At 50.9% G+C, this 115,343-nt stretch carries 107 protein-coding genes, 2 pseudogenes and 1 riboswitch; of the genes and pseudogenes, 52 read left to right on the top strand and 57 right to left on the bottom strand.

The features are described 5' to 3' along the window. Positions 1 to 101 precede the first annotated feature (101 nt). Positions 102 to 1,760 carry a methyl-accepting chemotaxis protein gene (locus tag DFO57_RS15125; RefSeq protein ID WP_014333091.1) on the bottom strand — a complete coding sequence of 553 codons (1,659 nt, stop codon included), beginning with the start codon at positions 1,758 to 1,760 and terminating at the stop codon, positions 102 to 104. A 332-nt stretch (positions 1,761 to 2,092) separates the two neighbouring features. Between DFO57_RS15125 and DFO57_RS15120 the strand changes: the two genes are divergently transcribed. Next, complete coding sequence (locus tag DFO57_RS15120) at positions 2,093 to 2,440, top strand: gamma-glutamylcyclotransferase family protein (RefSeq protein ID WP_014333089.1); 348 nt, start codon at positions 2,093 to 2,095, stop codon at positions 2,438 to 2,440. A gap of 20 nt (positions 2,441 to 2,460) precedes the next feature. Here DFO57_RS15120 and DFO57_RS15115 read toward each other — a convergent pair whose 3' ends face one another. Then, complete coding sequence (locus tag DFO57_RS15115) at positions 2,461 to 3,366, bottom strand: DMT family transporter (RefSeq protein ID WP_013027824.1); 906 nt, start codon at positions 3,364 to 3,366, stop codon at positions 2,461 to 2,463. Positions 3,367 to 3,535: 169 nt separating this feature from the next. On the opposite strand from DFO57_RS15115, the gene DFO57_RS15110 reads away from it, so the two are divergent. The 4 genes from DFO57_RS15110 to DFO57_RS15100 all read left to right on the top strand — a co-directional run bounded on the left by DFO57_RS15110 (position 3,536) and on the right by DFO57_RS15100 (position 6,539). Further along, positions 3,536 to 4,420, top strand: a complete 885-nt coding sequence (locus DFO57_RS15110) for a helix-turn-helix domain-containing protein (RefSeq protein ID WP_014604607.1) — start codon at positions 3,536 to 3,538, stop codon at positions 4,418 to 4,420. A gap of 166 nt (positions 4,421 to 4,586) precedes the next feature. Next, positions 4,587 to 4,886 (top strand): hypothetical protein, encoded by a 300-nt coding sequence (locus tag DFO57_RS15105; RefSeq protein WP_110015486.1) that lies wholly within the window; start codon positions 4,587 to 4,589, stop codon positions 4,884 to 4,886. 332 nt (positions 4,887 to 5,218) lie between these two features. After that, the gene (gene mgtU / locus DFO57_RS23090) at positions 5,219 to 5,305 is read left to right on the top strand and encodes a magnesium transporter protection protein MgtU (RefSeq protein WP_353938854.1); all 87 of its coding nucleotides are present in this window, start codon (positions 5,219 to 5,221) and stop codon (positions 5,303 to 5,305) included. A gap of 199 nt (positions 5,306 to 5,504) precedes the next feature. Further along, a complete protein-coding gene (locus tag DFO57_RS15100) occupies positions 5,505 to 6,539 on the top strand; it encodes an alpha/beta hydrolase (protein ID WP_014604605.1) in 1,035 nt (344 codons plus the stop codon). 41 nt (positions 6,540 to 6,580) lie between these two features. Here the strand turns inward: DFO57_RS15100 and DFO57_RS15095 are convergent, their stop codons facing one another. Further along, positions 6,581 to 8,041 (bottom strand): mannitol dehydrogenase family protein, encoded by a 1,461-nt coding sequence (locus DFO57_RS15095; RefSeq protein WP_110015485.1) that lies wholly within the window; start codon positions 8,039 to 8,041, stop codon positions 6,581 to 6,583. Between the two features lie 741 nt (positions 8,042 to 8,782). Between DFO57_RS15095 and DFO57_RS15090 the strand changes: the two genes are divergently transcribed. Then, complete coding sequence (locus DFO57_RS15090) at positions 8,783 to 8,977, top strand: hypothetical protein (protein WP_013027819.1); 195 nt, start codon at positions 8,783 to 8,785, stop codon at positions 8,975 to 8,977. 418 nt (positions 8,978 to 9,395) lie between these two features. On the opposite strand, the gene DFO57_RS15085 is transcribed toward DFO57_RS15090, so the two are convergent. The 3 genes from DFO57_RS15085 to DFO57_RS15075 form a co-directional block, all read right to left on the bottom strand. Next, the gene (locus DFO57_RS15085) at positions 9,396 to 10,646 is read right to left on the bottom strand and encodes an aromatic amino acid transporter (RefSeq protein ID WP_014598168.1); all 1,251 of its coding nucleotides are present in this window, start codon (positions 10,644 to 10,646) and stop codon (positions 9,396 to 9,398) included. 155 nt (positions 10,647 to 10,801) lie between these two features. Then, positions 10,802 to 12,172, bottom strand: a complete 1,371-nt coding sequence (locus DFO57_RS15080; RefSeq protein WP_022622990.1) for a tyrosine phenol-lyase — start codon at positions 12,170 to 12,172, stop codon at positions 10,802 to 10,804. Between the two features lie 743 nt (positions 12,173 to 12,915). Next, positions 12,916 to 13,902, bottom strand: coding sequence for a D-threonate 4-phosphate dehydrogenase (locus tag DFO57_RS15075; protein WP_110015484.1), 987 nt, complete (start codon positions 13,900 to 13,902; stop codon positions 12,916 to 12,918). Positions 13,903 to 14,367: 465 nt separating this feature from the next. Between DFO57_RS15075 and DFO57_RS15070 the strand changes: the two genes are divergently transcribed. The 6 genes from DFO57_RS15070 to DFO57_RS15045 all read left to right on the top strand — a co-directional run bounded on the left by DFO57_RS15070 (position 14,368) and on the right by DFO57_RS15045 (position 20,231). Next, positions 14,368 to 15,513, top strand: a complete 1,146-nt coding sequence (locus DFO57_RS15070; protein ID WP_013027815.1) for an iron-containing alcohol dehydrogenase — start codon at positions 14,368 to 14,370, stop codon at positions 15,511 to 15,513. Between the two features lie 19 nt (positions 15,514 to 15,532). Continuing rightward, positions 15,533 to 16,417 (top strand): dihydrodipicolinate synthase family protein, encoded by an 885-nt coding sequence (locus DFO57_RS15065; protein WP_072138393.1) that lies wholly within the window; start codon positions 15,533 to 15,535, stop codon positions 16,415 to 16,417. Between the two features lie 76 nt (positions 16,418 to 16,493). Then, complete coding sequence (locus tag DFO57_RS15060) at positions 16,494 to 17,915, top strand: sodium:solute symporter family protein (RefSeq protein WP_110015483.1); 1,422 nt, start codon at positions 16,494 to 16,496, stop codon at positions 17,913 to 17,915. Between the two features lies 1 nt (position 17,916). Then, positions 17,917 to 19,074: an exo-alpha-sialidase gene (locus DFO57_RS15055; protein ID WP_014598171.1), complete on the top strand. Its 1,158-nt coding sequence runs from the start codon at positions 17,917 to 17,919 to the stop codon at positions 19,072 to 19,074. 4 nt (positions 19,075 to 19,078) lie between these two features. Further along, entirely contained in the window at positions 19,079 to 19,549 is a 471-nt protein-coding gene (locus DFO57_RS15050) for a YhcH/YjgK/YiaL family protein (protein ID WP_013027811.1), read from the top strand. A 1-nt stretch (position 19,550) separates the two neighbouring features. Beyond that, positions 19,551 to 20,231, top strand: coding sequence for an SDR family NAD(P)-dependent oxidoreductase (locus DFO57_RS15045; RefSeq protein ID WP_072139138.1), 681 nt, complete (start codon positions 19,551 to 19,553; stop codon positions 20,229 to 20,231). A 185-nt stretch (positions 20,232 to 20,416) separates the two neighbouring features. Here DFO57_RS15045 and DFO57_RS15040 read toward each other — a convergent pair whose 3' ends face one another. Beyond that, positions 20,417 to 20,818 (bottom strand): cupin domain-containing protein, encoded by a 402-nt coding sequence (locus DFO57_RS15040; RefSeq protein ID WP_078829094.1) that lies wholly within the window; start codon positions 20,816 to 20,818, stop codon positions 20,417 to 20,419. A 248-nt stretch (positions 20,819 to 21,066) separates the two neighbouring features. Between DFO57_RS15040 and DFO57_RS15035 the strand changes: the two genes are divergently transcribed. Continuing rightward, positions 21,067 to 21,864, top strand: a complete 798-nt coding sequence (locus DFO57_RS15035) for a MetQ/NlpA family ABC transporter substrate-binding protein (protein WP_013027808.1) — start codon at positions 21,067 to 21,069, stop codon at positions 21,862 to 21,864. Positions 21,865 to 21,920: 56 nt separating this feature from the next. On the opposite strand, the gene DFO57_RS15030 is transcribed toward DFO57_RS15035, so the two are convergent. Continuing rightward, positions 21,921 to 22,628 carry a phage antirepressor KilAC domain-containing protein gene (locus tag DFO57_RS15030; protein WP_014333068.1) on the bottom strand — a complete coding sequence of 236 codons (708 nt, stop codon included), beginning with the start codon at positions 22,626 to 22,628 and terminating at the stop codon, positions 21,921 to 21,923. A 435-nt stretch (positions 22,629 to 23,063) separates the two neighbouring features. Between DFO57_RS15030 and DFO57_RS15025 the strand changes: the two genes are divergently transcribed. Both DFO57_RS15025 and DFO57_RS15020 read left to right on the top strand, forming a co-directional pair. Continuing rightward, positions 23,064 to 23,498 (top strand): 6,7-dimethyl-8-ribityllumazine synthase, encoded by a 435-nt coding sequence (locus DFO57_RS15025; protein WP_014604597.1) that lies wholly within the window; start codon positions 23,064 to 23,066, stop codon positions 23,496 to 23,498. Between the two features lie 81 nt (positions 23,499 to 23,579). Beyond that, positions 23,580 to 24,053 (top strand): nuclear transport factor 2 family protein, encoded by a 474-nt coding sequence (locus tag DFO57_RS15020; protein WP_014333065.1) that lies wholly within the window; start codon positions 23,580 to 23,582, stop codon positions 24,051 to 24,053. 225 nt (positions 24,054 to 24,278) lie between these two features. Here the strand turns inward: DFO57_RS15020 and DFO57_RS15015 are convergent, their stop codons facing one another. The 4 genes from DFO57_RS15015 to budA form a co-directional block, all read right to left on the bottom strand. Then, positions 24,279 to 24,716, bottom strand: a complete 438-nt coding sequence (locus DFO57_RS15015) for a hypothetical protein (RefSeq protein WP_110015482.1) — start codon at positions 24,714 to 24,716, stop codon at positions 24,279 to 24,281. Positions 24,717 to 24,939: 223 nt separating this feature from the next. Next, complete coding sequence (locus DFO57_RS15010; RefSeq protein WP_028716045.1) at positions 24,940 to 25,713, bottom strand: (S)-acetoin forming diacetyl reductase; 774 nt, start codon at positions 25,711 to 25,713, stop codon at positions 24,940 to 24,942. A 24-nt stretch (positions 25,714 to 25,737) separates the two neighbouring features. Next, positions 25,738 to 27,417, bottom strand: a complete 1,680-nt coding sequence (alsS, locus tag DFO57_RS15005) for an acetolactate synthase AlsS (RefSeq protein WP_014604595.1) — start codon at positions 27,415 to 27,417, stop codon at positions 25,738 to 25,740. 16 nt (positions 27,418 to 27,433) lie between these two features. Further along, positions 27,434 to 28,216: an acetolactate decarboxylase gene (gene budA / locus DFO57_RS15000; protein WP_064374360.1), complete on the bottom strand. Its 783-nt coding sequence runs from the start codon at positions 28,214 to 28,216 to the stop codon at positions 27,434 to 27,436. A gap of 104 nt (positions 28,217 to 28,320) precedes the next feature. Between budA and DFO57_RS14995 the strand changes: the two genes are divergently transcribed. Both DFO57_RS14995 and DFO57_RS14990 read left to right on the top strand, forming a co-directional pair. Continuing rightward, on the top strand, positions 28,321 to 29,214 hold the full coding sequence (locus tag DFO57_RS14995) for a LysR family transcriptional regulator (RefSeq protein WP_014333059.1): 894 nt from the start codon (positions 28,321 to 28,323) through the stop codon (positions 29,212 to 29,214). 530 nt (positions 29,215 to 29,744) lie between these two features. Further along, the gene (locus DFO57_RS14990; protein WP_013027799.1) at positions 29,745 to 31,019 is read left to right on the top strand and encodes a Glu/Leu/Phe/Val dehydrogenase; all 1,275 of its coding nucleotides are present in this window, start codon (positions 29,745 to 29,747) and stop codon (positions 31,017 to 31,019) included. Positions 31,020 to 31,074: 55 nt separating this feature from the next. Here the strand turns inward: DFO57_RS14990 and DFO57_RS14985 are convergent, their stop codons facing one another. Further along, positions 31,075 to 33,006, bottom strand: a complete 1,932-nt coding sequence (locus DFO57_RS14985) for a methyl-accepting chemotaxis protein (protein WP_110015481.1) — start codon at positions 33,004 to 33,006, stop codon at positions 31,075 to 31,077. Between the two features lie 159 nt (positions 33,007 to 33,165). On the opposite strand from DFO57_RS14985, the gene DFO57_RS14980 reads away from it, so the two are divergent. Beyond that, positions 33,166 to 33,504 carry a cupin domain-containing protein gene (locus DFO57_RS14980; protein WP_019105854.1) on the top strand — a complete coding sequence of 113 codons (339 nt, stop codon included), beginning with the start codon at positions 33,166 to 33,168 and terminating at the stop codon, positions 33,502 to 33,504. Between the two features lie 334 nt (positions 33,505 to 33,838). On the opposite strand, the gene DFO57_RS14975 is transcribed toward DFO57_RS14980, so the two are convergent. The 4 genes from DFO57_RS14975 to fhuE form a co-directional block, all read right to left on the bottom strand. Beyond that, positions 33,839 to 34,165 (bottom strand): YebG family protein, encoded by a 327-nt coding sequence (locus DFO57_RS14975; protein ID WP_014333057.1) that lies wholly within the window; start codon positions 34,163 to 34,165, stop codon positions 33,839 to 33,841. A 136-nt stretch (positions 34,166 to 34,301) separates the two neighbouring features. After that, entirely contained in the window at positions 34,302 to 35,096 is a 795-nt protein-coding gene (locus tag DFO57_RS14970; protein WP_013027795.1) for an SIR2 family protein, read from the bottom strand. Next, positions 35,093 to 35,653, bottom strand: coding sequence for a non-canonical purine NTP pyrophosphatase (locus DFO57_RS14965; RefSeq protein ID WP_013027794.1), 561 nt, complete (start codon positions 35,651 to 35,653; stop codon positions 35,093 to 35,095). Before DFO57_RS14965 ends, DFO57_RS14970 begins: the two co-directional genes overlap by 4 nt. Before the next feature lie 213 nt (positions 35,654 to 35,866). Continuing rightward, positions 35,867 to 38,080 carry a ferric-rhodotorulic acid/ferric-coprogen receptor FhuE gene (fhuE, locus tag DFO57_RS14960; RefSeq protein ID WP_110015480.1) on the bottom strand — a complete coding sequence of 738 codons (2,214 nt, stop codon included), beginning with the start codon at positions 38,078 to 38,080 and terminating at the stop codon, positions 35,867 to 35,869. Between the two features lie 1,177 nt (positions 38,081 to 39,257). Here fhuE and DFO57_RS14955 point away from each other — a divergent pair. Continuing rightward, positions 39,258 to 39,653, top strand: coding sequence for an H-NS family nucleoid-associated regulatory protein (locus DFO57_RS14955; protein ID WP_022623038.1), 396 nt, complete (start codon positions 39,258 to 39,260; stop codon positions 39,651 to 39,653). Between the two features lie 61 nt (positions 39,654 to 39,714). Here the strand turns inward: DFO57_RS14955 and DFO57_RS14950 are convergent, their stop codons facing one another. The 3 genes and pseudogenes from DFO57_RS14950 to DFO57_RS14940 all read right to left on the bottom strand — a co-directional run bounded on the left by DFO57_RS14950 (position 39,715) and on the right by DFO57_RS14940 (position 41,881). After that, on the bottom strand, positions 39,715 to 40,815 hold the full coding sequence (locus DFO57_RS14950; protein ID WP_014604590.1) for a site-specific integrase: 1,101 nt from the start codon (positions 40,813 to 40,815) through the stop codon (positions 39,715 to 39,717). A gap of 440 nt (positions 40,816 to 41,255) precedes the next feature. Next, positions 41,256 to 41,457, bottom strand: a pseudogene (locus DFO57_RS14945) (chemotaxis protein); the annotation flags it as partial. Between the two features lie 130 nt (positions 41,458 to 41,587). After that, positions 41,588 to 41,881, bottom strand: coding sequence for a hypothetical protein (locus DFO57_RS14940; protein ID WP_033766331.1), 294 nt, complete (start codon positions 41,879 to 41,881; stop codon positions 41,588 to 41,590). 636 nt (positions 41,882 to 42,517) lie between these two features. On the opposite strand from DFO57_RS14940, the gene DFO57_RS14935 reads away from it, so the two are divergent. After that, the gene (locus DFO57_RS14935) at positions 42,518 to 42,760 is read left to right on the top strand and encodes a ParD-like family protein (RefSeq protein ID WP_013028065.1); all 243 of its coding nucleotides are present in this window, start codon (positions 42,518 to 42,520) and stop codon (positions 42,758 to 42,760) included. Further along, complete coding sequence (map, locus tag DFO57_RS14930) at positions 42,760 to 43,545, top strand: type I methionyl aminopeptidase (RefSeq protein ID WP_013028064.1); 786 nt, start codon at positions 42,760 to 42,762, stop codon at positions 43,543 to 43,545. Before DFO57_RS14935 ends, map begins: the two co-directional genes overlap by 1 nt. A gap of 98 nt (positions 43,546 to 43,643) precedes the next feature. Here the strand turns inward: map and DFO57_RS14925 are convergent, their stop codons facing one another. Both DFO57_RS14925 and DFO57_RS14920 read right to left on the bottom strand, forming a co-directional pair. Then, the gene (locus tag DFO57_RS14925) at positions 43,644 to 44,702 is read right to left on the bottom strand and encodes a diguanylate cyclase (protein WP_110015479.1); all 1,059 of its coding nucleotides are present in this window, start codon (positions 44,700 to 44,702) and stop codon (positions 43,644 to 43,646) included. 189 nt (positions 44,703 to 44,891) lie between these two features. Further along, the gene (locus tag DFO57_RS14920; RefSeq protein ID WP_014333049.1) at positions 44,892 to 45,203 is read right to left on the bottom strand and encodes a hypothetical protein; all 312 of its coding nucleotides are present in this window, start codon (positions 45,201 to 45,203) and stop codon (positions 44,892 to 44,894) included. 170 nt (positions 45,204 to 45,373) lie between these two features. Here DFO57_RS14920 and DFO57_RS14915 point away from each other — a divergent pair, with 170 nt between their 5' ends. After that, complete coding sequence (locus DFO57_RS14915; RefSeq protein ID WP_110015478.1) at positions 45,374 to 46,060, top strand: hypothetical protein; 687 nt, start codon at positions 45,374 to 45,376, stop codon at positions 46,058 to 46,060. Positions 46,061 to 46,350: 290 nt separating this feature from the next. On the opposite strand, the gene DFO57_RS14910 is transcribed toward DFO57_RS14915, so the two are convergent. Next, the gene (locus tag DFO57_RS14910) at positions 46,351 to 47,172 is read right to left on the bottom strand and encodes a Cof-type HAD-IIB family hydrolase (protein WP_041457923.1); all 822 of its coding nucleotides are present in this window, start codon (positions 47,170 to 47,172) and stop codon (positions 46,351 to 46,353) included. A 223-nt stretch (positions 47,173 to 47,395) separates the two neighbouring features. On the opposite strand from DFO57_RS14910, the gene DFO57_RS14905 reads away from it, so the two are divergent. Continuing rightward, positions 47,396 to 48,655 (top strand): DUF1479 domain-containing protein, encoded by a 1,260-nt coding sequence (locus DFO57_RS14905; protein WP_014604585.1) that lies wholly within the window; start codon positions 47,396 to 47,398, stop codon positions 48,653 to 48,655. 36 nt (positions 48,656 to 48,691) lie between these two features. Further along, the gene (locus DFO57_RS14900) at positions 48,692 to 49,450 is read left to right on the top strand and encodes a DNA-binding transcriptional regulator YciT (RefSeq protein ID WP_227008754.1); all 759 of its coding nucleotides are present in this window, start codon (positions 48,692 to 48,694) and stop codon (positions 49,448 to 49,450) included. Between the two features lie 5 nt (positions 49,451 to 49,455). On the opposite strand, the gene DFO57_RS14895 is transcribed toward DFO57_RS14900, so the two are convergent. Continuing rightward, positions 49,456 to 50,463, bottom strand: coding sequence for a LacI family DNA-binding transcriptional regulator (locus tag DFO57_RS14895; protein ID WP_089517863.1), 1,008 nt, complete (start codon positions 50,461 to 50,463; stop codon positions 49,456 to 49,458). Between the two features lie 312 nt (positions 50,464 to 50,775). Between DFO57_RS14895 and ascF the strand changes: the two genes are divergently transcribed. Both ascF and DFO57_RS14885 read left to right on the top strand, forming a co-directional pair. Further along, entirely contained in the window at positions 50,776 to 52,224 is a 1,449-nt protein-coding gene (gene ascF, locus DFO57_RS14890; RefSeq protein ID WP_022623041.1) for a PTS cellobiose/arbutin/salicin transporter subunit IIBC, read from the top strand. A 29-nt stretch (positions 52,225 to 52,253) separates the two neighbouring features. After that, entirely contained in the window at positions 52,254 to 53,684 is a 1,431-nt protein-coding gene (locus DFO57_RS14885; RefSeq protein WP_013028055.1) for a 6-phospho-beta-glucosidase, read from the top strand. A 108-nt stretch (positions 53,685 to 53,792) separates the two neighbouring features. On the opposite strand, the gene DFO57_RS14880 is transcribed toward DFO57_RS14885, so the two are convergent. Further along, the gene (locus DFO57_RS14880; RefSeq protein WP_072138465.1) at positions 53,793 to 55,559 is read right to left on the bottom strand and encodes a sensor domain-containing phosphodiesterase; all 1,767 of its coding nucleotides are present in this window, start codon (positions 55,557 to 55,559) and stop codon (positions 53,793 to 53,795) included. Between the two features lie 798 nt (positions 55,560 to 56,357). On the opposite strand from DFO57_RS14880, the gene DFO57_RS14875 reads away from it, so the two are divergent. Further along, complete coding sequence (locus DFO57_RS14875; RefSeq protein ID WP_014598192.1) at positions 56,358 to 56,597, top strand: hypothetical protein; 240 nt, start codon at positions 56,358 to 56,360, stop codon at positions 56,595 to 56,597. A gap of 267 nt (positions 56,598 to 56,864) precedes the next feature. Here the strand turns inward: DFO57_RS14875 and DFO57_RS14870 are convergent, their stop codons facing one another. Together DFO57_RS14870 and DFO57_RS14865 are read right to left on the bottom strand one after the other, a co-directional pair. Beyond that, complete coding sequence (locus DFO57_RS14870; RefSeq protein ID WP_105087840.1) at positions 56,865 to 57,635, bottom strand: DeoR/GlpR family DNA-binding transcription regulator; 771 nt, start codon at positions 57,633 to 57,635, stop codon at positions 56,865 to 56,867. A 495-nt stretch (positions 57,636 to 58,130) separates the two neighbouring features. Next, a complete protein-coding gene (locus DFO57_RS14865) occupies positions 58,131 to 59,324 on the bottom strand; it encodes a diguanylate phosphodiesterase (protein ID WP_013028050.1) in 1,194 nt (397 codons plus the stop codon). Between the two features lie 689 nt (positions 59,325 to 60,013). Here DFO57_RS14865 and DFO57_RS14860 point away from each other — a divergent pair. Beyond that, positions 60,014 to 61,810, top strand: coding sequence for an EAL domain-containing protein (locus DFO57_RS14860; RefSeq protein WP_110015477.1), 1,797 nt, complete (start codon positions 60,014 to 60,016; stop codon positions 61,808 to 61,810). Between the two features lie 47 nt (positions 61,811 to 61,857). Here DFO57_RS14860 and DFO57_RS14855 read toward each other — a convergent pair whose 3' ends face one another. The 5 genes from DFO57_RS14855 to DFO57_RS14835 form a co-directional block, all read right to left on the bottom strand. Next, on the bottom strand, positions 61,858 to 62,529 hold the full coding sequence (locus DFO57_RS14855) for a hypothetical protein (protein WP_014333033.1): 672 nt from the start codon (positions 62,527 to 62,529) through the stop codon (positions 61,858 to 61,860). Positions 62,530 to 62,789: 260 nt separating this feature from the next. Beyond that, positions 62,790 to 63,305, bottom strand: a complete 516-nt coding sequence (locus DFO57_RS14850; RefSeq protein ID WP_013028047.1) for a GrpB family protein — start codon at positions 63,303 to 63,305, stop codon at positions 62,790 to 62,792. A 15-nt stretch (positions 63,306 to 63,320) separates the two neighbouring features. After that, positions 63,321 to 64,193, bottom strand: a complete 873-nt coding sequence (rluF, locus tag DFO57_RS14845; protein WP_014598194.1) for a 23S rRNA pseudouridine(2604) synthase RluF — start codon at positions 64,191 to 64,193, stop codon at positions 63,321 to 63,323. Between the two features lie 208 nt (positions 64,194 to 64,401). Then, on the bottom strand, positions 64,402 to 66,378 hold the full coding sequence (locus tag DFO57_RS14840; protein WP_110015476.1) for an autotransporter outer membrane beta-barrel domain-containing protein: 1,977 nt from the start codon (positions 66,376 to 66,378) through the stop codon (positions 64,402 to 64,404). 289 nt (positions 66,379 to 66,667) lie between these two features. Then, the gene (locus DFO57_RS14835) at positions 66,668 to 67,546 is read right to left on the bottom strand and encodes a MurR/RpiR family transcriptional regulator (RefSeq protein ID WP_014604578.1); all 879 of its coding nucleotides are present in this window, start codon (positions 67,544 to 67,546) and stop codon (positions 66,668 to 66,670) included. A 500-nt stretch (positions 67,547 to 68,046) separates the two neighbouring features. Between DFO57_RS14835 and DFO57_RS14825 the strand changes: the two genes are divergently transcribed. Together DFO57_RS14825 and DFO57_RS14820 are read left to right on the top strand one after the other, a co-directional pair. Further along, the gene (locus tag DFO57_RS14825) at positions 68,047 to 70,176 is read left to right on the top strand and encodes a TonB-dependent siderophore receptor (RefSeq protein WP_110015515.1); all 2,130 of its coding nucleotides are present in this window, start codon (positions 68,047 to 68,049) and stop codon (positions 70,174 to 70,176) included. Beyond that, on the top strand, positions 70,163 to 71,299 hold the full coding sequence (locus DFO57_RS14820; RefSeq protein ID WP_014333024.1) for an ABC transporter substrate-binding protein: 1,137 nt from the start codon (positions 70,163 to 70,165) through the stop codon (positions 71,297 to 71,299). The genes DFO57_RS14825 and DFO57_RS14820 overlap by 14 nt, the downstream gene beginning before the upstream one ends. Positions 71,300 to 71,354: 55 nt before the next feature. Here the strand turns inward: DFO57_RS14820 and DFO57_RS14815 are convergent, their stop codons facing one another. The 9 genes from DFO57_RS14815 to DFO57_RS14775 form a co-directional block, all read right to left on the bottom strand. After that, positions 71,355 to 72,326, bottom strand: a complete 972-nt coding sequence (locus tag DFO57_RS14815) for an XdhC family protein (protein ID WP_014333023.1) — start codon at positions 72,324 to 72,326, stop codon at positions 71,355 to 71,357. Continuing rightward, on the bottom strand, positions 72,323 to 72,922 hold the full coding sequence (locus DFO57_RS14810) for an NTP transferase domain-containing protein (protein ID WP_013028040.1): 600 nt from the start codon (positions 72,920 to 72,922) through the stop codon (positions 72,323 to 72,325). Before DFO57_RS14810 ends, DFO57_RS14815 begins: the two co-directional genes overlap by 4 nt. Positions 72,923 to 72,924: 2 nt before the next feature. Next, positions 72,925 to 75,261: a xanthine dehydrogenase family protein molybdopterin-binding subunit gene (locus DFO57_RS14805; protein ID WP_014333022.1), complete on the bottom strand. Its 2,337-nt coding sequence runs from the start codon at positions 75,259 to 75,261 to the stop codon at positions 72,925 to 72,927. Further along, positions 75,258 to 76,250, bottom strand: coding sequence for a xanthine dehydrogenase family protein subunit M (locus DFO57_RS14800; protein WP_013028038.1), 993 nt, complete (start codon positions 76,248 to 76,250; stop codon positions 75,258 to 75,260). Before DFO57_RS14800 ends, DFO57_RS14805 begins: the two co-directional genes overlap by 4 nt. Then, complete coding sequence (locus tag DFO57_RS14795) at positions 76,247 to 76,735, bottom strand: (2Fe-2S)-binding protein (protein WP_024471490.1); 489 nt, start codon at positions 76,733 to 76,735, stop codon at positions 76,247 to 76,249. Before DFO57_RS14795 ends, DFO57_RS14800 begins: the two co-directional genes overlap by 4 nt. A 216-nt stretch (positions 76,736 to 76,951) precedes the next feature. Next, positions 76,952 to 77,779, bottom strand: coding sequence for a metal ABC transporter permease (locus DFO57_RS14790; protein ID WP_019106861.1), 828 nt, complete (start codon positions 77,777 to 77,779; stop codon positions 76,952 to 76,954). After that, entirely contained in the window at positions 77,779 to 78,639 is an 861-nt protein-coding gene (gene sitC, locus DFO57_RS14785) for an iron/manganese ABC transporter permease subunit SitC (RefSeq protein ID WP_042676837.1), read from the bottom strand. The genes DFO57_RS14790 and sitC overlap by 1 nt, the downstream gene beginning before the upstream one ends. Next, positions 78,636 to 79,457 carry a manganese/iron ABC transporter ATP-binding protein gene (locus DFO57_RS14780; RefSeq protein ID WP_014333019.1) on the bottom strand — a complete coding sequence of 274 codons (822 nt, stop codon included), beginning with the start codon at positions 79,455 to 79,457 and terminating at the stop codon, positions 78,636 to 78,638. Before DFO57_RS14780 ends, sitC begins: the two co-directional genes overlap by 4 nt. Beyond that, entirely contained in the window at positions 79,454 to 80,329 is an 876-nt protein-coding gene (locus DFO57_RS14775; RefSeq protein WP_228525948.1) for a metal ABC transporter substrate-binding protein, read from the bottom strand. Before DFO57_RS14775 ends, DFO57_RS14780 begins: the two co-directional genes overlap by 4 nt. A gap of 358 nt (positions 80,330 to 80,687) precedes the next feature. Between DFO57_RS14775 and DFO57_RS14770 the strand changes: the two genes are divergently transcribed. From DFO57_RS14770 to DFO57_RS14755, 4 genes are all read left to right on the top strand, one after another. Further along, positions 80,688 to 80,978: a hypothetical protein gene (locus DFO57_RS14770; RefSeq protein WP_013028032.1), complete on the top strand. Its 291-nt coding sequence runs from the start codon at positions 80,688 to 80,690 to the stop codon at positions 80,976 to 80,978. A gap of 229 nt (positions 80,979 to 81,207) precedes the next feature. Further along, on the top strand, positions 81,208 to 81,453 hold the full coding sequence (gene ycgZ / locus DFO57_RS14765) for a regulatory protein YcgZ (protein ID WP_019105874.1): 246 nt from the start codon (positions 81,208 to 81,210) through the stop codon (positions 81,451 to 81,453). Positions 81,454 to 81,622: 169 nt separating this feature from the next. Beyond that, positions 81,623 to 81,910 carry a hypothetical protein gene (locus DFO57_RS14760; RefSeq protein ID WP_013028030.1) on the top strand — a complete coding sequence of 96 codons (288 nt, stop codon included), beginning with the start codon at positions 81,623 to 81,625 and terminating at the stop codon, positions 81,908 to 81,910. A 142-nt stretch (positions 81,911 to 82,052) separates the two neighbouring features. Beyond that, positions 82,053 to 82,307, top strand: a complete 255-nt coding sequence (locus DFO57_RS14755; protein WP_014604571.1) for a biofilm/acid-resistance regulator YmgB/AriR — start codon at positions 82,053 to 82,055, stop codon at positions 82,305 to 82,307. Positions 82,308 to 82,395: 88 nt separating this feature from the next. On the opposite strand, the gene DFO57_RS14750 is transcribed toward DFO57_RS14755, so the two are convergent. Further along, positions 82,396 to 82,590, bottom strand: a complete 195-nt coding sequence (locus DFO57_RS14750; protein ID WP_013028028.1) for a hypothetical protein — start codon at positions 82,588 to 82,590, stop codon at positions 82,396 to 82,398. Positions 82,591 to 82,959: 369 nt separating this feature from the next. After that, positions 82,960 to 83,688, bottom strand: coding sequence for a YoaK family protein (locus DFO57_RS14745; protein WP_110015475.1), 729 nt, complete (start codon positions 83,686 to 83,688; stop codon positions 82,960 to 82,962). A 335-nt stretch (positions 83,689 to 84,023) separates the two neighbouring features. Between DFO57_RS14745 and DFO57_RS14740 the strand changes: the two genes are divergently transcribed. The 3 genes from DFO57_RS14740 (at position 84,024) to DFO57_RS14730 (ending at position 85,384) form a co-directional block, all read left to right on the top strand. Further along, on the top strand, positions 84,024 to 84,356 hold the full coding sequence (locus DFO57_RS14740) for a hypothetical protein (RefSeq protein WP_022623057.1): 333 nt from the start codon (positions 84,024 to 84,026) through the stop codon (positions 84,354 to 84,356). Positions 84,357 to 84,376: 20 nt separating this feature from the next. After that, complete coding sequence (locus tag DFO57_RS14735; RefSeq protein WP_014604569.1) at positions 84,377 to 84,751, top strand: RidA family protein; 375 nt, start codon at positions 84,377 to 84,379, stop codon at positions 84,749 to 84,751. A 396-nt stretch (positions 84,752 to 85,147) separates the two neighbouring features. Beyond that, the gene (locus DFO57_RS14730; protein ID WP_071785175.1) at positions 85,148 to 85,384 is read left to right on the top strand and encodes a hypothetical protein; all 237 of its coding nucleotides are present in this window, start codon (positions 85,148 to 85,150) and stop codon (positions 85,382 to 85,384) included. 1,970 nt (positions 85,385 to 87,354) lie between these two features. On the opposite strand, the pseudogene DFO57_RS14725 reads toward DFO57_RS14730, so the two are convergent. From DFO57_RS14725 to DFO57_RS14700, 4 genes and pseudogenes are all read right to left on the bottom strand, one after another. Then, positions 87,355 to 88,478, bottom strand: a pseudogene (locus tag DFO57_RS14725) (DDE-type integrase/transposase/recombinase). A 346-nt stretch (positions 88,479 to 88,824) separates the two neighbouring features. Next, positions 88,825 to 89,796 (bottom strand): ParB family protein, encoded by a 972-nt coding sequence (locus DFO57_RS14715; RefSeq protein WP_110015473.1) that lies wholly within the window; start codon positions 89,794 to 89,796, stop codon positions 88,825 to 88,827. Positions 89,797 to 89,803: 7 nt separating this feature from the next. Then, complete coding sequence (locus DFO57_RS14710) at positions 89,804 to 91,003, bottom strand: AAA family ATPase (RefSeq protein ID WP_022623062.1); 1,200 nt, start codon at positions 91,001 to 91,003, stop codon at positions 89,804 to 89,806. A 1,892-nt stretch (positions 91,004 to 92,895) separates the two neighbouring features. Beyond that, positions 92,896 to 93,825, bottom strand: a complete 930-nt coding sequence (locus DFO57_RS14700) for a RepB family plasmid replication initiator protein (RefSeq protein WP_014604568.1) — start codon at positions 93,823 to 93,825, stop codon at positions 92,896 to 92,898. Positions 93,826 to 94,304: 479 nt separating this feature from the next. Here DFO57_RS14700 and DFO57_RS14695 point away from each other — a divergent pair, with 479 nt between their 5' ends. After that, the gene (locus DFO57_RS14695) at positions 94,305 to 95,675 is read left to right on the top strand and encodes an aldehyde dehydrogenase family protein (protein WP_110015471.1); all 1,371 of its coding nucleotides are present in this window, start codon (positions 94,305 to 94,307) and stop codon (positions 95,673 to 95,675) included. Positions 95,676 to 95,816: 141 nt separating this feature from the next. Here the strand turns inward: DFO57_RS14695 and zigA are convergent, their stop codons facing one another. Continuing rightward, the gene (gene zigA / locus DFO57_RS14690) at positions 95,817 to 97,049 is read right to left on the bottom strand and encodes a zinc metallochaperone GTPase ZigA (protein WP_110015470.1); all 1,233 of its coding nucleotides are present in this window, start codon (positions 97,047 to 97,049) and stop codon (positions 95,817 to 95,819) included. 217 nt (positions 97,050 to 97,266) lie between these two features. Here zigA and DFO57_RS14685 point away from each other — a divergent pair, with 217 nt between their 5' ends. The 4 genes from DFO57_RS14685 to DFO57_RS14670 are packed head-to-tail and all read left to right on the top strand — an operon-like array spanning position 97,267 to position 101,934. Next, positions 97,267 to 98,793 carry an ABC transporter substrate-binding protein gene (locus DFO57_RS14685; protein ID WP_105079890.1) on the top strand — a complete coding sequence of 509 codons (1,527 nt, stop codon included), beginning with the start codon at positions 97,267 to 97,269 and terminating at the stop codon, positions 98,791 to 98,793. Next, entirely contained in the window at positions 98,793 to 99,728 is a 936-nt protein-coding gene (locus DFO57_RS14680; protein ID WP_029569636.1) for an ABC transporter permease, read from the top strand. The genes DFO57_RS14685 and DFO57_RS14680 overlap by 1 nt, the downstream gene beginning before the upstream one ends. Beyond that, positions 99,725 to 100,504, top strand: a complete 780-nt coding sequence (locus DFO57_RS14675) for an ABC transporter permease (RefSeq protein ID WP_014604696.1) — start codon at positions 99,725 to 99,727, stop codon at positions 100,502 to 100,504. Before DFO57_RS14680 ends, DFO57_RS14675 begins: the two co-directional genes overlap by 4 nt. Further along, entirely contained in the window at positions 100,501 to 101,934 is a 1,434-nt protein-coding gene (locus DFO57_RS14670; protein WP_110015469.1) for an ABC transporter ATP-binding protein, read from the top strand. Before DFO57_RS14675 ends, DFO57_RS14670 begins: the two co-directional genes overlap by 4 nt. Before the next feature lie 22 nt (positions 101,935 to 101,956). Here DFO57_RS14670 and DFO57_RS14665 read toward each other — a convergent pair whose 3' ends face one another. Next, the gene (locus tag DFO57_RS14665; protein ID WP_072139186.1) at positions 101,957 to 102,505 is read right to left on the bottom strand and encodes a helix-turn-helix domain-containing protein; all 549 of its coding nucleotides are present in this window, start codon (positions 102,503 to 102,505) and stop codon (positions 101,957 to 101,959) included. Positions 102,506 to 102,599: 94 nt separating this feature from the next. Here DFO57_RS14665 and DFO57_RS14660 point away from each other — a divergent pair, with 94 nt between their 5' ends. The 6 genes from DFO57_RS14660 to DFO57_RS14635 all read left to right on the top strand — a co-directional run bounded on the left by DFO57_RS14660 (position 102,600) and on the right by DFO57_RS14635 (position 106,764). Further along, positions 102,600 to 103,271 carry an AzlC family ABC transporter permease gene (locus DFO57_RS14660; RefSeq protein ID WP_013028011.1) on the top strand — a complete coding sequence of 224 codons (672 nt, stop codon included), beginning with the start codon at positions 102,600 to 102,602 and terminating at the stop codon, positions 103,269 to 103,271. Beyond that, positions 103,268 to 103,588 (top strand): AzlD domain-containing protein, encoded by a 321-nt coding sequence (locus DFO57_RS14655; RefSeq protein ID WP_064374308.1) that lies wholly within the window; start codon positions 103,268 to 103,270, stop codon positions 103,586 to 103,588. The genes DFO57_RS14660 and DFO57_RS14655 overlap by 4 nt, the downstream gene beginning before the upstream one ends. A 58-nt stretch (positions 103,589 to 103,646) precedes the next feature. Then, positions 103,647 to 103,766: riboswitch (TPP riboswitch) on the top strand. A 138-nt stretch (positions 103,767 to 103,904) separates the two neighbouring features. Further along, positions 103,905 to 104,837, top strand: a complete 933-nt coding sequence (locus DFO57_RS14650) for an FAD-dependent oxidoreductase (protein ID WP_110015468.1) — start codon at positions 103,905 to 103,907, stop codon at positions 104,835 to 104,837. Further along, a complete protein-coding gene (thiS, locus tag DFO57_RS14645; RefSeq protein ID WP_014598218.1) occupies positions 104,834 to 105,031 on the top strand; it encodes a sulfur carrier protein ThiS in 198 nt (65 codons plus the stop codon). Before DFO57_RS14650 ends, thiS begins: the two co-directional genes overlap by 4 nt. Before the next feature lie 2 nt (positions 105,032 to 105,033). Beyond that, entirely contained in the window at positions 105,034 to 105,792 is a 759-nt protein-coding gene (locus tag DFO57_RS14640) for a thiazole synthase (protein WP_013028007.1), read from the top strand. 9 nt (positions 105,793 to 105,801) lie between these two features. Next, entirely contained in the window at positions 105,802 to 106,764 is a 963-nt protein-coding gene (locus DFO57_RS14635; RefSeq protein ID WP_014333265.1) for a HesA/MoeB/ThiF family protein, read from the top strand. A 13-nt stretch (positions 106,765 to 106,777) separates the two neighbouring features. On the opposite strand, the gene DFO57_RS14630 is transcribed toward DFO57_RS14635, so the two are convergent. The 3 genes from DFO57_RS14630 to DFO57_RS14620 are packed head-to-tail and all read right to left on the bottom strand — an operon-like array spanning position 106,778 to position 108,325. Next, on the bottom strand, positions 106,778 to 107,245 hold the full coding sequence (locus DFO57_RS14630; RefSeq protein WP_014333264.1) for a GNAT family N-acetyltransferase: 468 nt from the start codon (positions 107,243 to 107,245) through the stop codon (positions 106,778 to 106,780). Between the two features lie 49 nt (positions 107,246 to 107,294). Next, positions 107,295 to 107,897 carry a LysE family translocator gene (locus DFO57_RS14625; RefSeq protein ID WP_110015467.1) on the bottom strand — a complete coding sequence of 201 codons (603 nt, stop codon included), beginning with the start codon at positions 107,895 to 107,897 and terminating at the stop codon, positions 107,295 to 107,297. Between the two features lie 53 nt (positions 107,898 to 107,950). Beyond that, positions 107,951 to 108,325 (bottom strand): VOC family protein, encoded by a 375-nt coding sequence (locus tag DFO57_RS14620; protein WP_110015466.1) that lies wholly within the window; start codon positions 108,323 to 108,325, stop codon positions 107,951 to 107,953. A gap of 66 nt (positions 108,326 to 108,391) precedes the next feature. Here DFO57_RS14620 and DFO57_RS14615 point away from each other — a divergent pair, with 66 nt between their 5' ends. Next, complete coding sequence (locus tag DFO57_RS14615) at positions 108,392 to 108,805, top strand: SgcJ/EcaC family oxidoreductase (RefSeq protein ID WP_014333262.1); 414 nt, start codon at positions 108,392 to 108,394, stop codon at positions 108,803 to 108,805. Between the two features lie 62 nt (positions 108,806 to 108,867). Here DFO57_RS14615 and DFO57_RS14610 read toward each other — a convergent pair whose 3' ends face one another. Both DFO57_RS14610 and DFO57_RS14605 read right to left on the bottom strand, forming a co-directional pair. After that, positions 108,868 to 109,281, bottom strand: coding sequence for an ASCH domain-containing protein (locus DFO57_RS14610; protein ID WP_019105889.1), 414 nt, complete (start codon positions 109,279 to 109,281; stop codon positions 108,868 to 108,870). 53 nt (positions 109,282 to 109,334) lie between these two features. Next, complete coding sequence (locus DFO57_RS14605) at positions 109,335 to 109,886, bottom strand: thioredoxin domain-containing protein (protein WP_110015465.1); 552 nt, start codon at positions 109,884 to 109,886, stop codon at positions 109,335 to 109,337. A gap of 355 nt (positions 109,887 to 110,241) precedes the next feature. Here DFO57_RS14605 and DFO57_RS14600 point away from each other — a divergent pair, with 355 nt between their 5' ends. The 3 genes from DFO57_RS14600 (at position 110,242) to DFO57_RS14590 (ending at position 112,495) form a co-directional block, all read left to right on the top strand. Next, a complete protein-coding gene (locus tag DFO57_RS14600; RefSeq protein WP_110015464.1) occupies positions 110,242 to 110,826 on the top strand; it encodes a flavin reductase family protein in 585 nt (194 codons plus the stop codon). A 12-nt stretch (positions 110,827 to 110,838) separates the two neighbouring features. Next, positions 110,839 to 111,855: an NAD(P)-dependent alcohol dehydrogenase gene (locus tag DFO57_RS14595; protein ID WP_014333258.1), complete on the top strand. Its 1,017-nt coding sequence runs from the start codon at positions 110,839 to 110,841 to the stop codon at positions 111,853 to 111,855. A 112-nt stretch (positions 111,856 to 111,967) separates the two neighbouring features. After that, entirely contained in the window at positions 111,968 to 112,495 is a 528-nt protein-coding gene (locus DFO57_RS14590) for a sterol desaturase family protein (RefSeq protein WP_013027996.1), read from the top strand. Here the strand turns inward: DFO57_RS14590 and crtB are convergent. The 3 genes from crtB to crtY form a co-directional block, all read right to left on the bottom strand. After that, positions 112,434 to 113,363, bottom strand: coding sequence for a 15-cis-phytoene synthase CrtB (gene crtB / locus DFO57_RS14585; RefSeq protein WP_110015463.1), 930 nt, complete (start codon positions 113,361 to 113,363; stop codon positions 112,434 to 112,436). The genes DFO57_RS14590 and crtB overlap by 62 nt on opposite strands. Beyond that, positions 113,360 to 114,838 (bottom strand): phytoene desaturase, encoded by a 1,479-nt coding sequence (locus DFO57_RS14580; protein ID WP_110015462.1) that lies wholly within the window; start codon positions 114,836 to 114,838, stop codon positions 113,360 to 113,362. The genes crtB and DFO57_RS14580 overlap by 4 nt, the downstream gene beginning before the upstream one ends. 11 nt (positions 114,839 to 114,849) lie before the next feature. Next, positions 114,850 to 115,343 (bottom strand): lycopene beta-cyclase CrtY (gene crtY / locus DFO57_RS14575; RefSeq protein ID WP_110015461.1); only part of this gene is annotated, 494 nt, incomplete at its 5' end.

The following is a 115,343-nucleotide window of genomic DNA, read 5'->3' as shown; positions in this document are numbered from 1 at the left end:
CTGGCAGAAAAGACGTGCATCGGGCAATAAAAAAGCGCTGTCGTACACAGCGCTTTTTGTCGCCAGCAGGCACCGGCGGGCTTAGATCCCTAAAGAAGGCATCAGAAACTTTCCCAGTTAACCTTATCGACGTTGACTGCTTTCAAATCCGGCCTTTTCAATGCGGGTACTGACGGGCTCACCGGCACACTGGCTGGTGAAGCAACCTGGGTGACACTGTCATTAACCTTAAAGGTTGAAACCAGTCTCGACAGCGTTTCTGCCTGCTCCTGCAGAGATTTAGACGCCGAAGACGCTTCTTCAACCAGTGAGGCGTTTTGCTGCGTCACTTCATCCATTTGCCCGATGGCCAGATGAACCTGCTCAATGCCTTTACTCTGCTCGGCCGTAGCGGCCGCAATTTCATTGACTAAATCAGCGACCTGTTGAATAGCATTGCTGACGTTGTCTGAATTGCTGCCCACGCTTGTTGCCTGCTCAAGGCCCTGCTCAACTTGTGAAACTGACACGTTGATAAGATCTTTAATCTCCCGGGCTGCGGACGAAGAGCGCTGTGCCAGATTACGGACCTCAGAGGCGACGACCGCGAACCCCCTACCGTGTTCACCGGCACGTGCCGCTTCTACCGCGGCATTAAGCGCCAGGATATTGGTCTGGAAAGCAATCCCCTCAATAAGCCCGGTGATTTCAGAAATTTTGGCAGAACTGCCGCGAATGTCGCCCATCGTCGTCAACATTTGACTGACTGCGGAGCCGTTTTGTTTGGACAGCGTATTGGCATTATTTGCCAGATTGCTGGCCTGTACCGCACCTTCCGCATTCTGACGCACGGTATCGCTCAGCGTCGCCATACTGACTGACGTTTCTTCCAGTGAAGCCGCCTGTTGTTCCGTACGCGATGACAGGTCTTCATTGCCCGCTGCGATTTGCGTCGCGCCCGTACTGACAGATTGCGCTGAATGGTTCACAGACATCAGAGTGGTGGATACACGTTTCAACAAATCATTAAACGCTGATGCGGTCTGGCCTATTTCATCGTTTCTGAGGACAGGCGCTGAACAGGTTAAATCAAGGTTATTACTGACGGTCGACATCGTATCTTTAATGCTGGTCAGGCTTCTTTTAATTCCCAGAATAATACTGACAGAGAACAGGCCGAGTAACACAATAACCAGCACGGATGCACTTGTCATCATCCAAAACGTCTGTGAATAAATACGGTTATTCTCTGCTCTTAATCCATCACCAATTTTAATATTCAAATCGATTTGTTTGGTGAAGTCAGACTCCATTTTGCGGGCAGCGGCGCCAATGCCGTTTTCGCCCTGAAGCTGTTCTAGCGACAGGGCATTATCGTGACTGCGCGAAGCTGCAAGAAATGCCGGAAGCGTGCTACGAACCGCGTCAAGGTTACGTTGCGCCTGTACCGTCATCGCTTTATCTTCATCACTGGAAATATCATTCGCCATATAGTAGTCATTCAGCGATTTAATATTATCAAGAATGCCATTGATTTTATCTTCAGCTGCGGACTGTTTCGCGCTGTCGGCCATCGACTGATGACGATACAATGCCAGCCCGAGCTGGTTAGTTGCACTGATTGACTTGTTCAGATCTTTAATGCTGGGTATCGCATTCACCTGAACATATTCAAAGCGCGACTGGAAACCGGATATCACGGATAATGAAACAGCAACGAGCGCACAAAGTGATAACGCCAGCAATGAAAATGCCAGCACCAAACGCTGGGTAATAGTCATAAAAGCCCCTGAGTGTGAAATTGAAAAAAGGTTATCGCAATGCATTCTTATCGGCACAGTACAAACCAGCTTTACCTGTTAATCAGAGATATATTTAATTTCTAAAACTTGATAAATAGAAAATAAAGACTAAGTCACTCAACCGCTGACGGGAATAAAAAATAATGACTTGCCTCAGCCTTTAGCGATTAAACCCTGTTCTATTTGCGCGTTGCCTTGCATAAGGTTGTTGTTTATCAGCCTGATATACAGACTCGTGACCTGATCGCCCCTGCCTGATGACAACGACATTCCAGACAGGTAAGGTGGCATTTTTTGTGACAGAGACGAATATGGAAAGGTTGTTTGTTTATGGCACCCTGTGTCCGGGCCGCAGTAACGCCTCTCTTCTGGAGAACATCGGTGGCGCCTGGCAGGCCGGAGTTGTCCGGGGCGTTTTTTTTACTGAAGGGCGCGGCGCGGCTGCAGGCTTCCCCGGTATTGTTGTGGACGATCGCGGGCCACAAGTGCAGGGCTTTCTTTTTTCCTCGGACAATCTGTACCTACACTGGCCGATGCTGGATGAATTTGAGGAGGGTTATGACCGGATCAGCGTTAAGGTGGCCCTGGAAAACGGTGACAGTGTCACCGCATGGATATATCAACTTCAGCCGCAGAGCATTCCGCAAGCCAGTGAATAACGCCTTATCTGATCACTGCTTTATAGCGTGCCCGGCATGGGTTTCGGTTTTGGCCAGCGCAAGGGACGTCCGAACATCACCAGGTTACCGCCCAGGATCATCAGCAATCCCACCACGCTGTGGCTTTGCCAGTGATAGCCTTCATAAACCGTCGATAAGGTGAGGGCAACCAACGGAAACATCAGTGTTGTGTATGCGGCTTTAGCGGCGCCCGTACGTCTGACCAGGGTGAAATACGCCCAAAACGCAATGACCGAACCGAATATGGACAAATAAAGCAAGGCACTGAGGTAGCTCAGTGTCCAGAGCGGTGAGAAACTCACGCCACGAAGCAGAGCGATAATGCCCATGACCATTGCGCCGTATAACATAGCCCAGGCGTTAGTGGTCATGGTTTCCAGCTGTCTGCGCTGATGCCGCAGGCTGATCATGTTGCCCAGAGAAAAGCCAAACGTGCCCAACGCCGACAGGCCGATGCCTCGCCACAGTCCACCGCTTGCGCCGCTGATGTGCAGATCGTCCCAAAACAACAGGATCATGCCCGTTAATCCCAGCGTGACCGCAAACCAGAAACGCGGCTGGGGGCGCTGCCCAAAAAACAGATAACTGTTTACTGCGTTATACAGCACCGCCATGGAAAAAATCACGGACTCTAAACCGGTATTGATATAACCGGCGGCGGTGTAAAAGCACCAAAAATTAAAGCAAAATACACAGCAGCCCTGCAAAGCGCAAAACAGATGATCGCGCGGCGATAATCTGCGCAGGCGCCCCATTATCTGCAGGAGCGTCAGCAATAAAATACTGGCTATGGCGAAGCGCCAGAAAACGGACACCGTGACATCAACGGGCCCTTGTTGCAAAAAGATGGCAATCCAGGTTGTACCCCAGATAACCACGACCACAGCATAGAGTAATGCGTTCATGCTTTTTCCTTTAAACGAAGCAGAACACAGTGTCCCAACTGATGAGGACGCACGCTTCTATGAACCTGCGTCTGATTTGCAAAATCTTGCGCATTTTAACGATACAGATCTGGCTACCTGCCGGCTCTCGCCCTAGACTGAGCCTCTGATGAACGGGCGGAAAAGAGTTATGTCTCGCGTTTACGACACGTTTGAAATACTGCGTCAAAATAAAGCTGTGTTGCGCGAATCGGTCATGCTTAACTCCGGCATCCGGCTGGCAGCGTGGCACAACAAGCAAGACAGGATTACCGTAAACAGTAACCATCACACGCTAAGCCTGTATGTTGCCGATGGCTATGAGAGTTACCATAAAACCGCTTCCGGCTGGCGAAACGGCGGTGGGCCAGATAAATTCTGCCTGATGCCGCAGCAGAGCGAATCCACATGGGACGTACGTAATAACCTCTCTTTTGTACATCTCTATTGCACAGATGAGCATTTACGCGATGTGGGCGAGAAAATATGGGATCGCAGCCCGCTGTCGATTGCCCTGGATGAGAAAATATTTTGCAGTGATGCCAGTATCACCACGTTGTATCGCCAGTTCTTACTCAGCTGTGACTGGCAGCAGCCCGCAAATCACCTCATGTTGAGCACTGCCAGCACCCTGTTATTAACTCATCTGATCCAGCACTATTCCAGCGTTCAGTGGCGGCCTCCGACGGTAACGGGTGGACTGGCCCCCTTTGTATTACGCAATACGCTGGCTTTTATTGATGCGCACCTGGCATTGCCCCTCACGCTTGATGCACTGGCCACTCAGGCAAACCTGAGTGAGTACCATTTTGCCAGGATGTTTCGCCAGTCGCTCGGTATTGCGCCGCATCAGTACGTCATGCAGCGCCGCATGGAAAAAGCACAGCAGATGGTGCAGTCAACCTCGCTGCCGTTGACGCAAATCGCACTGGATACTGGCTTTAGTTCGCTAAGTCATTTCAGCCACCGCTTCAAACAGGTGACAGGCTTGACCCCTTCGCAACTGCGAATGGCGAATGGCGTGAAAGCGCCCTGAATCAGAGGCACTGGTAAGGGCTGATAACCGTGACCGGAAATCAGCAACGATAATTTCATGTCTGAGTAACTTAAACCTATCCTCACTCACCCACAGGTATTGGCTTTACTCACGTTGCATCCTGATTATACTAGGCACGCATTCATTCAGGCTTCATGGTATCGGCGTGATTGAAGGTTCGGATGGCTGTTTCGCAAAGCTGACCATGATTACCCGCATGACAATCGCCATTCTGGTCAGCCAGCAGTTAACGAATGAGGACTGTGGTCATGTTACTGTTCAAAAACGCGCTATTCCCTCCTCCCGCAAAGCGAGTGCAATCGCTGTAAGCCTTATTGACGCGATGTCTTGCTGTCGCCGCAGTTATTCCTACACGAGCAGCGTAACAGCAGGCTGGATCATCCCTTTTTTGTCGCCATGCATGCGGATAGCCGCACAGGAACATGACGCCAAAATCAGCCGATAAAGAGGCTTACCGTCTATCGTTAAACCGTCAGACTTATCACCTGATGCAACATTGATATCGAGCGGCGTAATAAAGAGGTGCCTGCCGCCGAAACATCAGCGCACTCGGGCCGGGATAACGGCATAGGTTTCTGACAGGCAGAAGCCGGACGCTGTCTCACCAGGTGACGTTAATGTTCACATCAACGGATGCGATTAACCGTCATCATAATGACAAGGAAGCACATCATGAAGTTTTCATCTGAAAGCGCAATTTCGTTCATTTTTCTTTTAACCGGCCTGATCCTGACAGGATTGGGTATCTGGCAAATACTCACGCCGTGAGGTGACGCTATGCGTAAATTCACGCTTGATCGGATTTTTATTCAGGTGGTAGCTATCGCAGTCGTTTTTATCCTGCTTACCATCGTCATTCGCTAATCTCATCGGGCCAGACCGCCACAAGGTTTGGCTCGCGCCTCATCACTCCGCAATCTTTCCCCCAAAATCCGGCTTTCATAATCTCGCTCAACTTCTCTTTGCCGTTTATGCATTACCGTCTGATTGCTGAAAATGACAGCCTCAATGCAGGTTTTTTTGTTCAATTGAGAGCATTTCTCTCAACGTCTGGGGAAAAATTATGAATCTATGCCACAATTTTTTAATTGGTGGGTTAGCAGTAATGATGACAATGGGGAGCGCGATGGCGACAGAGCATAACGATCTGACGGGTTATCGTGAGGGTGCAAAGGTTATTCAGGTCAAACCAACACGCAATCAGATAGATGCCATAAGTGGCATCGTTTATTCACAAATCACGACGGCAAGAGAGACCAGGCCGCTCCATATGTCGCTGTTAGTGCCCCGCACCGACGCGCCTAAACCCGCCATCATTTATTTTCCCGGTGGCGGTTTTACCAGTGCCAATCACGATAAGTACATCCAGATGCGTATGGCGCTGGCAGAGGCTGGCTTTGTTGTGGCCGCTGCGGAATATCGCGTTGTACCGAATACCTTCCCGGCTCCGGTAAATGATGGTAAAGCGGCAGTGCGCTATTTGCGACAACATGCCGAGACATACGGCATTGATCCCGCGCGCATTGGTGTACTCGGCGATTCGGCTGGGGGATGGCTTGTGCAAATGCTCGGCACCACACAGGGGGAAACGGCGTTTGATCGCGGTGATTTCACCGATAAATCCTCTGATGTGCAGGCAGTGGCAACGCTATATGGCATATCCGACCTCCTTAACATTGGCGAAAGTTATGCCGATGAAATTCAAAAAGTTCATCAGTCACCTGCGGTAACCGAGGCATTGCTGGTGCACGGTCCAGCCTTTCGTGAGTTTGCTGGCGCAAGCATCATGGACGACACGGCAAAAGCACGGCATGCCAGCCCTATGGGACATTTACGAAACAGCAAGCCGCCTTTCCTGATTATGCACGGTGATAAAGATTCTCTGGTATCGCCCCATCAAAGTGCGCAGCTGTTTGATGCCCTCAGGAAAGCCGGTGAGAAAGTGGACTACGTTGTGGTGAAAGGGGCAGAGCATGCCGACCTCACCTGGTACCAGCCGGAGGTTATCCAGGAAGTCGTAAGCTGGTTTACGCGCGAACTCAAACCAGATACGGGCGTCGTTGCCGACCAGTCTGGCCGTCCAAACGATAACCTGTAATCGCCAGGCAAGCCACTGCCCGTGGCTTGCCTCACTGAAGATTAATGCGCAACGGCAGCGGCTACCGCGCCTTTCGCCCCTTTATCAAGCAGAAGCTGATAGGCACGGGTTACCTGCTCCACAAAGCACGCATTATTTGCCAGCGCCTCACCAAAAATGGCATCGACACCTAATAATGCTTTCACCCTCGCCTCGCCATCAGCACTGGATCCCACAGCAGCGTTCAAAGTGGGTAATAACGGGTCGATCACTTCAATCGGATTTCCCTGCTCGTCTACGCCTGAGACATAGCGCATCCAACCGGCAATGCCCAGGGCGAGCAGGTCAAAATCACTTTCGTATCTGAGATGCCAACGAACCGAGTCCAGCCAGCGCTGAGGAAGTTTCTGGCTGCCATCCATGGCTATCTGCCAGGCACGGTGCTTTAACGCATGGTTTTCAAAGCGCGCGATCAGCAGGTCAGCATAACGCGTCAGATCCACGCCCTTAACTTGCAATGTCGGTGCCTGCTCCTGCAGCATCAACGTTCGTGCTGCCCGACTGAAATCGGGATCCTCCATGCAGTCACAAATATGTTCATAGCCCGCCAGATAACCAAGATAGGCCAGAAATGAGTGACTGCCGTTTAACATGCGCAACTTCATTTCTTCGTACGGGACAACATCGTTAACGAGTTCTGCGCCGGCCTTTTCCCACTCAGGACGTCCGGCTACGAAGTTATCCTCTATCACCCATTGCCTGAAGGGTTCACAGGCCACCGCCAGAGCATCCTGCACTCCTGTCACCTGTGCAATTTTATTCAGGCTTTCCTGGGTAACGGCGGGTACGATACGATCCACCATGGTAGAAGGAAAAGTGACGTGCTGTTCGATCCAGCTTGCCAGTTCGCGATCGCATTGCCGCGCATAGGCGCAAACGACCCCGGCAATCACCCTGCCATTTTCAGGAATGTTATCGCAGGACATGACGCTGAAGGCGGCTAACCCCGCCGCTCTGCGGCGGGCCAGCGCTTCAACGATGATGCCTGGGGCGGAATGGGGCTGATGGGGCTGTGCTAAGTCAGCTACGATGAGGGGATGGTCACGCATCAGTTCGCCTGTCGCGGGCGCGTGGCAGTAGCCCTTTTCGGTAATCGTTAACGACACAATGGCAACCTGCGGCTGGCATAGCGCCTCCAGCACGGCTTCAGTGCCATCAACCTGCGCATGAAGCGCCTGCCTGACGACGCCAACCACCCTGCCTGACCACGCACTGGCGGACATTTCTGCCACGGTATAGAGAAAATCCTGACGCTTGAGATCGGCAATCTGTTGCTCACCGCCGATAAGATTGACTTCAATATAACCCCAGTCGCTGCTGTGTTCAGCAGCAAGAACGTCTGCATAGACAGCCTGATGGGCACGGTGAAACGCACCAAATCCGAGATGAACGATTCTCGGAACCAGATTATGGCGATCCCACTGTGGAACGGTGGCGTTAGCACTGAGTAATTTATTTGGCATTGTAATCTCACTGTTAATTAAAGTTATTATTTGGTTATTTCCGGCATGATTCGCTGTGTCCTTGCGTGACATAACAGCATTGATGAAAAAAAGGGTAATTAAAATTAAATGACCGCCGCGACAAAATGATCAATTAGTGGATTGCAGATTGTGCGTTGAACAATTTTTTTGTCAAAACCAAGATTACCGCTATGAAAATATGCAAGTCCACTACCATACCAGAAGCAACACCTGAATTGTGACATGTGCTGGGATGAGATAGCGAAATAAATAACACGCATTTAAGGAATACACCTCACAAGCCTGTTTCCATGAGGTTAAATTGGTGGTTTATATGTTATTAATATTTTAAGACATAAGTAATCAGAGACAGCACCGTCTCTGGCGAAAAATGCTTATATCCGGAAAAAAGCGTAATGCCTGACAGGGCGTCATGTAAAATAAATTCAAATTTATTCAAAACTTGTGATGCAGGAAAATGAACCCTTCATAACTAGCTCCATTATGACAACACTGTTTCATCGTCGGTCCGATCAAGTTTGAGTTAGTTATTTCTTACGCGATTCGCGATGGCTTTCATTGTGACAATTTAATGACATAGATGTACATCAAGTATTTATAATTTAATGCTTACCATGAGGGAAACAGAGCATCAGGTAGCACTGATTCCTCATTTTTCCGGCGGATTACCACGCATAATTCCAGCTGTGTTCATGACATCCATGAACCAAGGAGGAAATTATGTGGAAATTGAACTCTGTGATTGATATGCAAGGAACAAATCCTTACCTCATTCTTGTCAATAACCTTGGTGATACCCGACTGTTACCCTGTAAGAATATTAATCCTGCCTTCTTGAGAACCCTGAATTTTTCTGATCTTGAAACCAGTCTGTTAACTGAACGAGTAAAAATCAATAATAAATCAGCAAAATAAATACCACTGTCCCGATCTCTCCTGGCCCTCTGACTGGTTTTAATGAGGGCCGCTCTTGTTAAAACCCCAATTCACATTGCTCAGACCTCATCTCAGGATGTTGCCATGAAGAGATGCATGTTTGCCTTCAGGTAAGATTCCGCGCAACGCGACTGCAGCAACAGGGTATTACCCTTTAGCCTGCTGCCTGTCATCACACCTTGAATAACAGGTAGTTATACGCTTTGTCGATCGGGGCTCACTGAGCCCTGACACTGAGCTTCAGCCAGCTTGTCCGTGGGAGCATCGCGGCTGAAGCCTGAGAAGTGTGGAAGACGTGAGTCGCTCAGCCCCCGGCAAGGGACACTGGGCTAATCAGGCAGCACGAGAGCACAGGATGGTGATGGTGATAAGGTGCACACATCGCGCTCGCTTCACTTTAGCTAAACGAAGGCAGCAGCCGGAATACATCAAGTACCACCGTCAGGTATACGAATCCCCCCACCACGATAACCAGATTAAGGATCATGTTATTACAGGGTGCGGTATAGACTGCAGTGGGAAAACGCTTGCGGGCCGCTTTCACAAGAAAAGGCGGCAGAATAACGCTCCAGATCGTAAAGGCCAGACCGGCATAGCCAATTGCATAGACAAAGCCACCGGGCAGGATGAAACAAACGACAGCGGGTGGCAAATACGTTACCAGGGCCGTCTTAAACCGGCCAGAACGGTCGTCTGAAAAATGAAACAGATCGGCAATATAATCGAAAAGCCCCAGCGTCGCGGCTAGCAATGAACTGGCTACCGCAAAATTACCAAAGAAAGTGAGGATCAGATCCATAGACGTGCTGGTAAATAAGCCCCCTATTGCCTCGACAAATACATCAATATTCCCCCCTTTGGCGATAATGGGCGAAAAATCGGCGCGGCTGATATTGCCCATGGTGACGACCAACCAGAATATGTAAAGCAGCAGAGCGAAAGCCGTGCCAATAAAAATCGACCGGGTGATATTCTTAACCCCCTGAGTGCCATACAGCTTCACCAGACTGGGCACGTTGCCGTGGAAACCGTAAGAGATGATGCAGAAAGGTAGCGTCATTAAAATATAAGGCAGATATTGCGTGTCAGGCAGCGCCCAGGCGGCACTGTCAATAAGTTTAGCGCCTTCGACATGCCATATCAGGCCAGAGAAGGTAGCAAAAAAGGCAACAAACTTCCCGATAATTAACACCGTTGTAATACGACCAACCAAAAGTGAGCTGTACCATGCGATGCCACCGACCAACACGCTTACGATGATCACAGATAAGCGGGCTGGAAGATAAAATCCGCTGTATTTTTCTACCGTCTGAGAGATGACAGCAGAAGAGCCAGAAATATAAGCATAAGTTAAAATATACAAGACAAAGCCAAATGCGATACCCACCACAACATTCCATTTATGACCTAATAAATCCTGTGTGAAGGTGTTAAAACTCGCACCACCGCCATAATGGAGATTGACTTCAACCAGCATCAGTCCGGTTAACAGCATCATTATGGCAATGAGCGTTAAAATAATTGATGCGCCTGGAAACCATATGCCAGCCATAGCAATCGGCAGTGAGAACATACCGCCACCTATGACGGTGGCAATGATAAGCATCGTTCCACTCATTAAACCGGGTGTTGTTTTCTTAATAACCATGAGAAATTCTCCTGTTGACTCTTTATTATCATTTTGGCGTCATTCTGAATCCGCTGGATAATAACGGTTCGACTGCAGACCTGCCATGGCGGCAGGTCTGAAATAAAGGAAGGGTGATAGGAGAGAAACAGGGCCCCAGCGGGGCCAGGGTCGTATTAAATAAAGTCAAAACGCGCAGTAAAGAAGCGAAGTTGTTTAGGTTCATAAACAAACGTCAGACCACGAATATCTTCTTTATGCTGGTACAGTTTAATGATGCCATCGGCAACAACATCCATGTGCGCGTAAGTGTAAACACGGCGTGGAATAGTGAGACGTACCGTCTCCAGTTTGGGGCGATGGTTCTCCCCCGTTTCCTTGCTACGACCGGCAGAAACAATTCCACGTTCCATACTTCGCACGCCGGTTTCCATATAGATGCTGGCTGCCAGGCTCTGCGCAGGGAACTGATCCTGCGTCAGGTGTGGACAGAAACGACGAGCATCAAGAAATACCGCATGTCCGCCCGTCGGTTCAACAATGGGTACGCCGGCTTCACGGAGTTTATCGCCCAGATAGCGCACCTGTTTGACCCGGTGTTCAATATATTCATACTGCATGGCTTCACGTAGCCCAATAGCCATTGCTTCCATATCCCGACCGGCCAGCCCGCCGTATGACGGCATACCTTCATAAACGACAACCAACTCTTTTGCCGCTGAGAACATCTCCTCATCGTTCATACACAAGAAGCCGCCGATATTCACCAGACAATCTTTTTTACCGCTCATGGTGCACCCATCGGCATAGCTGAACATTTCATGCACGATATCTTTGATACTGACGTTCTCGTAGCCCGCCTCCTGCTCTTTGATAAAATAGGCATTTTCAACGCAACGGGTAGCATCGTAATAGATCTTAATGCCATACGTGCTGGCCATTTCATGTACGGCACGCATATTCGCCATTGAAACGGGCTGCCCACCCGCCAGATTCACGGTGACCGCAAGGCAGATATAGGCGATGTTCTCGGCGCCTTTTTCTTTAATGAGCGTCGCTAATTTATTCAGGTCAATATTACCTTTAAAGGGGAGATTCAGGCTGGCGTCATGTGCTTCATCGCGGACAATATCCACAAAGGTTGCGCCATTTTTTTCCTGATGGAAGCGGGTTGTTGTAAAGTACATATTTCCTGCGACATATTGACCGGGCTTAATGGCCAGCTGCGAGAGCAGGTTTTCCGCCCCGCGTCCCTGGTGGGTTGGAACGATGTGTTTGAAACCAAACAACTCTTTCACCGTTTTTTCGAGATGGTAGAAGTTTTCACTGCCTGCGTAGGCTTCATCACCAATCATCATCCCTGCCCACTGCTTGTCACTCATGGCATTTGTACCGCTGTCTGTCAGCAGATCGATGTAGATATCCTTTGAATTCAGTAAAAACGTGTTATAGCCCGCTTCTTGCATTTTTTTAACACGCTCATCGCGTGAGATCATTGATACGGTTTCAACACTTTTAATGCGGAAAGGCTCGGCAGGATAGTTCATGTTTATTTCTCCAGTTATCCATTTTCATACGCAGAAAAATGCGCGTCGAATAAGTCTGGTGCATAGATGAAATGCACAGGAAGATATAACAATAACCTCAGAATTGAGGTGGAAATAATACGACACCATCATGCGGGATTTATCATGCGATGAAAATAGCCGCGTCACTATGCGCGCCTTTCTGACAATGTATAAAACGTAAAAATGATTAAACATCAAAAAAGATCGGCCATGTATGCTGAATATTCATAGCGTTAGCGTAACGGCCGTCGGTCATACAGAAACAGAAAAGTCGGTTAAGGTTGATAACAATGAAAACTTATCTTTCCATTTTCTTTATAGGTAATAAATGTGACATTTTTAACCAGATAATATGAGGCAGCGATCACCTAAAAAATGAATAATCACACCGGTTGCTTAAAATCCGTAAACTTCAATGTACATCTCCGAGTTATTAACTGAGCGGCGAATGTTAATGACGTTGACATAAGAAAGTCGCTACAGCACTGAGACAATCCATTCATATTATCCCACTGAGGCAGGTCGCTGCCGATCAAAACTTAAATAAAGAGAACTTATGTAATAGAGCATGACTATCTGCTCGTAGTCATTTGCAAGCGAAGTGGAGGTAACGTGTTGAGGTGGATGGGTTGTGGACAGCGATGACGCTTCAGCCCGGTGAAGAAAAGGCGATGTCTTGCCATCGCCTGAGTGACCAGAAAGCATTAGCTTTCGATAAATTATTACTCCCGGGTAATCTTCATGGCCATATCAATTGATATCGCCATACTCTCCGGATTAGCCTTACCTGTCCAGGCGATGTTAAATGCCGTACCGTGATCGGCTGAAGTACGCAGGAAAGGCAATCCTGCCGTGATGTTCACCCCGTCGTAAAAGCCAAGCAGCTTAAGCGGAATATGCCCCTGATCGTGATACATGGCGACAACAATGTCGTACATGCCTTCGTTACACTGCATGAAAACGGTGTCCGGTGGACAGGGGCCGTACACATCCATGCCCTGCGCTTTCATCGCTTCGACAGCGGGCGTCAGAATATGGATCTCTTCATCGCCAAACAGACCATTTTCACCCGCATGTGGGTTTACTCCTGCCACCGCAATACGCGGTTGGGTGAAACCGACCCGGCGTAAAAAGGTATCGGCAATCCTCACCACCGTTTCCACCCGCGGCTGACTCAGCGTATCCAGAAACTTGCGCAGGGAAATATGTGTGGTGACATGAATGACTTTCAGTTTATCGGTGTAGAGCACCATCGAATAATCTTTGGTGTCCGTTAGCTTCGCGAGTAATTCGGTATGGCCCGGATAGTGATGCCCTGCCAGATGCAGCGCTTCTTTATTCAGCGGCGCAGTCGCAATCGCCTTTACCTCACCACGCAGCGCCATTTCTGTCGCGCGCTTGATGCAACGGTAGGCCACGTCACCGGCTTCTGGCTGAACCACACCACATTGCAACGCTTCGGGATGCGCCACCTTCTCATCAATAATATGAAGGATGCCGGGCGTGAACCGTGCCTCAGAAACCTGGTCGATCACCCGGAGTTCAACCTGAGGTGTGATGTTCATGGCCAGTATGCGGCGGAAAGTCTCAGCGCAGCCGATAACAACCGCGGGTGAACCATTCAATGCACCTTCGGCTAACGCTTTAATAATGATTTCAGGACCGATCCCGGCAGGATCTCCCATTGTTATAGCAACAGTATTCGTCACCTGTTTTCTCCTCAACGAAGCTCAATATTTCTGAAAGGGTGGTTTCATCTCCGAAAACACCGACTTTAATCAATACAGTCAGACTCCGGCCGCGACCGGGAAAGTATCTGTATGGCGCACAATCACCCGCCCGGCCCTCAATTCTGAATCCCGTCGCGCACGATGCCGTCGCAATCTCCGCACCTGAGTAATACCGCATTTGACGGTGCGCTGCGCATCACCAACGGAACACGCACCAGGCAGCAAATCGCGTGCTGCTCACTGACGGCTTCAGCTAAAGGCGCATTTACATACAGCGACCAGGTGTGCAAAGCACCCGCTCGATCATTTGATTATATTCAATCACAATCGATTATATGTGAGCAAGATCAATTTAATAAAGCGCCATTTTATTTATAAATTTAGTCGCTGAGTGATTGCGCTACAGCAGCATGATGAATTTCAGTCATAAATGGGGAGAAGAATGTGGCCATAATTAACAGCACGATATTAAGCGGTTCTCATGCGATAAACGCACTGGCACCCGTCGTGGCGGGCAGAAAACGACTGCTGGTTTTAACAGATAAAAACATTGTGAATTTGCCGGCAACAGCGCAGATCCTCACGCTACTGGGGCAGGATGCTCGTCAGGTAGAGCTCATTGACGATGTTCCGGCAGAGCCGACGCATACTGACGTTGAAACAGTGCTGACGCGCACGGCAGGTAAGGCCTATGATTTGGTCGTGGGTGTTGGTGGCGGAAGCGTGTTGGATGTGGCGAAGCTCCTCTCGGTTTTATGCCATGCGTCCCGTCCTTCGCTCAAGGCTCTGCTGGACGGTCAGAAAATTGAAGCACGCTTGCCATCGCTGCTCATTCCTTCTACTGCGGGCACAGGATCGGAATCGACCCCAAATGCCATTCTGGCCATTCCCGAGCAAAATACCAAAGTCGGTATTATTTCGCCTGTCATGCTGCCAGATTATGTTGCCCTGATACCTGAGCTGACAACCAGCATGCCCGCGCATATCGCCTCCTCAACGGGAATTGATGCGCTGTGCCATTTACTTGAGTGCTACACCGCGACGATTTCGAATCCTGTCGGTGACAATGTTGCACTCATGGGGTTGTATAAATTATTCCGTCATCTGGAAACCTCCGTTAATGAACCGCATAACCTGACAGCCAAGCTGGAAATGCTGTGGGCCTCTTATTATGGCGGTGCAGCCATTGCCCATGCCGGTACCCATCTTGTTCATGCCCTGTCCTATCCCTTAGGCGGTACCTGGCATCTGCCTCACGGTGTCGCTAACGCCATTCTGCTGGCGCCCTGCATGAAAGTAGTGCGGCCCTTTGCGGTGGAGAAATTTGCCAACGTCTGGGATCTGATCCCGGAAGCCGATACCACGCTGAGTCAGGAAGAGAAATCACATGCGCTGGTTGACTATCTGGCCAAATTAGTCAAACGCCTCAACCTGCCTGATAACCTGGAAGCCCTGGGTGTGCCATCCGATGATATCGATTCCCTCAGTGAAGCGGCTCTGAACGTGAAGCGATTGATGAACAATTCGCCTTGCGTAGTCAGCCATCAGGATGTGGCTGCAATTTACCGGACACTTTTCCCCAGGATTTAATTTAAAAAAGGAGTGGGTAATGCGTAAGAAAATTGAAGGTGTGTTAACAGCTATTGTTACCCCTTTTGATAAAGAAGGCGGACTTAACCTTGATGAACTTAAGCGTCAGGTTATTCGCCAACTTAATGCGGGCAACGGTATTTTCTGTGGCGGCACTAACGGTGAGTTTTTTGTCCTTAATGAGAAAGAGAAACTCACTGTTACTGAAACCTGTGTTAATGAAGTATCGGGGCGCGGAAACGTTGTGGCGCATATTGGTGAGATTTCCACCCGCGAAACCATTCGGCTGGGCAAACAAATCGAAAAACTGGGCGTGGACGCAGTTTCGGTGATTACGCCTTATTTTGTGCCGCTTAATCAGCGCGAACTCATTCATCATTACACGGTCATTGCGGATGCCCTTTCCGTTCCGGTGTTTTTGTATAACATTCCGGCCAGGACGGGTAATACGATCGAGCCACAAACGGCCCGCACACTTGCTGAACACCCGAATATTATTGGCGTGAAAGACAGCGCCGGAAGCTATGAAAGCCTGAAAGGTTATCTGGATGCCGTTAAGGACAGTAAAGACTTCGATGTTCTGAACGGTCCGGACTCACTGATTCACCAGGGCTATGTCGAGGGATGCTCAGCCTGTATTTCAGGCCTGGCTAACGTCGCGCCGCGTCAAATCAATGCTATCTGGTCTCGCTTCCATGCCGGAGATCGTGAAGGATCGCGGCTGGCGCAAGAGCAGGTCACGGGCTTACGCACAGACCTTTATAAAGTGGCATTTTCACCCGCAGCAGTTAAAAAAGCGTTGCAGATTTTAGGTTATAACGTGGGCGAAAGCCGTTATGCCGTTCACTTTGATACCGCACAGGAAGATGAAATCCGCAGAATCATCAACCTGTACCTGAAATGATAATAAGAAGTAATAAAACGTAAAGACAGGGAGTCGCTGTGCTCCCCGAATTTATCTTGTTATATCTGAGGCTATAATGAAAACTTTCAACGCTCAGGACACCCTGATAATTATTGGCATCGTGGTGGCTTATATTTTATTTACCACCTGGCTAACGTTTCGCTTACGCAGTAAAAACTCTGGCGATTTTATGGAAGGCTCACGCGCCATGCCCGCCTTTATTGTTGGTATTCTGCTGATGTCAGAATATATAGGGGCAAAGTCGACCATCGGCACCGCGCAGGCCGCTTTTGAAGGCGGTATTGCCGCGTCATGGTCTGTTATTGGTGCGGCAATCGGTTTTCCGTTATTTGGTATGATTCTGGTTAAACGTATTTATAACACCGGCAAAATTACCATTTCGGGCGCCATCGCTGAAAAATACGGTAGCAGTACCAAGAATATCATTTCACTGATTATGATTTATGCCCTGCTGCTGGTAAACGTGGGTAATTATGTGAGTGGTGCCGCAGCTATCGCGACGGTCTTACACGTTACCCTGCCCATTGCTGCGTTTATCACCGCTATCGTCAGTACCTTCTACTTTGCGTTTGGTGGTTTAAAGGGAATTGCCTGGGTCACCATGCTGCACAGCGCGCTGAAGTATTTTGGTATTCTGGCTATTTTGTGGTTTGCACTGTCGCAAACGGGCGGCTTCAAACCTATGATCGACGAAATGCCCGCCTATTACTGGACCTGGGATGGTAATATCGGCGTATCAACCATCGTTGCCTGGCTCATCGGTACTATTGGTTCGATTTTCTGCACACAGTTTGTTATTCAGGCTATCTCCTCAACTAAAGACGTGAAATCTGCACAGCGCTCCACGTGGATTGCTTTCCTGTTCTGTATGCCGATTGCACTGGCGATTGCGGTGATCGGTGTGGCCGCAAAGTACCTGCATCCAGAGATTAACAGCCTGTACGCCATGCCGGTGTTTTTGCAGGACATGAACCCCTGGCTGGCGGGTCTGGTAACGACCTCGCTGGTGGCCTCCATCTTTGTCAGCGTCAGTACCGTCGCTCTGGCGATCGCCTCACTGGTGGTGAAAGATTTCTATGTGCCTTATTTCAAACCGACGCCCGATCAGGAATTTAAAACAACGCGCTGGTTATCACTGTTGATTGGTTTCCTGCCGTTGATTTTTGTTCTGTTCGTGCCTGAAGTCTTAAAACTCTCTTTCTTTACACGTGCTATTCGTCTGTCTATTACCGTTGTTGCGGTGATTGCCTTCTACGCGCCGTTCTACAGAAGTACGCGTGGGGCAAATGCGGGCCTGGTGGGCGCCTGTGTGGTGACCTCCATCTGGTATCTGTTAGGCGATCCTTTTGGTATCAACAACATGTATATCGCGCTACTGACACCAGCATTGATTATGGCTATTGACCATATGATCCCAAGTAAAGCCCGGATCCAGGCCGCTGAAGAGGCAAAAAATGCAGCAAGCAAAGGAGAATAAAATGACCGTAACCGTAATTCGTGATGGCCATCTGAAGCCATGGGAAAAAGATGGCCGAGTAATGACGGCAATGTTGCCTTCGTCATGCCCGCAAAACCACGCCGCCAATATTTTGCCACTGCAGGACGGTTCCCTGCTCTGCGTCTGGTTTGGCGGAACACAGGAAGGGATTGCCGATATCTCCGTCTGGTGCTCTCGCTTGCCGGCAGGCGCTGACACCTGGAGCGAAGCCGTCAAACTGTCTGACGATCCCACGCGGTCTGAGCAAAACCCTGTGCTGTTTCTCGCGCCCAATAATGTTCTCTGGCTATTGTGGACGGCGCAGATCTCCGGCAATCAGGATACGGCGATTGTCCGATACCGCCAGTCCAGCGATCTTGGCCAAACCTGGGGCCCGATCGATACGCTGTTAGATAAGCCAGGCACCTTTATCCGTCAGCCCATTACCGTTCTGGATAACGGTAACTGGTTACTGCCCGTGTTCTACTGCCGTACCCAGCCAGGTGAAAAGTGGGTAGGTAATGATGATATCAGCGCGGTGAAAATTTCGTCTGATCAGGGCAAAAGCTGGCGAGATGTGGTCGTGCCAGACAGCCTGGGGTGTGTACACATGAATATCACCGCCTTGCAGGATGGTTCGCTGGTTGCCCTTTACCGCAGCCGCTGGGCGGATCATATCTATCTGAGCCGCTCCACCGATGGCGGAGAAACCTGGTCATCGCCCGAGGCCACTGTTTTACCTAACAACAACTCTTCTATTCAGGTGACGACGCTGCACAGCGGCGAGCTGGCGCTGGTATTTAACAATATGAGTGCGGCCGGGGCCACAGAACGTCGTGCCTCTCTATATGATGAGATCGATGACGGTGATGGCAGAAAAGAGCCGGAAACGACAGGCCGTACCGCATTCTGGGGGGCACCGCGCGCGCCCATGACCGTGGCTATTTCAGCGGATGGGGGCAAGACCTGGCCATGGCAGAAAAACCTCGATGAAGGCGATGGATACTGTATGACCAATAACTCTCAGGAAAAACGCAACCGTGAATTTTCCTATCCCAGCATCAAGCAGGATGCTGGGGGGACTTTGCATATCGCTTATACCTATTTTCGTCAGGCAATTAAATACGCGCGCGTCACGCCTGAGTGGGTGAAGGAGTAATCTGATGATTGTTGGAAACCTGAACAACCTGGCCCTGGCAGGATTACCTGAACCCTTACTGGCCCTGCTCCGTTTACCCTCATGCACGTTTGAGGCACTGGCAGCAAAAGATATCGGTAAATGGCAGCCAGAAAATGTTGCGTGGTTTTGTAATATTCAGCAGGCCACTACCGAAGATGCCGCGTTACGGCACACCGAATATCACCATCTTTGGGCGGATATTCAGGTGATGCTGGAAGGCGAAGAGATTATCAACGCCGGTACGCAGTCCGTCGCGAAGACGGATGATGAAGAGAAGAAACCCGATCTGTTCATTACCCGCCCCCGCGAATGGCCCGTGAGCATAACGCTACGCAAAGGGGACTTTGCGGTATTTCTGCCCGGTGAGCCTCATCAGGCGCTGTGCGCGGTCAACGAACCGATGACGGTCCGCAAAGCGGTGTTTAAAGTACCAAAATCTATGTTAGGAGACTGAGATGCGTCACGCTATCGTCACGGGATACAGTTCCGGTATCGGCCAGGCCATCACCCATCATCTGCTGAATAACGGCTGGAAAGTGACGGGACTTAGCAGAACCCAGGGAGAGATGGCCTCACCGAACCTTAACTGGGTTGCCGTGGATTTAACGGATGCGGAACAGCTTAAGTCGGTTATCAGCACACTCGGTACCCCGGATGCGTTGATACATGCAGCAGGGATGATGGTGGCCGCCCCGTTAGGCGAACTTGATAGCGCTGCCGGCGCGCGCCTGTGGTCGTTGCACGTTCAGGCGGCGGAAGTCCTGGTGAACCACTTTGTGCCGATGATGCAGCCTGGCAGTAGGATTGTCATTATAGGTAGCCGCACGTCGCGAGGTGCCGCCAACCGCTCGCAGTACGCTGCAACCAAAGCGGCGCTGGTTGGCATGGTTCGCTCGTGGGGAATGGAGCTGGCACCGCGTAACATCACTGTTAACGTTGTTGCGCCTGGTGCGACCGAAACCCCCATGCTCACCCGACCTGAACGTACGTCGTCGGCCCCTATGGTTCCGCCGATTGGCCGGCTCATTCAACCAGAAGAAGTCGCCTCGCTAGTGGGTTATCTACTCAGCGAACCCGCCGCAGCCATTACGGGCCAGGAACTGGTTATCTGCGGCGGCGCCTCGCTGAAAGCGTAATGAGAGTTGCATACAAACGTAAACCAGCCTTCACCGGCTGGTTTTTTTTGCGCCATGACCCTACACAGTATTCCAGATGCCAAATGCGCACCCTGAATCAGGTTTTCTGCCCCGTTCACGCGATCTGCAAAGGACTGGCTCCAGCGAGTGTTTAACCCGAAACTGTACCGGTAGGCATTCTCACGCTAGAACTCCTCAGGTTCGCCGGGAAGCGGGTCGGTCAGCTCCATCCCTTTCACCCCCGCATAGGTAATCACCAACTCGGCAGGCGTGTTCAGCGTAAAGCCGCGATGTGCGCTGTTCACCGTTTCATTTAACGCTTCGCCAGCCTGAAAGGTTTGCTGCTCACCCGTTTCTTTATCCTCAACTACAAGCGTACCTGACAGGATAAAACACGCATTCGGCATGGGATGCGTATGCCAGGGTAACGAAGAATGAGCCGGAATGGTCAGGCGCATCACGGTCAGTTCGGGTTCACCCTGCGGATAAGCGTCAATGTGTTGACCGTTCCATGCTTCACTACTTTTTAACACCTGTACGGCAACGATTTTTTTCTCTGATGATTTATCTGAATGATTCCCTGACATGGTTTCTCCTGACTCGCGTCGGCAATACTGAAATGAATAACGTGTTTAAACGTAGCCTATGATCGTGTTCGACGACGTCAATTACCCTGCCAGCGGTTAAAAACGCCAGGATAGGGCCTGATGACCATGCGGTGAATTTTTAGACAAATCATGCAGTAATGGTTATATCTTATATCGCCGCGTCAGTACGCAAGGCGGATAAATTGTATTAGGCTTTTGACATCTTTTACTGATGGGAATCGCTACTAATGAAAGGTTTATTTACGGCGCTAATCGCCAGTTCCGTATTACTGTTGTCCGCCTGCTCACCTGATAACGATCATAAAGTTAAAGTGGCGATCAACACCGGTCCCGACGAAGCTATCTGGCAGGAAGTTCAGAAAATTGCCAAAGACAAGTATCAGCTGGATGTTGAAGTGCTTAACTTCAACGATTACGTACTGCCAAACGAAGCGCTGAACAATAAAGAAGTTGATGCCAACGCCTTTCAGAGCCTCCCCTATTTGGAAGAACAGTCTAAAGAGCGTGGCTACAAATTTGCCGTTGTCGGTAAAACCTTTGTTTTCCCTATCGCTGCCTATTCTCACAAGATTAAAAACATCAGCGAACTCAAAGATGGCGATACTATTACCCTTTCTAATGAGGCCACAACGCTGGGCCGCAGTCTGTTGCTGTTGCAGGCTCAGGGCTTAATTAAGCTCAAAGACGGCGTGGGCTATTTGCCGACCTCGCTGGATATCATCGAAAACCCTAAGCATCTGAAGCTGGTTGAGGTGGATACGCCGCAGTTAACCCGTACTCTTGACGATCCAAATGTCACGCTTTCAATCATAAATACCAACTTCTCTGCCCAGGCTGGCCTGTCGGCGCGTCGCGATGGGTTGTTTATGGAAAGCGCCTCATCGCCTTACGTCAATGCGTTGGTATCACGTCAGGACAACAAAGACAGCGATAAAATCCAAAAGCTGAAGTCTGCGTTACAGTCTCCGGAAGTCGCGGCCAAAGCAGAAGAAGTTTACAAAGGTGATGCGATCAAAGGCTGGTAAAAGGCTGGCTGAAACAGGCCGCATCGTCAGCGGCCTGTTCCACGCTAGAAGTGAGGCTAAGCCGCCGCACCTTTGAGTTGAGCAGAGAGATGTCCGGCCCACAGGCTGGCAATCCATCTGACACCATTGGCGGTAAAGCGAGCCTGCGAGAAAGCATGCTGATTGTCCGCCGTACCTGAATGCAGTGTAAAGTAACCCGCCTGCAGATGGTAATGCTGGGGCCTTAAGGCTCCCTTGTCACGGAACATAATATTGCGCTCCAGCAGGAACTGGCGAAAATCTGGCTCTTTGGCTTTCAGCATTTTGCACAACTGACGGAAACCCAGAGACGTTTCAACGTTGACAAAGTGGTCAAAAAAAGCGGCTTTTGGTGCCGATTCGGCCAGTTGTTTCTCTGCTGCGCGTCGCTGTTCAAACTGTTCAGCCCAGGCACGAGCGGCTTCAGCAGGGTTCGTAAAATCTGGCAGATGAACACGCTCTTCAAGGGCCTGCCAGCGATCGAGCGCATCGGCCGTAAAACCCGGCGAAAGTCGGGCGACAGCCAGCAGAGAGTCGCGTTTATTCAGGCAGAACTCCTCACGCGTCTGGCCTTCGCGCTCATAGAGATTGACTGAAAGCGGCTGAGAAAGGCGCTGCGCCGTTTCAAGACTTTTAATTAAGCGTTTAACTTCGCCGTGCGTATTGCCGGTCATTTGGGCAATTTCACGGCTTGTCATCGTAATGGCATGATCCGTTGCTTTGAAGATTTCTGTCGATATCATCATGGGCTTTACCCCCTAATCATTCCAGACAACACCCAACGGGCAGTGGAATAATTATACAATTACCTGTTTAAATATCCAGTACTATTTTTAAGCTGATACATTAATGGAAAGCGTTACGCAAAAAGCGAGCATTGGCCAGACGGATAAAACACGACAGCGCTCTGGCGGATGATCCGCGCAAGATCGGTGCCGTCCGTAACGGTGGATGGCGGTAAAAGCGGATTAAAGATAAGCACGGATTATTGACATCAGTTTATAATGTCGGCCATAAGCAAGAGACGTCATCCGGCTCCGGCGCTCAGGTAGCCAGGTGATTCAAGAAGTGCTGAGCGAATTTACTGTGCTGCTCATCAGACAGCTTTATTTTTGATTCGGAAGAATGCGATCGTTTTGCGATTTCACGTGCACCGGATGTCACGTTTACTGGAGTAAGTTATGCAACCGTTAAGAGTCGCCTTTATCAAGGCAAACTGGCACAGCGACATTGTTTCTCAAACCCTGGCTGGCTTTAATCAGGAAATGGAAAACAGCGGCACGTCTTACGAAATTAAAACCTGGGACGTGCCTGGTGCCTTTGAAATGCCTTTACTGGCGCAGCGCCTGGCGCAAACAGGTCAGTTTGACGCCATTGTTTGTGCGGCCCTGGTCGTTGATGGCGGCATTTACCGCCACGACTTCGTGGCGCAGGCTGTGGTCAGTGGACTCATGCAGGCTCAGCTGGCTACCAATGTTCCCGTGTTTTCTGTTTCACTGACGCCGCATAATTTTCAGCCTGCCGACGAATTCGTGCGTTTTTATACCGAGCATTTTGTGAAAAAAGGTAAAGAAGCGGCACGCGCCGTTTGTCAGGTTCACGCCATTTCGCTCTAAAACCTGCCCGTTTATGAATGTCATCAGCCGGCACTCCAATGCTGAAGTGTCGCTGAGTCTGCCAGCGTTTCAGGAGACCTTATGGAATCACCACGTCAGCCTTTACCCCCGTTTAACGATGTACAGGATGCGATAAAGAAAGTGCGCCTGGCAGAGGATGCCTGGAACAGCCGGGATCCCGAACGTGTTTCTCTGGCCTATTCTCCCGACAGCGCATGGCGAAATCGCGATAGGTTTATTACGGGCCGGGCCGAAATTGTGGCGTTTTTACGAGACAAATGGCAAAGGGAAGCAGAGTACCGGTTGATCAAAGAGTTGTGGAGTTTTCATTCAAATCGTATCGCCGTGCGCTTTGCCTATGAGTGGCATGACAGCCAGGCAAACTGGTTCCGTTCCTACGGCAATGAGAACTGGGAATTTGATGAGAATGGCTACATGGTGAAACGCCATGCCAGCATTAACGACGTGGCCATTACCGACAGTCAGCGACTGTTTCACTGGCCTCAGGGCCGCCGACCGGACGATCATCCCTCTCTCAGTGAACTGGGGCTATAGGCATTCATTAACAGGCGCTATGGGTGATCAAAATTGCCATCGTGCCTCATGTGTCATCAAAAGCACAACGGCTGTCGTCAAGGCGAGATTAACGCCATAAAGCACTGAGGTCACGGGCACTACACGGCGGGTCGACGTCAGCAGAAAGATAACCTGCTGCCGTCGTAACGCTATCTGAACGATCGCCAGGCAGTGAAATTCACGACCTGACGTTAGCAGGACAGATTAGCCCTGTTCCTGCGTCTGTGCCGGCTGGGGTTCTCTCTGTTTAGGTTGTTCAACAAAGGTCGCCTTATTACGAGTCACGGTATAAGCCACTTTTTTAACGTCTTCAGGTGACGTTGTCACTTCAAGTGGATCAATAGTTACCCGCCCCAGGCCAAACAACGTGCGCACGTAACCGCCGACTTCATGTTTACCCGCGGGAACACGAAGGATTTTGCTTTCACCATTGGGCAGTTCGCCTGCATCTTTACCATCTACCGTCAGATAAATATGTGAACCGTCATCCGCACGCGTAATCACGTGTGAAACATCGATCTGGGTCTGTCCGGTCGTAAAATCATCCGCTGCCGCAGCGGGGGGATTGGCGGCGGGATGCCGGGCGCATCCGGCTAATGTTGTGGCGACCGCAAGTGCGGTAAAAAGATTACGATAACGCATTATAGCTGTCTTACTCCCTGGCAAATGAACGCATTATTTTAGCCGTTTCACTGAACGATGGAAGCCCGGAAACGCTCGGTATGCTCTTAAAATTGTCAGGAAATGAGGGAAAAAGTAAGCGGCGTTATTTTTTTACAGGACGTCATGCAGGATCTCAGCCTACCTCATGCGAGGTGACAGAATACCGGGCAGTCTGGCGCCGTAGCGCCAGACATTTTTCCGGTTAGCTAAACACCATGCCGCCGTCTACCAGTAACGACTGTCCGGTGATGTAATCAGAATCCGGGCCGGCAAGAAAGGCGACACAGGCTGCGACATCTGCGGGTTCTGATAACCGACCAAGCGTGATTCTTTTCGCAAACTCCTGAGTACCATAACCCACGGGTTTGCCTGCCGCTTCGGAAATCTGCCTGTCGATCTCCGCCCACATCGGTGTTTTAACAATACCAGGACAAAAGCCATTTACGGTGATCCCCGCCGGTGCCAGATCCCGTGCGGCAGTTTGTGTCAGGCCCCGAACAGCAAACTTGCTTGAGCTGTAAACTGCCAGCTCGGGATTGCCGACATGCCCGGCCTGAGAGCAGGCGTTAATAATTTTTCCGCCATGGCCTTCAGACGCGAACGCTTTTATCGCGGCCTGCATGCCCCAGATCACGCCTTTGACATTAACGTCGTAAACCTTGTTGATGACCTCTTCGGTGATTTCATCAATGGGCGTTGAGGGCGCGACACCTGCGTTATTCACAATGACGTTAAAATCACCCAATACGCTGCGCGCTTCTTCTACGGCATGAAATACCTGATCCCGTTTTGTTACATCCACCTTGATGGCCAACGCACGGCCGCCATCTTTCTTGATCTTTTCCGCAACCTGCGACGCGGTTTCAATATTATAATCAGCCACGGCCACGGCAAATCCGTCTTTTGCCAGACGTAAGGCTATCGCCTCACCAATGCCCTGACCCGCACCTGTCACAAGCGCAACCCGCATTTTCATCATCGTTTCCTTATTCCGTTGAAATTAAAGTAACTGGCTGAGGTGAAGCTGCCCCATCAGCAAGTGGTTATCGGCGTAATCCACTGGCACTGCCACAACAGCAGGCCCCTGAACATCCATCGCTTTGCGCAGCGTGGGTTCCAGTTCGGAGGCACTGTTCACCGCGAATCCCGCCGCACCGAATGCTTCCGCATAGGCTTTAAAATCAATGGGTCCAAAGTTCACGCCTGAAACACGCTGATATTTTTTCTCTTCCTGCATCGCCACCATGTTGTAAGCATTATCGACCCAGACAATGTGCAAAATGTTGGCGTTGAGCCTGACGGCGGTTTCCAGCTCCATGCTTGACTGCAGGAAGCCGCCATCTCCTGAAACCGAGACGACTTTACGCTGTGGATCGACCAGCCAGGCACCAATCGCCCAGGGCAAGGCCACGCCCATGGTTTGCTGCCCGTTAGAAATCATGATTTGGCGTGCGCGGAAGCTGTAGAGATAGCGGGCAATCCAGATATGGAAGCTGCCCATATCAACGGTGAGGCTGACGTCGCTGTTGATAATGTCCTGCATCGCACGCACGATGCGCAGCGGATGAAGAGCAAACTGATTCAGGCTCGCGCCCTGTAATGCAAGTAACTGCCGCTGCTGCTGACGGTCCTCAAGGATACTGGCAGCCTCCTTGCTGAGCTGTAACGGCTGGCTGACCTTTTGTGCCAGTTTACGCAGCGTGGCGGCGATGTTGCCGACCAGCTCCGCATCTGGCAAATAGCGGTTATCCGTTTCCGCTGGCACAACGTCAATGTGGATTAAGGTGGCATTCCCGCTGTTCCACATGGCAGGTTCATACTCAACCGGGCTGTAGCCGATGGTAATAATCAGGTCGGCCTGTTGCAGCAGCTTGTCGCCTGCCTGATTGTTGAAAAGTCCCACGCGACCGGCAAAACGGGAAAAGTGCTCCTGGCGAACGGCACCCGCAGCCTGATACGTGCTGGTTACCGGGATATGGCTGCGGTTTAACAGATCGTGAATGGCTTCGCTATTCTCAGGCTGGCTTGCCATCAGGCCCAGCAAAATCACGGGATTTTTTGCGTGGGCGATCTCACGGCTGACCGCATCAATCATCACATCCGGTGCCGCACCCAGCGTGATGCGGCCGTGATGGCTCAGCACCTTACCCGTGACCGGCTGATCAACGATATCCTGTGGCAGGCTGACAAACGCACCGCCGCCGCGACCGTGTTCAGCGTGACGAAACGCGTTTGATACACATTCCGCCAGTGCCGACGAGTCGGTGACTTCAACCGCATATTTTGTCACCGGGCGGAACATAGATACGGTATCAAGACTCTGGTGAACCTGCTTGGCGCTGTCGGAGCGTTTGACCGCGCCCCCAATAGCCACCACCGGGTCGCCCTCACTGGTTGCGGTAGCCATACCGGTCACCAGGTTTGAGCAGCCCGGGCCGGATGTGACCAGCGCCACGCCAGCGTTACCCGTCAGACGGCCTACTGCCGCGGCCATAAAGGCGGCATTCGCCTCATGCCGCACGGGAATCGTCTGAATGGATGAATCCAGTAGGGAATCAAATACCTTATCAATTTTTGCGCCAGGGATGCCAAACACATGGCTGACGCCTTGCGCTTCAAGTTGCGCGACAACCAGGTCTGCACCGCAGTGCCAGAGTGTCGTATCAGAGAGAGTTTTCATATTTCAGGCCTCGTGATTAGCTTTCGACAGAACGGATGGCATCATCCAGATTTTCCGGCGTCAGGTTGGCATTAAGAAAGTCGGCGTTTTCAGGTAAATCGATCACCAGCTTGCTGATGGCACCAAAAGTCAGCGTGCCCTGCTCCAGCACATAATCCAGGATATGCCCACCGCCGGTTCTGTCGTCTGTGATGAAATGTTCGTGATATCCCGCGACGTTGATACCCTGCATGTACTGCGGCGTGCGGAAGCCAATAAGCTCGCCATGGCGATGCGTGAATTCAAATATGGGCTGGTTTCCCAGAACTTCAGGCATCGATCGGTAAGGCCGGCACTGGCACGGAACGGTACGCGTCTGGACGGATGAAAAATGTCCGCTTACACGCAGTGCACAAAACTGGTTGTCGGAGGTGATTTCGCTGTCGATAAGCTGGTGCAGCGCATCGCGCTGAACCGCGCGTTCAAAAACGTGTTTATGCTGGGGTTGAAAAAAGGTCATTACCGCAAATGGCGTTTTCTGGTCAGGATCAGCAGGCCGGGCACTGCCATCGGCGCGCAGCTGATACACATTGCTGTCGAACGCAATGAGTTCACCATCCAGCTGATTGAAGGTTCCCAGACCAAAGTCACCTTTGCGCAGTAAGTCAGCAATCCTGGTTTCACCGTCATAAACACCACTCAGCAGCGCACTCATCAAAGAGGTTTGATACATAACACTTTCTGGCATTTTTTTTCGCAGCTTTTGAACGGTATCTTTTAGTTGATCCTCGCAGGAACAATCAGTTACAAAATTGCTCATCGGATGCCTCGTAGGTTAACTGTTAAGCCGTGTTAACATAATGGTGACCCTGTTTGCGGACAGAATCCAATAGCAAAACCTGTAAACTTTGAGACGTTTTTAATATGGAACTGCGCCATCTACGTTATTTCGTTGCTGTCGCTCAAACGCAGCACTTTACCCGAGCGGCCGAATTGCTTGGCATTTCGCAGCCGCCACTCAGTCAGCAAATTCAGCGACTGGAGCATGAAATCGGTACGCCGCTGTTAAAACGACTGACGCGCGGTGTGGAACTGACGGATGCAGGAAAAACATTTCTGGCGGATGCGATTGAAATCATTCAACTCGCCGATCATGCGCTGGAAAAGGCGAAAGGCGTTGCCCGGGGGATCTCTGGCAAAATGTCGCTAGGCTTTGCCAGTTCGGTAGCATTTGATCCCAACGTCTTTGAGATTATTCGGCGATTTAAAGATCGCTATCCCGCCCTGGAGCTGATGACGCGGGAAGAGAACATGTCATTGCTTATTCAGGATCTCCAGGAGGGATTGCTGGACGCGGCATTTCTTCGTCTTCCCTGCGAAAGCAGTAAATCGTTTAATTTGCGCGTCATTTCTACCGAACGGATGCTGCTGGCTTTGCCTGCTGCGCATCCTCTGCAACAAAAACCCAGCATCGCGCTGAGCGAACTGGTGCAGGAAACCTTAATTATTTTTCCGCGAGACGTTTCACCCAGCCTGTATGAGCTTATTGTCAGTGCCTGTTTGCGCGCGGGTTTCTCCTCATCGTCTTTTCAGCAGGCTCCGCAAATCAGTTCTTCTTTAGGTATGGTCGGCGCAGGTTGCGGTATAGCCCTTATACCGGAATCGATGGTTTGCGTGCAGAATCCGCAGATTTGCTTCCGGGAAATCGCCAACAATACGCTTTTTACCGATGTGGCTTTTGCCTGGCGGCGGAATAATGCGTCTAAAGCGGTTAACCATCTGTTGTCGCTGATTTCAGAAGGTCAGAGCGTAAACTGATGCACTACTGTTCGCAGCCTTTTTCATCCGCTCACGGCCGTCTTCCTTATTCAGGTTAAAAATTTGGCGGTTGAGTTCCATCCCGTTTTAATAAACGCATGTTGCTGGCACGTCTTATTTTCTGCTCTGCCGTCGGTGATAAAAGCGTGAGATATTGTCCGTTAGCCTCTTCGCATAAGTGAAAGTAACCTTCGCATTACTTATATTTATGCACCCTGGCGGTGCAACAAAGTCAATATCCTTTGAAACAATTCATTAACTTTTTGACCCCCTTCAAAGAACTGATAAATCATAAAATTTTTGGTTTATGCACTAACAATGCCTTATTTATGCACGAAACAGCCGCATCAGGGGCAGATAAGTCGAAATATTATTCACTCTTATTCACCGTTAATCGAAATAGCATGGGGATAATGACCGCCTGGTCGACATCATATTTTCTCTGGTAATGATAAATTATGTCGGCGCGCTTAAGCGCGCGTCATTCCACGGCTCAACACAATAAATAACTTCGATAAGAAAGGTTTTGTATGGATAAGTTATCTTACGCGTCTGACAGTAGTACTTCAGCCTGGTCCACCTACCTACAACAAATCGATCGCGTTGCGCCTTACCTGGGCGACCTTACGCGCTGGATTGATACTTTACGTCATCCTAAGCGTGCATTAATTGTTGATATTCCTCTGCAAATGGATGACGGCTCCATTCGTCATTTTGAGGGTTATCGTGTTCAGCACAACCTTTCACGCGGTCCGGGTAAAGGCGGGATTCGCTATCATCCCGATGTCGATTTAAATGAGGTCATGGCCCTTTCAGCCTGGATGACCATCAAGTGTGCCGCTGTCAATCTGCCCTACGGCGGGGCAAAAGGTGGGATTCGGGTCGATCCTTTTAAACTGTCTGAAGGCGAACTCGAACGTCTGACGCGCCGCTATACCAGCGAGATCGGTATCATCATTGGACCGCAAAAAGATATCCCGGCCCCCGATGTCGGCACCAATGGCAAAGTGATGGCCTGGATGATGGATACCTACTCCATGAATCTGGGCACCACAGTGACTGGTGTGGTGACAGGTAAACCTATTCACCTTGGCGGCTCCCTCGGCCGTGAAAAAGCGACCGGCCGTGGTGTGTTCGTCACTGGCCGTGAGGTTGCTGGCCGAGCCGGCATCCAGATTGAAGGCGCACGTGTCGCTGTACAGGGATTTGGTAACGTAGGCAGTGAAGCCGCCCGATTGTTTAGTCAGGCGGGCGCGCGCGTTGTGGCGATTCAGGATCACACTGCAACGCTGTTCAACGCTGACGGCATGGATATGGATGCGTTGACACAATGGCAGACTGAAAACAAGCAGATCGCAGGCTTCCCTGGTGCACAAAACATCGAGAAAGAGCGTTTCTGGCATACGGAAATGGATATTCTGATCCCTGCCGCGCTGGAAGGACAAATCACGCGGGAGCGTGCTGAGATCCTGAGCTGTAAGCTGGTGCTCGAAGGCGCTAACGGTCCGACCTATCCGGATGCTGATGATGTTCTGGCAAACCGCGGTGTGATTGTTGTACCCGACGTGATTTGTAACGCCGGAGGTGTGACAGTCAGTTACTTCGAATGGGTGCAGGATATGGCCAGCTTCTTCTGGAGCGAAGACGAAATTAATAAACGCTCAGACAAGATCATGACGGAAGCCATGGTTCACGTATGGGAAAAAGCCAAAGAGAAAGCGTGCTCGTTGCGTACCGCAGCCTATATCGTGGCCTGCGAACGTATCCTGATGGCACGTAAAGATCGCGGTATCTATCCGGGTTAATGACTGAAAACACAACCCGCACCGTGCGGGTTGTGTTTTAGCGGTTTACCGCGCGTTAGCGGAACTGCTCCACCGTTTGCGCCAACTGCTGCGCCTGATCTTCCAGCGAGCTGGCGGCCGCCGACATTTGCTGCACCAGTGCGGCGTTTTGTTGTGTCGTACCGTCCATCTCGTTAACTGCGACAGTGACCTGACCGATACCGCGCGCCTGTTCATCAGAGGCAGAAACGATTTCATCAATGATGCTCTGCACTGACGATACGGCCTGCGTCATCTCATGCATCGTTTTGCCTGCTTCGTTAACCAGTTTCACGCCGCTTTGAACCCGAACGCTCGATTCTTCAATCAGGGCAGCGATATCTTTCACCGCGCCCGCACTTCGCTGCGCAAGATTACGCACCTCAGAGGCCACGACAGCAAAGCCTCGTCCCTGCTCGCCAGCGCGCGCCGCCTCAACCGCAGCGTTAAGGGCCAGAATATTCGTCTGGAAGGCGATGCTGTTGATCATCGTAGTAATGTCACCAATTTTCTTCGAGCTGTCATCAATCTGTGACATCGTCTGCACCACCTGCCCAACCAGCGCTTCGCCCCGGCTGGCGATTGAGGTGGCATTTTCGGTCAGATTCGTGGCCTGTTGAGCATTATCGGCATTCAGGCGAACCGTTGCGCTGATTTGCTCCATGCTGGCTGCAGTCTCCTCCAGCGCAGCCGCCTGCTGTTCGGTACGCGATGCCAGATCGAGGTTACCACTGGCAATCTCGCTAGCCCCTTCTCGCACCGACGCGCTGGCATTTTTGATTTGGCCCACAATAGATTGCAGCTGGCTTTGCATGGTATGCAGCGCATAAAACAGGCTGCTGTTGTCGCCCGGTGCAACGTGAAAGCGGTTACTGAGCTTACCTTCCGCAACCGCCAGCGCTATTCTGGCTGCCTCTGCAGGCTCGCCGCCGAGCGGACGCATGACTTTGCGATTGAACAAGAGCCCCAGCACCGCGCCGACTAACAGTATGCTTACCAGCATTAGTCCGATAGCCCAGTAAAGTTGGCGATTCGCCGCAGCCATCACCTGGCTGACCGGTGCGACAATCCCAACGTACCAGGGCTTATCGCTATTGCCTACCGTGACCGGATACCAGGTATACATGGCTTTTTCGCCCAGCACCGGGTCGTCATGTTCCACAATTTGCTGGGTGAAATTGTCTTTTTCCCCCTTCCACGCTTTGCCCGCCTCATCTTTATCTGGCGAGGAAACGACTTTGCCTGTGTTAGAGAGCAACAGGGCATAACCGGTGTCCTGCCAGGGTTTTATCTGGTTAACTTTCTTTTGTAGTGAGGCAAGGGAGATATCGGAAGTCACCACGCCGTAAAGTTTACCCTGATCGATAATGGGTGAGGCTACAGAGGTCAATAACGTTGGTATACCATTGTAGGCATAACTGTAGGGCTCAATCAGCGTATCTTTTCTTGTCTGCTGGGGAACCAGATAATAATCACCCTGACCCGGCGTTAAAAAGGACAGTAACGGATGCATGGCGTAATTACCGGCCTGATCGCGGTCAACAAACCAGGCATAACGGCCCTGTGGCGGCTGTCCGCTCTGACCTGCAAATTCAGCATCACGACCATCAAACGCGTTGGGTTCAAAAATCACAGACATCGAGAGATAATCAGGATTGGCTCTGAGGGAATATTCCATGATTCTGTCAGCGACTTTACGATCGTTAATGCCCGCTTTGGGTAAAGCAATCAGACTTTGGCCTAAGCTGTGCGCCATATTAAGGGCATAACTCAGCTCTTGTTGAATTTGCAGCCCGCGACTTTGAGCGATCTGCTGCAGATAATGTTCAGCCAGCGTTTTTTGTTCTTTTGCCGACTGCCAGCTCAGAACACCAATCGTCACGGTAAACCCAAGCGTAATCGTCAGGCCGCCCGCAACAAGCATCTGCGTGCGGGTACTCATGGTTTTTTTACTGGGTTGAGTGGTCATATTGATTCCCCTGGAATACACCGGCTAGGTTGACCACCCTGTCAGATACAATCTTTCATGTCCCTGGAATAACTATCGGCGCGCCAGAATTTAACTTTAATAAGATGAATCAAAGCCAGAATCGGCTCACATTATCCGTTGCGGGCATAAAGAGGATTTATGATTTCGAAAGACAACGCAGAACATTATGTTTGGGGAAATAACTGTGATGGCTGGCATCTGCTGAAACGCCAGGATTTAAGCATTATTCATGAACATATGCCGCCTGCGACTGCTGAAACCCGACACTTTCACGTTCAGTCTCGCCAGTTCTTTTTCGTTTTAGAGGGAGAGCTGACGATGGAAATTGAGGGCATCGTGCATCTCCTGCAGGCGCAGCAAGGCATTGAAATTTCACCGGGTGCGAAACATCAGGCACGTAACGACGGAAATGACAGTGTCACTTTTTTAGTTATTTCCCATCCGACGACCCGAGGCGATCGGACCGATCTGACCTGAACATGGCCATAATAATATGCAGGAATCCGTTACTGATCTGAATAGTATTGATATGAAACAATACATAGACGGGGATTCAATGGCAGTCTGTGCCCTCTTCTAACCAGGCATAACTGAACCGGGAACCCATTCATGCTAAACAAATCAGGCTGGTTTCATGGTTATGTACTTTGCATGACGTGCATGGCCAGATACCTTCATCACTATGCTTTTGCCGTAACGCATTTGATTCGCTGAGAAGGATCAAAAGACCCACCGCTGAGTCGGTCATTGACGGATAAAAGACAGGAAACGAGAGTGGTTATGCTGGAAGCAGGCTTCCAGCATAACCCGGTCAGGCGGCTTTGACGGCGCGGACTTTCTTGTCACTTTGCGGCGCATGATCAGCATCCGTCGCTTCAGGGGCGCTACCGCCTGAGGTTGACTGAGGCAGTTTACTGGTGCGAAGAATGTGCTGCACGGCGTCTTTTTGTTCTGCCAGCAACAGGCCGAGTGTTTCAGCCTGAGATTCATCCATCTCCGCCTGATGAGTCAGCAACCAGTCGGTGAACGCTTCCGCCATATCCAGCATTTTGTCGTAGGCATCAGCCTCTTTTTTGTTGGCAAATGTCATCTTCTCTTCACCTTTTCTGACCACTACAAATTTTGTCTCAACAGCCATAGTTTTGCCCTCAGATACTGTGTATTTATACAGCATACCACAGTAATCCGCATTTTCCAGAGAAGAATCACCACGCCCGATAAACCTGACATGCGGTTCAGATTTTACAACGACGTGGTCAGCCCCGCCCCGCGCATCACGCCAGAAGCGCTTGCATAAAATCGGCCAGGGCTTTTCGAGGATCGTCTTCTTCAGAGACGATCATTTCAATGCCCCACTGACCCAGCACTTCTTTTGCCACCGGGTTATTGCGGTTAGTGAAAAGGTACGACTTGGGGCGCGCAGTGGCCAGGCCCGTGCGCCCCCACATTTTGGTCAGGCGATAAAACAGCAGACGAATATTAAAGTCACTGATGCTGTAGCCCACGAACAACACCGAATTCCCCATGACATCATGGGTCAGTTTGATATCCAGCGGCGAATCAAAATAGAGGCGCTCAAAGTAACTGCTTTCATCTAAAACGATGGAGGTATCATCATCAAAGTCGCCGTGCAGTTTAATGATGTGGCGCTTGTCTTCAGTTAATGACACCAGATCGGCCGCATTCGCGACTTTTGAGTAAGGCACACCGTGCGCCTCATGTGCCGCTTCCAGCCAGCGGTCATAATTGGTGGTATAGATACGCGAAAAGTTGCCCTGCGTGATCATGGTGTGAATTTCAGAGCTACGAACATCAATATCCGGCCGATGCCATTCGCGATCCATCCAGCTTCTCAACGGCCCTAGCGATCCTTTTTTTTGCTTATAGTATTCGGCCAGGGAAAGGTGCGTACCATAGGTATTAAAAATTTTGGGATCGTACCCCAGCTCGTTGGCCAGATGGGCAATGAGCTCATGCCATTCTGGCAGGCCAAGATTGCGGGACAGGCCTGCACCGGCAAAGAGTATCAGCTTACCGGAGTCATAAGCCCGCTTCAGTTCAGGTTTCATGCCACGCCTCGTGCTGTTTTTAAGAAGGACGCGAAGCGGTCCAGTGCAATGCGACGGTTTGAGATTTCATTTTTCTTGTCGCCCATCTCAGCGAAGGTTTGATCGTAGCCTTCAGGAATAAACACGCAGTCCCACTGAAAACCACGCGGGCCCGCCGGTTTTGAGGCAATAGTGCCACGTAATTCGCCGTAAAACTGATACATTTTGCGCCCGTCACAATAGCCCAGTACGGTTTTGGCCGTGACGCCCTGGCTATCGAGGCCATTAACGAGGGAGGCAAAACGATCGGCATCCAGCCGGTTCCAGAATATGCGCGTCAGCCCCGCAGGCAGGCCATTCAGCCCATCGAGATAAAGTCCGGTATGCTCAACGAAGAGAGGACGCCCAATAATTGAGAAGGCTTTTGTGAGTTTGTCCCGCACCAAATCCAGCTCATTCTCTGTTTGAATTTCTTCAATACGACGAGCGATCGGCAAGACTTCGACGCCCACTGGCTCCAGGATTTCACGCACCTCCGCCAGTTTTTGCTCATTAGCCGAAAGGAATCTGATTTTCATACTTCTTCCAGGTTAATTAGTTTGCCTCAGACAGCGCTATCATAGCGGCAGAATGGAGGATTAACGCTGGTCAGTGTAGCGCAAATCCCCGACTTTCTGGCCTGGCAATTACGTCAAAACGTGATGGATCAGCGATTTGCGCCGGGTCGAGGGGGAAAAAGCAGGGGAGCAAGCGCCCCGGGTGAGGCGCTCACTGGTGAAAGTCCGGCGTCTTCAGAAACGGTAGCTGGCAGTCACAGAGACGTTACGGGGTTCACCGTAAACGATATCCCCCGCAACATTCGTGTCATAGGTTTTATCAAAGAGATTATTAATATTGCCCTGAACAGCAAAATTTTTCGTCACCTGGTAGCGGCTAAATAAATTGACTAACGCATAGCTGCCCTGCTCTGCACGCCACGTTCCGTTTCCTTCCGGTGCCGAATTATCGCTCCAGACGTGCGTTTGCCATTTCACTCCGCCACCCACAGTCAGATCAGGGAACATGGGTAAACGGTAGCGCGTAAAGACGTTTAACTGCGTTCGCGGTAAGTCGGGTTTTACCGCCGTGCCATCACGCTGTTCGGCAATATAACGCGTGCCTCCCAGGGTCATCTGCCAGTTATCTGTGATTGCGCCGTTAATTTCGAATTCAATTCCTCGGCTTACCGTACCATTTTTGCCTTCATACGCTGACTCGGTGGTACCCGGAATAATGCGACCGGTGGTCTGTGCCACATTATCCAGCTCAGCCCGAAAGACCGAGACTGACGTGGTCAAGCGGCTGTCGAACCAGTCAGATTTAACGCCGGCTTCGTAGTTCTTACCAATAACCGGCGCCAGATAGGCACCTGAGAGATCACGATATGACTGCGGTTGAAACACGGAAGTATAGCTGGCGTACGTTGACCAGTTCTCATCAATGTCATAAATCAGACCCGCATAAGGCGTGATGTTATTTTTTTCCATATAGTTGGTCAGCGTATTTTTGCTCCAACGGGTGTAACGTGCGCCCAGTATCAGATTTAACGGATCCGCCAGTGAAATACGGGTGGCAAGGTAGCCCGAGGTTTGTCGGGTAATATCCTGCTGGGACAGGGTGCGCGCCGCCCAATCCGTTTCCGGGAACTGGCCGTCAAAAAGGTTAAAATTCCCCAATTCTTCTGGCGAGATATTCGCAAAAGTACCGTAATAAGTGTTTTTTTGTTTGCTGTAGCTAACACCGACCATTAATTCATGGGTGCGTCCGAAGAGTTGATAAGGGCCACTGGCGAAGGTATCCACAGCATCGACTTGACGTTTGGCTGCATTATATCCCGTGCCCGCAACGACAGGATAATCCGCATAGGGAGAAACGCCTGCACCCGTATTTTTGTCAAAATAGCCGGCGATATACATCATTTTGCTGTTAAGCGTTGACCGATCATGGGTGCCGTTAAGGGTCCATTGCCATCCACTTGCAAAAGTGTGTTTGAGCCGGGCAAAAAGTTTTCTGCTCTCTTTATCGTTATAAGTCCAGTCAGGGGCGGTATTAAAGCCGCGACGAAAATGGGTTTTACTACCGTCTGTGTACCAACGCGGTAAACCGCCCCACATTGGGCTGTCAGTATTCAGCTGCTGAAATTCATAGCCTGCAGATAATGTGGTGGCGTCATTGAGATCGGCATCAATCACCCCATAAACAAATTTCTTTTCAGCACCATAACGCTCAATAAAGCTATTATTATCCTGATAACCCGCAATCACCCTGCCTCGAACATTTCCTGCAGCATTCAACGGGGACTGCACATCCATAACGTAACGCTGTTTATTCCAGCTGCCATAGCTGGCGGATATCTCGCCTTCTGGCTGATGACTGTCGGCATGTTTACGTACCATGTTAACGGCAGCGGAAGGATTACCGGCACCGGTCAATAACCCGTTTGCACCCCTGACCACTTCAATGCGTTCATATAATGCGCTATCCGTCTGTGCATCACCCAAATTCCAGCGTTCTTCGAATACAGTAGGAATACCGTCAATCAGGTAATTGTCGATTAAAAAACCGCGAGAATAATAGGTCTTACGATCCATATCCGCTGTGCTGGTCTGAATAGCCGTGGTGTTGTCCAGAACATCATTTAACGACTGTAGCTGTTGGTCTTTCATGCGCTGCGCGCTGATGATGCTTACAGACTGAGGAATATCGCGCACGGTCGAAAGTAACTTATTGCCCGCGCGGGTAACAGGTACGCTGTAGTCCGAGGAAGTATTTTCGGAAACCGGCTGTTCAGCCGCAGTAACGATAAGCGTCGGGTTGCTCTTATTCACATCCGATGGCGTCTCTGCAAACGCATTATGTGAAGATACGCCTGCCACAAGGGTTGCCAAAAGTGATAAGCGTGAGGGAACCAGAGAAAAAGTGGGCTTCACGCGATCCCTGTTCAGGAGGGGGATATTCAGAAACATTCTAACGCCTCGTTTTCTTTTTTTTAGCTGCCACTGCCCTGCATCAGTCCCAGTTAACTACCGTGCGGGCTGGCCATCAGGAATAAGGACAAAAACAACAACATGTAAAAACAAATGAGAAATATACTCATTTAGATTATCATTGCAAGTTATTGTTAACATTTATCTTTAAAAGCGTCAGAAAAGCCGATGTGTGTATTCTGTTGATAATGCAGATGTTTTAGCGCAAGTCGGGCACAGTACTTCTGAACCCGAGCGCGTGACGTAACGCTGAAATTAGCTGGCCTGGATATTTTTGAGCCATCCGTTTTACCCCTGTGTGAACAGAATTATTTCTCACACTCGCTTATGTCTTTTTTCCTTATATATAATGCGGTCATTATCTGAGACAGGTGGACTGCAGGTTTAAACAATATGGAAAAAATGGGTAAAGGCTGTTATTGACAACGGTGATGTGAACGTTATTGCCCTTATTGACGCTTCGCTTATGTTCAGATAATACAGACTTATGGCCGTTGGGTTGACAGAGAAAACGTTCAGCCTGGCATGAAGCCTGGCACAGGTTACAGGTTGCTTTATCGGGTTTGTGTAATTGCGAAATCCGGAATGCTATTTTTCTCAGATCGGGTAAAGCCGCTTCTCATCTTTGCAAAGCAGCCAACAGCTGCAACGGTCGGGTTATGGAAGGTTCGAGGGATGTCTGGCATCAAAATCAGGATTTACACATAACAAAATGTTATCCTCAATAGCGGTTTTTTTAGTAAGGCATTTCGTCCGCTCAGACCAGCTTTTATTTAAGGGTGGCTATTATTAACTATACGTTATCATTTCTCTCTGACGAGACAAATCACATCATTCCAGGTTTACAACGTGACGACAAATCAAGATAGCCAGGTATTAGGTTTTGATTTTCATTGATTTTTTAACTTAAAAAAGAGATTCTATAATTCATGTTGTGTAGAACCTGCTCGCCTTTCATTGGCATGAGGCGATTTAAATATGTTTAAAACATCAATGTATTCCTAAACTTTATGCCGTTTCTCAGGTTCTGAAAGTCAGTAATAATCTTTACAGTAACAAATTTGTACATTTCGGCCTGAAGAGATATTTCCTTCTGGGAATATTTTTCGTAGAATGGCTCTGTTTAAAATATTCGCTGTAATTTAAGGATTAATCAATGGATGCGCTCAAAGCATTAAATAACCTTCGTATTTTACGTGCACAAGCCCGGGAAATTGAGCTTGATGTGTTAAATGAGATGCTCGAAAAGCTTTCTGTCGTTGTCGCTGAACGCCGTGAAGAAGAAGAAGCTGAGCAAGCCCTGCTGCGTGAAAAAGCAGACAAGCTGGCTAAATATAAAGAAATGCTGATGAATGACGGCATCGATATTTCTGAGCTGATCGATTTACCTACAGAAACTAAAACAAAAGCTAAACGTGCTCCGCGCCCGGCTAAATATCAATATACCGACGAAAACGGTGAAAAGAAATCATGGACAGGTCAGGGCCGTACACCATCGCCTATTAAAAAGGCCCTGGATGCAGGCGGTTCTCTCGATGACTTCCTGATCTGACATAATTAAGCGGTGTTGATGAGGACACCGCTTTTTTATTGGAAACAGCCTGACTGTCCCGTTAAAGGCTCATGACCATGACAGAGGAACTGTCTAATTTCAGCCTTTCGCCTTCATAACGATGATGTAGAAAATGGTAACTATCACTGTTGATAATTACCTGTAATGATTCCGAATACTTTTCCAGTGCAGCGCGCATCTGCACGACATAGTCGTGCGTATCGTAAACACGATCTATCCCTTCTAATGCATGATTCATGATTTTTCTTGCCACGTCGTTGGGCGTGTCCAGTGCAGATAACTTTGAGCGTGCCGTTCGCCGCAGGTCACGTGGTGTAAAATGTTCCAGTCCCAGGCCGCGCGGTGCGCGTAACATGCGTCGCAGAGCCTGATTAAGCGCACCTTTTGACAGCGGTTGCATCACATCGCGCGGTGCCGGTACCAGCCAGGGCGAAGCAGGATCGCTGGCCTTTAACAATGACTCGATACACAGGCGCATCAGGGAAGAGACCGGCAACGTATGTTCACGCTGCGATTTGTTCCGCGTACCTTGTTTCCACAACCCTGACTGTAAATTAAATTCTGCTTTACGAGCCTGAACGATCTCGTCTGGTCGTCGCGCGCTCACCAGGCAAAGCCGCAGTGCCCAACGGGCCTGTTCAGAGAGTGCCCAGTTGTCCAGCCCATGCCAGAACACCCAAATCTCAGCATCCGACAACTGTCGACTGCGCGGTGAGGCCGCACGGCCTGCAATGTCACGTTTTTTCATTGAAGCAACAGGGGAATGCTCAAGATAACCCTGCATTTCTGCCCAGGATAAAAACTGTTTTGTCAACGCGAACACGCGCCGCGCCTCTCCCTTTTTACCCTCTGAAATCAGTATGTTATATAGTCTGTTTAGTCGTAATCGCGTCAGATTCTTCAGCGGGAGTGAGCCAATATTCGGTAAGACATGCCGGAGAAGGGAGGAAATCGCGATTTCAGGACGGCGACGCGTAACGAGTAATGACAGCTTTACCCAGACCTTAATGACCTGCTCGACCGTGCCCTCGTCACCAAAATTATCGACTTCAGACAGCGAAGCCTTTCTGATCTGCTCCAGCCATACCATGACGTGATGGCCGACATGCGGCGACCTTGTATTTATGCTGATTTCAGCCACTGCCCTTCCCAGATAATAAAGCCGTATTGCAGATTCTACCTTTCTGCCGACTGTGACTCCAGACCTGTTAAGTCTGGAGTCACAAAGACGTCGCTACGCTGATTCTGAAAAGGAATCAAGGCAAAGGGATGTAAAACGGCAATGACTGTGTTAACGCCTCGACGCTACGCAGAGAAGCTGCCCTTCCCCGTAACATTTGTCAGGAGAGACGTTTTTCTTCAAATCGGCATTGCCGTCGGGATTTTCAGAGGGGAATAAGGTGTTCACTGGATTGCCCGGCACTTAACACGCCGAAGGATGTGGGGGCTTTACGCGGCGCTGTGCAGCAAGCGCAACATGGCGTTGCCCCGTCATCGCTGACGAGACAACGGGAAACACGTTAATGACGCGGGGCGGGCGCGCTAAGCGGAGGTTTTCACCATAGCGTACATCTGCTCAGATTAAGATTGCGAGACTGGGGAGGATTCTTCGACAAATACAGCGTGCGTTTGCGTGGCAGCATCCATCTGGCTAACGGCAATACTGACCTGAAAAATGTCCTGCCTGTATTGATAAGGACAGCGAAATATTATCCATGGCATCGGCCAGCTCACCGGCCATACCGACAATTTTCAGAATACGTTTTCCGGTGCCGGTTGCCACGATGGGCTTATTCATCACATCCCTCCTGAACGAAGAGGAATACGTTATCTCCCTGCACAGATCCGCAATTGTGTTAACCTGGCAATACAATCACGTTTTTTATTGTGCGCAGAGATATCGGGATAAAACGTCAGCTTTTACTGAAGGTGTAGTTAAACACTTTGCCATTTTTTGTCTGTACCGTAAGCGTTTCACCTGCCGAGGTAGCCAGCGCTCTGGCTTTACTGTATTTCCACATCAGTAACTGTTGTCCGTTGGGATACGGGGATTCCGTATCAGGCGGGCCAAACATCGCGATCAGATCCGCTCGGGTTGTCAGGCCTGGCCTGATTTTCTGAACGGTTGCTGTATCAACATTGCGACCCACTGAGCTGGAGCATGCGGCTAGCGCAAAGATCAGGCCTGTGACGAAGAGTGCTCTCATAAGGTTAATCCCGGTGGTTAAGTGCAACGTGGACACGCGTAATCCTTTTATGATGCCGTTTTAAGGCGTAAAGCCCCGGATAAAATACCACCGCCTGCGTTAAACCTCCCGCACATTACCGCCACTCTGCACAATCCACACCGCGTCTTGTCAACGGACATCCGCAACCGGCCTGTAACTGAAGCAGGAGCAACAATCAGACAAAAACAAATCTCTGTCTGATTGTACCCAACCCATGAATTGCAGACCTTAGCGCGATGGCCAGGGCGGAACAGGCGTGATGCGTCAATATCGCAGATTTTCAACAGTAGATTATGGTTCATGATCTGCGAAGTAACATGAAAAGTTAACCTGGTTAATACCGCATAGGTTTATGAAGTTTAACTCGGTCAAAGAATAGTGTTCGACTTTGCTGATCGGTCACATCAAAGACTAACTCTGCCCGGCACGCCAATAAAAGGCGCGGGATCAGAACAAATTAAATACGCGCTCAGACTGTGCCGTTAAGTTAGAAATTCATCGCGCTACTGGAAGAATGGCGCTTTAAGCATTTTATGACCGGTTAATTCAGCTTTCACTGTCACCGCAAAAAGCGTAACCTATATATAAAACGTATACATTTCATATAGGCTTCGCATGGGCATTGTTAAAATATCCGATCTGATGCATGAAAACTTACGCATCGCCAGCCAGGCGATGAGCCGCTCAATAAATGCGCAGGCTGAGCACTGGTTAAAACTGGGCATGCTGGCCGAGCTGTATCCCCAGCTGACACAACATGAGCTTGCTCAAACATTAATCCGCATCGAAATGAACGGCGGTGCCGATATTCGCCAGGTACTACATCATGCCGATTTAACCCCACAAGGAGAAGTGTAATGGGGAACGTTAAGATCCATTCTGCAGAAGAAATTGAAAAAGCCCGTGCTGCCGGGCACGCTGCCGCCCAGGTGCTGGCGATGATCACCCCTCATGTACGCCCGGGGATCACGACAGAGCAACTGGACGATATCTGTCATGATTTTATTGTCAATGAACTCAACGTTACGCCCGCCAATATCGGTTATCACGGTTACACCCGTACCACCTGTACTTCCGTTAACCATGTTGTTTGCCACGGGATCCCGGCGGCCAAAACATTAAAAGAAGGTGATATTGTGAATATCGATGTCGCCATTATTAAAGATGGCTGGTATGGCGATACCAGCCGAATGTATTTTGTGGGGACGCCATCCGTGCGTGCAAAACGGCTGGTGGATATTACCTATCAGTCCATGGTTGCAGGCATTAAAACGGTTCGCCCGGGCGCGACACTGGGCGATATTGGCGCCGCTATTCAGCGCCTTGCTGAGAGCGCGGGTTTTTCCGTGGTTAGGGAATATTGCGGTCATGGCGTCGGCGAGATTTATCATACCGAACCTCAAATTCTTCACTACGGCACGCCGGGCGAAGGAATGCCTTTACAGGCAGGGATGATTTTTACCATCGAACCCATGATCAATGCTGGAAAAGCAGGGACCAGTGTGCTTTCTGATGGCTGGACGGTGGTTACAAAAGATCGCTCGCTGTCTGCCCAGTGGGAGCATACCGTCGCCGTCACCGAGACGGGCTTTGACCTGCTCACGCCCTGGCCTGAAGGCACTGGCGACTATCCGGCTATCTGATACTTATGCCGCCTCAGAGGAGGCGGCATTGATGACGGTCTGGTGATGCACTACGGGTGGACGTTACCGAACCCCGCGATGCGTTGTTTCGCTGGGGATCAGGCCCGCCATAATTTCAGGCCATCCCGCCCTGATCGTTTCACTTCATATAACGCTTTATCAGCGCGCCGCAGCCACTCATGTATTGAGTCGGCTTTATCAGCACTGGCAATGCCAATACTGACTGAACACCTGAACGTTACAGAAGCAGGCAGGCGTAATTGCCCAATATTTCTTTGAAGCGATTCGGCCAGTCTGATGATGTCAACGTCATTCGAATCACGAATGATAACGCCAAGTTCATCTCCGCCAAAGCGTGCCGGAATGTCTTTCATACCTACGCTGTCACGTAACAGGCCGGAAATTTCAGCCAGCAAAAAATCCCCGGCTTCGTGACCGAACGTATCGTTAACGTTTTTAAAATGGTCGACATCTATCAGTATCAGATACGCTCTGGTGTCACCCCGCAAGGTGCGCAAAAGCTCGCTTTCAAGCCGGCGTTCGAACAAACGACGATTAGGGATTTCCAGACCGGGATCCATCAGCGCAATTCTCTCCAGCTCACGGTTCTTCTGACGCAGGCTCAACGTCAAATTGTGTGATACAACGCTGAGTGCCAACATATAGAATGTGGCCAGTGGAAGGGTAAGCCATGCTGTGCGCGTACTAAACTCCATCAAAACCGGCGCGCCTTCAATCGTCCATACCAGAATAAAGGCAAACAGAAATGCCTGCGTAGCAGAGAGCAACTGAGGCCAGCCTCCTGCGGCGTAACGGTCGGCCATCAAAACCGCGATGATGACAAAGGACGGCATAGGACTCACGGCCATCAGCGCAATCCAGATACCGCCAAATGCGGCATCCAGCGTTAAATTTGAACGCTCCCGCGCGGTGGAGTCCCGTGATTTTACGGCAAGGCGGTATGCCAGATAAGGCCAGATAAGAACGTTGCTAATCAGTAATACCAATATCGCTGGTTCTTTCCTCAGTTCCAGGAGAACGGATGCAATCGGCAAAAAACATAAAAGCGTGCCAAGCTGGCGCATGGCAAACATGCGACGGACAAATCGCGTGGATCGCATTTTAAGATGATGATCATCAGGTGAGTAATAGGTCATTCGCACGCGTAATTGACAATATATTTAGCGCAGTTTATCCACAAAAAACGCCCTGCGCTTTAATTTTTAAGACTTTTACCCTTTATTTGTTATTGCCGTTATGATGACTTATGCCGATGACTTGCCCGGGTCCACATGGCCCAACGATCCATGTTATATCGTCAGGCCTTAGCGCGACTGGGCGTTACTTTATCTTCTGCGGCCTTTAGCCACTGAGGCGGACCAGTTGAAATCGCCGACTTCACTGGCCGTTAGCGAAGAGGGTTTCTTTTTCCTGAGCGGTTTTTTACTTTCTTTTTCTGCTTTTAACTTTTCATTAAGAAGTTTATCGGCCATGACCTGCTGACGAGCTTCGCTGTTTAACTCTTTCTCTTTTTTTGCATCAGGTTCTTTGCCGGTGCGTTGACGGTGCTTCTGCATCAGGTTTTGAAGAACTTCATTAACGGCGAGTCGCTCTTCATCACTGAACTGATCGATGGAAATCATTTTCTTGTCATTCATAATCGCTTTCCTCGTGGTGAGTTCATAAGCAGTGTACATCATGCCGTGCTCGCAAAGCGCATTACCTGCGAGTTAAGTGGCTCAGTCTGACAAGGTTAATCACGTTAAGCAGGTATCATTTCCCTTCAGGCAGACTAAAATAAGCGGAAATTTCAACGAGAATCGACGTCATGAAAATTCCCCTGCACAACGACCACAAACCTTTTATCACTGCCCTGCTGGATGAAACGGTAGAGGTGATTGAAATGCACTCACCTCAGGCTGAACATATCGAACGCGCCTTTACCGTCGCCCTCCAGCAACAGAACCGCGAAGCAGAGGCGGACTGGAAGCGCACGATAACCTTTTTGGCGCTATTCGTTTTTTTGTATGCCGCACTGGGCGCCTCATTAACGCTGGACCTTAGCCCGGCTGGCGCAAGCCACAAAAGCATTGAGTATGCTCTGGAGGCTGTTCCGGTACTGATTGCCTTTTCAGGCTTTTTTATCTCCGTGCTGTATCTGTTTATTGTTCGCGCCGGTTCACGCCAACGCCGTAACTGGCAAAAAACGATTTTGATGCTGGAAAAATACACCCTCGGGAACCTGTTTAAACTGACGCACCAACAAGGCGCCGGCACCAGCAACTATTCACTCTCATCGATTATGCTTGCCCTTTCCCTGTTCATTTGCCTGACCTGGTTGATTATCTATAACTATCTGACCTTCACCACCAGCGGCGTATTCGGTAGCGTGATTTCGTTATTTATTAGCACGATGGTTTACGTCATTCTGGATATTCAACTCCTCAAGCCCTGGCTGTCCGTTGCTGAAGCGGAGCCGTCAGGCGCTGAGGATGAGAAGAAAGCGGATAAATAATGCCTGCCCGCCCGGCCTGGACCGGGCTTTCCGTGATTTTCTTGCCCAGACAAAGACGACGTCGATCTAACCGAACGGTGTTAAGAAAATCATTTAAAGTATGTTGTAACTATTACCATTAACCTGTCTTTGCATGCGGTTTCTTTGCGCGGTACTGACATCCCCTGCCAGCACCTTATACAGTCCGAAAAGATCAAAAGCAGGCAAAATAAGTGACAGCGTCACGTTAAGTTTGTTTTTTGGAGGGTTTCCGCTTCCGCGCTCATGATTGAAAAGCCGCCATTGCGGCGTTAATCAAAAGGGAATTCGCGCGCCAGCACTCTGGCAATGACGTTTAGCGCCCCTTCATCCTGATTGCTTTCCGTTTTAAACCGCGCAACGGCTGAAACCGACTCAACAGCATTGGCCATTGCAAAACTGAAACAGGCCTGGCGCAACATTTCGATATCGTTTGCACTGTCGCCGATGGCCACCACCTCACAATCGCTGATGCCCCATTTTTGTTGCAGCAAAGCAATACCATGTGCCTTGTGACAGCCTGGAATAATCAGATCAATAAAGCCATAGCCGCTCGATACGGGGTGCATAATATGATCGATTTCACCGAGCTGGTTATGCAGACGATCCATCAGACTGTCTATGCCTTCGTTGGCCAGGTTAAGCGAAAACTTAAAAATGGTGTCATCGATATCATAAAGATTATCGCGCTTTTCAAGTCGGTAATAATGATTGTTAAGCATCTGAATAATGCTGTCTGGCATTGAAGAATGGACATAAGCGCCCTTGCGTCCACAAACGACAGTGCTGATATCCGGCTCTTTTGCCAGGATATCCAACACGCGGTGCACGCTTTCCTTTGCCAGCTCACCACAAAAAATTTCATCATCGCCTTCTGATACCCACGCACCATTTTCGGCAACAAACGCAATGTCGTTTTTGATGTCAGGAAAGTAGCGCTGTAGCTGATAATATTGATTGCCACTGGCGACAACAAAGTGAATACCTTTTTGCTTTAGCAGGGCGTACTGGCGTGAAAAGCGCTGGACGTTGTACTGCTTGTTTTCGTCCAGAAACGTCCCATCCATATCCACTGCAATCATCCTTACTGCCATTGTCATCCCCCTTTTTCCCGGCCTGAACAGGCTCACTCATTTTTAAGCTTACTCGTTGAAGGGGATAATGAGAATTCCAGTCATCAAAAATCCTTCTGTTCGCTCACATTGTGCGCCAGTTCCGGTTTTCACCAACAGCAATCTGTTAAACATAGTGCTGACTTTCGAATGAAATGAAATAAACCTTCATATGTAAAATGAAAACACTGTTAAGGGCGCAGTCATGAATGTAAAGCTTCAGCACACAGCGTTACCCACGGATATTTCAGCCGCCATCCGCCAGTTTAAACAGCAGATCCGTCAGCAGATTGGCGATGTTGAAGGCTTATTCAGGCAGGTTTGCCAGAGAACCGAGCAGGCGATAAGCGACGCAAAAGCGGAAGAGCGGCTAAACGGCAGCGCCTGGCCGGTTATTTCACCCGAGGAGATCACCCAAGGGCTGACGCCTGAAACCCGAGAAAGCATCAAGCGCCGTGGCTGTGTGGTGGTTAAGCAGCATTTCCCTCGGGAACAGGCGCTGGCATGGGATACCTCCATGCTGCGTTACCTGGACGAAAATCAGTTTGATGCACAGTACCGCGGCCCGGGCGATAATTTCTTCGGCAGCCTGGAAGCATCCCGCCCTGAAATCTATCCCATTTACTGGTCTCACGCACAAATGGAGGCGCGTCAGAGTCCTGAAATGGCCCAGGTGCAGTCATGTTTAAATCGCCTGTGGACGTTTGAATCCGGGGGCCAGCAATGGTTCGATCCGGACGTGAATCTTATCTATCCGGATCGCATTCGTCGGCGACCGCCAGGAACAACCTCGAAAGGGTTGGGCGCACACACTGACTCCGGCGCGCTGGAACGCTGGCTGTTGCCCGCTTACCAACGCGTTTTTCGATCGATTTTTGACGGTAATCTTGAGCATTACGACCCGTGGCATGCTGCTCATCGCAGCGAAGTGGATGAGTTTGATGTTCCTGATACCACAAAATGCTCGGCTTTCCGGACGTTTCAGGGCTGGACGGCGCTGTCCGATATGATGCCGGGTCAGGGCTTACTGCACGTGGTTCCCGTACCGGAGGCCATTGCATATGTGCTGCTGCGCCCATTGTTATCGGATGTCGCTGACGATGAATTATGTGGTGTTAAACCGGGGCGCGTACTCCCGATTAGTGAAAAATGGCACCCGCATTTGGTAAAAGGATTATGCTCCGTACCGGCGATCACCGCAGGCGATTCGGTATGGTGGCACTGTGACCTGATTCATGCGGTCGCACCGGTTGAAAATCAACAGGGATGGGGAAACGTTATGTATATTCCCGCGGCGCCAATGTGTGATAAAAACCGCGCTTATGCGCATCAGGTGGCGAGTGCACTTGAGCAGGGTCATTCCCCTGCTGATTTTCCGCCTGAACATTACGAGGCCGGCTGGAAGAACCGGTTTACCCTCGCCGATCTCAATTCGGTGGGTAAACGTGGACTGGGTTTAGCCTGAAACCAGTGAGACTCAACGTCAGAGCAGAGAACCATGATGAATACGCGTCAGCAGAAAATTATTGAACTGGTTAATACCCGAGGCAACGTCGCCGTCAGCGAACTGGCTGAGCTGGCCGGTGTGTCGGAGGTTACCATTCGCCAGGACCTCAACCTGCTGGAAGAAGAGCGGGTTTTACGTCGGGTTCACGGTGCGGCTCAGGCATTAGACAGCGACGACGTTGGCGTGCGAATGCATACCCGCTATGGGATAAAACTGGCGCTCGCCCGTTATGCTGCCGGGCGGATTAACGATGGCGAATCTGTATTGATCGAAGGCGGCAGCACCAACGCCCTGCTGGCACGTATGCTGGCCAGCCGCAAAAATTTGACGTTAATCACCGTAAGCCATTATATCGGCCATCTGCTTAAAGACGCGGCCTGTGAAGTCATTATTCTGGGCGGCATGTTGCAAAAGCGCAGCGAATCAATGACGGGGCCCTTAACCCGGTATTGCGTACAGCAAATGCACTTCCATAAGGCCTTTATTGGTGCAGATGGCTGGCACCCGGAAACCGGCTTCACCGGGCGGGATATGCTGCGATGTGATGTCGTGGATGCCGTGCTGGCTAAAGGTGCAGAAAGCTACGTTCTGACCGATAGTTCTAAATTCGGGCAGATCCATCCTTATCCCCTGTCTTCCGGTTTTCAGCCCAGTCACGTCATTACGGAAAAGGGGCTTTCTCAGGACGTGGTGGCCGGACTCGCGGCGCAAGGTATCGGGTTAATACAGGTCGCGATCGACTCAGCACAGTAAAGGCATCAGGTGATGCCGGTAATGGAATCACGCACAACGAGGCTGCCCTGATAGGGAGTAAACGGCGTTAATTCACCGCCATCCAGCATAAAGACCAGTCGATTAATGGTGTCATTGATCATATCGGTAACGGGAAATTTAACACTGGAGAGCGCAGGCGTTATATAAGGGGCCAGCGGAATGTCATCAAAGCCAATGACCGAGACGGTTCCAGGTACAGCAATATTATTTTCTGTAAGCTGTTTGATCGCCCCGATAGCCATTTCATCATTGCTGGCGACGATAGCACTAAAGGGCTGTCCGCTCGCCAGCAATGTTTTCACCGCCAGCATCCCACTTTGCGCCGTCCATTTGCCCTGCACAATTAGCTGCTGATTAATTGCGATTCCCTGAGTGTGAAGCGCGGTTTTATAGCCCGCAAGTCGCTCCTGACTGGTCGGCGAATCCAGTGATCCCGTAATAAATGCAATATTGCGATGGCCCTGTTCAATCAGGTAACTGACGGCCCTCTGGCTGGTTGCCTGCTGATCGCTGTAAATACAGAAGCTGTCATTAATTCGCAGACGACGATTAATGACCAGCACAGGCTGCTTGTGCTGCGAAATAATCGCATCCAGCTCGTCGATGCTGAGAAAACGCGGATAGATGATAACGCCATCGCAACGTAAATCGAGCAGAAACTGGATGGCAGCGCGCTCCTGCTCAGCGGTATGTTTGCCATCGGCCAGGATCAACTGCCGATTTTGCTGCTCCATAATTCTGGCAGAGTGAGACATTAACTCACTGAAAATGTTGCCACTGTACAGTGTATTGGTTACAACCAGCCCGATGGTTTGGGTACTTTTATTTGCCAGATTACGTGCCAGCAGATTAGGTCGATAGCCTGTCTCCGCAATGGCCAGCAAAACCCGTTCCCGCTTCTCCTGCCCTACATAACCCTTACCTGACAACACCCGCGAAACTGTCGCTTTTGAGACGCCGGCGCGTTTTGCTACTTGTGAAATGGTTGTCATGTTATCGCTGCCAGAATCTTCTGAGTAAATGGAGTTTACCTAAGCCTTTCATTATTTGAAATATTTAGCCTTAATGTCGTGCCGCCTGCTTCGCCACTCAAAGTGATTATCATCACAAAAATAACATCAGCCTATTTTACACTCTTGTTTAAAAGGTGAAATCTCTTCATGATTTTGTGAAACCGGTTTCCTATTTAGCCGCACCGTGGGTCAGATGCAGAGTAAGGCAGGCTGACTGGCGAAGTAAAACAACAACACGACGGCCAGAGCGGAAACCCGAGCGCACTTTCCTCTTCCCTACGAGATAAAATCATGCCAGGAAATTATGCAGAGATTTCACAGGCTATCGTCAGTAAGCTGGGTGGCCTGACTAATATCAGTGCGGTAACCCATTGCATGACCCGCCTGCGTTTTGTGGTGAAGGACGACCGTCTGGTTGACCTTGCCGGCCTGAAAGCCATTGACGGCATCATGGGCGTTGTTCATACCGATACTCAGTTACAGGTGATTATTGGCAATGAGGTAGCAAAGGCTTATCAGGCCGTGCTGGCATTAGGCGAACCGCAGTCAGACGGCGCCGCGCCCGTAAAACGCAAAATGACGCTTAAAAGCGTAGGCGCCGGCATTCTGGATGCGCTGGTTGGCACTATGTCACCGCTGATTCCGGCTATTATCGGCGGTTCAATGGTCAAGCTACTGGCCATGATACTGGATATGGCTGGCGTATTTGAGAAAGGCTCATCAACCCTAATCATACTTAACGTGATAGGTGATGGTGCCTTCTTCTTTTTGCCCATTATGGTGGCTGCGTCTGCCGCGCTGAAATTCAAAACCAATATGTCACTGGCTATCGCCATTGCTGGCGTGCTGGTGCATCCCAACTTTATTGACCTCATGGCTAAAGCAGCACAGGGACAACACGTCGACTTTGCTTTTATCCCGGTTACGGCGGTGAAGTATACCTATACGGTAATACCGGCGCTGGTGATGACCTGGATTTTGTCTCACATCGAACGCGGGGTGGATCGTATCACCCCTGCAGTGACAAAAAACTTCCTTAAGCCTATGTTGATCGTGTTGATCGCCGCGCCGATCGCCATTGTATTGATTGGCCCGATTGGTATCTGGATCGGCAGCGGGATTTCCGCTCTGGTTTACACTATTCACGGTTATCTGGGCTGGCTTTCTGTGGCCATTATGGGTGGGCTGTGGCCGTTGCTGGTCATGACAGGTATGCATCGGGTTTTTACTCCCACCATCATCCAGACCATTGCCGAAACGGGTAAAGAAGGCATGGTGATGCCTTCTGAGATTGGCGCCAATTTATCGCTTGGCGGCTCGTCGCTGGCGGTGGCCTTTAAAACAAAAAACCGCGAATTACGTCAAACCGCGCTGGCGGCGGCGGCCTCCGCTATTGTGGCTGGCATTTCCGAACCCGCTCTATACGGCGTGGCAGTGCGATTAAAACGCCCTTTGATTGCCAGTTTGATCAGTGGATTCATCTGCGGTGCCGTGGCCGGCATAGGCGGTCTGGCCAGCCATTCAATGGCTTCACCGGGTTTATTTACCAGCGTCCAGTTTTTTGACCCGACCAATCCCCTGTCGATTGTCTGGGTTGTCGCGGTAATGGTACTTTCCGTGGTGCTGTCGTTCATTCTTACCCTGATTCTGGGTTTTGAAGATATTCCAGAAACCACCCCTCCGGCGCCATCACAACCTGGCGCATCCCCCGAACAAACGAAAGCGGCTAACGCCAGCTGATCATTAATGACCCTGTTAAAGAGGATTTCATGTCTGAAGCAACATTCCCTGAAGGCTTTTTATGGGGCGGTGCCTTATCCGCCAATCAGTCAGAAGGCGCTTTTCTTGAAGGCGGGAAAGGACTCACTACCGTTGACATGATCCCCATTGGCCCCACGCGTATGCCAGTAAAGCTGGGGCAGGAAAAACGCGTTGAGTTGCGCGATGACGAATTCTATCCCAGCCATACTGCGATCGATTTTTATCATCGTTATCGGGAAGATATTGCCTTGATGGCAGAAATGGGCTTTACCGTCTTTCGCACCTCAATTGCGTGGAGCCGTATCTTTCCGCGTGGCGATGAAAGCACGCCGAATGAACAGGGCCTGGCTTTTTATCGTGATATGTTCACCGAATGTCGTAAACATGGCATTGAACCTTTGGTGACGCTCTGCCATTTTGACGTTCCCATGCATTTGGTTACGCAATACGGTTCGTGGCGTAATCGTAAAATGATTGAGTTTTTTGCCCGCTATGCCCGCACCTGTTTTGACGCATTTGATGGTTTAGTTAAGTACTGGCTAACCTTTAACGAAATTAACATCATGCTGCACAGCCCATTTTCGGGTGCCGGATTGGTGTTTGAACCTGGTGAAAACAGTGAGCAGGTTAAATATCAGGCAGCTCACCACGAACTGGTCGCGAGCGCCCTGGTGACAAAAATCGCGCATGAAATCAACCCTGATAATCAGGTGGGATGCATGCTGGCTGGTGGCAATTTTTATCCCTGGTCGAGCAAACCTGACGATGTCTGGGCGGCGCTACAAAAAGATCGTGAAAACCTGTTTTTCATTGATATTCAGGCGCGAGGTGCTTATCCCGCCTACGCTGCGCGCCTTTTCCGCGAAAAAGGGATTCAGATTGAAATGGCAGACGGTGATGCGGATATACTCAAGCATACCGTCGATTTCGTGTCGTTCAGCTATTATGCATCCCGATGTGCTTCGGCCGAGATGAATGACAACAATAGCAGCGCGGCAAACGTGGTGAAATCCCTCACCAACCCGCATATTCAGCGGAGTGAATGGGGCTGGGGCATCGATCCGCTTGGCCTGCGCATCACAATGAATATGATGTATGACCGTTATCAGAAGCCGCTTTTCCTGGTCGAGAATGGCCTGGGCGCACGCGATGAGTTAACGGAGAAAGGCGAAATTATTGACGATTATCGTATCAGCTACCTGCGCGAACATATCCGGGCGATGGCCGATGCGATCGGAGACGGTATTCCTGTTATCGGCTATACCACATGGGGCTGTATCGATTTGATTGCCGCATCAACCGGCGAAATGAGCAAACGTTACGGGTTCGTTTATGTGGATCGTGACGATCGTGGAGAAGGCACGCTGGCCCGGCGGCGGAAAAAGTCCTTCTGGTGGTATAAAAAGGTGATAGCAAGTAACGGCAGGGATTTGGATTAATCGCACAGCGCGCTTCAGCCTCTTAACCGACTGAAGCGCTGCTGGCAAAACCCCCTGAAGCAGGCTGTCCTGCTTTTCAGGCGACACTGACTGTCGCCTTCAGGGCATTTACTTCTGCAGCAACCAGTGTTCGATATCGCTGGCCGGGAGCGGCTTCGAAAAGAAGTAACCCTGTATCTGGTCACAACCGTATTGCTTCAGCAAACTCAACGTGGCTTCAGTTTCAACGCCTTCTGCCAGTACCGTATAGTTCAGCTCTTTCAACATCATGATAATACTCCGCACGATGATTCTTGACGCATGATCGCCATCCATTCGGCCAATTAAAGACATATCGACCTTAATGACATCTAGCGGTATTTCCTGCAGATAACTGATATTACTGTAGCCCGTACCGAAGTCGTCCAGTGAAATAACAAATCCCTGAGCTTTAAGCGCCTCCAGCCCGTTAATGGCGATATCACTCTCCGTAATGAGCTCGTTTTCCAGACACTCAATGCCCAGTAGTGCTGTCGGCAAGGCTGCCGCCTGCATTTTACTGGCTAAGCCAGAAGCAAACTCTGGTCTGGAAAAGTCACGTTCGCTGACGTTCACGGATACCGGGATAAGTTCAAACTCGTTTTTCCATTGCTTAAGCTGAATAATGACGCGATCGATAACCCAGTCAGTGAGGACAGAAATCAGGTTGGTTTTAATGGCCAGCGGTATAAAGTCGGCCGGAAACAGTTCGCCTCTCTCCGGGTGGTGCCAGCGGATCAAAGCCTCAAGCCCTACGGTTTTTCCCGTTTTTAAACAGACCTTTGGCTGATAAGCGAGGTACAGGCCTTCATCTTTTTTAAGCGCCTGAGCCAGATCGTTCATAATCAAAAAATCTTCAGTGCGACGCGAATCATAAGCATGATCGAACGTCATGGCGCCCATGTTTTGATGGATACATTCGTGTAATGCACTGACCGCCTGGCGCACCACTTCATTCGCATCGATGTCGCGGGAAACAAACTCTGTCTCACCCGTATAAACGTCAATATCAATCGTAATGTTATCCGCTAAATCTGCTTTAAGGCTGGTTAATACCTCAACGGTGCTTTGCGCATTATAACCACCAAGATAAGGTTGTATTAACGCAAACCGGCCGGGCGCAAATGAATACAGCATGTCATCTGACTGCAGTTGAAGACGAACACCGACCAGTCCGGCAATTTGTCTGAGCAGGTTTTCTACCGGCGCAATGCCAAAAGTACGGGATAACTCATACGCCTGTGGAATATCAAGACAGTCGATGAGGATCAGGCGAAAACGACGATCGGGATTATTGACGGCCAACTGCTGCATGTCGCGAATAAGTCGGGGCCGGTTGGGTAAAAGCGTGATCAGGTCCGTGAAACTGGCAAGATTCCAGGCATCCAGAAAAGAACTAACCAGTTTTGCCAGCGACTTTAAGGTGTCCAGTTGCTCATCACTAAACGTATGAGGCTTTGTGTCGGTCACGCAAAGCGTGCCTAAAACCAGCCCTTCCAGATTAGATAACGACACGCCTGCATAAAACCGAATGTGCGGCTCACCCTCAACAAGTGGATGAAAGGTAAAGCGGTTATCCTGTAATGTGTCCTGCACAACGAGCTGTCCGTCACCGTCAATCACGTGACGACAAAGGGAAACTTCTCGTGCGGATTCTTTAAGATTGAAATTACGGGAAACCTTAATATATTGATTTTTATCATCAATAATAGAAATAAAACTGCCTGAAATGCCCAGTACCTGCGCGGCAAGATGAACAAACTTTTCCAGCACCTCATCCCTGGTGACATCAGGTGACAAAAGTGCTTTAACCGCTTTGAGACGATTTTCGTCATTGCCACTTTGATTATTGTGCACAACAGCCTCCCCTTGTGCGGGTGCAAAAACGCAGAAACTAATTTAGCCTAAATTTAAATATTTAGCGCCCTGTTAAAGGACGATTTATCGCAAACAAGGGCTATGCGAGACTGTATAACATGACCGGAACTTTTTTCTAAGATTTTTAACGAGAAACCGCGCCGTCAGCCTCGCGCCTGGCGTTGTCAGCTATGTCGATATCACACATGACTGCAAGCCAAAGTGAAGCAATCGAATAAACGACCTGATTATTCCGGGCATATTTATCATTCACCTCATCAAAAGCGCAGCTGCCTGCCTGAATAACCGCAGGCTATAACATGAAATGCGTTCAGCTGTTGCGTTTACCGCTCTTTCAGCGATCTCTTCAGATCGTTTTGTGTAACGCGTTACCGCCTCCTTATCTGGGCCTGACGGGGCGGAAGCGAAAATGGCGGCTCATGCACAAGCGTAAAACGCGCGCTACCCTGTTGCTGAAGCCAACAACACCAACCGCGATCATATGGCTATAAATAGTCAAGATGTCGCAGGCCAGCTGTCGCGTCTTTTCTGTCTGATTTATCGACGCATAAGGTAACGCCTGTCCTGCTGCCCTTTCCTTTCTTCTGCTCGGCTGTCAACAGGCCTTCGAAATCTGTCCTTCCCGTAGTAAGCTACGCCCTACAGCCAATATGGGTCATGTCCATTGAGCGTTGAGCAATGACGAAAGCTGACGGTAACCCGTTTGACTATAATTAACAGATTTAAAACCCCTGCCAGATGGCTTCGTTTATGGGCTGGGTGTTCAGGAATGGAAGTATGCTGACTGAAGAACAGTTGAATCACATTGTCACCCACCCCGACGACGTTTCTCATCAGGTTGTGGCAATGGCAAAAGAGTTACTGGCCTACCGGGCCGCTTTCGCGCGGCCCTATGCAGTCATAGAACCTTTGGGGATGACCTACATCGGCGATGAAAATGCAGCCATGGTCTGGCACCCAAAACATGGTGAAGACGGCGATACACGCTTGTATCTCAAACCCCTGATAGACGAGTAACGCTCGCTGGCGGGATAACGGTTGCGTGACCCAGGCGCGTATTTTATCAGCCGGTTCAGCGATGTCGTGTTCTGGCGCCAACCCTGGTACCTGCCTGACGCATCTATCCTGTCGCAAACCCTTAACCCTTTCTCAGCCGCGCGCTCCTCTGGGCAAATCTTGATGCCATGCCCGGGCAATAATCTGTGCCACGCGGTTAACGCGCTGTTCCGCCACGCACTCATCCGCACCCGATGGGTCTGCAACACCGCCATAGGCAACGGCGTGTTACACGGGTTCCGCGATCGTCAGCGCAGGGAGTGGGTTTGACAGCAACCTTTGCCGGATCTCATTATCCAGGTTGTCATCGGTGACAATATCCGTAAGCTCCTTCAAATGCACCACGTTGAACAGCGACCATGCGCCGTATTTTGAGCTGTCTGCCAGTAAAATTCGGCGCTGGGCGTTCCTGATCAGGTCCCGTTTGAGCGCGGCCTTTTCTTCTGTAGGCGACGTCACGCCCTTAACCCCATCCCATCCGTTACCGCTCAGGAAGGCAATGTCCGGATGAATATTATTAAGCAGTTTGCGCCCGTGGTCACCAATGCACGACTGGCTGCTTTCATCAATGCGACCGCCAATAATTGTCACTTCAATCTGTTTGAACTCAGACAAAAACAGCGCGATATGGAGATCGTTGGTGATCACACGCAAAGGCATATGGGTAATCTGTCGCGCCAGCTCAAACATGGTAGTACCGGCGTCCAGTATCACCGCATCACCGGCTTTGATGAAACTGGCCGCAACGCGGGCAATCGCGTGTTTCTCAGCCAGATTGCGCGACGACTTTTCCAGCGTCGTGGGCTGAGAAGGGATAAACCGGTTCAGGGTAACGCCGCCATGCGTGCGACTGACGACACCTTCGTGATCGAGTTTAATCAGATCGCGTCTTATGGTCGCAGGTGACGCACCGGTCACCGTAACAAGCTGTTCAACCGTGACCAGATTGTTGCCTTTAAGATAGTTCATGATCGATTCTAAGCGACTGTTTTCTTTCATGTTATGTGTACCTGAACAGGTTTTTATTTTCCGTAATGCAGCCATGATCGCAAACTGTGCTTTTTGTGTCCAGGTAATCTCTGGAAAGGTGATTAACTCAGCTCACTGGTGAGTAATACCGCTTTATGCGCCCGCCTCCTGACCACCCTGCTCAGACTGTTCAGACTGTTCAGGGAAAATCGTTTTAATTTCTCTGACGAAAAGTGGAGACATTAAATATTGTCGCGGAGTACGAGGAATCGTTATTCATCCCTTTCGCAACAGCACACCAGCACTCTTGCTGGCTGCCTGACGATTAACAATGACTCGCGATAGAAGATAGCGGATCGGTAAAAATGGCAATATTCAGGCTGAATTCAAAATGCGTAGCAGGAGAGAAGGATAATACAGGGCGGGTACGTAGAGCATAAGTGGAATAACAGCAGCGTTCCGTGCTGCCAGGAATAGATTACCGATAAACGTTCAGACTATGATGTTATAACGGCATGAGCATACTTACATTGCGTCACGATATTCTGGCCAGGCAACCGCATCGGACTGCCCCGAATCTGGCGACGCAAACAGACTGCCCTGAAAGTTGATCACGCCCGCGGCTTCCAGCCACATCCACTCTTCCGCTTTCACGATGCCTGCGGCAATTACCGTGATTTCTAATGCTGAACAGCATTTGATGATCGCCTGAACAACTGCCTGTTTCGGGCCGCTTCGATGAACATCCGTGGTGATACTGGAATCAATACGAATGCGATCGGGCTGAATGTGGGTCAGCAATGACAATCCTGCCGAGCCCGCACCGAAGTTATCAACGGACAGGCTGATACCGGCGGCTTTAAGCTCCCTGACAGCCACGGAAAACGCTTCCAGCCGTGAAATAACTTCGGTTTCACTGACGCCAATGACCACCTGCTCCGGCACCAGACCTGAGGCGTTGATGGTTGCAACAATTCTGGCAACGGCGTCCGGCACGACCACCAGCGTCATAGGAAGCAGGCTGACATACAGGGTCATTTCATCCGGACAGGCCCTGCCTGCCATCTCGAAAGCTTTAATCACGGCATCGAGGTCGGCATCATGTAACTTTTTATCCGACCCGTTGGGATCGCTGCCGCTGTGGCGCGTATCCGTAATCGCCTCAATAGCCGTCACCTGCCTGGCAAGGGGATCAACAACCGGTCGGAAGGTGATACCCGAAGGAGAGGATTTTGCCGCGCTTGAGGCAGGCGCTTCAGGAATGAATTCCCAGTATTCTGACGGTAATACCTCGTAGTAGTTTTCTTTTTCACGCGCTTCTACGAAGGTACGCAGGAACTGCAGCGCTCTGTCAGCATAGGTCAGCTGATATTTGGAGGTGCCTTTATCGAGAACCGCCTGAAGCACGGTTGAACGATCGTGTTCACGCAAATCGAACAACTCCATTCCGGCGTTACCGAAGCGACGGGATGGCGCGTAGTCACGCATCAGTTCTACCACGTTGTGATGTCGGCGATCGGCACAGATACGTTGGTAAATAGCAAGAACGCCCTCTTCCGGGCCTTCCAGCAACTGGAAGAAATGTGTGCCATTAAACAACAAAATGCCTGTCACTTCATGGGAAGCATTAAGTATGCTGGCATCATCCACCATTCCTGGAAGCGTCTTAACAGGAACGTCATCCGAAATGTGGCTGCGGTAAATAATGGTGGTCAGCAAAGGGCAGCTCCAACGTCGTCGTGATTGTAGAAGATAGCTTATCAGTTATTGTCCAAACATGCAGGTATCGGTTCGCGAACAGGCACAATAATTTACATTAATATACTACGGTGACGACGCTTCATCGCGGCACGATCCGGATTAATCTTGTGGCGTCGTGAAACCTATTCATTAAGGTTATTTATTTAAAAATGCCTATTCACCGTAAAGATCCCGACATGGCTTATTGGTTGACTTTAACGCCTCGTTACCGCCCGCCATTGAGACAAGATAATGCCTTGTATTAGCTGACATTGCAGACGTAACCATTGAGTGCCATCCCGTCAGGCGGGGTAATGCACAACGCATAAATGACATAAGACCCGGCATGTATACATTAAAAAAAACGAACAATACCTGAAATTTAATTTAAGGCTGAATGATAAAATAAAAGTGAATCGTTTGATTAAAATGGCCGCACTATTATTTATAATATTTCAGCGTCAAACTTTTTAACCAAAAAACAACGCCAAAATACGGATACAATTTGCATTAAGTAAAAAGACATGAAAACTTTATAATTCCTACACTCACTCTCCACAAGAAATAAATTAATTGCTTTTGCCTTTTATATTGATTGGGTTTTATTTCCAGCATTTGTCGTACACTCTTTTTTTGCAGTTCTATTCAGCAAACGGGCAGGAGCGGGAATGTCTATGGAATACACTAAAAAGGAACCTCACCGCACCAGTGAAAAAAATGCACTCAGCGTTTCCGATCGCGGCCGGGATGAAGGTCTGAAGAAATTTCTGCGTCTGGCCAGCCAGCTGCTGGGCACCCATGGAAGTTATATTACCGTCCTGACCGATGAACAGCATATTGTTCGCGCCAGTTATAATATTGAGCTGCAAGATTCATCTCGCGAGCAGGCCTTGTGCCGGCACGTGGTCGAAGGCGGCGCAACGGTCGTTGTCACGGATACCTGCCGTGATGCACGTTTTGCTCATCATCCGTTAATAACGCATGCGCCTTTCATCCGCTTTTATGTCGGCACGCCGCTAAAAAACAAAAATGGCCTGATGCTGGGGACGCTGTGCGTAACGGATACGGTACCGCGCCCTTTCGACAACCAGCAAAAAAATATCTTTGAATCCCTGGCAGCGTTAGTTATCGCATTCCTTGACGCCTGGCACTCTGCGGCTTTTGTCGAACCGGTTACTGGCCTGGCGAATCGGGAACGTCTTGTTCGTGATATACAGCTCCTTGCTAATCTGAACGACACGGCTTTTCGCCGTCTGGTGCTGATTGACTGTATCGATATGTCACGCGCGTTCGAATTATCCCGATCGTTAGGTATGGCATCGCTGGAGTCGTTGCTTAAAGATGTGGCGACGCTTCTGCCTTTACGCCTTCGACCAATCAGTGGCGGCATGCTTTATACTATCGCCACCGGGCGTTTTGCGATTTTAACCCATACTGACAGCCACATCAGTGCGCGCTGGGTGGTCGAGCGTCTTAATGGAATCAGTGCTGATGTCGGTGATGGTCTGACTATGGCCCTGACCACCTGCGTCGGGCAAACAGATTTTGTTGCCGGTGATGCCCCCGCCCATGAGGTTCTCCGACGAGCAGTCAATGCGCTGGAATATGAGAGTGACCAAAAGGTCTCGCCGTTTCGTCTTGATGAATTAAGCGATTCAGGCTGTGCGCCAGATTTTACCCTGATGAGCGAACTGGCAGAAGCCTTACGACACAATCACGGTTTATATTTAGTTTTCCAGCCCAAGGTATGCCTGAAAAGCGGCAAACCTGTGGGCCTTGAAGCACAGATGCGCTGGCACCATCCGTTGCGCGGCGACCTGCCGGCAGATAATTTTGTCACGCTGGCTGAGGGAACAGAGCTGGACAAACAGCTCACAGCCTGGCTGGTCGACCGCGCTATTTGCCGCCTTAAGCGTCTCCGGCATCACCCTATTCAGTTACCTGTAACGATAAGTCTTCACGAGCGAGATGTTGCTGACGTCGCTTTTGCAGAAAAGCTGGCGGAGAAAATGCTAAAGGCAGGGCTGCCGGTCTCACTGCTCATCATCAAGATAGTGAAAACGGAGCATATCATTGACAGTCCGGCCGCCATGCTGGGGCTGGAAATGCTCAGACGTCTGGGATTCAGTATGTCGTGGGAGGATGCCGCTAAAGGCTATAGCAAAATACGCTACCTTCGCCAAAGCCCGCCTGTCATCATCAAGCTTAATAACGTCCTGGCAAACGCGATCAATGCAAAAATCACTTCACGTCTGATAGCGCACAGTATTTTTAGCACCTTAAAAGAGTTTAATACGATCGTCTTAGCGGATGAAACCGGTTTTCCCGCTGCGACGTCACCCCTTGCCGCTCCCCCGCAAGATAATGATGTCGCATATGAATATTTCAATATCAAGCCCATGGCCGAAACTGAACTGGATGCCTGGCTGCGTTGGAAGTTACCTGGCGAGCCTTCCGGACACTAACGGTTTACCCTTCTGAACGGATTGCGAGGAGAGGTCTGGCCGATTGTTTATTTCTTTGCCAAATAACGTTTATTGTCACGCGCCTGAATACGCGCTTCCACGGGCGAGGGAAAAATATAATTATACAGGTCACGATACAGGCTCAAATGCTTGATCACGCCTTCACGAATGGTTTTTGTCATATCATTCACTAAAAAGTCACAGGTAGTCTGAAAACTTCCCATTTTAAAAAAGGCTTTATCAAAAACCGTGACTGTTCCTTCCCATTTCATCAGGTACTCATCTCGCGTCGCATCGTGGCTGGCAATAAACAGACCTTTATGGGATTTAACACCGTGGTTGCCAACATACGTCACCGGAGAATCATAACCGCGCTTGCTGCGCCAGCGGCAAAATTCATAAGGAACATCATAATGCGGCAAAATAAAATCGGGGCAGCGAAAGTGCGCGTCGCTTAATAAGCCATCGAGCGTGACAGAAAAATGCAAAAAATCCTGCATGAAATCGAACTGCCGCGTTTTAGTATATTCAACATGGATGTTGAAATTACCGGATAATACGTACCAGTAATTAGTAAATCCATTGACCAGAATACAAAAAACCTGCCAGTCACTGAGACGACGATCCCCCGCTAACCCTCTGAAACGACTGATCATCAACCTTGATTTTGGATGCTGATACGCTTTAAGTAACGGATCATTCATACCTTTCAGTAACATCAGGCCCACTCCTTAGTAATTTGGCTTATCCTGCCATGTCGTTTTCATCCTGAAAAGGTGGCGTCTTCTGATTATGCGGCCTGAGGCACTGGCCTGACGCTTTCTCGCACGCATCGGCTGTTCCCACATGCTTTATCTCATCGTTTCAGGCACTTTCGGCAAACGCCAGTACGCGCTTGCTGCTGAGTGAAAAAGTGTAGAGGGCAGAAACAAAATTCCAGAAAAGTTGCGGGTAATTGAGAACGAGGCTGTGGAAGAAATCAGAAGGGAAAGAGCGCCAAAGCGCGTTGCTGATGAAACTGAATAAAATCATGTTTTAATGCGCAATAGATCTTCATATCGCCCTGGCAGGCACGTTGTGCGGCGTATTTGACCGCAGCATATTCATGGCGAATCGCGGGAAAGTGTCGCAAATAATCCCGAAACGCCAGGTGCCGTATGATATGCGGACTCCCCGGGAGAAAAGCATGAATCTGGTGGGTCCGCGCCTGAACACCTTTAGTAAAATAGCGCCTTCCCGGAATACCGTTTTCTCCGCGCGGTTGATAGCCTGCCTGTATTAGCCCAGACTCTGCTGTTGGCGCATCAGGATTCATCACTTCTGCCAGAATATCGATGACAGGTTTGGCTGATAACCCTTCAACAGCCGTACTGCCAATGTGGTGGATAGCCACAAGATGCTCACCCAATGCCGCCGCGATAACGGCAGCTTCGGTAGAAAAGTGATCCGCCCATTCGGGCCGGTATTCACGGATAATCAAAGGGAAACGATTCATTGATGCGCATCCGTTCTAGCGCCCTTTTTTCTTACGACCCGGCTGGGTAAAGCGCTTGCGTGACGCCGGTTTATCCTCTGACTTTTCGCCCTGTTTAACGGCATTTTTTGCCGGTTTCTTTGCCGCCGGACTCTTCTGTGGTGTTTTCTTCGCTGGCTTGTCTTCTGAAGAGGAATTTTCGAGTAACTTAAACAGTTCAACCCGTTCATCATCCGTGAGATCGCGCCATTCTCCTAAAGGGATCCCTTTAAGATTGACGTTCATGATGCGCGTGCGTTCAAGCTTAGTCACTTCATAGCCAAAGTGTTTGCACATGCGACGGATTTGCCGGTTAAGCCCCTGAACCAGCGTAATACGAAACACGTAAGGCGCTTCTTTCTTTACTTTGCATTTTTTGGTTACCGTACCCAACATGGGAACACCTGACGCCATGCCCGCGATGAATTCGTCGGTAACAGGCTTATCGACGGTCACCACATATTCCTTTTCGTGGTTGTTGCCGGCACGCAAAATTTTATTGACCAGATCGCCATGGTTGGTCAGGAAAATTAGGCCCTGAGAATCTTTATCAAGCCGACCAATAGGGAAAACGCGCTTGCTGTGATTGACAAAATCACTGATGTTATCGCGCTCGCCTTCTTCCATAGTGGTAATAATGCCGGTTGGCTTGTTCAGCGCAATCAGCACCAAATCATCTTCATCACGTGGCTCAATTAACTGACCATTCACTTTTACGACATCGCCTGCAAAGACCTGGGCACCTACCGCCGCGCGCTTGCCATTGATGAAAACGTTGCCTTGTTCGATAAAGCGATCGGCATCGCGGCGGGAGCATATTCCGCTCTCACTGATGTATTTATTGAGCCGTGTAGATGATTGGGTCAGCATGGTTCCTCCAAAAACGCGCACTATACCTTACCGAAACCCGCTTGCGAAGCGGGATCCGTCAAACTTTCTGAGCCGTTCACCCTCCCTCAGCCAGGTAACGATTTATCTCGTGGCGATGACCTCAGGACACAGGCCGGGGTATCCGGCAGTCCAGCGCCCGGGTTCATGAGCAAGCAAACTTTTATCGCGTCCCTGCGACGACATCCTCTTAAAAACGAGCGCTCAGGCCCAGGTTCCATGTGACGTCGCGATAATCACGGTCACCCACTACCGTCGAAACAGCGGCAAATGCGGTCACCGCCTCGCCCAAGGGCACATTGGCGCCAACGGCCATATCCACCCAGTCTTTATCCTGGCCGGCGCTGGTGCGCCGGAAGGTGGTGCGGGTAGATTTTAACCCCGCGCTCACGGCTGAGTCGGTGTCGCCAAACTGGTGGTTATAGCTGACCTGCGCCCAGGGGTTTATCCATAATCCTTGGGTGTCGATACGCCAGCCCGCTGCGCCAATCTGTGAGTGCCGCGTTTGATCGGAGAAACGCATGGCGCTGCTGCTGTCGCCCCGTTCCTGATAAGCATCTGCCTGCACGTAGTCCAGTGCATAGCTGGCTACCGGACCGGTAGTGATGACCTCGCCTAACGGTAAATCCCAGCCTGTCTGGACGCGCAGCCCCATCAGTTTACCCCCGCTGCTTCCCTGCTCCGTTCGCGTTGCAGGTCCAAGTTTTATCCGCCGTTCTATTGCGTCGTAATCCAGATCCGCATAGTGGACGTCGGCGTTAAGCCAGAGCCGATCCATCAGCTGCAGCTGGCTCCAGAGCGCAACCATATTGCCACGCAGTCGGTAATCATACCGATAAGAGGGATGCTGGCGTTGACTGGCGGTCGACAGCAATGCACCGGCCTGCCAGTTATCGCTCAGTTGATAACCGATGCCCACAGACAGGTTGGCGGTATCGGTGTCGCCATCATTGAAAACATCGTTTTTATTGCGGGCATGCTGACCGGCATAACCGCCAAATACGGTGAACTGACCGGCCTCAGTAGGTTGCTTGCGCTGCTGCTGAAGATGACCATCCAGTGTGTTGTGCATGTCATGCAGCATGGCGAGTGGGGCCTGCGTCAGCACCGCAACCTGCGCGGGTGCATCCAGAATCGACTGAATGTAGTCGGCAATGATGGCATGTACCGCCGGACTGGGATGAAGGCGATCGGCGAACAGATAATTTTGCTGGGACGAAAAACCTGCTGTTGATGAGGTACAGTCAACGGAGGAGGTTCCGGGCGGACAGGCCATGCCTGCGGTATTACTCAATCCATAAACCGCGGGGTTGTCGATGACTTCACTAAAGAGCCCATTAATATCAACCCGGACGATATTTCCCTGGGTATTTGCCAGCGCGTTTTCCTCCAGCTGATTGTACCGCGCCGTCAAGGCTGCCGCCTGAGCGCTCAGCTGTTGCCAGGCGGCGAATAACTGCTGTGCAATCAGATCGCGAACCGCCGGGACACCGGAGAGTTGTCCGGCTGCCTGATTGAACGCAGCCTGAATAGCCTGCTGTCTGGCGGCACTGTTGGGCGTTGCGGCAGCATCCAGTGACTGAAAGGCAGCGGACACGGCTGCGGCACTAAACGGCTGAAGAATCGCCTCGATCAGTGCGGGCGTGGCGCCTACGTTAGGGACTGTCGGCACAATCACGGTGCCTGCGCCAGCATTGAGCAGCGCTTTCACCTGACTGGCGGCCGCACCGGCACTGTTGTCAATGAGGGTGGTTGCCAGCGGAGGAAGCGCAACGGCTGCGGCCAGGTCGTTACCGCCTATCCAGTGAATATATAATCCGTTGGGATCGGCCCGACCGTTGGTCGATGCGAGGTAACGCGCCACCTGATCCTGAGTATTAAACTGCGGATTAATAGCGGGTACGGCAACGGCCCCGCCTGCCGCGTAGTTGCTGCCGCCCTGGGAAGAAGGCTGGAGCGTAAGCCCTGCCTGCCGCGCAAGGATTTCGTCATACAGCGGATTGGTTGCAGAATTATAGGTAAACCGACCCACATTTCCGGTATCGCTCAGGCTGTCACCGAATACGGTAAGACTGTCCCATGCCATGGCCGGCAGCGGTGTTGTCAGGGCACTCACCGTGGCCAGCGCCACTAAGGATACAGGAAACCACACACGCGCTCTCTTCATCATTTGCTCCGCTCAGGGATGTAACAAGGATGGATAAATCGAAGAACAGCAAATAACATCACGGCTCAGTAATAGCCATTGAGAGTGAAAGGCTCCAGGTGAAAGCTGGGGTGCGCTCGCAAAAACGAAAACTTTTTTTAAAATTCCGAAAAGTGCCAGCCACAGCCGCACCTGAGCCCGGAGCGCGAAAAACGTGCCCGGCGAGGCCAGGACGGAGGCAATGTCGTCAACCCTGGCGGCCGTGGACAGGCCTCATCAGGTTGGAGCTGTGTGACACCCAACGAAGGCGCTATTTTTTAGCCGCAGGCTTAAGCCCGCGGTAAAGGTCCTGCAGTCTTTTCATGGTTTTCACGGTGCGGTCAGGCAGGGAGGAGGCAACCGACAAAATCATCATCTCCAGGCAAACCATTACGGTGCCATGGAGCGGAATTCGCCCCTTCTCTCCACCGCGTGGAACGTTGATTACCACATCCGCTTCGCGGGCAAAAAAGGAGTCAGTGGCATTCGTGAGTAAAATAATGGGCACGCCGAGTCTTTTGGCTTCACGCACCACGATGCTTCCCTCACGGTGGGCAGACTTCTGCGCCATCATGATCAGCACATCGCCGCGCTGCAAGGCCAGCATTTGCTCCGCCAGCGCTATCCCTGCCCGATTAAGTGAGAATGACGCCAGGCCGATTCGGTTTAACAGGCGGGCGCTGTAGTCCGCAAGGATGCCTGAGGCATTGATGCCAAAAATGGCAACCTGACGGGCTTCGATCATCAATCCGGTAGCCTCGGCCAGCGCCTGACGGTTTTGTTCAGAGGATAAAACATGGCAGGCATGAAGGTGCCCCTGCAAAACAAAGTCTATTGACGAGGTGACATCACGCGTTACGTCGTTGACCGTGGTTGTCATCTTCTCCTCTGACGACATGCCAGGGCCGAACCAGGCCTGCAGCACTTTTTTCAGATCGCGTAAGCCCGAAAACCCCAGCGCCTGGATTGCGCGGATAACGGTGGCGTCAGAGGTATGATTGGCGTCAGCAATATCCATCGCCGTGCTGTCAAGCACCGTTTCCCGGTTGCTATTGATGTAATGCGCGACAGCCAGAAGGCGTGGAGAGAGTTGATGCTCACGTGACCGGATACGCTCACCCACGATATCAACGCGGCTTTTAGTCTGCATTGCGATGATCGTCCGCCTTATCATTTTCACTAGTAAACATGTGATGTTATTCCCGCACGTATTGATCCTGAAGCGACATGAGTGCCGGAAACCTGAATGCAGGAGGCCCCAATAAGCCGGATAAAGGATAATGTTTCTCATTTCCCGCCTGCAGATAATGGCCCTGCACAATGTAGTCAGCAAGCAATTTCATCGCCCACAGGATCCTTATCCTGGGACAGCTTACGCGTTCACTCGCCCATCATGAATTAAAAAAATCATTAAATTCAATATATAAAGCCCTTCACGCACCGCTTTCACTGCATGCCAGGTAACATTTCAGAATGTAGTGAAAACCCTCTCTTTTCTGTTTACTACTACATCAGCCAATGATTGAATGATTATCAATTACAAAAAAGCGAGGGCGAGGTGATGAGGTCATCTGCCCGTCGCTGAATAAATACACGCAATACACAGGGTTATTCCCTTTATTTCTGTCATTGATGATCAGCGAAAAAATAATGAAAAAACGTTCCAACGAGATTAAAAACCTGGGGATCCAGCAGGCAGTCATGCTGGCGATGTGTTCTGGCGCGCTGCTTGCCTCGGGTAAAGGCCTGGCGGCGGTCAGTGATAATACGGTGACGGTAACCAGTGACGCAGAGCGTCACGATGGCTACACCATCCCCACCACCAGCGTGGCCAGCAAAGCCCCGGTGGCACGTCTGGATGAGGCACAGTCTGTCAGTACCGTGACACAACAACAGCTTGATGACTACCAGGCCAGCAGCCTGAGTGATGCAATGCGTTTTGTCAGTGGCGTGTCTGAAGCAAACACCCTGGCAGGCACGGAAGATGGCTTTGTGCGGCGCGGTTTTGGGAGTAATTCTGATGGGTCTGTTTATCGCGACGGCATCCGCAGCAGCCAGGGACTCAATCTGGATGCCACCACGGAACGCGTCGAGGTGCTAAAGGGTTCGGCTTCGTTACTCTACGGTATTCAGAATCCCGGTGGGATCATCAACGTGATCAGCAAAAAGCCGCAATATTCCTGGCACTCAGCGGTCAGTGGCCGCTACGCAAGCGAAGGCGGCGGTGCCGGTACGCTGGATGTTACGGGCCCACTGGGCAACGGCGTTGCCTTCAGGCTCATCGCGGAAAAACAACGCCAGGATTACTGGCGTAACTTTGGCAGTGATGAACACTCGCTGCTGGCTCCCTCTCTTCAATGGTATGGGGAGAAGGCCAGCCTGTTAATCAGTTACAGCGATTATCGTTATGATATTCCCTACGATCGCGGCACCGCGTTTATCAACGGCTCACCCCTCTCACTGCCCTACAAACAGCGGCTGGACGATAAAGCCAATCATGCCTGGGGACGCAATCAGGCGCTGAACGCCCATTATGACTGGCAGTTCAACGACAGCTGGAGCACGCGCCTGACGCTTGGCTGGAATCAGCGCCGTTATGACAATAATGAGGTGCGGGTAACGGCCATTGATCCTGCCAGCGGCGTTGTCACCCGGCGCGCGGATGCCAATCGCGGCTTTAATCAAAAAACCAAATACGTTTCCTGGGATGTTCTGGGCAATCCGGAACTTTTTGGCATGACGCATGCGCTGGTGTTTGGCACCGATTATGAAATGAACCAAACCTATCGGGCGCATCAGTATCAGGGCAAGAATGACAGGCGCTTCAACTATTTCAATCCGGTTTATGACATGTTTTCTCCCGTCACCGACAGCACGACAGAGAATACGGCGAATGCCAACAACTTAAACCGTATCCACAGCCGCTCGGTTTATGTCAAAGACAGCATTTCGCTGACATCCGACTGGATCGCCGTCGTGGGCGGGCGTTACCAACATTATGAGCAACGGGCTTCAAAAGGTTTTAACCCGGTCGTTCAGACACTGGATGATGAAGGGAATAAATTCCTGCCGCAGGCCGGGCTGATTTATAAAATCACGCCAGATATTTCGCTCTACACCAGCATAAGTAAATCCTTTACCCCGTCAACCGATGTTGATGATGCGGGCAATGTGAGTCAACCCGAACAGGGAACGACATGGGAAGCAGGGAGCAAATGGCAAATCACCCCACGCCTTTTCGCCTCGGTCGCCTTCTACAACATTGATGAAAGGCAGATGTCGTTGAGCATTAACGGCACCACCCGCCCTATTAACAAGGCGCGGTCTCAAGGGGTTGAGCTTGAGGTTAATGGTGAAGTGGCGCCCGACTGGGACATCAGTGCCAATTACAGTTATGACAATGCCGAAATCGTCGATGACAGAATTAATCCGGCCAACAACGGCCATCGCCTTCAGAATGCACCTGAACATGCCGGGGCGCTTTACCTGAGTCACAACCTGGTGATACGCAGTTTACCCGGTGATTTTCGTGTAGGTGGTGGCGCACGCTATGTTGGCAGTCGCGCCGGCGATCCGGATAACAGCTTCTCTTTGCCGGATTACGTTGTCGCTGACGGCTTTATTGCCTGGAACAATCAGCTACTGGGTAAAAAAACGCAGTTAAGACTGAATCTTAATAACCTGTTTAACAAACACTACTACACGTCGAGCGGCGGTAACCTGCGCGTACGTGAAGGTGAAACCCGTAACCTGATGGTGCAAGCCCGTGTTGAATTCTAATCCCTGCAAAACAATCTGGCGGCTCCTGCTCCTGCTGCTCTCCATGACAGTCAGCAGCGTCGCCTGGGGCAAGACGATTACTGATATTAATGGCGATCGGGTTGATATTCCCGATCGTCCTCAGCGTATTGTTCTTGGCGAAAGCAGAATGTTGTACACCTTCGCCATGCTGGAACCCGGCAATCCGTTCAAAAGGCTGGTCGGCTGGCCACAGGATCTGAAGAAGTATGACCGGCAAACATGGAATATTTTCGCGCACAAATTTCCAGAGATGCTCAACATACCGGCGTTAGGTTTTGATGGAATAAATGATATTAATCCTGAACAGGTGATTGCGTTAAAACCAGACGTGGTGATCCTGCCCGAGTTCGCCCGCAGCAGTGATGCCGGGCAACGGCTGGAAAAGGCGTTGAAAGCGGCGAACATTCCCGTGGTTAAAATCGATTTGCGGGTCCATTTACTGCAAAACACCACGCGGAGTGTTGCCATCCTTGGGGATGTACTGGATCAGCCACAGCGTGCATCGGCGTTCAACCAGTTTTATCAGCAACATATGCAGGTTATTCAGCAGCGCCTTGCCCGTTATCAAGGCCCTAAACCTACCGTGCTGTTACAGCTCCACCTGGGCCGCCGCAATGAATGTTGCGTCACCGCTGTGAATGGCAGTCTCGGCGAGGTGTTGTCGCTGGCAGGGGGAGATAACATTGCCGGTAAAACCCTGGCTGGCGTTTTTGGCCGACTGAATGAAGAAGCCGTGATTGTCGCGCATCCGGATTTTTATTTTGCGACAGGTAGCGGAGACAGCGGCGATTCATCGGATCTGAAGATCGGTCCCGCCATCAGTTCGGCTGAAACACGCGCGTCCCTGATCCAGCTGACTGCGCAACAAAATGGCCTTAAGCAGCTTCGGGCCCTTCATAACGGTCATGCTGCCGCGCTGTGGCACAACTTTTATCTCAGCCCGTGGCACGTTGCGGCAGCGGAATTTTTTGCTAAAACCCTTTATCCGGATCGGTTTAAAGACGTTGATCCGGAACACACCCTGCAGCAGATATTCACCACGTTCCTGCCTGTTCCCTATTCAGGAACCTACTTTTATTCGCTGGAGAAAGCATCGCCTTAAAGCGCGGTCTGGCGGCAGACTGAACATCGCGCCGCCAGAACCGGCTGGTATAGTATCAGTGTTGGTTTTTGACCCTTACGATATCGGCCATCACTGATAACGCTATCTCCGCAGGCGTTTTACTGCCAATGGCCAAACCTATCGGTGCCTGAATCCTGGCCAGCTCATCCTCAGCCAATCCGGCTATCGTCGTTAAGCGTGCCTTACGCTTAGCGCTGTTTTTTACCGATCCCATGATGCCGATATAAAAAGCGTGCGTATTGACCGCTTCCATCATGGTTAACTCATCAATACGGGGATCGTGTGTTAACGACACAATGGCAACAGCAGCATGGGCACCGTTTAACTCCAGCCAGCGCGCAGGATGCTGCGGCACAATCGTCACGTTGTCTTCACCCGAAAAATGACGCTCCAGTTCACTTAACATTGCCGAACGGTGCTCACAGACGCGCACATGAAAACCCAGAAGCTGGCCAAGACGAATGCATTCAAACGCAACCGTGGAATACCCTGCCACCAACAGTTCAGGAATCGCGCCGACTGGCAACACGATGTCGGGGTCCTGATAGCTAAGCACGGGTAACGCGGCCGACGTTGCAACCCTCTCCCACGATGCGCGCTCGCCCACGGACAACTTTTTGATCATCCGGGTTTGGCCGATAAGCGCCTGATGCATCGCACTTAACAACGCGCCGCTGAGCATGTCAGGAAGCAGATGTTCCACCAGCACGTCCAGACGGCCGCCACAAGGCAACTGCACCCGGGTTTGCCGTCCGCCATCACCATATCGGACAACCTGGCTGCTTATCCGGTAATGCCCTTCCGCCAGACGTGCCAGGAAATCTTCTTCGATGCAGCCGCCAGAAAGCGAGCCACAGCAATCACCGCAGGCGTTAATCGCCATCATTGTCCCCGGCGCGCGTGGGGACGAACCCCAGGTGCGAAGCACGGTGCACAGCCAAATCGCCTGTCCCGCCTGATGCCAGTTCAAGGCCGTTTCGATAACCCGCTGATCCAGCGTAATCATGAGCTGCTCCTTACTCGCAGTAGGTCTTCCGGGTAATCAATATCCTCCAGGCAGCCCCGATCGCTGAGCGGCACATAGCGGATTTGCTGGTTTAACAGCAAATGTTGTGCCCCCGTATCGCCTGAAAGCTGTTGCAGCGCGGGAAAAAATGCTCGCTGGAAGCCAACCGGATGGCCTGGCTGTCCTTTGACCCACGGGCGTACAAGCGGTGAAGCATGCAACGCCTGCTCCACCGCCTGATAGCTGTCAGTCGTGACAAAAGGCATATCGCCGAGCGCGATAATGACGGCATCATAGTCCAGGCAGGCGCTGACGCCTGCTGCTATGGAATCTCCCAGCCCCTGACTGACACAGAAAACAGCACGCACGTTGTCCAGCAGCACATGAATAGCCTTATCTTCCGGGCGCGTCACAACAATTATATCCATACCGCTTGCCCTTGCCTGTTCCAGCGAATGCCGGAGGACGGCTTTTCCTTGCAGTACCGCCAGCAGTTTATGCTGGCCGCTTGCCTGTCGAAACCGGCGGCTCATCCCCGCCGCCGTGAGCACAATCGCCGTCTTCACATCCGCCTTCCCGGCAACCTCGCTACCCATATTTAAAGGATTTTATCCAGCGTGATGGGTAAATCCCTGACGCGCTTACCGGTCGCGTGATAAACCGCATTGCTGATAGCCGCAGCCACGCCCACGATGCCCAGTTCACCGACCGTTTTCCCGCCCATGCTCGTGGCCTGATAATCAGGTTCACCGACATCAATGGTGGTGATCTCGGGAATATCCGCATTCACTGGAATCAGATAATCGGCAAGATTATTGTTAATCACCCGACCATTACGCGGATCGATAATGCCGCCTTCGAGTAATGCCTGACCTACCCCCATGATCATGCCGCCCACCCACTGACTTCGGGCGAGTTTAGGATTATAAAGTCGGCCACTGTCGAAGGCCGCGACCATACGTTTCAACCGTATGGTGCCAAAGTCTTCGTCCACCCGCACCTCAACAAACTGTGCGCTCCAGCTGTGTGCCGAGACCGTATCCGGTCGGCTCATTTCATTCAGGCTACCGGTAACGCTGTCCCGTTCCTGCGCAGACATGTTCGGTGAAAACGTGCCGCCTTCAACGCTGAGCCCATTAAGGTTAGCCAGCTTAAGCAGCGCCCCCAAATCAATGGCCTGAGACGGTTTAGCCGTGAGATGGATGCCACCCTGGGCCAGAGTGAGTTGGTCATGCGAAATGCCGGCAAGAGGGGAACCTGAGGTCTGGCTGGCCAACGCCAGTAAACGGGCGCGCAGCTTTTTCGCGGTATCGTCTACGGCAGCGGTCAGATTCCCTGCCAGCTGGGAGCCGCCCGCAACGCCAGCCCGGGGCAGTTGCGTATCGCCTAATTCAACATCAATGCGCTGTGAATCAACGCCCAGAATATCTGCGGCGGTTTGCGCCAGTATGGTGTAAGTGCCGGTACCAATATCCGCTCCTGCGCACTGCACAACGAACTGACCTTGCGGAGAAAGCAGGATTTTAGCTTCCGCTGGCATGGTGTTGACCGGGTAGGTCCCCGAGGCCATTCCCCAGCCAATCAGTTCGCGTCCTTCACGCATCGATCGGGGCGCCATGACGCGTTTATCCCAACCAAACGCCTCAGCCCCTTTTTGGTAGGCCTCTTTAAGCCGACGTGAACTCCAGGGAAGATCTTTTTGGTAATCACGATCGGCCCAGTTAAGTAGCCGAAAAGCCAGGGGATCAAGATCCAGTGCGTAAGCCATCTCATCCATCGCCACTTCAAGACCGAACGCGCTGGGGTTTTCACCCGGTGCGCGCATCCAGCCAGGCGTCACCGTATTAATAGGTCTGACCTGATGTTGGGCAGAGAGGTTTTCGATGGCATACATGCGGCCAGTGACCTTGCTGCAGTTTTCGGCGAACACGTCAATAAGTGATGTCTCACTAAAACTGCGCAGGATAACGGACTGAATCTTTCCTTCCCGCGTCGCCCCCATTTCCAGCTGTTGTGAGGTTGCCGGACGTCCGCCCAAACCCGTGAAGGTTTGCGGTCGCGTCAGTGACACACGAACCGGACGATTGAGCGTGCGCGAGGCCACACAGGCCAGCGCAACATGTGTGTAAGGCACGGGCTTAGAACCGAAGCCGCCCCCCACATAGGGCGAAATGATACGCACCTGTTTGGGTGAGATGCCCATCCATTCCGCAATTTCGACCTGGGCGCCCATCACCCACTGGCTGGGTTCCCAGACGGTCATATGATCGTTCTCCCATTGTGCAATACAGCCATGGGGTTCCATGGGCATATTGTATTCACGCGGGGTCGTGTAGCGCTGATTGATGCGGACTTCAGACTGGTTCATGGCGCTCTGCGCATCACCCATCTCAATATCCTGAGGTGGGAGCGGCTTGGGTTCCACCCCTTCATCTGTCGGTGATATCAGCGCAGGCGTGGTATCATAGTCAATCTCTACCAGCGAAGCTGCGTAAGTTGCCTGTTCGAAGGTTTCGGCCACCACCAGGCCAATGTTCTGACCGTTGTGAATAATCACGTCATCCTGGATCGGCGTGTAGGTTGTCTGCGCGGCGCCCCCGTCAGCGATTGCCGTCGGCTGATGAATTTTCAGTGAATTGAGATGCGTATAAACGGCAATAACACCCGCTGCGCTTTCTGCTTTAGTGGTATCCATGTGTCTGATGCGACCGCTGGCGACGGTGGACTGGATGACCACGCCGTGCACAGCATTCTCGGGTGTATGTTCGATCGCGTAACGCGCTTTTCCTGTCACTTTAACCTCACCATCACCCCGGGTGCGCGGCGTTCCCAGTCCTGACAGGCTTGCGGGTGCGCGGCGATAGCGTTCGTTGTGATCGCCTGTGGAATCCACGGCGTTCCCACTGTGAAGCAGGTCGTTTTGGTCATGGGTCATACGATTTCTCCTGCCGCCATCAAGGCGCGTGCGATTACCCGCGGTGTAAGCTGTATTTTATGCGCATTCCCGGAGAGCGCCTGTGTTTCCTGGTTAATCAGCTCTGCAGCCTCATACAGCGTTTGGTGCTCAAAAGGCTGTCCTGTCAGTGCCTGTTCAATGCGGCGCGCGCGCCAGGGTTTTGTTGCCACACCACCTAAAGCAATATGGACCGTTTCGATCATTCCCTGATTAAGCGTGAGTCCAACGGCTGCACTGGCGCTGGCGAATTCGTAGGAGGTGCGATCGCGGACTTTTAAATAGTGAGACTGCTTAAGCGCCGGGGAGCATGGGATCTCAATGGCTACGATGATTTCATCCGCCAGCAACGCATGTTCATGATGGGGTGTATCACCTGGCAGAAGAAAGAAATCTTCAATCTGAATGCGTCGGCTCTGCTGCTGGCTGTTTTGCACCACAACCGTTGCATCGAATGCCGTCAGAGCGACCGCCAGGTCGCCGGGATAAACCGCCACACAGTGGTCGCTGTTTCCCAGAATAGCGTGGTTGGTATTCACACCATGCCGCGCAGCGCAGCCGGAGCCAGGCACGCGTTTATTGCACGCAGAGAAGGTGGCCGGATCGCGATAATACGCGCAGCGTGTGCGCTGGCATAAATTGCCGCCGATAGTAGCCATGTTGCGAATCTGAGGCGACGCCGCCTGCCATAAGCTGCCGTACAAAGCCGGCGCCTCGCGTTCACAGGCCGGATGATTCGCCAGCTCACTCATAGTGACCAGAGCGCCAATGGTGATGTTATCCTGACCAAAATCAATCGCAGACAAGTTGGGTAATCCAGCGATATCAGTGAGCCGGGACGGCGTAAAGACACCACATTTCATTAAATCGAGTTGTGTCGTCCCACCCGCGATAAGATGATTTTGGGGATGTTGTTTGGCGCCAGCAGCATCCTCAACGGACTGCGCAACCTGCCAGTGAAATTCATTCATCGTGCCTCCTCCGCCATTTCCGCCGCGGCCTGTTTAATGGCATCAAGAATGAAAGGATAAGCACCGCAGCGGCAGAGGTTGCCACTCATATATTCCCGAATTTCGTCGTCAGAACCGGTATGGCCTTCTTTGATACAAGCCACCGCAGACATAATCTGACCTGGCGTACAGTAGCCGCACTGGAAACCATCATGCTCAATAAAACAGCGTTGCACCGGGTGCAGTTCACCCGAGGACTGTTCCAGACCTTCAATTGTGGTCACGGCTTTACCTTGCGTCTGCACGGCCAGTGTCAGACAACTCAGTACCCGCTGCTCGTTTACCAGTACGGTACAGGCACCGCACTGCCCCTGATCGCACCCTTTCTTGGTACCGGTCAGGTTAAGATGATCGCGCAGCGCATCTAATAAGGTTACGCGAGGATCGATGCTGATCTGTCGGGTCTGACCATTGACCTGCATCGTTAACGGTATTGTTTCTGACATTGTCTTTTTCCCATGGTTGCAGGGCCGGTTAGGTGATCGGTTACTTATACATAACGGGCGAGATAAGAACGGGGAAAGCTGGATAACCCTGATGTTTACATGCGTATGTACGTCATTAGGTTTAGCACTTATTTTCAGGGTAAGAGGTAAAAAGACGACGATTGCGTTAATTAACACGGCTGGTCGCCCTGTTCATTCAGGCGACCAGCACAGTAATCAGCAGGAGGATTTAGACAGGCGAGAAAGTTTATAGTGAGTGGTGATAAAGCTGACGATAAAGACCAGAGCGAAAAGCACCACAATGGTTGGTGCGGGAGCACTGTCAATAAAAAATGAGAGATAAACGCCGCAGAGTGAGACAACCAGCGAAACAAACGTCGCCAGTATCAACGCATGGGAAAACCGATCCGTCAGCAAAACGGCAATCGCTCCGGGTGCAATAAGCAATGAAATCGATAAAATAATCCCTACTGCCTTAAGCGTTGCCACAATGGTCAGAGACACCATACACAACAGGCTATAATGCAGCCAGCGCACCGAAAGCCCGCACACCTGAGCCTGTTGAGGATCAAAGCTGAACAGCATGAAATCGCGCCATTTCAGGCCGACAACAGCGACAATCACAGCAGCAATGCCTAACGTCTGAAAAATATCGCTTTGGCTGATCCCCAGCATATCGCCGAATAAAATATGGTCGAGGTGGATCTCCGGTTTCAGGGCGATGTACAAAATCAGGCCAACCGCAAACATCCCGGAAAAAACAATACCCAGAACCGTGTCCTGCTTGATTCTGCTGTTCTCTTTAAGGTAGCCACTGGCGACAGCACAAAACAAACCGGCACTGAATGCGCCCACTGCCAGAGGTAATGCCATCATCCACGCCAGCACTATGCCTGGAAAGACAGCATGACTCATCGCATCACCCATCAACGCCCAGCCCTTCAGGACCAAAAAGACTGACAGCAGCGCACAAGGCACGGCAACCACCGCCGCGATGAGTAAAGCATGATTCATAAAACCAAACTGAAAAGGTTCCAGCCACATCATCTTGTCTCCCGCACAGCATGCGCCCGGGCACGACGACGATTCGCCAGCACACCGTGCTTAGGCGCAAAGATGAAGGCCAGTAAAAACAGTAACGTTTGCGCAACGACAATAATGCCGCCCGTTGCGCCATCAAGATAATAACTTGCCCACGCGCCCATAAAGCTCGTGATGCTGCCAATGGCAACCGCGATGGCAAGTAGCCGGGGAAAGCGATCGGTCAGCAACCAGGCCGTTGCGCCTGGCGTGACAACCAGACAGATAACCAGAAACGCGCCCACAGTTTGTAACGCAGCCACGGTCGAAACGGCCAACAAAGTGAAAAATAAGATCTTAAGACGCATCGGATTTAAACCAACGGCGCGAGCATGGTTTTCATCAAAAAAGGTGACCATTAAATCTTTCCATTTGAAAAACAAAATGGCGACAGAAGTCAGTCCGATAATAAGCAGCTGAATGATATCGGAAGGCGCAATAGCCAGAATATTGCCCAGCACGATAGTCTGAATATTTACCGAAGTGGGATTGAGGGAAACCATAAACAGCCCAAGGCCGAAGAACGAAGAAAAAATCAGGCCGATGATGGTATCTTCTTTCAGCCGCGTGCGCTGGTTGAGCAACAGCATGCTCCCTGCCGCTAAGCCCCCTGATAAAAAAGCGCCCAACGCAAACGGCAGTCCGAGCATGTAAGCGCCCGCGACACCGGGAACAATAGAGTGTGACAGCGCATCACCAATAAGCGACCAGCCCTTTAACATCAGATAACAGGACAGAAAGGCGCACAGCCCGCCGACCATGGCTGAAATCCACATGGCGTTCAACATATATTGATAACCAAAAGGTTCAAGGAGCGCGGTCATCGTTTACCCCATGATGAATGCGTGTCCATGGATGCATTAACCGGACGTTCATGATCGGCGATAACCTGCGTGATACCGCCCTCAGTCATGACATGGCGCAGTACGCCACTGAATGTGCGCTCCAGATTCTGCTGCGTAAACGTCGTCGCCGTGGGGCCGCTGGCAAGAACCGTGCCTTTAACCATGACGGTGTAATCACAAAACTCGGTCACGGAGCCAAGATTATGGGTCGAAACCAGCATAGTTTTTCCTTCCTCCTTTAGCTCACGCAACAAGCTGATGATTTTGGCCTCGGTATGAACATCAACGCCGGTGAAGGGTTCATCCAGTAAAATCACCTCGCCCTGTTGCGCAATGGCCCGCGCAAGGAAAACGCGTTTCTTCTGACCGCCGGAAAGCTCACCGATTTGGCGATGGCGAAAATCCAGCATGTCAACGCGTGCCAGCGCGTCAGTCACCCGATCGCGATCCTGCCGTTTAGGGATACGCATCAGGCCCATATGCCCATAGCGCCCCATCATAACCACATCATCCACCAGAACCGGAAAAGACCAGTCAACCTCCTCGGCCTGCGGCACATAGGCGACCAGGCTACGGCGAAGCGCCTTACGCGTTGGCAATCCCAGTACGCTGATATGGCCCGATCGCGCAGGTACAAATCCCATAAGCGCTTTGAAAAGCGTAGATTTACCCGAACCATTTACCCCGACGAGTGCAGCAATTGACCCGGCTGGCACGCTAAAGCTGGCGTTGTGCAACGCTGTATGCCCGTTACGGTAGGTTACCGAGAGGTCCGAAACGACAATTGTGGGGTTCATGGTGTTTTCATCCCGTCCTGAATGCCGTTAACCAGCGTCTGGGTGGTAACTTTCAACAGGTCAAGATACGTTGGCACAGGCCCCCTGGCCGCGCTTAATGAGTCAACGTATAACACACCGCCATAATGTGCGTGCGTTTCGCGCGCGACCTGGCGTGCAGGTTTATCGGAGACGGTGCTTTCACTGAAGATGACGGGAATGGCATTCTTTTTCATCTGATCGATGACGTTCCGAACCTGCTGTGGCGTTCCCTGCTGATCGGCATTGATTGGCCAGAGATAAAGTTCTTTAAGCCCTAAATCACGTGCCAGATAGGAAAAAGCGCCTTCGCTGGTCACTATCCAGCGTTTGTTTTCTGGTATGGCGGCGAGTTGCTTACGAACAGGTTCGAGTGCTGCAACGATCTTTTGCTTATAGGCGGCTGCGTTCTGCTGATAGGTGCTGGCATTGGCCGGATCGTGCTTTACAAGCGCATCACGAATATTATCCACATAGATCAGTGCGTTATCCGGTGACATCCATGCGTGAGGATTGGGTTTGCCATTATAAGGTCCTTCCCCTATTCCTATCGGAGAAACGCCCGTTGAAACAACAACTTCAGGAACGCCTTTGAGATGTTGATAAAAACGTTGAAACCACAATTCCAGATTCAAACCATTAGCCATCACCAACTGTGCACCCTGTGCACGTTTAATATCGCCTGGGGTCGGTTGATACTCATGAATTTCGGCACCAGGTTTGGTGATTGACGTCACCTCAGCCGCCTCCCCTGCCACATTTTTTGCCATGTCAGCAATAACGGTGAAGGTCGTGACAACCTTAAATTTATCAGCCGCATAGCTGTTGAGGCTAATAAAAACACTCAACATCATGCCAAGTGTTGAAACCGATAATTTACTCACCATGTTCGTCATCCTGAGATTAATGAAAAAAGCGCCAATAATTTAGCCCGTGCTAAATTTTATAGCACAGGCTATAAAATTCACACAGAAACACTTTGTGAAGTTTTTTAATGAAATGAATGGAAGTTTTAAGTTTTGTAATGCAGAGTGGCTAATTAGTTATTCTGAAAGTAAAAGTCCAGCAGTGTAGCGCCATCGAATAATGAAGAAACCGTCCTGATGCAGGTCCATAAAGTGGATGGATCAACGCTGAGCGCGCGCAGGGCAAAACAGGAACGCTATTCTTTGCTAAAATAAACTTGTCGTATGAAAGGCAAAGGAGGTCATTTTGTTACTTTCCCAGCAGCACCTGACAAACACGATCATCGGCGAAGCCGCTCTGAACCTGATCGCCATCAATCAGGACGTCAGTGTGGAGTCTCTTGTCGATGAGCTTAAAGTAATGACCCGGTCTGAAGTGGATGAAGCCAGGCTGTCACAACTTGATGATGCAACCAAATGGCTGATGGGTTTCAGGCAAATTGGTTCGCGCCTGACTTCAGGCAGAGGCTGGTCTGCACGCAAATCAGCGTTTTCAGGATCTTCAGACAACGACGGCGATGACATTGTCATAAAATAGTTCTATGCTCATATTTTACGCATTGTGTTAACTTTTAAGCTTAATTTTGGCACAATGCCTGATAACATCCGCCCTACTTCACACCTCTGTAACTCTCTGTTTTTAATCAATTAGCATTTTTTGCACAAAAAACTCCCGTTAAGACCATCAAAATTCTGTACAAGTTTTTGAAAGATGTATAACTTTCGCTCTATGGCAAAGTACATTTTAACCACCTGAGGATAATCGTATGCGTCAGAACGGACATGCACCGGATAATACCAGCGACATCGCCCGTTACTTCAGCCAGGCAAATTTGCCCTCTCAGCAGGAAACGCTGGGTGAGATTGTTGTTGAGCTACTGCGCGCAGGCCAAACACTTTCACGCAAAGCAATTTGCAGTAAATTGCTCCATCGTCTTGACGGTTGTGATGCCACAGAGCAGCAAAGTCATTACCAGGAGCTGATTGGATTACTGTTTAGTCGCGAAAGCTAATATAAATTTAACGCTTTAAAATTAATTCGTTACCTGAAGTAATTTCTGATCGGGCAGTACCATGTTTACTCACAGGGATAGTACTGCCCACAGCTGACGCGGGAAGGTTAGCTGTCCCCCGTCATCGTAGCCGGAGCGTGGCTACAAATTCGTAATCAGAGAAGCCAGTATGTACAGAAGTGAAGAAGAAAAAATAACGGATGTCATGATTGGTGAGGCCGTTCTGATCTTACTGAAATCAGAAAGTCCGATATCCAGCAATGCACTTATTGCTCAACTTGAAGCAATGGCAAGTGAAACCGAGGACGCAACCAGGCTGAAAGCCATCAAAGTTGCGATTGTTGAAGTACAAAAAGGCATGGCCACAGCGAACAGTCGCCGCCGGGTGGATCTTCCCGAGCGCGATAAACACCGTTTGAACAACGACGGCCCACCAGAAGGCTCTAAAAAACACTGACGCTGGCGTCTAAGATTTAAGCTGTGCCAGCGAGAGAAAAGATGGGCATCAAAGTGTGTTATGCCTGGTAACCCTTACTACTTAATGACCTTGTCGGCTGACTCCTTAAGACGCAACTGACGATTCTTAGAGAATGATAACTATGCAACAGAGCACATCAGATTTAGCCATCATCGAGTTTTTTCGCAGTGAGGGAGAGCATCTTGCTCAGGAGACTGAGCTGCTTGGCAGAGTTATCAGAAATATTGTCAGTGACGAAAAACGCGTAACCAATAAAGCGATCATCCTGTACCTCATCGCAGAACTCGAATCGACGGATGATGAGTTCCATATCGAACTGTTACGCAGAACTCTTGAAATCGTGGTAGGACGTACGCCAGACGATGCAGGTGTGTAGTTTCGCATCTGACATCTGTGGTGAGGGCGTTTATCCTAAGTCAGCGTGAGTTTGTTGACCTGCAACGCAGCCAGATTGCAGGTCACTCTTAATGCATTTTGCGTGAGAAAAAATGGATTGCGCGCTGGCAAAGTACTTTAAATCTTTTGTCTCGGCTGTCCTGACTTAAACGAAACAATGCATCTGTGATCTGGTGAAACTGCACGGGCTCACCTACCTTCAGAAGTTCACTCACCACCGCCCCAATCAGCGCACGAATGTCGTTGTCTTCATGGTTATTCACATAACCTCCAACCGGTGTATGTATATACAGACTAACACTTTTGTGGTCAGGAAAACAAAGCCAGCAGAGGAAATAAACCTTAAGCGAAGCGGTAGAATCTACTTATATTATTGATTTAGTTATACAATAATTTTATTTTTCCACGACCAATTTAGTGAAATGGTAATTCTTTTCTAAATCGGATAAAACGTAAATTTTTATTACTTTTTGTCAATTTTATGGACTTGTTCACCGGTCATATTATGGAAGTTAATTCCTCTATTTAAATTGCCACACCACTTTTAAAATACAGTCTTAAAATAATCATTCCTGCTAGTAATGGCAGCACCTGAAATAAAATCTCACGTAACCGCCATTTATAAAAATCAACTAGTAAAGCTTTTTTGCATTATACAATGTAATAACAATCGCGCCAGCCGCAAGGGCGATGAGGGAAATTCCCAGTCCAATCATAGCGTTAAATGCATAGGTTTTAAAAAGTAATAGCCCGACAATGCACCCCGTTAAAAAAGATAATACCGTGGTTAAATGTGTATAGAGCTGCTTCTGGGCAAATCGTCTGTCGCAAGGTTCTGCCCGGGATATAAAAGATGATAAATAGGAACCTAAGGCGATGCCTGCGTCAGTTAGCGTACCGGTAATATGGGTTGATCTGACACGGCCGTTCGACAGTTGCGTAGAAGTCGCATTATGTAAGCCCATCAGGAAGCCCAGCATCAACAATACCTCACCGTTGTAGCTGGGTGAATAAAACCATTTTTCGAAGAGTGACGCTGCCGTCAGTGCAAACCCTTCAGCCAGAATGATCAGGCAGAAGATGGTTCTGATTTTCCGTCTTTCGCCGGCAATAATGAACAATCTCGCGGTGGTACAACCGATCACAAACGCAGAAATCAGACCCGCAAGGAAAACCAGACTATCAAAGTCAGAAGTGAAAACTTCGTTAGAAATCTGAGAAGTATTACCGCTCATGTGTGACGGAAAAAAACCAAACGCGCCTAAAGCCATTGCGTTGAGTATCCCGGCAGTCGTTGCCAGTGCCAGAGCCAGATATCTATCATCGGTATGTGAACGTATTTTCTTCTTCTTTATCAGCACGCGGTTCCCCTATAAATGTGCATAAATATCAGTCTGGATCCTGAGGCTCCAGACAACTAATAGTAGTATGCTTTTAAAAACTCAGCGGTGAATACAGATAAGTCTGGGTCTGTAACCTGTTAATTGTATTGATTTTTATAGTTTCATTGACTGATTTCATAAAACGTCAATGCCGGTCATATTTTTTATGCTGCTCATGACCAGGGCTGGTGCCTGGTGTCACCTGATAGCCTAATCCAGGCAGAGGATTTAACTAATAGCGCTATTTATGGCAGGATATGCGACCGGACTGATGCCCCTGTTGGCCAGTGAGAAGAATGACTCTGGATGGATAGATGACAGTACTAAAACCCGCTTTTCTTATCCCTGCCGCCCTTGTCGTTGGGTTCCTGGGGTGGTGGCTGACACCTCATTATGACGCTGAAGATGAAAACTACTACATTTCTGTGCTCTGCGCCGTACCTCAGCAAAATGAGCAACAGCTGCAGAAAGACATAAAAAACGTTATAGAAGGCAGTAATTCAGACTATGCGTTGCAAAAAATACATTTTGTTCCTGGCCTGGCCGCTCGGGTGATCGACAACTGGAAAAGTCTGACTCAAGAACAGCAGCAGCAGGCAGCACTTAGCAATCATGCGTGCTCGCAGTTGCTAATGACCAACAAGTAATACATTGGGAGTTAGGCACTATGATGCCTGTACGGAAAAACTATGCTTCGCTTGGGGAAGTCACTGCCCCCTATGTCCATGCCGTCAGCCACAATCAAACACTCTATGTCTCAGGCTTAACGGCGTTTGGCACGCCTGCAAACCAGGGGGATATCGCGGCGCAGGCCGAAGTGATTTTTGATCAGCTGGAAAGCATAGCGGCGGCTGAAAACACCTCTCTGCAGCAACTCATTAAGGTCACCCTCTTTGTAACCTCTTTTAAAGATATTGATGCACTCCGCAACGTGCTGTTTAAACGTTATGGTGATTATTTACCTGCGAGCGCATTGGTACAGGTTAGTGCTCTGTTCTCACCTGACTTGCTGATTGAGATCGACGCAATCCTGGGTCTTTGAACATTTATAAACCTCATTTTCTGGGTTATGAAAAGGGCAGAAATTGAGGTAACGCAATGATGTTCGACACAGTACTTAATCCAGTGCAACTCACTGGCAATGGGAGCAAAGTTTCATTTCGCGTAAAGCCGTTCAAACCACGCAGAGCGACCTGAACCTTCGCTGGCTGTTATCGACAGATATATCAGATGACGACAGATGTTTTCAGGCCTGGCATCTATTCCGGCAAAAAAGACACAACAAATTCTGATCATACGGCATGATTAACATCTGATTATGATCGTGTTTTCCTTCTCTCATCCTTGACCCAACGCTTTATACTTCAGTTGCCGCACCGTCAGATGGCATTGAACGAACAGGTTTATGCGTAAGTGGCACAGTGCTGAAAGGCTATAGATGCCCCCGACGTTAGTGATGCTGAGTAGTCTGGTGGAAGTTCTGGAATCGTTGAGTAACAAAGCCCCCTGCCCTACCCTTTACTTGCCTGAAGCTCAGTGCTGGCTAATAGCCACTGACCATTATTGCCTTGAAACGCGCATGACACATGAAGTGTCACTGAACTCTCATCTCTCCATCTTCACCCATTACCGCTTTCACTCTGCGGTCACGCTGGCAAAGGCATTTTCGTCTTGAGAGATACGTATGTTGTCGAATCGCCGCTTGTGCCTTGTCTTCGTGAACGCTTACGCCAGTCGCACTCCACGCCGGGCTGAGCAGTTTCAATTAACGAGGAAGGCTGCGCGCTTTTCGGCTTGAATGCTGAACCAGTGGCTATCTGCTCATAAATAGAAATCGTGTAAGACTCCCATTTACACAAGGCTGATATACGTGGCGCAAATTGCCATTAGGTGCATAAGGTAAATTTCAGCCTGAAATCGCCAACACTTAGGTGTTACTGATTACAGTGAACGTTTAAGTGGCATTCACTGTAATCAGTGAAAGAGGAAATAAAAACCAGCCAGAGGATGAATGATTTTTTTGAACGTCAAAAACACAGGCAAACCTTTATATTATGTTAAATAATCAGGCACGGTCGCAAATTTTCGCCCCTGAAATCGTTGACGTCCTGAGAAGACAGCGACGTATTTTTCCTTCGATTTGGCTAAAACACGTTAATACCTCCACGTGGATTTCCCTTCGTGGCGAGTCGTCATTTATCTGCTTTAAAGCGATTTTAAGCCTGTTAAAGAGAGCTGTTCCCAACCCCGCCATCATGTGAAGAATACTTTTAACCCGGGTGAGCAACGCATCTTAACCGTTCACTGTACACTGCAACCCAGATACCTATGTAAAGCCTAGATGATGCGATCAAAAAACCCTGTCTAAACGGCCACTCGCCAGCGAGGCTTGCCTGTTTTCATAATGACTGCTTTCAACAATTTCATGCAGCAAACCCATTGATAAGTATGAATTTCAGCCTGAAATCGCCAAACAGGTCATTTGCGGTTGCTGATTACAGTGGTTGTGATTCGCTGTAATCAGTATCGAAAGTCATTCCCGTGATTGAAGCGGGATGTAGCCTCAGCAGGATGAAATAAACAAAACTCAGCCAACATGAGCATGTTATGAGTGAAGACCAGAACAGTTAATCTCAAAAGGATCTCGTTGCCGATTCACTGTAATCAGTTTTTCATCATGGATGGGAATGTGACAGTGCCACACATAGTAGAATCAAGCCTATGGCCAACGTTTACAGATTACAGTGAACGTCGGGTTGGCCTGAATGCAGCTTGTAGTATTTAGTAAAAACATCATGCCAACGCCAGAAGCCGTTAGCTTTCGCCCGGGCATCACTGTTCTGTAAGGAATGGCGTTTTCTCCTCCTGCAGGCACTGATGCGAATTTGATAAAATGCTGTACAGCATCAGGCTTTTACTTTCATTAGCGCCTAACAGAACGCTTTCGCTCTCCAGCCTTGTCTGTTACTGATTCGAATAATACCTGGGCTGAAACGGGTTTTGTATGATGACTGCACCGACTTCAGCTTGTCGCTGTGCATTCTGTCGTCGTGTCAGCGCTCGTTTTCACTAAATCGTTGTTTTATCAACGTGAGGGCAATTGCCAGGTGTGAATCTGTTCCGATTAAGCGAAAGGCCAGAGTCACGATGCAAACTGCGACATGTTTTTTAGCATCTGGGCATGAAACCAACTCCATGTGCTTAACTTACTTACTCCTGAAACGCCTATCAGTAAGGCGAAAGATTGGCGCATGTCTCTGTCATTAAGGCTTTCTCAACTTATCCACTTTTTCTGTGGATAACTAAGGGATATTTTCTGTATATCAATTTAACCAGAGTTTGACCGGGACGTTCGTCTTCAAAAAAATAACAAAGCAAAACCCTGACGCATTGACTTCTCTCAGAAACCGAGGGATTACTTTTTATCTCTGACTGAATTTCAGGCTGAAATCGCCATCATAAAAACAATATTTTTCATGAAGATAGGGTTGAAAAAAGCGTCTCTTTCGCCCTGACACCGATAATCCACACACTGCTAAATCTCTTATTGCAATCACAGCAACACCGCTAATTGAGATGCCGTCGAAAAATTGCTGTATCCGTCTCTGTTTGTGTAAATATCGCGCAGACTGCATCCAATAAAAATCATCGACGTGATTTGCCCCACAGCATTGAGCACAATAGACCGTTAGCCATGTCGGTTGGGTTACCTTCTCTGTTAGCATTTTGCCAGCCCACTGCTAACCTCGCTGACGTCAGATAAATCACTCAGGAATGAGGCTGAAACGCTTATAGTCCTTCCGCCAGTCGTTAATGTATTTTTTGGGTGAACACTTTCGCTTAACCCGAGCTTAATCTGACACGCCTTTAGAAAACTACCATTTAAGCTTTCGATAACCCCATAGGTATTCGATCGCCCGGCTGAATAAGCCGAAGCTTAACGCCATGCGCAAAGGTCCACTGGTTCAGTGCCCGCCAGGTAAACGCTGGTGCAGAGTCTGGTCTGGTCTGGTCTGGTCTTAACGTTACCGGATAGCCATGAAATAGCACAATACTGTCCAGAATACGTGTGACCTGCATGCCAGATATACCTGAGGTAAGAGAAACTGACAGGTATTCATTGGTAAAATCATCAACGCAGATATAACACTTTATTCTGCGTCAGGATGCCTGTGCGTCCATGACGAAATACGGTGACCACGACAGACCAGGAGCAGCAAGACGGAGCAGAGGAAGGCGTTCTGTAACCCGTATTCTACGACCTCGCCTGCAATTAACACCCGGGCCGCTGAGAGGGTAAAGGCATCACAAGTACTTGTGATTAACATGCAGGCCTTCTCGTTGCCGTAGTTTCCCGCTATACGGCGCTAACCGAAATGCCGTCGCTCGGATGGCAGCGCAATAGTGCGCCCTAAAAAATGCGCATCAGCCACCGGAGGCTGCTTCTCATGGCAGCAAGTCGACAGGAACAAATCAGCATACGTGCACGCACGAGGTCGTGACAGACTCATCACTTCACACCTCACTGCAACCGCTTCCCGCTTGCGATCTGTCGTCAGTATTATCGGCTCAACCACCTGTAATGCATCTTCACTCAGGCATCACTTCTGCAAGTCACTTCCTGAGACGGGCTCTCTCTTCTTCAGACGTTTTACTTCAGGGAGTGCCAAGCCATTAAATGTCTTACGCCAGGCGCAAAAGTTTGCGTCAGAAATAATATGCTTACGGGAGGAAATGCCAGCCTCGGCTATGCAAGCGATACTGATGATCTGTTCGTACGAAAACTGTCTTCATTGGGATGTCCTTGCGTTGCTATAACATCATGTTGTGGCCAGCAACGGGGAGCAGATCAGTCGAATCAAAAATCTTTTAGCACCGAGGCAGACAACCACATTAAAACCACAGGCGGCAGGCGGCAGGCGGGAAATATAGCGAATTTCATTTTGGGAAAGTAAATTAAAACACCTAAAAAACAGTATCTTAGAGATAAATTTCAGGCTATTTATTTGGCGATTTCAGGCTGAAATCCGCTATAGCGATATCGAATATTACAGGGATAAAGGAAATATGAGGGAATAAAAAACCAGACAATCATTTTGCCTGGTTTGATATGTTTCATCGGGTCATATACTTCTTTAATGTCTCAGCAATGACCTTATCAAGCTCGTCCTGGAGTTCTTTGGACTGGCGGTTAAACTCATAGCTAAACATTCTTCCTCGCGTTTTTTTGCGCGCAAATCGATCCTTATCAGCAAAGGACCAGAGAGCCACCGCTGTGGTTTTATCTTTCTCAGGCTCTTTAACGAGCGTCTGGCTGCCCTGGCGAATCAACCTCAGAATCGTGTTTTTTAACTCGTCCTCAGCCAAACCATCACGAGCCCTGACAACATCGATTTCAGCCGAGATAGCGTTTATCAATGCCTCGACGGTTTGCCCGGTCTCACTCAGTTTATCCGCAGCCTGAAGCAAGGCTTTATAATCAGGATAAGTCAGCTCTGACTGATTAGGAAAAAGAGAGATCAAATCAGCGGGAACGCTGGCAGCTTGTAAAGCACGGGTGACCTTGGCTTGCGAAAGGCCCTGGTTTTCAGCAATCTCTTTTTGGGATAAGCCGCCGTCTTTGAGCGCCAGTAATCGCATCCCGACTTCACGCAAATTATGCTCACGAGCCGTCTGAATATCCTGCGCAAGCCTGCGTGCCTCATCCGGAGTGATGACCGCATCGGTCACAAGAATATCCAGACCGGTTTTACAATAAAGTGCTGCCGCGCGACGTCGTGAGCCGTCCAGTATCTCTATACGTTCGCCTTGCATCACACCAATGGCAGGGAAGAACTGCTGAAGCTTAATCGTGCGGATAATATCCCGCAGTGAGTCAGGCGTAAGACCAGACTGATCGCGACCATTCGTTTCCATGGTCACAAAGGTTTTGCTTTCTATCTCATTCGCAGGAATGTGTTCAAAACGGAATACGGCACGTTTTCCTGTGGCAAGAACAAACGTCTGCGAAGGGTTATCAGAGACTTTTTCTGTGTTTAACGGTGTCTGGCTGAAGGTTCTGCCGATCGTTATTCTTTTCGCACTCATAAAAACCTCAGTTCAGGCGGATAAATTCAATGCGGTCAAAAACCGCTTTAGCGAAGTCTTCGGCGGCAGAACGGGCGTTTTTCAACGCCTCACTGCTACCTACATAGGTTGACGGGTTAGCCGATATAACCGTGTCAAACGACTCACCGCAACGCTCAAAACCATCCAGACGGGGCAGGGTTGCGTCCAGCATGTCGCCGCCGAAAATTTCTTTAGCAAGGCTGTGGCAAAGTTTATGGTCTGCTTTGTTAGAGAGCTTTGACATAAACCCGATATTGCCCTGGAGACGGCATACGGCTCCCGACTCTTCAATAATGCCAATCAGCTCTGGTAAACGAGTCAGGTATTTGAGGGTAGAGTGGAAATCAACCTGTGCCGGTGGGACTGGAGTCATCAGGAGATCGGATGCGGCGATCGCATTCTTTAAAAATGCATCCAGATGTGGGCCACTGTCGATGAAGATGAAGTCGTAATCTTTTTTAAGCTTAGACACGACATTATCGTATAACACCGAATGAATGTTTTGCCCTGGCAAATGAGTGGCACACAGCTGATCCCAACTTGATGCAATAAATGCGTCATCTATTGATGCAGGTAATACGTCCACACCAGGAATAATGGATGAAACGATAAATTCACTTACCAGCTCATCCCGTGTGACGTTTTGTAGCATCGCCTGAGCGGCAGTCGCCTCCACGAGCCCGACAGAACGCTCGTGATTCAAAAACATCGTGGCAGAAGACTGTGGGTCGAGATCAACCACAAGGATGCGCAGGTCTTCATATAAAAGGTGAGGGTGAGCCCGAAGAGCGTGAGCCAGAGAAACAGTAGAAACCGTCTTGGAAACGCCGCCTTTAAGATTCCCCACAAATAAAGTAAAGGCTTCAGTGTGACGATCGCGATATTTCGGCACGCCGCGATGATGATAGATATCAATAATGTTCTGAATGGACATGGCGTACTTCACCGAGCTACCGGCAGCGCGCTTATCGAACTGATAACCACTCTCTTCCATTTCGTTTACAGCATAATCAACGCTGGCGCGGGTCAGTTTTGGCAGTTTAGCCAGAGCCGCCTTGGCATAAATTTGGTAGTAGCTGTTTTCCTGCAACTCAAGCTTTTGTGCCTGAATTTGTTCAGTAAGGCTCAATAACATGCGTTCGGAACGCTGAGCAACTTTCATGACCTGACTATCATCGTTAGCCATACTTACTCCAAATATGTAGGATTTATGAATTTATACCTAAATCCTGCACACAAGGCAACAAGTTATCATATCAACGCAATACTGTGTTAAATGTAGGACTCCTGATTTCTGTGACTTTGTTCGCACAATTCACTGTGATGAGCGGGACACATCTCGAGCTCGCGCACATGAAATACCGCCCATTCATCTTCACAGCCTTAACCTTGACGCTTGATCCAGCACACGATAAGGCTGACAAATTCTATCTCCTGTAAAAGCTGGTAAGAAAAGGCATCAATAACAGTGTCGAACGTTCACTGTAATCAGTAAATGAATGCATTCGAATTTTTGCAGACCTGATGGAGGTCAATTCAGTTCCAATACGTGTTAATCGTAAGCAGGAGGGCCAGGCCAATATGCTGATTTCAGCGCATGTCTGGAGCACAGATTCATGCCGGTTGGCAGCGGTAAGATCGCTAAACTGAAAGATTCACTATAGTCAGCAAAAGATTCACTGTAATCAGTAACGAGGGATGGGTGCATCATGAGTTCAGGCCGATGTGTGGCCCTGCATGTGAAGCCGGTAGACAAAAGGGTACTGAGTTGAACGGACTGGCAACTGGCAACTGGCAACTGGCAACTGGCAACTGGCAACTGGCAACTGGCAACTGGCAACTGGCAACTGGCAACTGGCAACTGGCAGGGTGTCATATCCCGTTTTTCAACGAAAGAAAAGGGGAGTCATTTCACAGGGCGCTAACAGAGGATTCACTATAATCAGCAAGTGCAGCGCTCAGTATATTCACTGTAATCAGTAAAAGTTATGGGTAACTTTAGGCATTCACTGTAGTCAGTAACCTTCCGCTTTCATTTTGATGGCCCCTTTACGAGGAGTCATCAGGCTGGCCTTTCCCACAGCCAGACTCTAACTTAAACGCAGAACGGCTATGGGACTGAGTTTCAAACATTCACTGTAATCAGTAAATACACATCCAGCCAAACACCTCATACGGGGTTGAATGCTAAACAACTCAATCGACTTCCACCAGCCCCAGCATGGTCAGAGCATTCACTGTAATCAGTATACTTCGTAAGTCCTGACCCGCGGGTCAGTGACCAGAATCAGGCCACGTCTCATCATGGGCGGGCTTATGGGTGAGAGTGGATTCACTGTAGTCAGTAAAACATTCACTGTAATCAGTAAAAGAAGGAAAGGAATTCGGTTGGCTGCAAACGGAACCTGGCCGCGTCAGATGGGATGTTCACTATAATCAGCAAACGTGATTTTCATTTAACCTGCCAGTATCTCAACATTCACTGTAATGAGCTAAGTGTTCACTGTAGTCAGCTGACTTCGTGACAAATGCTGAAGCTTCATCCCAAACGGCACACATCATTCACTGTAATCAGCACTGGCTTAACCCTGTCACTTTTTTTTAAGCGGAAAAGCACCCAATTGGAACAGGAAAGGCAGGGCAAATAGCCAGCAAAACAGAGGTAAAAAAAGACACTATTAAACAATGGGTTAACTCTAACATTCACTGTATTCTGTAAATAACAAAGCTCAGTAAATTCACTATAAACAGTATGACGACGCGGAGGTCTGGTTTCGAGCCGACATTCACTGTAATCAGTAAAAGCGGTTTAAACGCATGGAGAGAGGTGTTCTAAAAAAGGTTAGTAAGTGCAAGCTAACTTATAAATTATTGATAAGTTTGCACTTAAAAAAATGGACCGCGAAAGTAGATATGTGAACCAGTCCACTTTTACTGATTACAGTGAACACGACTGATTACAGTGAATGGCCAGCCAACTGCCTGGAGAATTAAGACGAAAATGATAGGCATACGTGTCACTTTTTGGCAAAAGTGACACTGCAACGCGAGGAGTACTGATTACAGTGAACGTTGGGCTCAGTCTTCAAAATCGATCTCATCGAGCGTATCGATTCCTTCCAGGTTACTGATTCCATCGAGTTTCGGTGTTCTGCTGTGAATGATGAAAAATACGGAGCGGCCTCGTTTGACTTCAGAGTAATCAAGGTAGCCAATCTCTTTAAGCTGTTCCATCGCGCGTCGTACCACGTGATTCTGCGTGGTAATCTTTGAGCCAAGATTGAGCCGCATACGTAAGCGGGCAAGAGAAATGGGCGCAGGGTTGGTCGGCAGGCTCTCCAGGAACGTATAAAGCGCCTGAGCCGATTCTTTACGCTTAAGGCGGGAGATAGCCCTCAGCTGCAGTAAAACCTTGTGGTCGAAGTTATACAGCTCAAAGAGCTTGGGATCAGCCTGTATGCGAACAATGTCTTTTTCACGATCGTAATAAGCTGACTGTACCAGATGCGTATGATAGGCCTTACCGTTACCTTCAAAAGAGAGAGTGTTCGTCGCAATACGGCGTAACGAAGCGTCGAGTCGCTTACGCAATGCGGCAGAGGAGTTGGCGGAGGGAATACCGCACATCTTCACGAAATCAATAAAAGGCAGGGTTACCGTATCACCCTGTGTAGGGTAACGGGAAAAAGACTGAATAATGCCGGCCCAGGTCTTAAAGTCATTATCCATATCCAGTCTGGCACCGGTGATGGTAATCTTTTCATAGCCTTCCGCTTTAACCAGAGAGAGGTTTTTAAGCTCTTTGGTGGCATCGGTTGAAGCCATAGCACCAGAAATGCCCCGCGCTGTGGATTTAAGCGTGGGAACAAAGAGTCCCAGACGCATTAAGGCCACGGGCTGAACGGTATTATTTTTGTTGGGATGAAGCTGAATAACTTCACCACTGTTTTTGGTCACAGACAGAAAAGGCTCTAGTAACGCTTTGTTTTCACTATCTTTATCTGCCATTGGATAAGATCTTCATTCTGTGGATGAAAAGGATCGTTTTCTGATTACAGTGAACATTAGCACTGATTATAGTGAACATTCTACTGTGTATAGTGAATAAAGTACTGATTACAGTGAATACTTTACTGATTACAGTGAATGCAAACACCCTCTCAGCCCTTGTGTGGTGCGGCCTGCGACGATCGGGGATCTCTTTGGATCTATAAGGGATCTCTTTATGATCGTTATATAGGAACTATTCACTGTATAAGTGGATAACTTGCCTGAAACACATATGGCATTCACGTTATTCAGCCGTCTGTCCGGATCCGTTCTGCCAACATAGTAACGCGCTGCTCGTGGTGTTCGCCTGAGCGAAACCTGGCGTGACAAAGTGATCACTTCATTTTTTATAAACAACTTGCTCAGCATTATTCATTTTTCATCAGCATTATCCCGGCGTATGGTGACAACATCACTTACTGAAAAGGATCGAAACCATGACTGACTTTGCCGTGTCACGTAATCCAACCACGGGCGACATTCTTGCCAGCTATCCCATGCAGAACGCATCTGAACTGGAACAGGCATTAAGCACCAGCGCGGCCGCGTTTAAAAAATGGCGAAAAAGCAGCATGGCATCACGCGTAACAGTGCTTCGCCAGCTCAGTCATCAGCTTCGTGAACGCGAGCCTGAACTGACACGCATGATTACCCTTGAGATGGGTAAACCCGTGGCGCAGGCGAGAGCGGAGATCCTGAAATGCGCCAATCTGTGTGACTGGTATGCAGAATTTGGACCTGCGATGCTGGAAGACCAGCCATCACAGGTACCTGATGCGTGGCAGTCCTTTCGCCCAATAGGCGTGATACTGGCCGTCATGCCGTGGAATTTTCCCTTCTGGCAGGTTCTGCGCGGCGCCGTAGGCATGCTGCTGGCGGGTAACACCTATCTGCTTAAACACGCGCCCAACGTCATGGGAAGCGCAACGCTGATGGCTGAGTTATTTGATGCAACCGACCTGCCAAAGGGCGGTTTTAATCTTATTAACGTTGATAACGAAGGTGTCTCAACCGCTATCAAAGATGATCGTATTGCTGCAGTCGCAGTAACAGGCAGTGTTCGGGCTGGTGCAGCGATCGCAGCACAGGCGGGCGCAGCGTTGAAAAAGACCGTGCTGGAACTGGGCGGATCAGATCCTTTCATCGTGCTGGCTGATGCAGACATCGATGAAGCGGTGAAATCTGCGGTGACAGGCCGTTATCAGAATACCGGACAGGTCTGTATGGCGGCTAAACGGTTCATCATTGAGGCATCCATAGCAGAGGCATTTGAGGCCCGTTTTGTAGAGGCTGTAAAAGCGCTTAAAATCGGCGATCCTTTGAATGAGGACACCTATATCGGCCCAATGGCCCGCGCCGATCTGCGTGATGAGCTGGATCAGCAGGTACAAGCCAGCCTGCGTGAGGGTGCCCGGTTGGTGTTAGGCGGTGAGAAAATAGCAGGGCAGGGCAACTATTACGCCCCCACCATCCTTTCAGACGTCACCAGCGAAATGACCGCCTTCCGGCAAGAGCTGTTTGGTCCGGTAGCGGCGATTGCCGTGGCCCGGGATGCGGAGCACTCTCTGGAAATCGCCAATAACAGCGACTTTGGGCTGAGCGCGACCGTCTGGACAGGCGATGAGCATATGGCTGCCCGGATGAGCGAAGAGCTGGAAGTGGGCGCTGTGTTTATTAATGGCAATGGCGCTTCAGATCCGCGCGTCACCATTGGTGGTGTCAAAAAGAGTGGCTATGGCCGCGAACTGTCACATTTTGGTGTGCATGAGTTCTGTAATGTGCAGACGATTTGGAAAAACCGTCGGTAATCCACGTTCTGGCTTCTGGCGACAACAACAATAAAACAGGCGCATGACAATGCGCCTGTTTCTTATCACTTTCAGCCTTCATGAAGAACAGACAAACGGGTTTTCTATTGCGAATCAAAGGGTGCACTCAGGATATAACGATCAGGAATCAGCATCACCAAACCAGCCCGGCATGGGATCCGGAAGCGTTACCCAGTATTCGGGGCCCTGAGCCATTTCAAGCGGCGTTAACAGCGCAGCGTCAAGCGCGCTGCGCACCTGATCTTCATCCATTTCAATGCCGATAAAAACCAGTTCCTGTCGGGCATCGCCAGTCCCATCCAGCCAGTTCTCAGCAATAAAATTCAGAGACTCACTGTCTCTGGGCCATTTGTCCCGCGGAATGCTGGCCCACCAGCTCCCGGCATAACCATGCTGTGCGACCGCGCCGGCCTGTGACCACATCGCCGCATATTCCGGGCGGCTGGCCAGCCAGAAATAGCCTTTCGAGCGAATGACGCCATCAAGCTGGTGGTTAACAGCATGCCAGAAACGTTCTGGATGAAAAGGGCGCCTGGCACGGTAAACAAAACTGCGAATACCATACTCTTCTGTTTCAGGCTGATGCTCGCCGCGCAGCTCTTTCAGCCAACCCGGTGCCTGTGCAGCCTGATCAAAGTCAAACAGACCGGTATCCAGTACCTGATCAAGGGGAACGTTACCAAAGTGGCTGGTGATGATACGCGCTCGTGGATTCAGCGAATGTAACATCGCTTTAAGCGTCCGTTGCTCATCCTCCGTGATGAGGTCAGTCTTATTAACCACCAGCACATCACAGAATTCGATTTGATCGACCAGAAGATCGACGACAGATCGTTCATCTTCTGCCCCAAGAGATTCTCCTCGTGCCTGAAGCGAGTCGACCGAACGGTAATCCTGAAGAAAGTTATACCCATCTACGACGGTGACCATGGTATCTAACCGCGCAATAGTGGATAAACTCTCCCCGTCCTCATCGGCGAAGGTGAAGGTTTCTGCAACCGGAAGCGGCTCAGAGATGCCGGTCGATTCTATGACAAGATGATCAAAGCGGCCTTCCTGCGCCAGCCGTTTGACCTCCAGTAACAGGTCTTCACGAAGGGTGCAGCATATGCAGCCATTGCTCATTTCCACCAGCTTTTCATCGGTACGAGAGAGTTCAGCTCCGCCATTACGCACCAACGCCGCATCAATGTTGACTTCAGACATATCGTTAACAATCACTGCAATGCGTCGACCCTCGCGATTATTAAGAATGTGATTTAGCAGTGTCGTTTTACCTGCGCCGAGAAATCCTGACAGTACAGAAACAGGCAAGCGGGGATCGGATGAGTCCGGTAAGGAATGAAGCGCCATGAGAAATCCTTAAAATCAGTGTCATTTAATATGTTATAACATAACAAAATGGCGGTGATTTTCAACACTGTTTGTCAGGAATAGCAAAACACAGGATCGTGAAACTGCTGAGTGCCTATCCCGTTTTCGTCTCGACATGTTCAGATGGGTTTTGCTTTGAATTGATATGTTATAACATAATATTTATGGGTAACATTATGTGGTTAAAAGACATATTATGAAACAACTTAAGTACCTCCTTCACAGCACGCTTGCGTGCCTGTTATTTGCCTCCTTGAGTGCCGGTGCTGCCGAAACAAAACCGGTCCGTATTGCCGCCCCATTTGAAATTAAGGGTGCCGATCCCGCTCTTTCGGGTGATATTTTACTTCGCATGGATGTGGTGGAAACGCTGGTGGAGACGGATGCTAAAGGAGCCCCTGTTCCAGCGCTGGCAGAGAGCTGGCAGGCTTCTCCGGATGGTCTGCAATGGCGCTTTACACTGCGTCCAGGCGCCCATTTTCACGACGGTTCCCCTGTTACTGCTGAAAGCGTGGTGAAATCACTTAACATCGCCCGCGGTAAGCCGGGCTTGCTGGATAAGGCACCGATAACGTCGATTGTGGGTGAAGATCGACAGGTCACCATTACACTCAGTGAACCTTTTACACCGCTACTGGCGGTGCTGGCAGAAAGTCGTTCACAAATTCTGGCGCTGGCATCATGGGATAGCACGAACGCTGTCACGCGGATCATTGGAAGCGGTCCGTTTCAGCTGGTAAGTTTCCAGCCGCCTCAGGCGCTGAGCGTAAAGAGATTTGAGGGTTACTGGGGGAAAAAACCGGCCATCGCTGGCGCTGAATTTTTATCTGCGGGACGCGCTGAAACACGCGCACTGCTGGCTGAAAGCGGAGACGCCGATTATGTTTTTAACCTTGATGCCGCCAGTCGGCAGCGCCTGTCACATAAAAAATCTCTGCAGCTGCTTACCGTTTCCGTTCCACGAACGGTGATGCTCAAACTGAATCTGGCACATCCCTTTCTCAGCGACCACACCACGCGCGAGGCGTTAAGCCTTGCGATTAACCGGAGTGCGCTTGCTAATGCGGTTTTGCGCTATCCGGGGGCGGCGACACAGATGTTCCCGCCTTCGATGGCCGAGTGGCACAATCCGGCATTGCCCACGCTGGATTACTCACCACAGCATGCAACAGCATTGCTTACGCAGTCAGGCTGGCAAGCCGGTCAGGATGGGATACTGATCCGTAATGGACAGCGTTTTACGCTCACGCTGCTGACCTATCCGGACCGTCCTGAATTGCCGCTCATCGCGATGGTGATCCAACAGCAGCTGCGTCAGATTGGAATCGATGTCGTCATTAATTCAACTAACTCCAGTGAAATCCCCGCTCGTCATCACGACGGGAGCCTGCAGATGGCGCTGTTCGCCCGTAATTTTGCCTTAACGCCCGATCCCACCGGTACGCTGCTTCAGGATTATGGCCCTCAAGGCGGTGACTGGGGAGCAATGAACTGGCACGACAAGGCCTTTAACGAGGCGCTCGGTACGCTATCGCAGAGTCATGATCCTGCGGTGCGACAAAAGGCCAGAGAGGTCATTACTACGGCTTTCCAGCGCGATTTGCCGGTTATTCCCATCGCCTGGTATCAGCAGTCAGCGGCAGTTAATGCCAGCCTCACCTCGGTCACGCTGGATCCGTTTGAACGCCATTTTGGCCTGCGTGATATGCAATGGGTGAAATGATGCTTAAACAACTCAGCTGGCGCCTTTGTCAGGCCGCCTTCGTCATTCTCGCGGTCGGGATCTTAACGTTTGTTCTGGTACAGGCATTACCGGGTGATATGGCCTGGCGTATCGCATCGGGACGTTATGGTTATGATAGGGTCGATCTGGCAGCGGTAGCCCAGGTAAAACAGCAACTGGCGGATATGACCGCCCAGGGAAGTGCGCTGGGGCAGTGGATGTGGGATCTGCTGCGCTTCAACTTTGGCCGTTCACTGGTATCGGGTGAGCCTGTCAGTGGCGAACTGGTCTGGCAATTGAAACAAACGTTCGCCCTTGCCGGCTTTTCTCTGTTACTGACCCTGCTGCTGATTATTCCACTCGGGATTTGGGCAGGCTGTCATCCCGGCCGTTTCCTGGACCGGGCCGTTAACGGCGCTGCCGCCATTCTCAAATCGGTTCCGCATTTTGCTCTTGGCCTGCTGCTTATCGTTTTGTTTGCGCTGCGTCTGGACTGGCTGCCCAGTGCCGGGCAGGGGAACTGGCGACATTTCATCCTGCCGTCAGTGACGCTGGCGCTGCCGCTAAGTGCCGTGGGCGCTCGGGTCGTACGTGAGGCGACATTCCAGGCTGTAACGGCCAGCTGGTATCGCTGGGGGGCACAAAAGGGTCTCTCTCAACCGCGTCTTTTCTGGCGTCACGCCCTGCGTAATCTCAGCGTTTCGGTCGTGACCTGGCTCGGCATGCAGTTCGTCTGGCTGGTGGAAGGCGTGGTGGTGGTGGAAACGCTGTTTGCCTGGCCAGGCATTGGCCATGCGCTGGTCCATGCGATTTTTGCCCGGGACGTGCCCGTGATACAGGCCAGCGCAATGGTACTGGGGCTGACGTTTGTCACCCTGAACATGCTGGTCGATGGTTTGTGCTATGTGTTGGATCCAAGGGGGAAACGCATATGACCTTTCGTCAAAAAACAGGTCTGGCAATTATTCTGGCGTTGCTCGCGTTTGCCTGGCTGGTGCCGCTATTCGGGGCTGGGGATCCTGTGCAGCAGGACCTGTTGCAGATGTTACAGCTTCCCTCTGGGCAGGCCTGGTTGGGCTATGACCATCTTGGCCGCTCAATGCTGGCCCGGTTAAGTGCGGCACTCAGGTTATCACTGGGCCTGGCAGCGATATGCGTTATCACGGCACTGATAATGGGCACGCTGGCGGGGATCATGAGTGCCTGGCGCGGCGGTTGGGTGGACAAGGTGTGCAACGTATTAGCGGATATGTGCCTTGCGCTTCCCGGTCTGCTGCTGGTGCTGTTGTTAGCGGCTATCTCACCTGACTCGCCAGAAATGTTGTGGCTGGGGATTTCACTGGTGCTGTGGGTCGAGTTTTTCCGCGTGACGCGAGCCACCCTGCGACCCGTTGTTACGTCTCCCGCCGTCCAGTCCTCTTCACTGCTCGGTTTCTCGATACGCTATCTGTTTCGCAGACACTTATGGCCAGCCATGGCGCCCTTGTTGCTGACGTTAACGGTCTATGCGTTTAGCAGTGCCGTTATGGCGGTGTCCGCATTGGGATTCATCAGCGTGGGGGTTCGCCCACCGACACCAGAACTGGGGCTGATGATGACAGAACTTTTTCCCTATGCCTGGGAAGCGCCCTGGCTTCTACTCCAGCCCGTGCTGGTGCTTTTTTTGTTACTGACTGGCATGAATTTATTAGTGAATAAGGATCGGATATGACGGGCATAGTAATTAAACAGGTCGCCGTTTACGCCGAAGACTCCATCGTCGAGCCCGTGAGCATGGTCATTCAGCCGGGCAAACCCATGACGCTGGTGGGCGAAACCGGATCGGGAAAAAGTCTGTTCGCCCAGGCCATCATGGGGGCGTTACCAGAAGGACTCCGTGCCACAGGCACGGTTGAGATTGACGGACAACGTTATGATCTCCAAACCGATCTGGCCCGTCTTCGCGCTCAGTGGGGGCATCGCATCGCGTCTTTGCCCCAGGAACCCGGGCTGGCGCTCGATCCAACAATGCGTGTCAGCGCTCAGGTCATGGAAGGTTACCGGTACGTGCGGGGCTTAGCCAGGAGGGATGCACAACAGGCCGCGGCACAGGCACTCGACCAACTGGGGCTTGCGCATGCCTCTGCGCGTTTTCCCTGGCAGCTTTCAGGGGGAATGGCCCAGCGGGTTTGCTTCGCGGCTGCTCGCGCGGGGGGCGCGACGCTGCTGATTGCAGACGAGCCGACTAAAGGGCTGGACGTCGCGCGGCGGGATGAAATGGGTAACCTGTTAAATACGGCGGTGGCTCAGGGTGAAACCTTGCTGACGATCACGCACGACATTGCACTGGCCCGGCAGTTAGGTGGTGAGGTCATGGTGATGCATAAAGGCAAAGTCGTTGAGCAGGGCAGCGCCGGGCAGGTGTTATACCGTCCACAAGCGCCTTACACCCAACTGCTGTTGGCGGCCGATCCTGAGGCCTGGGCGCCAGGCTCGCGAGTACCCTGTGATGAAACCATCGTGTTACAGACAGAGGGCCTTTCTCTGAAACGGTCAGGGAAGCAACTGTTTCACAATGCCTCGCTAATCTTCCGGGCCGGTGAAATCGTGGGGCTTTATGGCGAAAGCGGCTGCGGTAAAAGTAGCCTGGGGGATACGCTATGCGGTTTGATAACGCCCGATTCGGGCAAGGTCGTGCGTCCAGGGGCTGCCAGTAGGTTACGTTACCAAAAACTTTATCAGGATCCCTCAGCCATATTTCCACCTGACATCGCGATGGCCAGAGTTATCGATGATGTTCTGCGGCTGCACCACGCCACGGTGAAACGACGTGATGAACTGATGGCACAACTGGGATTAGCGCACGCGTTGCTGAACCGTCCGGCTTCAGGTTTGTCAGGCGGCGAGCTTCAGCGCTTTTCACTGCTCAGGGTGATGTTACTGGACCCTGTGTTTTTATTCGCGGATGAGCCGACGTCGCGCCTGGATCCTGTCGTTCAGCAGCAGACGCTGGCGTTGATTAGCGAACTGGCCACACAGCAACGCTGCGCCATTTTGCTGGTCAGCCACGATCTCGCCTTACTGGAGAAAAGCGCGCATCGTGTTATCTCACTGGCCTCCCTCAGCCAGAGCGGCGCAATAGCCCAGGAAGTCTGTGTTTAACCGAAGGCAGGGAAACCTGCCTTCACACATGCTCCATGACCAGCACAGCCAGCGTATCTGGCTCAAGCGCACGAAAAATATGCTCAGTGTCGCCCGGGTAGCTGATGTAATCGCCTACCTCAAGCTCAACGGGTGAATCAACCGGCCCAACCTCTGCGCGCCCTTGCGTCAAAATTAAATGTTCGATGGTATTCGGTGAATGCGGCTGTGAGCAGCGTTCGCTGCCGGGCTGTATGTGCAGCAGATAGATATCCCGTCGCGCGCCCGGTGGACAGGTTGCCAGTAAGACGGCTTTGTAATCAGCCTGCTCAGCAGCCACCGCGGGGCCTTCTCCGCGGCGAATAACCTGTAACCGGTTCGTTTCCGGCTCCATCAGGCGTGCAAATGGAATATTGAGCGCGACACACAGCGACCACAACGTCTCAATACCCGGATTGCCGTTACCGGCTTCAAGCTGAGACAGGGTCGATTTTGCAATCCCCGCCCGGCGAGCAACTTCAGCCAGCGTCAGGCCGGCACGCAGGCGTTCTCTTACTAAACCTCGGGCAATGATATCAATGGGCGTGCTCATCACTTTTCCTGTTCGTTAAAATGAACGTATCGTTCGTCTTGTAATGCATATCCGATGTTCATTATAATGGATTTATCGTTCGTTATGGGATTCGATGTTGATGCTGGCAAAAAAATTCACGCTGGATAAAGGCGTTATAAAAGCAATTTTTCTGGTCTGTATCGCAGATGGCATTGTCGGCCTGTCTTACGGGTCGCTCGCCACTGCTGATGGCTTTCCGTTTTGGGTACCGCTGGCGTTATCAACGCTGGTGCTGGCTGGCGCATCGGAATTCTTATTTATTGGCATCGTTGCCGGCGGTGGCAGTCCGTTAACCGCGGCGGCGGCAGGTTTGCTGGTCAACGCCCGCCATCTTCCCTTTGGCATTGCGGTTAAAGACTTAGTGGGCAGAGGCTGGCGGGGGGCGCTCGGCTGTCACATTATGAACGATGAAAGTGTGGTGTTCGGCATCTCTCAGCCGCAGCTGGCTCAACGCCGCAGTGCGTTTTGGCTGTGCGGCATCGGTATCGGATTGATCTGGCCGTTCACCGTCATGCTCGGGGCCGCGATTGGCCAGTTTATCCCGAATATTTCCGTTATCGGTCTGGATGCCGTGTTTCCCGCCATTCTTATCGCACTCATCTTCCCGGCGTTACGCAAACCCCGAACCCGCATTCCTGCTGCTACCGGCGCCGTGCTGTCGCTGGCGGTCACGCCATTTGTTCCAGCAGGGATGCCTGTTCTGTTTTCGTTGTTAGGGCTGCTTACGTGGAGATCGCGTAAATGAATCATCCGATGATAATTGCAGGTATTGCCTTGCTGGCTGCCGGAACCTATGCCATTCGTTATGCGGGCGTCAAACTGGGTAACCGGTTGCCTGTCAGTGAGCGCACGCAAAATGTGTTATCCGATGCGGCCACGGTACTGTTACTGGCCGTTGCAGCCACCACCACGTTGTTCGAAGGTCAGCATTTTGCCGGGATGGCAAGGCTGCTGGGCGTGTCGTTTGCCATTATTCTCGCCTGGCGCAGGGCGCCGCTGATCGTCATCATTTTGGGCGCAGCCTGTATGACCGCTCTGCTGCGTTACCTGAATGTGCCTTAGTCGCTAACGACAAATTGCTGCATCAGCCTTGACGTAAGGCGCGGCTTAAAATAAAACTAGAACCCGTCAGGGGAGTCTCGCCAAAGAGACTGAGAGGCTAATAGCGCAATGCGCGGCTTAGCGACCCTTAGAACCTGACCCAGTTGATACTGGCGTAGGAAGACGGGTATCTTTGCCACAGGCAGATACTTGCCGCAGAGTCTGCTTTTGCCGGGCTCATGCTTTTTCCCTTCTTGTATCACGGGTCTCTGACTGTTAACAGAGAGGCCAAAGTGAAAATCCTGTTTCTGATGTTACCCTGTCAGGTTGGCTGGCAATGAGCCGCTGGTCAGTGCTCGGCAGCGGCGTGTCCGGATTGTGTATCGCCACGCTACTGGCGGAGCAGGGTGAACCTGTCGAAATCATTACCTTACCGGACTGCCGCGCGGCATCGCACTGGGCTGGCGGTATGCTGGCGCCCTGGTGCGAAGCGGAAAGTGCGCCACAGCAGGTCGTTGACTGGGGTCAGTATGCTGCGGCATGGTGGTCGGCCCGGGTCAGCGGCGTGGAACAGCAGGGTACCCTGGTGATTGCGCCCCCGCGCGACAGTGCTGAGTTAACGCGTTTCGCTAACATGACCTCATCACATCAGTGGGTGACGCCAGCAGAGATTGAACCTGCGCTGGAAGACCGTTTTGCCCGTGGCTTGTTCTTTGCCGCAGAAGGTCATCTTGATCCCCGGCTGGCAATGCAACAATTACAAACGCGTTTACTGAATGCGGGTGTCCGGTTTCACCCGGGTAAACCCAGCGGGAAAATTATCGATTGCCGGGGTATTCATGCCCGGCAATCCCAACCGGAATTGCGTGCCGTGCGCGGTGAAATGGTTATTCTCCACACCGACGAAATAACGTTTTCCCGTCCTGTTCGCCTGCTGCACCCGCGTTTTCCCTGTTATCTGGTGCCCAGGGCTCAGGGGCATTTTATGCTGGGCGCGACCATGGTCGAAAGCCAGGATGACAGCCCAATCAGCGCGCGCGCTATGATGGAACTGTTAAGCGCAGCCTACAGCATCCATCCCGCCCTCGCCGAAGCACGCATTATTGAAAGCGGCACAGGTTTGCGTCCGGCTTACCGCCACAATCTGCCCGAAGTGCGTTATGAAAATGGCATTTTTTCCATTAACGGCATGTACCGTCACGGCTTCCTGCTGGCCCCGATGATGGCCGAGAAGCTTATGCAACAACTGACGTCCAAGGGAGTGCGATGAAAATAGAACTGAACGGCATTGCTATTGAAACCGAAGCCCGCACGCTGGCTGAATTACTCGTGGAACAACATATCGATGCTGGCTGTGTCGCCAGTGCCGTGAACGGCGAATTTGTTCCCCGGGAGCGTTATTCCTCAGAGCCGCTTGTGGCGGGTTGTCGTCTTGAAGTGTTATCGCCGATGCAGGGAGGCTAACGATGTTTTATGACTTTAGCGGACAGTCACGTTTTTTACTGGGTACTGCAGGTTATCCCTCGCCGGATATTCTGCAACAGGCCGTTGGCGCATCCGGCGCCGAGATTATTACGGTGAGTCTGCGTCGTGAAGGAAGCCAGGGCGGAGCCTTTCGCGATCTCCTGAAAACCTTAAATAAACGCGTTTTACCCAATACCGCAGGCTGCCACACGGTGAAAGAAGCCGTGACGACTGCGCATATGGCGCGGGAATTGTTTGCCACGTCCTGGATCAAGCTTGAGGTGATCGGTCATGCCGATACCTTACAGCCCGATCCCTTTGCCCTCGTCGAAGCAGCACGTATTTTGTGTGCAGAGGGTTTCCACGTTTTCCCTTACACCACAGAAGATCTGATTGTGGGCGAGAAACTGCTGGACGCGGGCTGTGAAGTGCTGATGCCGTGGGGGGCGCCTATCGGCTCAGGCCAGGGATTACGCAATATCGAGGGCTTACGGACGATGCGTGCCTGGTTTAAGGACGTTCCACTGATTATTGATGCCGGGATCGGTGCGCCGAGCCAGGCGGCTCAGGCGATGGAATTGGGGTTTGATGCTGTGCTGTTGAATACCGCCGTGGCGAAATCCAGCGATCCGGTTCGCATGGCTGGCGCATTTGCGCGCGCCATTGAAGCGGGATATCAGGCACGTCAGGCTGGCATGATGGAGCGTCGCGACATGGCTGCCGCCTCTACGCCCGTTTTCGGGCTGGCGCAATTTCGCTAAGGAGCAGATATGGCACGTTATCAACGACAGACAATGCTGCCAGAAGTGGGCGAGCAGGGGCAGCAGGCTTTGTCCGCTGCCCGCGTCTTAGTGGTTGGCGCGGGTGGACTGGCTTCCACGTTATTACCGCTCCTGGCGGGCGCTGGCATCGGTTATATCCGGCTCTATGACGACGACGTCGTGGCGCTGCATAACCTGCATCGTCAGACGCTATTTACGACTGCCGATATTGGCGAGCCGAAGGTGTTTTGCGCCCAACGTGCGCTGGCACAGCGTAATCCTGATACGGTGGTTGAAGCACATCCCGTAGCGTTACAGGCAAGTCGTATTGAAGAAGCACTGGTGGATATTGATTTGGTTATCGACGCTGCGGATAACTTCGCGGTGACTTATCTGCTTTCCGACAGCTGCTTTGCCCGTAACCTACCGCTGGTTTGCGCTTCGGTGCTGGGGCGACAGGGTTATGCAGGCAGTTTTTGCGGCGGCGCGCCCAGCTATCGCGCACTGTTCCCACAATTACCCAAAGCCTCAGGTAACTGTAACACCGCAGGCGTGCTGGGCCCGGCGGTTGCCACCCTTGGCGCCTTACAGGCGCAGATGGCGCTCAGCATTCTGTTGCACCTGTCGCCCTCACCACTGGGCTGCATGATCAACTGTGATTTTGTCTCATGGCAACTGCGTCAGTTCCGGTTCGATAATGCGCCTGAGCCCAAAAAGGCCGGCATCCCGTTTATCGATCCTGCTTTGCTGACCCCCGATGACTGTGTGGTGGATCTACGGGGGACAGAGGAAGCACCTGTCAGTGTCAGCCAGTATGCACAGCGGATATTGCCACAGCACATTGCCGGCTGGCAGCCGCCCGCGGATAAACGCATTGTTCTGGTCTGTGCCAGCGGCATGCGTGCTGCTCAGGTCGCGTTGGCCCTGGAGGCACGTGGCTGCCAGCGGCTGGCGATTATTGCAGATCGGTAATACAGGCGGCTGATCACGTCTGGGCATCGCGGTTGGCCTGATAAATATCGGGCCGGGTGATTGTCCAGGCATAGTCGGGTTTGTTTACCGGCTGGTAGCCAAATTTTTGATATAACCAGGGCGCGGTTGAGGTGAAGAGCAACAGCCGGCGCAATGTGTTAACCACGGGATGTGACTGACAGCATTCGATCAGCCATCCGCCCAGTCCTTTGCCCTGGCATTCTTCAAGTACATAGACATCGCACAGGTACGCAAAGGTCGCGTAATCAGTAATGAATCGCGCAAAGCCAATCTGCTGCTGCTGATGAAAAAGCCCAAAATTCAGGCTGTTTTCAATTGACCGCGCGACCGTGGCGTAATCAATTCCCGCTGCCCAACTTGAACGGGTGAGGTAACGGTGTATTGCCCCGATATCCATCTGCGACTTATCCGTCGTAACGGCATACTCGCCGTTATGCCAGTGCTGAACAGGTGCCATCATTTTTCCCGTATTCCTTGTTTAAGTATGAGAGTCGGTGGCGAAAGACCTGTCAGGCGTTAAGAGTGCGTACGACAATGCCGATAAGCAGTAATCCACCACCGATATTGACGTAGCGTTTCAGCGCGACAGGATTGATTTTTTGCGCCGAGAAGACCAGCGCCTGGCTGAAGAGCGCTAACCACAGGCTCATCACGACAATGTGCACTGTTGCCAGCGTCAGAAAGGCATCAATACCGGCCCTGTCGCCAACAAACTGTGAAACCACCGTCAGGTAAAACAGGATAGCTTTGGGGTTAGCGACATTAGCCAGCCACGCACCTTTAACGGTAATTGCGCTACCCGTTGTCTTAAGCACGAATGCCGTGGTCCTGACGCCAGTGATAAATAAAAGGCCGCCCAGCCAGAACAGGTAAAGTACGCCAGCTATTTTTAACAGGGCAAACAGCGCGGGGGACGCAACCAGCGCTGTCGACAGGCCCAGACCGATCAGCAAAGCATGCGTATAAATACCCAGCGCGGTACCAAGCAACGTTTTCACCAGCCCCCTGCGGCCAGCCGTAAGCGCGCTGTTCATCGCCAGCGTGAAACTCGCGCCGGGAGAAAGGGCAATCGGTAGAAGCGCAGGCAGAAACCCTGTCAGGTTAATCTCCATCCGCCACCGGCTTTTGGGAGCGCTTCAAGGCGCACACCAAATTCGTCAAAAAATTATGCCGGATTATAAAAAGCACACAGCTTATTGCCGGTTGGATCCCGCAGATAGGCGACGCATCTTCCATCCGTCTCTCTGAAATGAGGCGGTGTTTCAGCCGATGTCCCGCCGTTTTCGAGACCTTTTTGATACCAGTTGAAAACGTCTTCAGAGGAGGCCATGGTAAAGCCAATGGTACCCCCGTTGGCAAAGGTCGCGGGCTGGCCATTAATGGGCTGAGTGATAATAAAACGCTGGTGATTTTTAACGTAAAAAGGGCGACCCAGGGCATCAATGCCCTGATCTTCGCAACGGATCACAGCAAAAACAGCATCGTAGAATTTTTTAGCTTGCTCAATATTATCCGTACCAACAACCATATGGCTAAACATACATAACTCCTTTTTAACATTGATGGCGATATACTTAGCACACCCGCTATGTGTGAGGAAGAGCTGATGAATGACCATCCCGTTTTAGAGGTTGTCAGGTTATGCGACCGGGCGATATCAGCCGGTAATTATGATGCCCTGATGAAACACTATGCTGCCGATGCCAGCCTGGTTGTGAAGCCCGGAATGACCGTTACGGGTCGCGTAGCCATTCGTCGCGCCTTTGAAGCGATTGCAAATTATTTTCAGCATCAGCTGGTGGTAGAGCAGGGCAGGATGGAGGTCATTGAGGGCGCAGGCACCGCGCTGGTGATTATGGAAACTGTGCTGCGCTATCCCGATGGGCAGGGACAGTCCGTAGAAAGCACCCGCCGGGCCACCTATGTATTTCGCCTGGAAAGCGATAACCAGTGGCGCTGCACCGTGGATAACTCCTATGGCACTTCGCTACTGGATCCTGTACTGAGTGAGCAGGGCTGATTTTGGTATGCACTGCGTGATTTAGGCCGTTAATCCGGATAGCGTGCGGATTAACGGCTGATTCAGATGACTTCAATAAGCTGAAAGGTCTCAAATATCAGTTCCATTTCAGCACTGAAACCCCCGTTACGCTGAAAAAAGCGTTGATGTTCACGCTGCCAGTACTCAAGGCTCAGGTCACCTTCGCCTTCCATCATGGCCATCTCCGGCGTAACGCGATCGAAGCGTGTCACAAAGAGCCCCGTCGTCCTGATGACGCAAACCGGATTGTCCGCGCCGTTTAAGATGATGCTATAGCCGCCGGGTTGCGGTTTCACGTCATCTTCATACCAGCCTTGCAGAGAACTGCAGGTGGCGATTTTTTTGCCGGTAAGGACCAACGTGGCCAGTTCATTGGCCAGATCGGGTGAATCGCCAAACGACCAGGCCAGCGCGTCAGGGTATTTCGTTTTAATCTGTTCAAGCGTCATCGTCATATTAAGTCCTTTTACAGCAGGGCCTGAATGGCTGCTTTTGGGCAGCAAGTCTGTCAGGCCAGAATACGTTTTGCCCACTCATCAACCGTATCACCACTGCCGATATCGGGCTGCACCAGGCCATTAATCATAAAGGTGGGAGAAACATGAATACCGTTCTGGCGGGCATATTTACAGTGCCATTTGATCAGGTTTTGCAAATCAGGCCGGTCAAATGCCGCATAAGCATCGACGCCGCTGTACTCCCTGAGTCTGGCGAGAAGCTGATTAGGCGTAACGTCTCGGTTTGGACCACGACAATGGTCTGTAAACTCAAAGGCTTCCCGATGATCGGCAACGGCCTGCAGAACCGCTTTAGCCGCCGCTTTACTTTCTACCGATGCCGCGAGGATGTAGCGCACGATTACGCCAGAGTACATGTGCCAGGGCTGCGACTGAAGATGAATTTTGAGTGTCATTTTATCTTCACCAACCTGCTCTAACAGCGCATCGAATTTGTTAAACGCGCGTACAGAGAAAGGGCAGGTGGGTTCGATAAAAACCTCAAACACCTGTGGACCTTGTCCCCAGACAAGAGGTTCGACCTGTAGCTTGTCATTGTTCATAGCAACTCCCGTTACGATGGTTAAAATTCTGCTTCACTGACTGTGACAAACTTACGCTTATTCTGCCAGGTGATCCTGCCAGCAGCCGTGAATGCAGCCTGATAAGGATTAGTCTTATTTCTCATCTTTCATACCAAACCGAACTAAAATTATCCCTTCAGCGGTTCCGCTTGTCGTGCAACCTGTTTAAAATTTCAAGATTGTTAAATCATGATATTAAACACTATTTTGTCAAGCTAAGGCACAAAGCGGCAAGTTCATCTGAGATAAAAACCGCTAGAGTACCGGGTTCATCAACCTGCAAACCCGGTGTACTGGCGTTATATTGCCTGACCCAGTCATTAAGGATTTTCGAATGTCGCACTTTCGTCCTGTCGCGCTGGAACACGCAAGCCGTTTGCTGAACCACGGACCGACTATATTAATAACCAGTCGGGATAGTCAGTCACAGCGTCGCAACATCATGGCCGCAGCCTGGTCCGTTCCCGTCGAATTTTCGCCGCCGCGGGTAGCGATTATTGTGGATAAATCGACCTGGTCACGTGAGCTGATTGAAGCCAGTGGTGCATTTGGTATTTGTGTCCCTGCCGCGCAATTTGTCGATCTGGCTTATGCCGTTGGCAGCACGACCGGGCGCGATCAGGATAAATTTGCGGCTTTTAATATTCAGGCCAGCGAGAGTCAACACTTCGGTGTGCCTCTGTTGGAGGAGAGCTGTGTAGCGTGGATGGAATGCCGTCTGTTACCTGAAACCGAAGCGCAGCAGGCGTACGACACGCTGTTTGGTGAAGTGGTCACCGCTGCGGCAGACAATCGGGTTTTTTACGACGGTCGCTGGCATTTCGATGACAGCAACTCAGCGCTACACACTTTACATCATCTTGGCGGCGGTCAGTTCGTGACAGTTGCAAATACGCTGACCGCCAAAACAACGCGTTAAATGAGGTACAGAATGACAATTAAGAGTTACGCAGCCATGCAGGCGGGACAAGCACTGGAGCGTTACGACTATGATCCCGGCCCGTTAGACGCTGAAGATGTAGAAGTTGAAGTTGAATACTGCGGCGTATGCCACTCAGATCTGTCGATGATCGATAACGAATGGGGAATTTCCGCGTATCCCGTTGTTGCCGGTCATGAAGTGATTGGACGCGTGGCTGCGCTTGGCGAAAGTGCCAAAACGAAAGGCCTGAAAGTGGGACAGCGCGTGGGCATCGGCTGGACAGCCAAGAGCTGCCAGCATTGCGATCCCTGCATCAGCGGCGATCACGTCAACTGCGCCAATGGCACCACAACCACAATTGGCAACAATGGTGGCTTTGCTGACAAACTGCGCGCCAACTGGCAGTGGGTTATCCCATTACCTGAAAAGCTGGATGCGGCCACGGCCGGTCCTCTGCTGTGTGGTGGGATTACCGTCTTTAAACCCTTACTTATGCATAACATTACCGCGATGAGCCGCGTCGGCGTGATCGGTATTGGTGGTCTGGGCCACATCGCCATTAAGATTCTGCACGCGATGGGCGCAGAAGTGACGGCGTTCAGTTCTTCGGCCAATAAGAAGCAGGCTATTCTGGATATGGGCGCCGATCATGTGGTGAACAGCCGCGATCCGGAAGCTTTAAAAAGCCTGGCGGGCCAGTTTGACCTGATTATCAGCACGGTCGCCGTCGATCTCGACTGGCAACCCTACTTTGCGGCCCTGGCGCCTCGCGGTAAGTTCCATACCGTTGGTGCCGTACTGAAGCCGTTTGACGTGCCGGCTTTCAGCCTGATTTTAGGCGACCGCGCCGTGACGGGTTCTTCAACCGGTTCACCTGCGCAGCTGCGTTCACTGCTGAAGCTGGCTGGCCGTACAGATATTGCGCCGACAGTGGAGTACTTCCCGATGTCGAAAATCAACGATGCACTGGACCATGTTCGTGCAGGTAAAGCCAACTACCGTGTGGTTCTGAAAGCCGACTTCTGATCCCTGGCGCGCCTTTCTGGCGCGCCTTTTTCCCTTCCCGCCGCCAGATCGGCTAATCTCTGTTAAAATTGAATCCTTAAGCCTGCTGCCAGACGTCTCTACCGGAGAAATTATGTTGTGGATTTGGAATGCCCTGATCGTTTTCGTTACCGTGATTGGCATGGAAGTGGTTGCTGCACTGGCACACAAATACATCATGCACGGCTGGGGTTGGGGATGGCATCTTTCACATCATGAACCGCGTAAAGGTGCGTTTGAAGTTAACGATCTTTATGCCGTGGTTTTTGCTGCATTATCGATCCTGCTGATTTATCTGGGCAGTACAGGAATGTGGCCGCTCCAGTGGATTGGCGCAGGTATGACGGCGTATGGATTACTCTATTTTATGGTGCACGACGGGCTGGTGCATCAACGTTGGCCATTCCGCTATATTCCACGCAAGGGCTACCTCAAACGGTTGTATATGGCGCACCGTATGCATCACGCCGTCAGGGGCAAAGAAGGTTGTGTTTCTTTTGGCTTCCTCTATGCGCCGCCCCTGTCAAAACTTCAGGCGACGCTCCGGGAAAGACATGGCGCTAGAGCGGGCGCTGCCAGAGATGCGCAGGGCGGGGAGGATGAGCCCGCATCCGGGAAGTAAGGGCCTGACCAGAGGCGGCCAGCAGCAGCGTTAATTTTTCGGGCGTGGTCGTTGACTGCCGCTGATCCCAGGCTTGCTGACCGGCCTGTTCAACTTTGACACCTATTTTCCGGTAAACCTGCTTCGCCGCAGCGATTGCCCAGGCCGAACGCAGGGGCAACCCAGCCAGGCCCGCTGTGGCAGACAAATAGTAAGGTTCTGCTTCCTGCACCAAACGACGGGCGATACGGCTCAGCGCCTGACGGTTTTCAGGTGCCGCATAATTCTCTTTGTTCAGACCTTCATGCTCCAGCCAGCTTGCCGGCAGATAACAGCGGCCCGCATGCGCATCGTCCACAATATCGCGAGCAATATTGGTCAACTGAAATGCCAGCCCAAGGTCACAGGCGCGGTCCAGCGTGGCGTTATCCCGTACGCCCATGATTTGCGCCATCATCAAGCCGACAACGCCTGCAACGTGATAGCAATAGCGCAGCGTATCATCCAGTTGGCTGTATTGCGCTTCGCGTACATCCATGGCGAAGCCTTCCAGATGATCAAACGCGTAAGCCGGGGCGATATCATGAGCCATAGCCACTTCCTGAAAAGCCGCAAACGCCGGTTCGTGCATCTGCGATCCTGCATAGGCCTGGCGCGTTTTCATCTCAAGTTGCATCAGACGTTGTTCGGGCGTTTGTAAGGCAGGCTGCCGGGCCTGGAAGCCCAGCGTCTGGTCGTCAATAACATCGTCACAATGGCGGCACCAGGCGTAGAGCATCAGTACGCTGCGCCGGGTTTTTGCATCAAATAACTTTGAGGCTGTCGCAAAACTTTTCGAGCCAACTGCCATCGTTTCGACCGCATGATTGAGTAACGACGGATTATTCAAATCAGATCCTCCAGCATCAAACCTGCTGTCGCTTTTGCCGAGCCGATGACGCCAGGAATGCCTGCGCCGGGATGCGTGCCTGCGCCGACCAGGTAGAGATTAGTAATGGTTTTATCGCGGTTATGCGGCCGAAACCAGGCGCTCTGGGTAAGAACGGGCTCCACAGAAAAGGCTGAGCCCTGATAGGCATTAAGCTGGTCGCGAAAATCAAACGGCGTAAATATCCGGTGCGTGACCAGCTGACTCCGTAAGCCAGGCATGTAATGCTGCTCAAGGTACTCAAAAATACGGTCGCGTAGTTTTGGCCCCTCAACCGTCCAGTCGAGGTTCGCGGTGCCTAAATGCGGCACCGGCGCCAACACATAGTAACTGCCGCAACCTTCAGGCGCCAGTGACGAATCCGTGACACAGGGCGCGTGCAGATAAAGTGAGAAGTCTTCTGCGAGGCCATCATGATTAAAAATCTCGTCAATCAGTTCGCGGTAACGCGGGCCGAAACAAACCGTGTGATGCGCGAGCTGATCATGATGGTGATTCAAACCAAAATAGAGCACAAACAGAGAGTTACTCATACGCTTAGTCTGCAGTTTGTTGGACTGCTTAACCGCGGCAGGGTGCTGGCTTAACAGGTCGCGATAGGTATGAACCACATCTGCATTTGACGCGACGGCTTGCGTCAGGAACCTGCGACCGTCCTCTAAATGCACGGCTTCAATCTTGTTTCCTGTCGTTTCCATATGGCTGACTCTGGCGTTTAACACGACTTCGCCACCCAGATCCTGAAACAGCTTTATCATCCCCTGAACTAATGCGCCGGTGCCGCCACGCGGAAACCAGACGCCCCATTCACGTTCCAGCGCGTGTATCAACGTATAAATGGATGAGGTGGCGAAGGGATTGCCGCCCACCAACAGCGAGTGGAAAGAAAACGCCTGGCGCAGATGTTCATCTTCGATGTAACTGGCAACCTTACTGTAAACGCTTCTCCATGCCTGCAGTTTCGCCAGTTGAGGTGCGGCGCGAAGCATGTCTCTGAACGATAAAAAAGGGACAGTACCGAGCTTCAGATAGCCTTCTTTAAACACCGCGCGTGAATAGTCCAGAAACTGACGATAACCTTCGACATCGCGGGGATTAAACTGCTGAATCTGCGCTTCGAGCCGGGTTTGATCGTTATCGTAATTAAAGACCTTCCCTGACTCCCAACACAGGCGGTAAAACGGCGTAACCGGCAGCAGTTCGACATACTCTTTTAACTGTTTTCCTGCCAGTGCAAACAGTTCTTCAATGGCACTGGGATCGGTGATAACCGTCGGGCCTGCATCAAAGGTAAACCCCTGATCCTCGTAGACATAAGCCCGACCGCCGGGTTTATCACGTTGTTCAAGCAGTAAGACGGGGATCCCCGCAGCTTGTAGACGAATTGCCAGTGCCAGGCCACCGAAGCCTGCACCAATTACCGTAGTTGGTTTCATGTAGTCGCTCTTTAACGATGAGTCGTCATAATGGCTTGCAATGCTGCTAATACCGGAACAGGCGGCTTGCCGCTCAGAATACGTAGCCGATCGGTCAGCGTGAGTTTTCCCGCATAAAAACGGGCAATTAAATCTTCAGGTAAACCATAAAAACGCTGCATAACCCGCCAGCGTGAATCGGCGGGTCCGGCTAAAAACAGCATGCGATTCAGCATGCGGAAAAAGCGCTGCTGCTGCCAGCGCTCGCGGGCAAAATGCGTAATGGCCTGGTGAATTGAGGCCGACGTAAAGACATCAAGTGCGCTCAGGCGGTCGGCCACGGCAACCGCCAGCGGCAGTGAATAGCCGGTGGTAGGATGGAACAGACCGGCACGTAATCCACTACAGGCCAAGGGGCGCTGCTGCCAGAATGCGTCGGCATTGCCCGACAGGGTGATGGGTAAGGCGCCCTGTTCTTCACGCAGCAGTGTCTGAAGCTGCCAACCCTGTTGCGCGGCATAGTCGC

Origin of the sequence: Pantoea sp. AG702 (genome assembly GCF_003182295.1) — a bacterium.
GTDB classification, from domain to species: Bacteria; Pseudomonadota; Gammaproteobacteria; order Enterobacterales; family Enterobacteriaceae; genus Pantoea; species Pantoea ananatis.
Note: the sequence above shows the minus strand (reverse complement) of the source record. Positions and strands in the feature narration are given on the sequence as shown.

Coding starts and splice junctions, on each gene's coding strand:
- DFO57_RS14740 (WP_022623057.1), top strand. CDS start 84,024: ATGACAGTACTAAAACCCGCTTTTCTTATCCCTGCCGCCCTTGTCGTT.
- DFO57_RS14985 (WP_110015481.1), bottom strand. CDS start 33,006: ATGACCACTCAACCCAGTAAAAAAACCATGAGTACCCGCACGCAGATG.
- DFO57_RS14885 (WP_013028055.1), top strand. CDS start 52,254: ATGTCTGAAGCAACATTCCCTGAAGGCTTTTTATGGGGCGGTGCCTTA.
- alsS (WP_014604595.1), bottom strand. CDS start 27,417: ATGAAAACTCTCTCTGATACGACACTCTGGCACTGCGGTGCAGACCTG.
- DFO57_RS14580 (WP_110015462.1), bottom strand. CDS start 114,838: ATGAAACCAACTACGGTAATTGGTGCAGGCTTCGGTGGCCTGGCACTG.
- DFO57_RS14925 (WP_110015479.1), bottom strand. CDS start 44,702: ATGACCTATTACTCACCTGATGATCATCATCTTAAAATGCGATCCACG.
- DFO57_RS15050 (WP_013027811.1), top strand. CDS start 19,079: ATGATTGTTGGAAACCTGAACAACCTGGCCCTGGCAGGATTACCTGAA.
- DFO57_RS14790 (WP_019106861.1), bottom strand. CDS start 77,779: ATGTGGCTGGAACCTTTTCAGTTTGGTTTTATGAATCATGCTTTACTC.
- DFO57_RS14780 (WP_014333019.1), bottom strand. CDS start 79,457: ATGAACCCCACAATTGTCGTTTCGGACCTCTCGGTAACCTACCGTAAC.
- DFO57_RS14980 (WP_019105854.1), top strand. CDS start 33,166: ATGATTTCGAAAGACAACGCAGAACATTATGTTTGGGGAAATAACTGT.
- DFO57_RS14590 (WP_013027996.1), top strand. CDS start 111,968: ATGTTGTGGATTTGGAATGCCCTGATCGTTTTCGTTACCGTGATTGGC.
- DFO57_RS14755 (WP_014604571.1), top strand. CDS start 82,053: ATGCAACAGAGCACATCAGATTTAGCCATCATCGAGTTTTTTCGCAGT.
- DFO57_RS14835 (WP_014604578.1), bottom strand. CDS start 67,546: ATGCAGACTAAAAGCCGCGTTGATATCGTGGGTGAGCGTATCCGGTCA.
- DFO57_RS14975 (WP_014333057.1), bottom strand. CDS start 34,165: ATGGCTGTTGAGACAAAATTTGTAGTGGTCAGAAAAGGTGAAGAGAAG.
- DFO57_RS15015 (WP_110015482.1), bottom strand. CDS start 24,716: ATGCGTTATCGTAATCTTTTTACCGCACTTGCGGTCGCCACAACATTA.
- DFO57_RS14990 (WP_013027799.1), top strand. CDS start 29,745: ATGGATAAGTTATCTTACGCGTCTGACAGTAGTACTTCAGCCTGGTCC.
- DFO57_RS15010 (WP_028716045.1), bottom strand. CDS start 25,713: ATGAAAATGCGGGTTGCGCTTGTGACAGGTGCGGGTCAGGGCATTGGT.
- DFO57_RS14920 (WP_014333049.1), bottom strand. CDS start 45,203: ATGAATGACAAGAAAATGATTTCCATCGATCAGTTCAGTGATGAAGAG.
- budA (WP_064374360.1), bottom strand. CDS start 28,216: ATGAGCAATTTTGTAACTGATTGTTCCTGCGAGGATCAACTAAAAGAT.
- DFO57_RS14700 (WP_014604568.1), bottom strand. CDS start 93,825: ATGGCAGATAAAGATAGTGAAAACAAAGCGTTACTAGAGCCTTTTCTG.
- map (WP_013028064.1), top strand. CDS start 42,760: ATGGGGAACGTTAAGATCCATTCTGCAGAAGAAATTGAAAAAGCCCGT.
- DFO57_RS15080 (WP_022622990.1), bottom strand. CDS start 12,172: ATGAACTATCCTGCCGAGCCTTTCCGCATTAAAAGTGTTGAAACCGTA.
- DFO57_RS14760 (WP_013028030.1), top strand. CDS start 81,623: ATGTACAGAAGTGAAGAAGAAAAAATAACGGATGTCATGATTGGTGAG.
- DFO57_RS15025 (WP_014604597.1), top strand. CDS start 23,064: ATGCAACCGTTAAGAGTCGCCTTTATCAAGGCAAACTGGCACAGCGAC.
- DFO57_RS14680 (WP_029569636.1), top strand. CDS start 98,793: ATGCTTAAACAACTCAGCTGGCGCCTTTGTCAGGCCGCCTTCGTCATT.
- DFO57_RS14965 (WP_013027794.1), bottom strand. CDS start 35,653: ATGAAAATCAGATTCCTTTCGGCTAATGAGCAAAAACTGGCGGAGGTG.
- DFO57_RS14710 (WP_022623062.1), bottom strand. CDS start 91,003: ATGGCTAACGATGATAGTCAGGTCATGAAAGTTGCTCAGCGTTCCGAA.
- mgtU (WP_353938854.1), top strand. CDS start 5,219: ATGCGTAAATTCACGCTTGATCGGATTTTTATTCAGGTGGTAGCTATC.
- DFO57_RS14615 (WP_014333262.1), top strand. CDS start 108,392: ATGAATGACCATCCCGTTTTAGAGGTTGTCAGGTTATGCGACCGGGCG.
- DFO57_RS14850 (WP_013028047.1), bottom strand. CDS start 63,305: ATGAATCGTTTCCCTTTGATTATCCGTGAATACCGGCCCGAATGGGCG.
- DFO57_RS14900 (WP_227008754.1), top strand. CDS start 48,692: ATGAATACGCGTCAGCAGAAAATTATTGAACTGGTTAATACCCGAGGC.
- ascF (WP_022623041.1), top strand. CDS start 50,776: ATGCCAGGAAATTATGCAGAGATTTCACAGGCTATCGTCAGTAAGCTG.
- DFO57_RS14715 (WP_110015473.1), bottom strand. CDS start 89,796: ATGAGTGCGAAAAGAATAACGATCGGCAGAACCTTCAGCCAGACACCG.
- DFO57_RS14955 (WP_022623038.1), top strand. CDS start 39,258: ATGGATGCGCTCAAAGCATTAAATAACCTTCGTATTTTACGTGCACAA.
- DFO57_RS15055 (WP_014598171.1), top strand. CDS start 17,917: ATGACCGTAACCGTAATTCGTGATGGCCATCTGAAGCCATGGGAAAAA.
- DFO57_RS14695 (WP_110015471.1), top strand. CDS start 94,305: ATGACTGACTTTGCCGTGTCACGTAATCCAACCACGGGCGACATTCTT.
- DFO57_RS14840 (WP_110015476.1), bottom strand. CDS start 66,378: ATGAAGAGAGCGCGTGTGTGGTTTCCTGTATCCTTAGTGGCGCTGGCC.
- DFO57_RS15110 (WP_014604607.1), top strand. CDS start 3,536: ATGTCTCGCGTTTACGACACGTTTGAAATACTGCGTCAAAATAAAGCT.
- DFO57_RS14815 (WP_014333023.1), bottom strand. CDS start 72,326: ATGATTACGCTGGATCAGCGGGTTATCGAAACGGCCTTGAACTGGCAT.
- DFO57_RS14825 (WP_110015515.1), top strand. CDS start 68,047: ATGAAAAAACGTTCCAACGAGATTAAAAACCTGGGGATCCAGCAGGCA.
- DFO57_RS15095 (WP_110015485.1), bottom strand. CDS start 8,041: ATGCCAAATAAATTACTCAGTGCTAACGCCACCGTTCCACAGTGGGAT.
- DFO57_RS14595 (WP_014333258.1), top strand. CDS start 110,839: ATGACAATTAAGAGTTACGCAGCCATGCAGGCGGGACAAGCACTGGAG.
- DFO57_RS14730 (WP_071785175.1), top strand. CDS start 85,148: ATGCCCCCGACGTTAGTGATGCTGAGTAGTCTGGTGGAAGTTCTGGAA.
- DFO57_RS14940 (WP_033766331.1), bottom strand. CDS start 41,881: ATGAGAGCACTCTTCGTCACAGGCCTGATCTTTGCGCTAGCCGCATGC.
- DFO57_RS14870 (WP_105087840.1), bottom strand. CDS start 57,635: ATGAAAGAAAACAGTCGCTTAGAATCGATCATGAACTATCTTAAAGGC.
- DFO57_RS14875 (WP_014598192.1), top strand. CDS start 56,358: ATGCTGACTGAAGAACAGTTGAATCACATTGTCACCCACCCCGACGAC.
- DFO57_RS14625 (WP_110015467.1), bottom strand. CDS start 107,897: ATGGAGATTAACCTGACAGGGTTTCTGCCTGCGCTTCTACCGATTGCC.
- DFO57_RS14620 (WP_110015466.1), bottom strand. CDS start 108,325: ATGTTTAGCCATATGGTTGTTGGTACGGATAATATTGAGCAAGCTAAA.
- DFO57_RS14795 (WP_024471490.1), bottom strand. CDS start 76,735: ATGTCAGAAACAATACCGTTAACGATGCAGGTCAATGGTCAGACCCGA.
- rluF (WP_014598194.1), bottom strand. CDS start 64,193: ATGCTGACCCAATCATCTACACGGCTCAATAAATACATCAGTGAGAGC.
- DFO57_RS14655 (WP_064374308.1), top strand. CDS start 103,268: ATGAATCATCCGATGATAATTGCAGGTATTGCCTTGCTGGCTGCCGGA.
- DFO57_RS14995 (WP_014333059.1), top strand. CDS start 28,321: ATGGAACTGCGCCATCTACGTTATTTCGTTGCTGTCGCTCAAACGCAG.
- DFO57_RS14670 (WP_110015469.1), top strand. CDS start 100,501: ATGACGGGCATAGTAATTAAACAGGTCGCCGTTTACGCCGAAGACTCC.
- DFO57_RS15020 (WP_014333065.1), top strand. CDS start 23,580: ATGGAATCACCACGTCAGCCTTTACCCCCGTTTAACGATGTACAGGAT.
- DFO57_RS15090 (WP_013027819.1), top strand. CDS start 8,783: ATGTGGAAATTGAACTCTGTGATTGATATGCAAGGAACAAATCCTTAC.
- DFO57_RS15100 (WP_014604605.1), top strand. CDS start 5,505: ATGAATCTATGCCACAATTTTTTAATTGGTGGGTTAGCAGTAATGATG.
- DFO57_RS14895 (WP_089517863.1), bottom strand. CDS start 50,463: ATGACAACCATTTCACAAGTAGCAAAACGCGCCGGCGTCTCAAAAGCG.
- DFO57_RS14775 (WP_228525948.1), bottom strand. CDS start 80,329: ATGATGTTGAGTGTTTTTATTAGCCTCAACAGCTATGCGGCTGATAAA.
- DFO57_RS15125 (WP_014333091.1), bottom strand. CDS start 1,760: ATGACTATTACCCAGCGTTTGGTGCTGGCATTTTCATTGCTGGCGTTA.
- DFO57_RS14665 (WP_072139186.1), bottom strand. CDS start 102,505: ATGAGCACGCCCATTGATATCATTGCCCGAGGTTTAGTAAGAGAACGC.
- DFO57_RS14735 (WP_014604569.1), top strand. CDS start 84,377: ATGATGCCTGTACGGAAAAACTATGCTTCGCTTGGGGAAGTCACTGCC.
- thiS (WP_014598218.1), top strand. CDS start 104,834: ATGAAAATAGAACTGAACGGCATTGCTATTGAAACCGAAGCCCGCACG.
- DFO57_RS14605 (WP_110015465.1), bottom strand. CDS start 109,886: ATGAACAATGACAAGCTACAGGTCGAACCTCTTGTCTGGGGACAAGGT.
- DFO57_RS14915 (WP_110015478.1), top strand. CDS start 45,374: ATGAAAATTCCCCTGCACAACGACCACAAACCTTTTATCACTGCCCTG.
- DFO57_RS14635 (WP_014333265.1), top strand. CDS start 105,802: ATGGCACGTTATCAACGACAGACAATGCTGCCAGAAGTGGGCGAGCAG.
- DFO57_RS14860 (WP_110015477.1), top strand. CDS start 60,014: ATGTCTATGGAATACACTAAAAAGGAACCTCACCGCACCAGTGAAAAA.
- ycgZ (WP_019105874.1), top strand. CDS start 81,208: ATGCGTCAGAACGGACATGCACCGGATAATACCAGCGACATCGCCCGT.
- DFO57_RS15120 (WP_014333089.1), top strand. CDS start 2,093: ATGGAAAGGTTGTTTGTTTATGGCACCCTGTGTCCGGGCCGCAGTAAC.
- DFO57_RS14660 (WP_013028011.1), top strand. CDS start 102,600: ATGTTGATGCTGGCAAAAAAATTCACGCTGGATAAAGGCGTTATAAAA.
- DFO57_RS14800 (WP_013028038.1), bottom strand. CDS start 76,250: ATGAATGAATTTCACTGGCAGGTTGCGCAGTCCGTTGAGGATGCTGCT.
- sitC (WP_042676837.1), bottom strand. CDS start 78,639: ATGACCGCGCTCCTTGAACCTTTTGGTTATCAATATATGTTGAACGCC.
- DFO57_RS14970 (WP_013027795.1), bottom strand. CDS start 35,096: ATGAAACCTGAACTGAAGCGGGCTTATGACTCCGGTAAGCTGATACTC.
- DFO57_RS15030 (WP_014333068.1), bottom strand. CDS start 22,628: ATGATGATATCGACAGAAATCTTCAAAGCAACGGATCATGCCATTACG.
- DFO57_RS14675 (WP_014604696.1), top strand. CDS start 99,725: ATGACCTTTCGTCAAAAAACAGGTCTGGCAATTATTCTGGCGTTGCTC.
- zigA (WP_110015470.1), bottom strand. CDS start 97,049: ATGGCGCTTCATTCCTTACCGGACTCATCCGATCCCCGCTTGCCTGTT.
- DFO57_RS15035 (WP_013027808.1), top strand. CDS start 21,067: ATGAAAGGTTTATTTACGGCGCTAATCGCCAGTTCCGTATTACTGTTG.
- DFO57_RS15065 (WP_072138393.1), top strand. CDS start 15,533: ATGCGTAAGAAAATTGAAGGTGTGTTAACAGCTATTGTTACCCCTTTT.
- DFO57_RS14600 (WP_110015464.1), top strand. CDS start 110,242: ATGTCGCACTTTCGTCCTGTCGCGCTGGAACACGCAAGCCGTTTGCTG.
- DFO57_RS14805 (WP_014333022.1), bottom strand. CDS start 75,261: ATGACCCATGACCAAAACGACCTGCTTCACAGTGGGAACGCCGTGGAT.
- DFO57_RS14910 (WP_041457923.1), bottom strand. CDS start 47,172: ATGGCAGTAAGGATGATTGCAGTGGATATGGATGGGACGTTTCTGGAC.
- DFO57_RS15045 (WP_072139138.1), top strand. CDS start 19,551: ATGCGTCACGCTATCGTCACGGGATACAGTTCCGGTATCGGCCAGGCC.
- DFO57_RS14685 (WP_105079890.1), top strand. CDS start 97,267: ATGAAACAACTTAAGTACCTCCTTCACAGCACGCTTGCGTGCCTGTTA.
- fhuE (WP_110015480.1), bottom strand. CDS start 38,080: ATGTTTCTGAATATCCCCCTCCTGAACAGGGATCGCGTGAAGCCCACT.
- DFO57_RS15085 (WP_014598168.1), bottom strand. CDS start 10,646: ATGGTTATTAAGAAAACAACACCCGGTTTAATGAGTGGAACGATGCTT.
- DFO57_RS14650 (WP_110015468.1), top strand. CDS start 103,905: ATGAGCCGCTGGTCAGTGCTCGGCAGCGGCGTGTCCGGATTGTGTATC.
- DFO57_RS15115 (WP_013027824.1), bottom strand. CDS start 3,366: ATGAACGCATTACTCTATGCTGTGGTCGTGGTTATCTGGGGTACAACC.
- DFO57_RS14640 (WP_013028007.1), top strand. CDS start 105,034: ATGTTTTATGACTTTAGCGGACAGTCACGTTTTTTACTGGGTACTGCA.
- DFO57_RS14610 (WP_019105889.1), bottom strand. CDS start 109,281: ATGACGATGACGCTTGAACAGATTAAAACGAAATACCCTGACGCGCTG.
- DFO57_RS14630 (WP_014333264.1), bottom strand. CDS start 107,245: ATGATGGCACCTGTTCAGCACTGGCATAACGGCGAGTATGCCGTTACG.
- DFO57_RS14935 (WP_013028065.1), top strand. CDS start 42,518: ATGGGCATTGTTAAAATATCCGATCTGATGCATGAAAACTTACGCATC.
- DFO57_RS14810 (WP_013028040.1), bottom strand. CDS start 72,922: ATGGGTAGCGAGGTTGCCGGGAAGGCGGATGTGAAGACGGCGATTGTG.
- DFO57_RS15060 (WP_110015483.1), top strand. CDS start 16,494: ATGAAAACTTTCAACGCTCAGGACACCCTGATAATTATTGGCATCGTG.
- DFO57_RS14855 (WP_014333033.1), bottom strand. CDS start 62,529: ATGTTACTGAAAGGTATGAATGATCCGTTACTTAAAGCGTATCAGCAT.
- DFO57_RS15040 (WP_078829094.1), bottom strand. CDS start 20,818: ATGTCAGGGAATCATTCAGATAAATCATCAGAGAAAAAAATCGTTGCC.
- DFO57_RS14905 (WP_014604585.1), top strand. CDS start 47,396: ATGAATGTAAAGCTTCAGCACACAGCGTTACCCACGGATATTTCAGCC.